The 114,903-nt window shown below is 65.8% G+C and carries 102 protein-coding genes (1 of these 102 only partly in view); 53 read left to right on the top strand and 49 right to left on the bottom strand.

Features of this window, described 5'->3' with window-relative positions; genetic code table 11:
* From G9408_RS14380 to G9408_RS14370, 3 genes are all read right to left on the bottom strand, one after another.
* Positions 1–74: the beginning of an efflux RND transporter permease subunit gene (locus G9408_RS14380; protein WP_168454671.1), read on the bottom strand. Its footprint begins 3,121 nt before the window's first position; the window shows 74 of its 3,195 coding nt (coding positions 1–74); the start codon lies at positions 72–74; its stop codon lies off the left edge, out of view.
* A 6-nt stretch (positions 75–80) separates the two neighbouring features.
* Entirely contained in the window at positions 81–1,265 is a 1,185-nt protein-coding gene (locus tag G9408_RS14375; RefSeq protein WP_168454670.1) for an efflux RND transporter periplasmic adaptor subunit, read from the bottom strand.
* Positions 1,266–1,411: 146 nt separating this feature from the next.
* On the bottom strand, positions 1,412–2,461 hold the full coding sequence (locus G9408_RS14370; protein WP_168454669.1) for a LacI family DNA-binding transcriptional regulator: 1,050 nt from the start codon (positions 2,459–2,461) through the stop codon (positions 1,412–1,414).
* Between the two features lie 210 nt (positions 2,462–2,671).
* Here G9408_RS14370 and G9408_RS14365 point away from each other — a divergent pair, with 210 nt between their 5' ends.
* The 4 genes from G9408_RS14365 to G9408_RS14350 all read left to right on the top strand — a co-directional run bounded on the left by G9408_RS14365 (position 2,672) and on the right by G9408_RS14350 (position 6,730).
* Complete coding sequence (locus G9408_RS14365; protein WP_168454668.1) at positions 2,672–3,325, top strand: RpiB/LacA/LacB family sugar-phosphate isomerase; 654 nt, start codon at positions 2,672–2,674, stop codon at positions 3,323–3,325.
* A 1-nt stretch (position 3,326) separates the two neighbouring features.
* Positions 3,327–4,082 (top strand): 2-dehydro-3-deoxy-D-gluconate 5-dehydrogenase KduD, encoded by a 756-nt coding sequence (gene kduD / locus G9408_RS14360; protein ID WP_168454667.1) that lies wholly within the window; start codon positions 3,327–3,329, stop codon positions 4,080–4,082.
* A 121-nt stretch (positions 4,083–4,203) separates the two neighbouring features.
* Positions 4,204–5,217 (top strand): sugar kinase, encoded by a 1,014-nt coding sequence (locus tag G9408_RS14355; RefSeq protein ID WP_168454666.1) that lies wholly within the window; start codon positions 4,204–4,206, stop codon positions 5,215–5,217.
* Positions 5,204–6,730, top strand: a complete 1,527-nt coding sequence (locus G9408_RS14350; RefSeq protein ID WP_235957841.1) for a carboxylesterase/lipase family protein — start codon at positions 5,204–5,206, stop codon at positions 6,728–6,730. The genes G9408_RS14355 and G9408_RS14350 overlap by 14 nt, the downstream gene beginning before the upstream one ends.
* A gap of 105 nt (positions 6,731–6,835) precedes the next feature.
* Here G9408_RS14350 and G9408_RS14345 read toward each other — a convergent pair whose 3' ends face one another.
* The 3 genes from G9408_RS14345 to G9408_RS14335 are packed head-to-tail and all read right to left on the bottom strand — an operon-like array spanning position 6,836 to position 9,581.
* Entirely contained in the window at positions 6,836–7,807 is a 972-nt protein-coding gene (locus G9408_RS14345; protein ID WP_168454665.1) for an alpha/beta hydrolase, read from the bottom strand.
* The gene (locus tag G9408_RS14340) at positions 7,804–8,205 is read right to left on the bottom strand and encodes a cupin domain-containing protein (RefSeq protein WP_168454664.1); all 402 of its coding nucleotides are present in this window, start codon (positions 8,203–8,205) and stop codon (positions 7,804–7,806) included. The genes G9408_RS14345 and G9408_RS14340 overlap by 4 nt, the downstream gene beginning before the upstream one ends.
* A 2-nt stretch (positions 8,206–8,207) precedes the next feature.
* Positions 8,208–9,581 (bottom strand): pectate lyase family protein, encoded by a 1,374-nt coding sequence (locus tag G9408_RS14335; RefSeq protein WP_168454663.1) that lies wholly within the window; start codon positions 9,579–9,581, stop codon positions 8,208–8,210.
* A gap of 254 nt (positions 9,582–9,835) precedes the next feature.
* On the opposite strand from G9408_RS14335, the gene G9408_RS14330 reads away from it, so the two are divergent.
* Both G9408_RS14330 and G9408_RS14325 read left to right on the top strand, forming a co-directional pair.
* Entirely contained in the window at positions 9,836–12,703 is a 2,868-nt protein-coding gene (locus tag G9408_RS14330) for a TonB-dependent receptor (RefSeq protein WP_408021884.1), read from the top strand.
* A 121-nt stretch (positions 12,704–12,824) separates the two neighbouring features.
* A complete protein-coding gene (locus tag G9408_RS14325; RefSeq protein WP_235957869.1) occupies positions 12,825–14,393 on the top strand; it encodes a family 43 glycosylhydrolase in 1,569 nt (522 codons plus the stop codon).
* Between the two features lie 313 nt (positions 14,394–14,706).
* On the opposite strand, the gene G9408_RS14320 is transcribed toward G9408_RS14325, so the two are convergent.
* Positions 14,707–16,212: a UxaA family hydrolase gene (locus G9408_RS14320; protein WP_168454661.1), complete on the bottom strand. Its 1,506-nt coding sequence runs from the start codon at positions 16,210–16,212 to the stop codon at positions 14,707–14,709.
* Between the two features lie 133 nt (positions 16,213–16,345).
* Between G9408_RS14320 and G9408_RS14315 the strand changes: the two genes are divergently transcribed.
* From G9408_RS14315 to G9408_RS14300, 4 genes are read left to right on the top strand one after another with little or no spacing between them, the layout of a single operon-like run.
* The gene (locus G9408_RS14315) at positions 16,346–17,038 is read left to right on the top strand and encodes a 2-keto-4-pentenoate hydratase (RefSeq protein ID WP_328804476.1); all 693 of its coding nucleotides are present in this window, start codon (positions 16,346–16,348) and stop codon (positions 17,036–17,038) included.
* A gap of 20 nt (positions 17,039–17,058) precedes the next feature.
* On the top strand, positions 17,059–18,366 hold the full coding sequence (locus G9408_RS14310) for an MFS transporter (protein WP_168454660.1): 1,308 nt from the start codon (positions 17,059–17,061) through the stop codon (positions 18,364–18,366).
* 4 nt (positions 18,367–18,370) lie between these two features.
* Positions 18,371–19,783, top strand: a complete 1,413-nt coding sequence (uxaC, locus tag G9408_RS14305) for a glucuronate isomerase (RefSeq protein WP_168454659.1) — start codon at positions 18,371–18,373, stop codon at positions 19,781–19,783.
* The gene (locus G9408_RS14300) at positions 19,780–21,108 is read left to right on the top strand and encodes a mannitol dehydrogenase family protein (protein ID WP_328804475.1); all 1,329 of its coding nucleotides are present in this window, start codon (positions 19,780–19,782) and stop codon (positions 21,106–21,108) included. Before uxaC ends, G9408_RS14300 begins: the two co-directional genes overlap by 4 nt.
* Positions 21,109–21,190: 82 nt before the next feature.
* On the opposite strand, the gene G9408_RS14295 is transcribed toward G9408_RS14300, so the two are convergent.
* Entirely contained in the window at positions 21,191–22,078 is an 888-nt protein-coding gene (locus tag G9408_RS14295; protein WP_168454658.1) for a LysR family transcriptional regulator, read from the bottom strand.
* A gap of 98 nt (positions 22,079–22,176) precedes the next feature.
* On the opposite strand from G9408_RS14295, the gene G9408_RS14290 reads away from it, so the two are divergent.
* The 8 genes from G9408_RS14290 (at position 22,177) to mmsB (ending at position 29,132) form a co-directional block, all read left to right on the top strand.
* Positions 22,177–23,670, top strand: coding sequence for a CoA-acylating methylmalonate-semialdehyde dehydrogenase (locus G9408_RS14290; RefSeq protein WP_168454657.1), 1,494 nt, complete (start codon positions 22,177–22,179; stop codon positions 23,668–23,670).
* A gap of 54 nt (positions 23,671–23,724) precedes the next feature.
* The gene (locus G9408_RS14285) at positions 23,725–24,261 is read left to right on the top strand and encodes a hypothetical protein (RefSeq protein ID WP_168454656.1); all 537 of its coding nucleotides are present in this window, start codon (positions 23,725–23,727) and stop codon (positions 24,259–24,261) included.
* 23 nt (positions 24,262–24,284) lie between these two features.
* On the top strand, positions 24,285–24,590 hold the full coding sequence (locus tag G9408_RS14280) for an I78 family peptidase inhibitor (protein WP_168454655.1): 306 nt from the start codon (positions 24,285–24,287) through the stop codon (positions 24,588–24,590).
* Complete coding sequence (locus G9408_RS14275) at positions 24,583–24,981, top strand: RidA family protein (protein ID WP_168454654.1); 399 nt, start codon at positions 24,583–24,585, stop codon at positions 24,979–24,981. Before G9408_RS14280 ends, G9408_RS14275 begins: the two co-directional genes overlap by 8 nt.
* Before the next feature lie 2 nt (positions 24,982–24,983).
* Positions 24,984–26,129 carry an acyl-CoA dehydrogenase family protein gene (locus tag G9408_RS14270; RefSeq protein ID WP_168454653.1) on the top strand — a complete coding sequence of 382 codons (1,146 nt, stop codon included), beginning with the start codon at positions 24,984–24,986 and terminating at the stop codon, positions 26,127–26,129.
* A gap of 151 nt (positions 26,130–26,280) precedes the next feature.
* The gene (locus G9408_RS14265; protein ID WP_168454652.1) at positions 26,281–27,324 is read left to right on the top strand and encodes an enoyl-CoA hydratase/isomerase family protein; all 1,044 of its coding nucleotides are present in this window, start codon (positions 26,281–26,283) and stop codon (positions 27,322–27,324) included.
* 148 nt (positions 27,325–27,472) lie between these two features.
* On the top strand, positions 27,473–28,255 hold the full coding sequence (locus tag G9408_RS14260; RefSeq protein ID WP_168454651.1) for an enoyl-CoA hydratase-related protein: 783 nt from the start codon (positions 27,473–27,475) through the stop codon (positions 28,253–28,255).
* Position 28,256: 1 nt separating this feature from the next.
* Complete coding sequence (gene mmsB / locus G9408_RS14255) at positions 28,257–29,132, top strand: 3-hydroxyisobutyrate dehydrogenase (RefSeq protein WP_210423391.1); 876 nt, start codon at positions 28,257–28,259, stop codon at positions 29,130–29,132.
* A gap of 105 nt (positions 29,133–29,237) precedes the next feature.
* Here the strand turns inward: mmsB and G9408_RS14250 are convergent, their stop codons facing one another.
* From G9408_RS14250 to G9408_RS14205, 10 genes are all read right to left on the bottom strand, one after another.
* Positions 29,238–29,465, bottom strand: coding sequence for a hypothetical protein (locus tag G9408_RS14250; RefSeq protein ID WP_235957839.1), 228 nt, complete (start codon positions 29,463–29,465; stop codon positions 29,238–29,240).
* Positions 29,466–29,713: 248 nt separating this feature from the next.
* Positions 29,714–31,747, bottom strand: coding sequence for a 3-hydroxyacyl-CoA dehydrogenase NAD-binding domain-containing protein (locus G9408_RS14245; protein WP_168454649.1), 2,034 nt, complete (start codon positions 31,745–31,747; stop codon positions 29,714–29,716).
* 110 nt (positions 31,748–31,857) lie between these two features.
* Complete coding sequence (locus tag G9408_RS14240) at positions 31,858–33,060, bottom strand: serine hydrolase domain-containing protein (protein WP_168454648.1); 1,203 nt, start codon at positions 33,058–33,060, stop codon at positions 31,858–31,860.
* Positions 33,061–33,070: 10 nt separating this feature from the next.
* Complete coding sequence (locus G9408_RS14235; RefSeq protein ID WP_168454928.1) at positions 33,071–33,874, bottom strand: SDR family NAD(P)-dependent oxidoreductase; 804 nt, start codon at positions 33,872–33,874, stop codon at positions 33,071–33,073.
* Positions 33,874–34,650 (bottom strand): SDR family NAD(P)-dependent oxidoreductase, encoded by a 777-nt coding sequence (locus G9408_RS14230; RefSeq protein ID WP_168454647.1) that lies wholly within the window; start codon positions 34,648–34,650, stop codon positions 33,874–33,876. The genes G9408_RS14235 and G9408_RS14230 overlap by 1 nt, the downstream gene beginning before the upstream one ends.
* Entirely contained in the window at positions 34,647–35,627 is a 981-nt protein-coding gene (locus G9408_RS14225) for a phosphotransferase family protein (protein WP_210423409.1), read from the bottom strand. The genes G9408_RS14230 and G9408_RS14225 overlap by 4 nt, the downstream gene beginning before the upstream one ends.
* Positions 35,628–35,710: 83 nt before the next feature.
* Complete coding sequence (locus G9408_RS14220; RefSeq protein WP_168454645.1) at positions 35,711–36,802, bottom strand: Zn-dependent alcohol dehydrogenase; 1,092 nt, start codon at positions 36,800–36,802, stop codon at positions 35,711–35,713.
* 93 nt (positions 36,803–36,895) lie between these two features.
* Positions 36,896–38,185 (bottom strand): acyl-CoA dehydrogenase family protein, encoded by a 1,290-nt coding sequence (locus tag G9408_RS14215; protein WP_168454644.1) that lies wholly within the window; start codon positions 38,183–38,185, stop codon positions 36,896–36,898.
* 61 nt (positions 38,186–38,246) lie between these two features.
* Positions 38,247–39,704: an MFS transporter gene (locus G9408_RS14210; RefSeq protein ID WP_328804474.1), complete on the bottom strand. Its 1,458-nt coding sequence runs from the start codon at positions 39,702–39,704 to the stop codon at positions 38,247–38,249.
* Positions 39,701–40,558, bottom strand: a complete 858-nt coding sequence (locus G9408_RS14205; RefSeq protein WP_168454643.1) for an SDR family NAD(P)-dependent oxidoreductase — start codon at positions 40,556–40,558, stop codon at positions 39,701–39,703. The genes G9408_RS14210 and G9408_RS14205 overlap by 4 nt, the downstream gene beginning before the upstream one ends.
* Positions 40,559–40,728: 170 nt before the next feature.
* On the opposite strand from G9408_RS14205, the gene G9408_RS14200 reads away from it, so the two are divergent.
* The 4 genes from G9408_RS14200 (at position 40,729) to G9408_RS14185 (ending at position 44,792) form a co-directional block, all read left to right on the top strand.
* Positions 40,729–41,910 (top strand): acyl-CoA dehydrogenase family protein, encoded by a 1,182-nt coding sequence (locus G9408_RS14200; RefSeq protein WP_168454642.1) that lies wholly within the window; start codon positions 40,729–40,731, stop codon positions 41,908–41,910.
* A gap of 138 nt (positions 41,911–42,048) precedes the next feature.
* Positions 42,049–43,167, top strand: coding sequence for an acyl-CoA dehydrogenase family protein (locus tag G9408_RS14195; RefSeq protein WP_168454641.1), 1,119 nt, complete (start codon positions 42,049–42,051; stop codon positions 43,165–43,167).
* A 153-nt stretch (positions 43,168–43,320) separates the two neighbouring features.
* Positions 43,321–44,124, top strand: coding sequence for an SDR family oxidoreductase (locus tag G9408_RS14190; RefSeq protein ID WP_168454640.1), 804 nt, complete (start codon positions 43,321–43,323; stop codon positions 44,122–44,124).
* 149 nt (positions 44,125–44,273) lie between these two features.
* A complete protein-coding gene (locus tag G9408_RS14185; RefSeq protein WP_168454639.1) occupies positions 44,274–44,792 on the top strand; it encodes a hypothetical protein in 519 nt (172 codons plus the stop codon).
* Positions 44,793–44,814: 22 nt separating this feature from the next.
* On the opposite strand, the gene ppc is transcribed toward G9408_RS14185, so the two are convergent.
* The 3 genes from ppc to G9408_RS14170 all read right to left on the bottom strand — a co-directional run bounded on the left by ppc (position 44,815) and on the right by G9408_RS14170 (position 49,382).
* Positions 44,815–47,493 (bottom strand): phosphoenolpyruvate carboxylase, encoded by a 2,679-nt coding sequence (ppc, locus tag G9408_RS14180; RefSeq protein ID WP_168454638.1) that lies wholly within the window; start codon positions 47,491–47,493, stop codon positions 44,815–44,817.
* A gap of 107 nt (positions 47,494–47,600) precedes the next feature.
* Entirely contained in the window at positions 47,601–48,740 is a 1,140-nt protein-coding gene (locus G9408_RS14175; protein WP_168454637.1) for an MBL fold metallo-hydrolase, read from the bottom strand.
* 3 nt (positions 48,741–48,743) lie between these two features.
* Complete coding sequence (locus G9408_RS14170) at positions 48,744–49,382, bottom strand: DUF1013 domain-containing protein (protein WP_120218340.1); 639 nt, start codon at positions 49,380–49,382, stop codon at positions 48,744–48,746.
* 281 nt (positions 49,383–49,663) lie between these two features.
* On the opposite strand from G9408_RS14170, the gene G9408_RS14165 reads away from it, so the two are divergent.
* Positions 49,664–50,008 (top strand): hypothetical protein, encoded by a 345-nt coding sequence (locus G9408_RS14165; RefSeq protein ID WP_120217543.1) that lies wholly within the window; start codon positions 49,664–49,666, stop codon positions 50,006–50,008.
* Here the strand turns inward: G9408_RS14165 and G9408_RS14160 are convergent.
* On the bottom strand, positions 50,005–51,006 hold the full coding sequence (locus G9408_RS14160) for an NAD(P)H-quinone oxidoreductase (RefSeq protein WP_328804473.1): 1,002 nt from the start codon (positions 51,004–51,006) through the stop codon (positions 50,005–50,007). The two genes, G9408_RS14165 and G9408_RS14160, sit on opposite strands and share 4 nt — an antisense overlap.
* A 98-nt stretch (positions 51,007–51,104) precedes the next feature.
* Between G9408_RS14160 and G9408_RS14155 the strand changes: the two genes are divergently transcribed.
* On the top strand, positions 51,105–51,302 hold the full coding sequence (locus tag G9408_RS14155; RefSeq protein ID WP_120217542.1) for a DUF1192 domain-containing protein: 198 nt from the start codon (positions 51,105–51,107) through the stop codon (positions 51,300–51,302).
* A gap of 117 nt (positions 51,303–51,419) precedes the next feature.
* On the opposite strand, the gene G9408_RS14150 is transcribed toward G9408_RS14155, so the two are convergent.
* The gene (locus G9408_RS14150) at positions 51,420–52,892 is read right to left on the bottom strand and encodes a helicase HerA domain-containing protein (RefSeq protein ID WP_168454636.1); all 1,473 of its coding nucleotides are present in this window, start codon (positions 52,890–52,892) and stop codon (positions 51,420–51,422) included.
* A 285-nt stretch (positions 52,893–53,177) separates the two neighbouring features.
* On the opposite strand from G9408_RS14150, the gene G9408_RS14145 reads away from it, so the two are divergent.
* From G9408_RS14145 to map, 3 genes are all read left to right on the top strand, one after another.
* The gene (locus tag G9408_RS14145) at positions 53,178–53,447 is read left to right on the top strand and encodes a hypothetical protein (protein WP_168454635.1); all 270 of its coding nucleotides are present in this window, start codon (positions 53,178–53,180) and stop codon (positions 53,445–53,447) included.
* Between the two features lie 645 nt (positions 53,448–54,092).
* Positions 54,093–56,441 (top strand): ATP-dependent Clp protease ATP-binding subunit ClpA, encoded by a 2,349-nt coding sequence (clpA, locus tag G9408_RS14140; protein WP_168454634.1) that lies wholly within the window; start codon positions 54,093–54,095, stop codon positions 56,439–56,441.
* Between the two features lie 149 nt (positions 56,442–56,590).
* Positions 56,591–57,430 carry a type I methionyl aminopeptidase gene (map, locus tag G9408_RS14135; RefSeq protein WP_168454633.1) on the top strand — a complete coding sequence of 280 codons (840 nt, stop codon included), beginning with the start codon at positions 56,591–56,593 and terminating at the stop codon, positions 57,428–57,430.
* A 54-nt stretch (positions 57,431–57,484) separates the two neighbouring features.
* Here map and argJ read toward each other — a convergent pair whose 3' ends face one another.
* The 5 genes from argJ to G9408_RS14110 all read right to left on the bottom strand — a co-directional run bounded on the left by argJ (position 57,485) and on the right by G9408_RS14110 (position 63,910).
* Entirely contained in the window at positions 57,485–58,711 is a 1,227-nt protein-coding gene (gene argJ / locus G9408_RS14130) for a bifunctional glutamate N-acetyltransferase/amino-acid acetyltransferase ArgJ (protein WP_168454632.1), read from the bottom strand.
* A gap of 174 nt (positions 58,712–58,885) precedes the next feature.
* Entirely contained in the window at positions 58,886–60,319 is a 1,434-nt protein-coding gene (locus G9408_RS14125; RefSeq protein WP_168454925.1) for an aldehyde dehydrogenase family protein, read from the bottom strand.
* A 95-nt stretch (positions 60,320–60,414) separates the two neighbouring features.
* The gene (locus G9408_RS14120) at positions 60,415–61,725 is read right to left on the bottom strand and encodes a M20/M25/M40 family metallo-hydrolase (RefSeq protein ID WP_168454631.1); all 1,311 of its coding nucleotides are present in this window, start codon (positions 61,723–61,725) and stop codon (positions 60,415–60,417) included.
* A 93-nt stretch (positions 61,726–61,818) separates the two neighbouring features.
* Positions 61,819–63,285: a PQQ-dependent sugar dehydrogenase gene (locus tag G9408_RS14115; protein ID WP_168454630.1), complete on the bottom strand. Its 1,467-nt coding sequence runs from the start codon at positions 63,283–63,285 to the stop codon at positions 61,819–61,821.
* Positions 63,286–63,391: 106 nt separating this feature from the next.
* Positions 63,392–63,910: an SRPBCC family protein gene (locus G9408_RS14110; protein ID WP_168454629.1), complete on the bottom strand. Its 519-nt coding sequence runs from the start codon at positions 63,908–63,910 to the stop codon at positions 63,392–63,394.
* 141 nt (positions 63,911–64,051) lie between these two features.
* Here G9408_RS14110 and G9408_RS14105 point away from each other — a divergent pair, with 141 nt between their 5' ends.
* Positions 64,052–64,258, top strand: coding sequence for a helix-turn-helix transcriptional regulator (locus tag G9408_RS14105; RefSeq protein ID WP_120217531.1), 207 nt, complete (start codon positions 64,052–64,054; stop codon positions 64,256–64,258).
* 4 nt (positions 64,259–64,262) lie between these two features.
* Entirely contained in the window at positions 64,263–64,922 is a 660-nt protein-coding gene (locus G9408_RS14100; RefSeq protein ID WP_168454628.1) for a hypothetical protein, read from the top strand.
* A gap of 69 nt (positions 64,923–64,991) precedes the next feature.
* Here G9408_RS14100 and glnA read toward each other — a convergent pair whose 3' ends face one another.
* The 3 genes from glnA to G9408_RS14085 all read right to left on the bottom strand — a co-directional run bounded on the left by glnA (position 64,992) and on the right by G9408_RS14085 (position 67,019).
* Positions 64,992–66,404 carry a type I glutamate--ammonia ligase gene (glnA, locus tag G9408_RS14095; RefSeq protein ID WP_168454627.1) on the bottom strand — a complete coding sequence of 471 codons (1,413 nt, stop codon included), beginning with the start codon at positions 66,402–66,404 and terminating at the stop codon, positions 64,992–64,994.
* Positions 66,405–66,475: 71 nt separating this feature from the next.
* Positions 66,476–66,814 carry a P-II family nitrogen regulator gene (locus G9408_RS14090; protein WP_037518110.1) on the bottom strand — a complete coding sequence of 113 codons (339 nt, stop codon included), beginning with the start codon at positions 66,812–66,814 and terminating at the stop codon, positions 66,476–66,478.
* The gene (locus G9408_RS14085; RefSeq protein ID WP_168454626.1) at positions 66,801–67,019 is read right to left on the bottom strand and encodes a hypothetical protein; all 219 of its coding nucleotides are present in this window, start codon (positions 67,017–67,019) and stop codon (positions 66,801–66,803) included. The genes G9408_RS14090 and G9408_RS14085 overlap by 14 nt, the downstream gene beginning before the upstream one ends.
* An 85-nt stretch (positions 67,020–67,104) precedes the next feature.
* On the opposite strand from G9408_RS14085, the gene G9408_RS14080 reads away from it, so the two are divergent.
* Positions 67,105–69,717 carry a toll/interleukin-1 receptor domain-containing protein gene (locus G9408_RS14080; RefSeq protein WP_168454625.1) on the top strand — a complete coding sequence of 871 codons (2,613 nt, stop codon included), beginning with the start codon at positions 67,105–67,107 and terminating at the stop codon, positions 69,715–69,717.
* A 30-nt stretch (positions 69,718–69,747) separates the two neighbouring features.
* On the opposite strand, the gene G9408_RS14075 is transcribed toward G9408_RS14080, so the two are convergent.
* The 8 genes from G9408_RS14075 to G9408_RS14040 all read right to left on the bottom strand — a co-directional run bounded on the left by G9408_RS14075 (position 69,748) and on the right by G9408_RS14040 (position 83,538).
* Positions 69,748–71,934, bottom strand: a complete 2,187-nt coding sequence (locus tag G9408_RS14075; RefSeq protein ID WP_168454624.1) for a PQQ-dependent dehydrogenase, methanol/ethanol family — start codon at positions 71,932–71,934, stop codon at positions 69,748–69,750.
* Between the two features lie 147 nt (positions 71,935–72,081).
* Complete coding sequence (gene trxA, locus G9408_RS14070) at positions 72,082–72,402, bottom strand: thioredoxin TrxA (protein ID WP_120217527.1); 321 nt, start codon at positions 72,400–72,402, stop codon at positions 72,082–72,084.
* A gap of 64 nt (positions 72,403–72,466) precedes the next feature.
* On the bottom strand, positions 72,467–75,940 hold the full coding sequence (addA, locus tag G9408_RS14065) for a double-strand break repair helicase AddA (protein ID WP_168454623.1): 3,474 nt from the start codon (positions 75,938–75,940) through the stop codon (positions 72,467–72,469).
* Positions 75,937–78,954, bottom strand: coding sequence for a double-strand break repair protein AddB (addB, locus tag G9408_RS14060; protein WP_168454622.1), 3,018 nt, complete (start codon positions 78,952–78,954; stop codon positions 75,937–75,939). Before addB ends, addA begins: the two co-directional genes overlap by 4 nt.
* A gap of 96 nt (positions 78,955–79,050) precedes the next feature.
* On the bottom strand, positions 79,051–79,770 hold the full coding sequence (locus tag G9408_RS14055; RefSeq protein WP_168454621.1) for a nucleotidyltransferase family protein: 720 nt from the start codon (positions 79,768–79,770) through the stop codon (positions 79,051–79,053).
* Positions 79,767–80,738 carry an aminoglycoside phosphotransferase family protein gene (locus G9408_RS14050; RefSeq protein ID WP_168454620.1) on the bottom strand — a complete coding sequence of 324 codons (972 nt, stop codon included), beginning with the start codon at positions 80,736–80,738 and terminating at the stop codon, positions 79,767–79,769. Before G9408_RS14050 ends, G9408_RS14055 begins: the two co-directional genes overlap by 4 nt.
* Positions 80,735–81,184: a tRNA (adenosine(37)-N6)-threonylcarbamoyltransferase complex ATPase subunit type 1 TsaE gene (gene tsaE, locus G9408_RS14045; protein ID WP_168454619.1), complete on the bottom strand. Its 450-nt coding sequence runs from the start codon at positions 81,182–81,184 to the stop codon at positions 80,735–80,737. Before tsaE ends, G9408_RS14050 begins: the two co-directional genes overlap by 4 nt.
* On the bottom strand, positions 81,181–83,538 hold the full coding sequence (locus tag G9408_RS14040; protein ID WP_168454618.1) for a PAS domain-containing sensor histidine kinase: 2,358 nt from the start codon (positions 83,536–83,538) through the stop codon (positions 81,181–81,183). Before G9408_RS14040 ends, tsaE begins: the two co-directional genes overlap by 4 nt.
* Positions 83,539–83,933: 395 nt before the next feature.
* Between G9408_RS14040 and G9408_RS14035 the strand changes: the two genes are divergently transcribed.
* The 3 genes from G9408_RS14035 (at position 83,934) to G9408_RS14025 (ending at position 89,426) form a co-directional block, all read left to right on the top strand.
* A complete protein-coding gene (locus tag G9408_RS14035; protein ID WP_168454617.1) occupies positions 83,934–86,972 on the top strand; it encodes a TonB-dependent receptor plug domain-containing protein in 3,039 nt (1,012 codons plus the stop codon).
* Positions 86,973–87,057: 85 nt separating this feature from the next.
* The gene (locus G9408_RS14030) at positions 87,058–87,846 is read left to right on the top strand and encodes a hypothetical protein (protein ID WP_168454616.1); all 789 of its coding nucleotides are present in this window, start codon (positions 87,058–87,060) and stop codon (positions 87,844–87,846) included.
* A complete protein-coding gene (locus G9408_RS14025; RefSeq protein ID WP_168454615.1) occupies positions 87,843–89,426 on the top strand; it encodes a tetratricopeptide repeat-containing sulfotransferase family protein in 1,584 nt (527 codons plus the stop codon). Before G9408_RS14030 ends, G9408_RS14025 begins: the two co-directional genes overlap by 4 nt.
* Positions 89,427–89,489: 63 nt before the next feature.
* On the opposite strand, the gene ahcY is transcribed toward G9408_RS14025, so the two are convergent.
* A complete protein-coding gene (gene ahcY / locus G9408_RS14020; RefSeq protein ID WP_168454614.1) occupies positions 89,490–90,905 on the bottom strand; it encodes an adenosylhomocysteinase in 1,416 nt (471 codons plus the stop codon).
* Between ahcY and G9408_RS14015 the strand changes: the two genes are divergently transcribed.
* Both G9408_RS14015 and G9408_RS14010 read left to right on the top strand, forming a co-directional pair.
* Positions 90,898–91,122, top strand: coding sequence for a hypothetical protein (locus G9408_RS14015; RefSeq protein ID WP_168454613.1), 225 nt, complete (start codon positions 90,898–90,900; stop codon positions 91,120–91,122). The two genes, ahcY and G9408_RS14015, sit on opposite strands and share 8 nt — an antisense overlap.
* Before the next feature lie 185 nt (positions 91,123–91,307).
* The gene (locus G9408_RS14010; protein WP_168454612.1) at positions 91,308–91,706 is read left to right on the top strand and encodes a hypothetical protein; all 399 of its coding nucleotides are present in this window, start codon (positions 91,308–91,310) and stop codon (positions 91,704–91,706) included.
* Positions 91,707–91,760: 54 nt separating this feature from the next.
* On the opposite strand, the gene G9408_RS14005 is transcribed toward G9408_RS14010, so the two are convergent.
* Positions 91,761–92,183 carry a YbaY family lipoprotein gene (locus tag G9408_RS14005; RefSeq protein WP_168454611.1) on the bottom strand — a complete coding sequence of 141 codons (423 nt, stop codon included), beginning with the start codon at positions 92,181–92,183 and terminating at the stop codon, positions 91,761–91,763.
* Positions 92,184–92,260: 77 nt separating this feature from the next.
* Positions 92,261–92,827, bottom strand: a complete 567-nt coding sequence (locus G9408_RS14000) for an HNH endonuclease (RefSeq protein WP_120217515.1) — start codon at positions 92,825–92,827, stop codon at positions 92,261–92,263.
* 170 nt (positions 92,828–92,997) lie between these two features.
* Here G9408_RS14000 and gluQRS point away from each other — a divergent pair, with 170 nt between their 5' ends.
* From gluQRS to G9408_RS13960, 8 genes are all read left to right on the top strand, one after another.
* The gene (gene gluQRS / locus G9408_RS13995; protein ID WP_168454610.1) at positions 92,998–93,849 is read left to right on the top strand and encodes a tRNA glutamyl-Q(34) synthetase GluQRS; all 852 of its coding nucleotides are present in this window, start codon (positions 92,998–93,000) and stop codon (positions 93,847–93,849) included.
* A 9-nt stretch (positions 93,850–93,858) separates the two neighbouring features.
* Positions 93,859–94,083 carry an HIG1 domain-containing protein gene (locus G9408_RS13990; protein WP_120217513.1) on the top strand — a complete coding sequence of 75 codons (225 nt, stop codon included), beginning with the start codon at positions 93,859–93,861 and terminating at the stop codon, positions 94,081–94,083.
* A gap of 26 nt (positions 94,084–94,109) precedes the next feature.
* Positions 94,110–94,691, top strand: coding sequence for a cob(I)yrinic acid a,c-diamide adenosyltransferase (locus G9408_RS13985; protein ID WP_168454609.1), 582 nt, complete (start codon positions 94,110–94,112; stop codon positions 94,689–94,691).
* 306 nt (positions 94,692–94,997) lie between these two features.
* Positions 94,998–96,272 (top strand): ergothioneine biosynthesis protein EgtB, encoded by a 1,275-nt coding sequence (gene egtB / locus G9408_RS13980; RefSeq protein WP_168454608.1) that lies wholly within the window; start codon positions 94,998–95,000, stop codon positions 96,270–96,272.
* Positions 96,273–96,276: 4 nt separating this feature from the next.
* Positions 96,277–97,263 (top strand): L-histidine N(alpha)-methyltransferase, encoded by a 987-nt coding sequence (egtD, locus tag G9408_RS13975; protein ID WP_168454607.1) that lies wholly within the window; start codon positions 96,277–96,279, stop codon positions 97,261–97,263.
* A gap of 146 nt (positions 97,264–97,409) precedes the next feature.
* Entirely contained in the window at positions 97,410–98,276 is an 867-nt protein-coding gene (locus G9408_RS13970; RefSeq protein ID WP_168454606.1) for a 3-hydroxyacyl-CoA dehydrogenase NAD-binding domain-containing protein, read from the top strand.
* 37 nt (positions 98,277–98,313) lie between these two features.
* Positions 98,314–98,802, top strand: coding sequence for a hypothetical protein (locus tag G9408_RS13965; protein ID WP_168454605.1), 489 nt, complete (start codon positions 98,314–98,316; stop codon positions 98,800–98,802).
* A gap of 30 nt (positions 98,803–98,832) precedes the next feature.
* Entirely contained in the window at positions 98,833–99,975 is a 1,143-nt protein-coding gene (locus tag G9408_RS13960; RefSeq protein ID WP_168454924.1) for an epoxide hydrolase family protein, read from the top strand.
* Between the two features lie 140 nt (positions 99,976–100,115).
* Here the strand turns inward: G9408_RS13960 and G9408_RS13955 are convergent, their stop codons facing one another.
* From G9408_RS13955 to G9408_RS13940, 3 genes are all read right to left on the bottom strand, one after another.
* Entirely contained in the window at positions 100,116–100,439 is a 324-nt protein-coding gene (locus tag G9408_RS13955; RefSeq protein ID WP_168454604.1) for an MliC family protein, read from the bottom strand.
* An 11-nt stretch (positions 100,440–100,450) separates the two neighbouring features.
* Entirely contained in the window at positions 100,451–101,062 is a 612-nt protein-coding gene (locus G9408_RS13950) for a beta/gamma crystallin-related protein (protein ID WP_168454603.1), read from the bottom strand.
* A gap of 105 nt (positions 101,063–101,167) precedes the next feature.
* The gene (locus tag G9408_RS13940; protein ID WP_235957837.1) at positions 101,168–102,511 is read right to left on the bottom strand and encodes a NupC/NupG family nucleoside CNT transporter; all 1,344 of its coding nucleotides are present in this window, start codon (positions 102,509–102,511) and stop codon (positions 101,168–101,170) included.
* Between the two features lie 115 nt (positions 102,512–102,626).
* Between G9408_RS13940 and G9408_RS13935 the strand changes: the two genes are divergently transcribed.
* From G9408_RS13935 to G9408_RS13910, 6 genes are read left to right on the top strand one after another with little or no spacing between them, the layout of a single operon-like run.
* Positions 102,627–103,304: a queuosine precursor transporter gene (locus G9408_RS13935; RefSeq protein WP_168454602.1), complete on the top strand. Its 678-nt coding sequence runs from the start codon at positions 102,627–102,629 to the stop codon at positions 103,302–103,304.
* Positions 103,301–104,209 (top strand): acetylglutamate kinase, encoded by a 909-nt coding sequence (gene argB / locus G9408_RS13930; RefSeq protein ID WP_408021883.1) that lies wholly within the window; start codon positions 103,301–103,303, stop codon positions 104,207–104,209. The genes G9408_RS13935 and argB overlap by 4 nt, the downstream gene beginning before the upstream one ends.
* A gap of 44 nt (positions 104,210–104,253) precedes the next feature.
* Positions 104,254–104,553 (top strand): YggT family protein, encoded by a 300-nt coding sequence (locus G9408_RS13925; RefSeq protein WP_137871188.1) that lies wholly within the window; start codon positions 104,254–104,256, stop codon positions 104,551–104,553.
* 2 nt (positions 104,554–104,555) lie between these two features.
* Complete coding sequence (gene folD / locus G9408_RS13920) at positions 104,556–105,458, top strand: bifunctional methylenetetrahydrofolate dehydrogenase/methenyltetrahydrofolate cyclohydrolase FolD (protein ID WP_168454601.1); 903 nt, start codon at positions 104,556–104,558, stop codon at positions 105,456–105,458.
* Complete coding sequence (locus G9408_RS13915) at positions 105,458–106,132, top strand: hypothetical protein (protein WP_168454600.1); 675 nt, start codon at positions 105,458–105,460, stop codon at positions 106,130–106,132. Before folD ends, G9408_RS13915 begins: the two co-directional genes overlap by 1 nt.
* Positions 106,129–106,755: a MarC family protein gene (locus G9408_RS13910; protein ID WP_120217500.1), complete on the top strand. Its 627-nt coding sequence runs from the start codon at positions 106,129–106,131 to the stop codon at positions 106,753–106,755. Before G9408_RS13915 ends, G9408_RS13910 begins: the two co-directional genes overlap by 4 nt.
* A gap of 55 nt (positions 106,756–106,810) precedes the next feature.
* On the opposite strand, the gene G9408_RS13905 is transcribed toward G9408_RS13910, so the two are convergent.
* Complete coding sequence (locus G9408_RS13905) at positions 106,811–107,500, bottom strand: OmpA family protein (RefSeq protein ID WP_168454599.1); 690 nt, start codon at positions 107,498–107,500, stop codon at positions 106,811–106,813.
* 214 nt (positions 107,501–107,714) lie between these two features.
* Here G9408_RS13905 and G9408_RS13900 point away from each other — a divergent pair, with 214 nt between their 5' ends.
* A complete protein-coding gene (locus G9408_RS13900; protein WP_168454598.1) occupies positions 107,715–109,037 on the top strand; it encodes a hemolysin family protein in 1,323 nt (440 codons plus the stop codon).
* Positions 109,038–109,091: 54 nt separating this feature from the next.
* Here the strand turns inward: G9408_RS13900 and G9408_RS13895 are convergent, their stop codons facing one another.
* The 3 genes from G9408_RS13895 to purD all read right to left on the bottom strand — a co-directional run bounded on the left by G9408_RS13895 (position 109,092) and on the right by purD (position 111,823).
* On the bottom strand, positions 109,092–109,520 hold the full coding sequence (locus G9408_RS13895) for a hypothetical protein (RefSeq protein WP_168454597.1): 429 nt from the start codon (positions 109,518–109,520) through the stop codon (positions 109,092–109,094).
* 218 nt (positions 109,521–109,738) lie between these two features.
* Positions 109,739–110,425, bottom strand: coding sequence for a hypothetical protein (locus tag G9408_RS13890; RefSeq protein WP_168454596.1), 687 nt, complete (start codon positions 110,423–110,425; stop codon positions 109,739–109,741).
* A 120-nt stretch (positions 110,426–110,545) separates the two neighbouring features.
* Entirely contained in the window at positions 110,546–111,823 is a 1,278-nt protein-coding gene (gene purD / locus G9408_RS13885) for a phosphoribosylamine--glycine ligase (protein WP_168454595.1), read from the bottom strand.
* Between purD and xseA the strand changes: the two genes are divergently transcribed.
* The 3 genes from xseA (at position 111,822) to G9408_RS13870 (ending at position 114,480) form a co-directional block, all read left to right on the top strand.
* Positions 111,822–113,252: an exodeoxyribonuclease VII large subunit gene (gene xseA, locus G9408_RS13880; protein ID WP_168454594.1), complete on the top strand. Its 1,431-nt coding sequence runs from the start codon at positions 111,822–111,824 to the stop codon at positions 113,250–113,252. The two genes, purD and xseA, sit on opposite strands and share 2 nt — an antisense overlap.
* 77 nt (positions 113,253–113,329) lie before the next feature.
* Positions 113,330–113,542, top strand: a complete 213-nt coding sequence (locus G9408_RS13875; protein ID WP_168454593.1) for a DUF2093 domain-containing protein — start codon at positions 113,330–113,332, stop codon at positions 113,540–113,542.
* Positions 113,539–114,480, top strand: a complete 942-nt coding sequence (locus G9408_RS13870) for a M23 family metallopeptidase (RefSeq protein ID WP_168454592.1) — start codon at positions 113,539–113,541, stop codon at positions 114,478–114,480. Before G9408_RS13875 ends, G9408_RS13870 begins: the two co-directional genes overlap by 4 nt.
* The last annotated feature ends 423 nt before the right edge of the window (positions 114,481–114,903 follow it).

Genomic DNA, 114,903 nt, shown 5'->3' with positions numbered 1-114,903 from the left:
CCGAACCCTGCAAGCATGACGACGATCGCGAGCACCCAGGCAAAGATCGGCCGGTCGATGAAGATACGGGACATGGGGGGCTATTTACTCTTTTCTGCTGTCTTGGCCGCCGCGGGCGCCCCCACCTGTTGCGGCGTGCTAGCGGGAACGGCGCGAATGTCGGCGCCGTCGCGAAGATTGCCGACCCCCTGCGTGATGACGCGGTCGCCGGCCTTCAGCCCGCTGGTCACGATCCAGTTGCTGCCGGCCGTGCGCGACGTTTCGATCTTGCGCCGCACCGCCTTGTTGTTTGGTCCCGCCAGATACACAAATGCCGATCCGTCGAAGTCGCGCTGTACAGCTTGCTGCGGAACCAGGATGGCGGTGGGATCGACCGCCTGCTCGAACGTCGCCGTGACGAACATGCCGGGCAACAAAAGCCCCTGTGGATTGGGAAAGCGGGCACGCAAGGTCACGGTGCCCGTGGCCTCGTTCACTGTCATTTCGGAAAATTCGACGGTCCCGGTCAGCCCATAGGCGCTGCCATCTTCCAGCTGCAGCCGCACCGCGGTGCTGCCGGGTGCGGCACCCCCCGCCGCGATCGCGCGGCGCAGCGCCGTGAGTTCGGCGCTCGACTGCTGCATGTCGACATAAATGGGGTCGATGCGCTGGATCGTCGTCAGCGGCGTCGGTTGGCTCGCGCTCACCAGCGCGCCCGGGGTGGCGAGGCTGCGGCCGATGCGACCGCTGATCGGCGCGGTGATCGTCGCATAGCGCAGCGTGATGCGCGCGGTTTCGAGCGCCGCGCCATTTTGCGCCACCGCGGCGCGCGCAACGCGTGCTTCGGCCAGGGCGTCGGTATAATCCTGTTCGGCGATTGCCTGCATCTTGGCGAGCGGAGCGAAGCGGCGGACGCGCTCGTCGGCGGCCTGCGCGCTGGCGCGGGCGCTGGCCAGGTTGGCGGCGGCCTGATCGACCGCGGCCTGATAGAGGCTGGCGTCGATCTGGTAGAGCGGCTGCCCGGCGCGCACGAAACCGCCCTCGGTAAACAGGCGGCGGCGGATCAGGCCGCCCACCTGCGGCCGGACTTCGCTGGTCTCGAAGGCCACCGTGCGCCCGCCGAGCGATGTCGTTACCGGGACCGCCTCGACCCTGGCGACGACAAAACCGACTTCCGGCGCCCCGCGACCGTTCTTGCCGGCCTCTTTCTCGCTCGAACAGGCGCCGAGCGACAGGGTCGCGGCGCATAATGTTCCGGCCAGCAGCAGCGACCTTTTGTCCAGCATATGGATATTCTCATGTCAGCACGCCGCGCGGCGGGGAGGGGTTGGCGCCTATTCAACCCATTGAATTGACGCATGCAAGGGCAATGCGGGTGATTGCGACAATTTAAGACAATTTTCTTCCGCCGACGGCTTTGGCGCATCGCCCGCTATTTGGGTGGCGCGACCGACTGGCGCTGGACAAAAGTCGACGCCAGCACCGCGGTTTCCTGCTCGTCGATCTTGCTGGCGGACGGCAGAAAATCGGGCACAAGCGTCCTGGCGGCGCGTACCCCCATTTCGCGGATCGGCCAGCGCACGGTGCTGAGCGCGGGCCAGATATGCGTCGCGGTCGGGCTGTCGTCGAAGCCGATGATCGACAGTGCGCCCGGGACGTCGATGCGCTTGGCATGCGCGACGCTCATCACCCCGGCGGCCATTTCGTCGTTCGAACAGAAGATCGCGGTCGGCGGCTCGGATAGCGACAGCAACGCCTCGCCGGCCTCGATCCCGGCGGCATAACGGTAATTGCCCGGCGCGTTATAGGCACCCGGCAGGTCGAGCCCCGCTTCGGCGAGCGCTTCCATAAATCCCTTTTCGCGCTCGGCGGCCGAGCGGAAGCCAACCGGGCCGCGCACAAAACCGATGCGGCGATGGCCGAGCGCGATCAGCGCGCGGACCGCTTCGGCAACCACCTCGCGGTCATTCGATGACACGCAATGTTTGGCATCGTCGAGCGGCGCCGACCCGACGCGCACATAGCGCACGCCCAGATCTTCGCAGAGCGCGGCCAGCGCGTCGTTTTCGGAAATCGGCGGCAACAGCAGCGCACCGATCGGGCGCTGCTTTTCCAGAAAGGTGCGGACGTCGTCGAGCAGCTGATCCGATCCGCGATCGACCGGGCGAACGAGCAGCGCGAGGTCGCTGTCCTTGATCGCGTCGAGCACGCCCTGCTGGAAATTCAGCACCGTCTGGGCATTGGGATTGTCGTGGAGCAGCGCGATCAGGAAATTGCGCCGGAACGCCAGCGCGCGCGCCTGCGGATTGGGGACAAAGCCCAGCGTCTCGATCGCCTGTTCGACCGCCTTGCGCGTCTTTTCGGTCAGAAATTCCGACCGGTTGATCACCCGGCTGACGGTCTTTTTCGATACCCCGGCGAGCGCCGCGACATCGTTGATCGTCGGCTGCTTGCCCCCCGGCCCCTTGGTCTGTGCCGCCATATGCGCCTTTTCCTCTGCGGGCTATCGATGCTGTCCCGCCGTTCGCCCGCTGTGATGGGCGCCGGGCCGGGCGAAATCAACCGCTACAAGCGCCATCTGCCGAAAACTGATACCGGTGTCCAGCGCAAGCCTCAAATCGTCAAGGCAGTGATATTGACACCGGTTACCAAAATGGCTAGTCTGGCGCAAACCCAGCAAAGGAACAGGTTCATGAAGATCGCGCTGATCACCGAGAACAGCCAGGCGGCCAAAAACGCCATCATCCACGAAGCGCTGACCAATGTCGCCGAGCCGCTGGGACATCAGGTGTTCAATTACGGCATGTATTCGGCCGACGACAAAGCGTCGCTGACCTATATCATGAACGGCCTGCTCGCGGGCATCCTGCTCAACTCGAAGGCCGCGGATTTCGTCGTTACCGGTTGCGGCACCGGCATGGGGTCGATGCTCGCGTGCAACGCGATGCCCGGCGTCTTCTGCGGGCTGGTGGTCGATCCGACCGATGCTTTCCTGTTCGGTCAGATCAACGACGGCAACGCGATTTCGATGCCCTATGCGAAGGGTTTCGGCTGGGCCGCCGAGCTCAATCTGCAGGATGTCTATGCCAAGCTGTTCGATGGCGAACGCGGGCTGGGCTATCCCAAGGAACGCGCCGAAATCATGCGGAAGAACCGCGGTATCCTGAAGGATCTGAAGGCGGCGTCGTGCCACGACATGCTGACCGTGCTGAAGTCGGTCGATCAAGATCTGCTGCGCGCCGCGATCGCGGGCGAGAAGTTCGCCGAATATTTCTACGCCAATTCGCAGGACGAGGCGATCAGCGCTTACCTCAAGAGCCTGTCGGCGGAGCCGGCGCTCGCCTGAGATGAGCAAGCTGTTTGACCTTTCGGGCAAGGTGGCGCTCGTCACCGGCGCCAACACGGGCATCGGGCAGGGGATTGCGCTCGCGCTCGCCGAAGCGGGGGCGGACGTCGCCGCTGCGGGGCGCTCGGCCGCCGATGAAACCGTCGGCAAGGTGCGCGCGCTTGGCCGCAAGGGCGAAAATTTCGCCGCCGACCTGTCGAGCGTCGGTGCGGTGCAACCGCTGGTCGATGCGGTGCTCGCCGAATTCGGGCGCATCGACATCCTCGTCAACAATGCCGGGATCATCCGCCGCGCCGATGCGGTCGACTTCACCGAGGCCGACTGGGACGCGGTGATGGACACCAATTTGAAGACCCTGTTCTTCCTCTGCCAGAGCGTCGGGCGCCACATGATCGCGCGGGGATCGGGCAAGATCATCAACATCGCATCGATGCTGACCTTTCAGGGCGGCATCCGCGTGCCGAGCTATACCGCGTCGAAATCAGGGGTCGGCGGGCTCACCAAGCTGCTCGCGAACGAATGGGCGACGAAGGGCGTGCAGGTCAACGCGATCGCACCCGGCTATATCGCGACGAACAACACCGCCGCGTTGCAGGGCGACGCGACGCGCAACCGCCAGATCATGGAGCGTATCCCCGCGGGCCGCTGGGGCGACCCCGCCGACATCGGCGGTGCCGCGGTGTTCCTTGCCTCGTCGGCGTCGGACTATGTGCAGGGGCATATCCTCGCCGTCGACGGCGGCTGGCTCGCGCGCTAGGCTCGAAAACATCACCGTAGCCCTGAGCAAGTCGAAGGGCGTTTATCCGCGTTAGGCGCCCTTCGACAGGCTCAGGGCTACGGTCAAGATATAAGCCGGTTATCCGGCGAACGGAGTTGGGATGGGGCAAGGCAAGCTAGTCTTTTTCGGCGAATTGCTGATCCGCCTGACCGCGCCGGGCAACGAACTGCTCATGCAGTCGCCGTCGCTGGCGCTCCATGTCGGTGGCGCCGAGGCGAATGTCGCGATCGGGCTTGCCCGCCTTGGCCATGACTGCGCGATGGTCAGCAGGGTTCCTTCGAATGCTCTGGGTCGCGGAGCAGTGGCGGCGGTGCGCGGCGGCGGCGTCGATTGCACCGCCGTCACCACGGGTCCCGGCCGGATGGGCCTCTATTTCCTGAGCGTCGGTGCGGGGCTGCGGTCGTCCGAAATCGTCTATGATCGCGCGGGGTCCAGTTTCGCGGCGACCGGCGCCGAAGATTATGACTGGGACGCCCTGCTCGCCGGTGCAGGCCTGCTCCACCTGTCGGGCATTACTCCTGCGCTCGGGCCGCGCTCGGCAGAGGCTGCACTCGCGGCGGCGCGCGCGGCGAAGCGGCTCGGCGTGCCGATAAGCTTCGACGGCAATTACCGCGCGATGCTGTGGGAGGCGTGGGACAGCGATCCGCGTGCCGTCCTGTCCGAACTGATCGGCCTCGCCGACATCCTTTTCGGCAATCACCGCGACCTGTCGCTGGTACTGGGGCAGGAATTCAGCGGCGACGGGGAGGACCGGCGTCGCGAGGCAGCCGAGGCGGGGTTCGCTGCCTTTCCGGACCTCCGGCTGATTGCCTCGACCGCGCGGCACACCGTCACCGCCGACCACCACCGCATCGCGGCGCGCGTCGATGTGCGCAGCGGCGGCCACCAGACCGGCGAGATCGACGTCACGGGCATCGTCGACCGAATCGGCGCGGGCGACGCCTTCGCCGCCGGGGTGCTCCACGCGCACCGCGCGGGCGGCGATGCGCGGGCGATGGCGGAAAGCGGGCTCGCGCTGACCGCGCTCAAACATTCGCTGCCGGGCGACGCGAGCCGTTTCGGGCAGGCCGACATCGATGCGTTCCACGGCGGCGGGCTCGATGTCCGGCGCTGACCCGATCGGCCGCCGCGCGCTACTGGCTACGGCTGGCAGCACGCTCTTTCTTTCGGCGCTTGTGCGTGCCGAGATTGTGACCCCAATCCACCATATCGGGGCGGTCAGCGCGCCCGACGGTTCTTATCGTTCAGATAAGCGTCGCAGCTTTGGTGACGGCCAGTCCTGGAGCTTCACGGGTATCCGCTATGGCCGTGCCGCGCGTTTTCGTGCGCCGGTCGCGGTGACCAGCGCCGAGCAATTGCGCGGCGACGTCTTTGGTCCCGCCTGCCCCCAGACGGGCAGCCGTTACCAGCCGCAGGACGAGGATTGCCTGTTCCTCAACGTCTGGACGCCCGACATCGAACGGCCAGCGAAGCGCCCGGTGATGGTCTATTTCCACGGCGGCGCCTATTCGACCGGCAGCGTCACCGATCCGGTCAACGATGGGGCACGCCTCGCCGCGCGCGGCGATGTCGTGGTCGTCACCGTCAACCACCGGTTGAACGCGCTCGGCTATCTCTATCTCGCCGGGCTCGATGCGCGCTTTCCTGACAGCGGCAACGCGGGGCAACTCGACCTGATCGTTGCGCTGCAATGGGTCCAGCGCAATATCGCGGCCTTTGGCGGCGATCCGGCCAATGTCACCGTCTTTGGCCAGTCGGGCGGCGGGGCGAAGATCGCCACGCTGATGGCGATGCCCGCGGCGAAGGGGTTGTTCCAAAAGGCGATCACGATGAGCGGGCAGCAAGTCACCGCGTCGGGTCCGCTCAACGCGACGAAGCGCGCGCAGGTGTTTCTCGACAAGCTCGGTAAGGATGTCGATCCGGCGACGGTGCCGGTCGAGCAATTGATCGCGGCGCTGTCGGCGACCGATCCCGTGCTCGGCGGCGGGGTCTATATGGGGCCGGTGCTCGACATGACGCATCTGATGCGCCACCCCTTCTGGCCCGACGCCGCGCCGCAGTCGCGCGCTATTCCGATGATGCTCGGCAATACGGTGATGGAAACGCGGGCCTTCTATTCGCCGGACGGCAAACAGCTTGCCGGGCTGGGTTTCGATAATCTCGCGGCGCGCATCGCGCCCGAAATGCGGATCGACATCGAACCATCGTGGGTCGTCGCGCAGTTTCGGGGACGCTATCCTGCGGCAGATCCGCTCGAACTGTTCCACCGCATCGTCACCGCGGCGCGCAGCTGGCGCGGGCAGGTCGAGGAGGCCGAAGTGCGCGCGCGGGTGGGTCATCCGGGGTTCGTCTATCAGCTCGATTTCGAGGCGGCGAAGCACGCCGACGATATTGCGCTCAGCTTTGGCACGGTCCCCGATCCCACCCCCGCGCAGCAGGCGATGAGCGACCGGGTGATGGACGCCTTCGTCCGCTTTGCGCGCACGGGCAATCCGGGCTGGCCGACTTATGATCTGGCCAAGCGGCAGACGATGATCTTCGACACGGAAAGCCGGGTCGAAAATGACCCGCGCAAGTGGGAGCGCGAGCTGTTCGCGCGCGTGCCCTATATCCAGCCGGGCAGTTGACGGGCATTTGTACCTTAACATCGTCATCCCGGCGAAGGCCGGGATCTCACCGGTGCGTAAGGTAGTGAGGTCGAGATCCCGGCCTCCGCCGGGATGACGGGACGGTCAGACGATCCCCTGCGATCCGAGCCAGTTCCACAGCAGCTCGGGCCAGATTGCGACTGGCAAGCCAGCGGTCTTCATCAACCCGAAGCCATGCTCGCCGCGCTCGAAGAAATGCGCTTCGGCGGGTGCGCCGATGCCGCGCGTCGCTTCGCGGAGCCGCACGCTGTTCGCGATCTTGACGACGCTGTCATCCTCGGCGTGGAGCAGCCACAGCGGGGGCTGGTCGGCGCGGACGTGAAGCTCGGGCGAGTAGCGTCTTTCGCGCGCCGCGTCGGAATTGGCGCCAATCAGTTTCTCGCGGCTAACCGCATGGGCGATCGCGGGGTCCATTGACACGACGGGATAGATGGCGGCAAGCGCGTCGGGCCGTGCAGGCAGCGCGTCGGCAGCATCGACCCGATCATAGACCTTCGCGTCGAAACGCGTGAGCAGGCTCGTCGCAACCTGTCCGCCCGCCGAGAAACCGCCAAAGGCGACACGCGCCGGATCGACGCCGTCAAGCTTCGCGCGGCTGCGCACCAGCCGCACCGCGCGCTGCGCATCGGCGAGCGGGACGTCGGCGCCGTTCGTCCAGCCGTCGCCGGGCAGGCGATAGAAGAGGACGTACACGGTGACGCCGCGGTCCCTCAGCCAGCGCGCGAGCTCATAGCCTTCCTTGTCGATCACGACATAGCGATAGCCGCCGCCGGGAGCGAGGATGACCGCCGCGCCGTTGGGCTTTGCCGGGCGAAAAATGTCGAGGCGTGGGCGCGTGATCTTCTCGAGCATGCGGTCGCTGGCGTTCGGATCATCGCTGCGCTGGACGACCGCTTCGACGAGGCCCGGTGGCGGCTTGATATGGCCGTCCGGCCACAGCGCGATGCTCGCGTCGGGCGTCAGGCCCGCGGGCCGCGTCCACGCCGCCCCTGCCGCCGCGCTGGCAAAGGGCAGCGTCAGCCCCGCTGCCAGCAGCGTGCGGCGACCCAGCGTCATGGCGCGGGCGCCTTGTTGGGATAGGCGATGATCAGTACCAGGGGTTCGCCGCCGGTCTGGCGGATACCGACCTTTGCGCCCTTGTAGAGCCACGCCGCGGTTCCGGCCTTCAATTCCTGTTCCTCGCCGTCCGAATGGACGATGCCGGTGCCGGAAAGGACGTAGTAGATCTCGTCATGGTCGATCGGGTGAATGCCGATCGCAGCGCCGACGTGCAGCGCGCGCTTGCGAAATTCGAAGCTGCGCGGCGCCGGCACCGAATCGCTGATCCGGTAAGCAGTCGACATGCCGATTGCGCCATGCGGCGGCGCCTCCTCACGGACGGTCGTCTTCTCATCGATCACCACCATCGCCGGGGCGGCTCCGCTCGCGAGGAGCAGGGCGAGCAGCGCGTCCATCGTCAATTCCCCGTCCGCGACGCGCGGTCGCGCGCCGACAGATTTTCTTGCGGCAGCGGCGCCGTCTGGCCCGGATAGACGCCCGATTTCGGCTCCATCGTCGCAAGATCCCAGTCACCCTCGACAAAGGGCGCGCGCACCTCCTTGACCTTGGGATAGGCGCTCACTTCCTTCTCGTCGTCGATCACTTGCCCACGCCCCTCGGCAACGAAGAAAAGCACACGGATTTCCTCGGCGTCGCGCGCCCAGGGCCGCGCGCCCGCGGTCGACAGCACCGATGTTTCGACATCGCGCACCGGCAGGATGGTATAGCCGCCCACCGGCGCGAGCGGCGCTTTGGCGCGGATCAGCTTCGCCTGCGTCTCGCCATAGCGGCCGAATTCGGGCAGCGCCGCGCCGTGGCGATCGACGTGGAGATTGTCCTTGCCATAATATTCGAGGTCGCCGTCGCCGCCCAGCATCAGGAACGGCAGCTGCTCGTCGGTATCGTTGCCGCCGCGCATCACATTGCCGATCGCGGTGATCTGACCCGGCACATAATCATGCCCCACCCATTCGAGGTTCATGAGGTTGTAATGCACCGCGCGGTGCTGCGGGTTATAGATCAGATTGTTGATCATCAGCGCCTGTCCGCCCCCCTTGATCAGCGGGTTCCGCTCGACATTATGCGCCCAGACATTGCGGTAGAAGACGATGCCCGTCGCATTGTCGTGGATCAGCGATCCCTTGCTGTGCTCGCCCTTGGGATGGCTCGCGTCGGCGAGTCCTTCGGCGGCGAGGTTGTTCGAAAAAGTGATATTGTGGCTCGTCCCCTTGCGCCACTCCGCAACGCTGTCGCCGGTGAAGCGCGGCCCGGACGCCGACATATTCTCGTCGATCCCCCACATGAGCGTGCAATGGTCGACGATGACATTGTGCGCCGCGACGGTCGAAAAAGTGTCGGCTTCCCACCCGCTGCGCTTCGGCTGGCCGTCGACGCCGGTGTAGATGCGCAGGTGGCGGATCACGACGTCGTGGGTCTTTACGTCGATGCCGGTGCGGATCAGCGTGATCCCGGGTCCGGGTGCGGTCTGCCCGGCGATGGTCAGAAACGGATGGGTGACGCTGATCGTCTGACGTCCCATGTCGATGACGCCGCCGACCTCGAACACGATGATGCGCGGTCCGGGGGTCTCGATCGCGGCCTTCAGCGACCCCGGCCCGTCGGCCGCCAGCGTGGTCACGCGCAGGATCTGGCCGCCGCGACCACCAATGGTGTGCGCGGCGGGACCGACCGCGCCGGGGAAGGCCAGCGGCGCCGCATCGGCGGCAAGCACCGGGCTCGCAGGCAGTGCGAACGCCAGAAAAAGCGCGGCCAACCAAGGTTTTTTGGGCATCCCGTCTCTCCGATTCATTGGGGTATTGACACGGCTGTTCCAATCCCTCTATCTTCCTGACACCGGTTACCCCAATCGGTCAACGAGAAAATTTTCAAGGGAGAGGGGATAGGGCGGCCAGTCGCGACAGGCGACGGCGCCATCATCACTCTCAAAAAAATTTCCGGCCAGGCGATCATGCCGATTTGTCTGGTCTCGCAAAGTAACCGGTGTCATTTCTTGCTTCGGCAAGAGTTTCGGCCGATCAAGGGAGGATGATAATGGCTATTCATGCAACGCGGGGCCTTCGCGCTTTGACCCAATTGGCGTGCGGCGCTTCGCTTGCCGCGCTCGCGGTGTCACCGGCTTTTGCCCAGGACGCCGCCGCGCCCGTCGCCGACGAAGCGGTCGCGACCGAAGACGAGATCGTCGTCACCGGCTTTCGCGCCTCGCTCGACAAGGCGCTCGACGTGAAGCGCGATTCGGTGGCCGCGGTCGACGCGATCGTCGCCGAAGACATCGCCAAATTCCCTGATCAGAACCTCGCCGAATCGCTGCAGCGCATTCCCGGCATCACCATCCAGCGCGACGGCGGCGAGGGCCGCGGCATCACCGTGCGCGGTCTGGGGTCGCAATTCACGCGCGTTCGCGTCAACGGGCTCGAAACCGTCGCGACCTCGACCGACGGCGCCTCGGCGAACCGCGACCGCGCGTTCGACTTCAACGTCTTTGCTTCCGAACTGTTCAGCTCGATCGTCGTCCACAAGACCGCGTCGGCCGAACTCGACGAAGGTTCGCTCGGCGCCGTCGTCGATCTCAACACCGGCAACCCGCTGGCGGGCAAGAGCGGCTTTACCGCGGCGCTGTCGGCGCAGGGCAGCTACAACGACCTGTCCGAAAAAGTCGGCCCGCGCGTGGCGGGCCTGCTTAGCTGGGTCAACGACGCCGGAACGCTCGGCTTTGCGGTGTCGGCGGCCTATTCGGACCAGAAGACGCTCGAGCTTGGCAACAACACGGTGCGCTGGGCGCAGGCGCGCTTCGATTCGGTCAACGGCGCCCCGTGCTTTACCACCACCGCAACGAGCGGCATCGGCGTCGCCAATTCGGGCGGCGTTTATACGAACGGCCGCTCGGCGGCGTGCGATTCGGTCGCGCTCGCCTTCCACCCGCGCATTCCGCGCTACGGCGAGATCGCGCACGACAAAAAGCGTCTCGGCATCACCGGGTCGATCCAGTTTGCACCGACCGACGCGACCAAGATTTCGCTCGACGGGCTGTTTTCAAGCTTCAAGCACCAGCGCCGCGAGCGTTGGGGCGAGGTGCTGCTGCGCAGCAACGAACGCTCGATCAACGTCCGCGACTATGTGATCGACAACGACAATAACATGATCTCGGCGACGCTCGACGACGCATGGGTGCGCACCGAACATTATCTGCGCCAGGCCAAGACCGAATTTTATCAGTTCGGCGGCAGCTGGGATCAGGATGTCGGCGACAATTTCCGCTTCACCCTGCTCGGCGGCCTTTCGAAATCGACCGCGTCGATCCCGCTGGAAACCACGCTGGTCTTCGACGACCGCGACGCGCAGGGCTATCGCTACGACTATACCGACATGGCGAACCCGGTGCTGACCTTTGGCACCAGCGTCACCAACCCGGCGAATTTCCAGCTCGCTGAAATCCGCGACCGCCCGTCGGAGGTCGAAAACAAGTTCCGCACCGCGCAGCTGCGCACCGAATGGGATGTCACCGAAGGCTTCACGGTCAAGGCAGGCGGCGTCTATCGCCGTTTCGACTTCACCAGTGTCGCCTTTACCCGCGACACCGTGGTGTGCGGCAATGGCGGTGTCGATCGCGTGCTCGGCACGCTGACCTGCTCGCCGTCGTCGGCGTTCGGCCCGACCGCGATCTACGGCTTCCCGGTGACGTCGTCGCTCGCCGAGCTGTTCACGCTGGGGAAGGCGGGGCAGCCTGCTGGAACCACCACCGAATGGCTGGTCCCGAATCTGGAGGCGGGGACAGCCTTTACCGGCCTGTATAACCGCACCCCCGCGCTCGACGCCGGCAACAACCGCAGCGTGCGTGAAGAGGTCACCGGCGGCTATCTGCAATTCGACGCCAAGGGCGAACTGGGCGGGCTCGACTATGCGCTCAACGCCGGCATCCGTTACGTCCACACCGCGCAGACGTCGAGCGGGCTCAGCAGCGGCGCTGCGGTGACCGTGAAGCGCAGCTATGAAGATTGGCTGCCGTCGGTGAACCTGGCGTTGTTCCCGCACGAAGACATCATCATCCGCGCTGCGGTCGCCGATGTGATGACGCGCCCGACGCTCGGCAACCTGACCCCCGGCGGCTCGGTCGACGGGTTCAACTATCGGATCAACTACGGCAACCCGTTCCTCGATCCGTTCCGCGCCACCGCGTACGACCTGGCTTTCGAATGGTATTTTGCGCCGCAATCGATCTTTTCGGTCGCGCTGTTCAAAAAGGACATCGCAAGCTTCCCGGTGGCGACCACGAGCAGCGGCACCTTTGCCTCGACCGGTCTGCCGACGTCGATCATCCCGCCGAGCAGCCCTGCCGCGATCAACCCCGAAGGCCAGCTGTGGACGATCAACTCGATCGGCAATGGCGAAGGCGCCAGTCTGAAAGGGGTCGAAGTTTCGCTGCAGGCTCCGTTCACCTTCCTGCCAGGGTTCCTTTCGAACTTCGGCGGCATCGTCAACGCGACCTTCATCGACTCGGACGCCGACTATTCGGTGGCGGGCCCGTCGGTCGTGCCTGGCGGTGCCAATGTCGGGGCGATCCGCAACGGCACGCTCTTCAACCTGTCGAAGCGCGCCTACAACGGCACGCTCTATTATGACGACGGCAAGTTCAGCGCGCGCGCTTCGATCAGCTATCGCAGCCGTTATGCCGACGCTAACAGCGGCACGGGCAACGTGTTCGAAGGCTATGGTTCGACGATCAACGTCGATGCGTCGATGCGCTACGCGATCACCGACAATATCGAAATCTCGGTCGAAGGCATCAACCTGACCGACGAATATCGCTATCGCTTCACCGATATCGACGCGAACCGCAATTACGAGAACAACCATTTCGGTCGCACCTTCCTGTTCGGTGCGCGCGTCAAGATTTGACGCCGACAGGTTAGTCCCGGTGAGGCCCGGTCTTCGCTTGCGGGGGCCGGGCCTTTCTTTTTTCAAGGAGAGCAAAGTGACCGATCGCCGTGAGATGCTGAAGCTGGCCGGGACGGGATTGATGGCTACCGGCCTGTCGGGCTTCGCCGGAACGTCGGCGCTGGCCGCCGCGTCGCCATCGCCATCGCCATCGGCCCCGCCTTGGGCGAAGGGCTTCGACGGTCAGCGCAAGCCCGATCTTGGTGACGGGCGTTTTCTCAATCCGATCATGGCCGGCGACCATCCCGACCCGTCGATCCTGAAGGACGGCGCCGACTATTACATGACCTTCTCGACCTTCGACAGCTATCCGGGGCTGGTCATCTGGCATTCGCGCGACCTGGTGAACTGGCGCCCGATCGGTCCCGCGCTCCACAAGAATATCGGATCGGTGTGGGCGCCCGAGCTGGTGAAGCACGGCGGCCGCTTCTTTCTCTACATCCCCACCAAAGGCCCGAACACCAGCTGGGTGATCTGGGCCGACAGGATCGAGGGGCCGTGGAGCGAGCCGGTCGATCTGAACCTGCCCGACCATATTGACCCCGGTCATGCGGTCGGCGAGGACGGGTCGCGCTGGCTGTTCCTGTCGGGCGGCGACCGCGTGCGATTGTCCGACGACGGGCTGTCGCGGATCGGCGAGCCGGAACATGTCTATGATCCGTGGCGCTACCCGACCGACTGGGTGGTCGAGGGCTTCGCGCCCGAAGGCCCGAAGATCACGCGCCACGGCGACTATTTTTACATGATCACCGCGGTCGGCGGCACCGCGGGTCCGCCGACGGGTCATATGGTGATCGCCGCGCGGTCGAAGTCGATCCACGGTCCGTGGGAGAACTGCCCCGCGAACCCGCTCGTTCGCACCACATCGGCCGCCGAAAAATGGTGGTCGCGCGGCCATGCGACGCTCGTCGAGGGCCCGGCGGGCGACTGGTGGAGCGTCTATCACGGGTTCGAAAATGGCTATTGGACGCTGGGGCGGCAGGCGCTGCTCGATCCGATCGAATGGACCGCCGACGGCTGGTTCCGCATGAAGGGCGGCGACCTGTCGCAACCGATCGCCAAACCGGCAGGCGGGACCGTCGCGGGCCCCCATGGCATGGCGCTGTCGGATGATTTCGGCGCGCTGGCGCTCGGCGCGAAATGGAATTTCTTCAAGCCCGCCCCCGACGAGCGCAGCCGTGCGCGCGTCGCGGATAACGCCCTGGTGTTGACGGCGCGCGGCAAGGCGCCGGTCGATTCATCGCCCTTGCTCTTGATCGCGGGCGATCAGGCCTATCGTTTTGAATGCGACATCGAGATCGCACCCGGCGGCACCGCGGGCTTGATCCTCTTCTACGACGAGAAGCTCTATTGCGGGCTCGGCTTCGACGGCGGGCGCTTCGTCACCCACCAATATGGCATCGAACGCGCGCGCCCCGCCAATCCGCACGGGCGGCGGATGCGGATGCGCGTCACTAACGACCGCCATATCGTGACCTATGACACCAGCGGCGATGGTGGGAAGACCTGGGTCCGTTTCGACCGCGGCATGGAGGTGTCGGGTTACCACCACAATGTCCGCGGCGGTTTCCTGATGTTGCGCCCCGGGCTTTACTCAGCCGGGGCGGGCGAGGCGCGGTTCCGCGACTTTCGCTTTGAGGCGCTCGGGTAGCGATTTTTCGTTTCGCACAAAGACACAAACACACGAAGAGGGATCATCATTTTTCCCAAAGGCGGTTTCCCGCCGAAGGCGATATTTGAAAGCGCTTCGCGCTAAAGTCTGTCCTGTTCAAATTTATCCGTTGCCCTGAGCCTGTCGAAGGGCGCTTATCGACGAGAAGCGCCCTTCGACAGGCTCAGGGCTACGGTGACTTGATTCAACCTGAGCAGGACATACTCTAGTCGCAACCTACGGCAGGCCATGGAGCAGACCCCTTCGTGTCTTTGTGTCTTTGTGCGAAATTTTTCCCAGCGCTACGTTGGCTTCAAAGCGTCACGCCCGTTTTCCAGATCGCTATGTCGCGTTCCTCATTGGCTTCCGCTTTGGTGATGGCGCCTGACGCGGTGGCGACGATCAGATCGCGCAGTGCGTTCGACGCCGCGTCAAACCCGTCGTCGATCACCGTCCCGGCATCAAAGTCGATCCACCCCGCCTTGCGCGCCGCCAGATCGCTATTCGACGCAATCTTCAGCGTCGGCGCCGGAAAGCCGAGCGGCGTGCCGCGTCCGGTGGTGAACAGGATCACCGTCGCACCAGCGGCGGTTAGCGCCGTCGACGACACCGCGTCGTTGCCCGGTGCTTCGAGCAGCGTCAGCCCCGCCAGCCGCGCCTCGCCGCCGTAACGCTGGACATCGACGAGCGGCACCTGCCCGCCCTTTTGCACCGCGCCCAGAGATTTTTCCTCGAGCGTCGTGATCCCGCCGGCGATATTGCCGGGCGAGGGGTTCTCGCTCACCGGCTCGCCGTTGCGGATGAAATAGTCCTTGAAGTCGCGGACCAGCGCCGCGGCTTCGTCGAACACCGCGCGCGATACGGCGCGGTCCATCAATATCTGCTCGGCGCCGAAAATTTCGGGAATTTCGGTAAGGATGACCTGGCCGCCCGCGGCGGCAACGGCATCGGCCATGCGCCCGACGAGCGGGTTGGCGGTGAGGCCCGAGAGGCCGTCCGACCCACCGCATTTCACCCCCAGGGTCAGCTTGGACAGCGGCACCTCGCGGCGCGGCGTATCGGCGCATCCGGCGACGAGTTCGTCGATCAGTGCGAGGCACGCGGCTTCGTCATCCTCGACCGCCTGCGCCGACAGGGTGCGGATATGCCCGCGGCGGTCGGCGGGGATCAGCGCGGTGAGCGCGCCGAGCTGGTTGCTCTCGCACCCGAGCCCGACGATCAGCACGCCCCCGGCATTGGGATGCTGCGCCAGTGCGGCAAGCACCGCGCGCGTATGGCCAAGGTCGTCGCCAAGCTGCGAACAGCCGAAGGGATGTTTGAAGGCATGGATGCCGTCGACGCGCCCGGCATGGCGATTGCCCGCGATGCGCGCGACGCGCGCGGCGAGATTGCCGACGCAGCCGACGGTCGGCAGGATCCAGATTTCGTTGCGCGTGCCGACGCGCCCGTCGGCGCGGACATAGCCCGAAAAGCCATGCGTCGACGCTGCGGTCGGCGGTGCGTCGGCCGGCGCCCCGACATATTGATATTCGCCGTCGCTACCGAGCGCGGTCGCCAGATTGTGGCTGTGGACATGCTCGCCGGGCGCGATGTCGGCGGTCGCGATGCCGATCGGAAAGCCATATTTGATGACCGCAGTGCCCCGCGCGATCGGCGCGATCGCAATCTTGTGCCCGCGCGCGATGGCAATTGCGGCGCAAAAATCGTCGCGTGCGATCGGCTTCGCGCCCGCCGCAATATCGGCAATCGCGGTCGCGACATTGTCCGCCGCATGCACGCGGATGGCCTTGTCGATCGGATATTCGCTTGCTTTTGACACCGGTGTCTCTTAGACGGTTTCGCGGAAGAGGGAAATGACAAAGATGCCGGCAACAGCTGATCACGAAAATGTCGCCCGCGCGTTTCTGGCCGCTCGCGCGAAAAAGACACCGCTTACCTTGTATCCGGGAGCGATGCCGCAAACGATGGCCGACGCCTATGCGATCCAAGATCGTGCGATTGCGCTCGACGGGCGCCGTGTCGGCGGGTGGAAGGTCGGGCGAATCGCGCCCGATCTGGTCGATCGCTACGGCGGCAACCGTCTGACCGGCCCGATTTTTGTCGACGAAATCCATGATGGGTCCGCGCAGCCGGCGATGCCGGTCTATGCCGACGGTTTCGCCGCCGCCGAAGCCGAGATATTGCTCTGCTTTGGCGAGGTGGGGACGCGCGACTATGACATCGACAGCGTGCGCGATTGCATCGTCGACGTTCGCACAGGGATCGAGATCGCAAGCTCGCCCTTTCCCGAAATCAACCGCCACGGCCCCGCGGTCACCGCGTCGGATTATGGCAACAACAAGGGGCTGGTGCTTGGTCCTTCGATCGTCGGCTGGCAGGACGCCGACCTTATTCGCATGCCGGTAGAAATGGCGATCGACGGTGAAACCGTCGGTGCCGCGACGATGGAGGCGATGCTCGACGGTCCGTTCGGATCGGCGCTGTTCCTGATCGAAATCCTGCGCGCGCGCGATATCGCGATTCCGCCCGGTACCCTGGTGTCGGCGGGCGCGATCACCGGCATCCATGAAGTCAGGCCCGGCCAGCGTGCCGAAGCGCTGTTCGACGGAAAAATCCGCGTCGGCTGCTCGATTACAAGCTATTAAAGCAAGAACGGGAGAGGTTTATGGCACAGGCATTCGCGGACGGAGGGACGGCGGCGCCAGTGCCGCGGTCGGGGCGGTATCGCTGGCTGATCGTCGCGCTGCTGTTCGCCGCGACCACGGTCAATTATATCGACCGCACCATGCTCGGCCTGCTCGCGCCGACACTTGGGCAGGAGCTCGGGTGGAGCGAGAACGACTATGGCAACATCGTCACCGCGTTCCAGGCCGCCTACGCGCTCGGCTTCCTCCTCATGGGCTGGCTGATCGACCGTTTCGGACCGAAAATCGGTTATGCGATCGCGATCAGCATCTGGACCGTCGGCCATGTCGCGCACGGCTTCGCCTCGTCGGTCGCCTCCTTCATGATGGCGCGCGTGATTCTCGGCGTCGGCGAGGCAGGTCATTTCCCGTCGGTCGTGCGCGCGTCGAGCGAATGGTTCCCGCAAAAGGAACGCTCCTACGCGATCGGCTGGGTGAACAGCGCGACGACGATCGGCGTCATCCTGACCGCGCCGACGATCGCATTATTCATGGTGTGGATGGGTTTCGACTGGCGTGAAACCTTCATCTATACCGGCGCCTTCGGCGTCATCCTGCTTGTGCTCTGGCTCTGGCTCTACAGCAACCCGCGCGAGAGCGGGAAGGTGAGCGAAGCCGAGCTGGCGTGGATCGAACATGATCCGCCCGAAAAGATCGAGCGGCTCGGCTGGGGCGCGATCGTCACCAAGCGCGAGGCGTGGGCGTATGCGATCGGCAAATTCCTGACCGATCCGGTCTGGTTCCTGATGCTCTTCTGGCTGCCCAAATATTTCAGCACCACCTACAACGTCGATTTGAAAGTCGTGCTGCTGCCGATGATCATCATGTATCTGCTGTCGGACGTCGGCAGCATCCTTGGCGGCTGGGTATCGTCGAAGCTGATCCAGACCGGACATAGCGTCAATTTCGCGCGCAAGGCGACGATGCTCGGCGCGGGCTGCTGCGTGCTGCCTTTGCTGTTCGTCTCGGGGCTCGACAATATGTGGCTCGCGGTGGTGCTGATCGGCATCGCGCTCGCGGGGCACCAGGCCTTTTCGTCGACGATCCTGTCGATCCCGCCCGACATGTTCCCGAAGCGCGCGGTCGGGTCGGTGATCGGGCTCGGCGGCTTTGCGGGCGGCGTCGGCGGGATGATCATGGCGAAGTCGACCGGGCTCGTACTCGACGCGACGGGGGGCAATTACACGATCATCTTTGCGGCCTGTACCGTCGTCTATTTCCTCGCCGTAGCTGCGATCCATACCCTCAGTCCGCGGCTTGCACCGGTCTCCGTGGACGTGGTGAAATAAGTCGATGCCGCGTCCGCTGCTGCTGTCTTCCGACCGTCTCTTTCCGTCCGACCCGGCGCAGCGCGACATCGCGCGCCGGCTCTATGCGGAGGTTGCGGACCTGCCGATCATCAGCCCGCACGGCCACACCGACCCGAGCTGGTTCGCGGGTAATGCGCCGTTCGGTAATGCGGCGGAGCTGCTGCTGCATCCCGACCATTATGTGTTCCGGATGCTCTATTCGCAGGGCGTTTCGCTCGATGCGCTCGGTATCCGCAACAGGCAAGCCGATCCGCGCGAAGGCTGGCGGCTGTTCGCGCAAAATTACCATCTTTTCCGCGGCACCCCGTCGCGCATGTGGATGGACTGGGTGTTCGCCGAGGCATTCGGTTTCGACGTGCAATTTTCCGCCGAAACATCGGATCTCTATTACGACCGCATTACCGAGGCGCTGACCACCGACGCCTTTCGCCCGCGCGCGCTGTTTGATCGCTTCGGGATCGAGGTGATCGCGACGACCGAAAGCCCGCTCGATACGCTCGACCATCACGCGGTGATCCGCGCCGCGAATGCCAGCGGCGAATGGAGCGGCCGCGTCATTACCGCCTATCGCCCCGACCCCGTGGTCGACCCCGAATTCGAAGGCTTTCGCGATAATCTGAAACGCTTCTCGGACCTTTCGGGCGAAGATGCCTTCTCCTATGCCGGATATCTCGCCGCGCACCGGGGCCGCCGCGCCTTCTTCGCCGCAATGGGCGCGACCTCGACCGATCATGGTCACCCGACCGCGGCGACCGCCGACCTGTCGGATGCGGAGGCCGAGGCGCTATTCGCGCGCGTCACCGCCGCCGACGTCAGCGCGGCCGATGCCGAACTGTTTCGCGCGCACATGCTCACCGTGATGGCGGGGATGAGCCTCGACGACGGGCTGGTGATGCAGATTCATCCCGGCGCCCTGCGCAACCACAATCCCTGGCTGTTCGACCATTATGGCCGCGACAAGGGCGCCGATATTCCCACCCGTACCGACTATGTCCATGCGCTGCGCCCGTTGCTTGGCCGTTATGGCAATGAAGCGGGGCTGACGATCATCCTCTTCACGCTCGACGAGACGAGCTATGCGCGCGAACTGGCGCCGCTCGCGGGCCACTATCCGGCGCTGAAGCTTGGCCCCGCCTGGTGGTTCCACGACAGCCCCGAAGGGATGCGCCGCTTCCGCAGCCAGACGACCGAAACCGCGGGCTTCTACAACACAGTCGGTTTCAACGACGACACGCGCGCCTTCCTGTCGATCCCCGCGCGCCACGACGTTGCACGCCGCATCGACTGCGGTTTCCTCGCGCAGCTCGTCGCCGAGCACCGGATGGAGGAATGGGAGGCCGCCGAACTCGCGGCCGACCTCAGCTATAATCTCGCCAAGGCCGCGTACAGGTTGTGAGGCTGTCGGCTGAAACGCCGCTGCCGGCGTCGGTGCAGGCGCCGGGTTACGACCGCGCCGCGCAGGCGGCGGGGATCGTCCATATCGGCATCGGCGCGTTCCACCGCGCGCATCAGGCGGTCTATACCGACGACACGATGCGTGCGGGTGAGCGCGATTGGGGAATCGTCGGCGTGTCGCTTCGTTCTCCCAGTGTTGCCGCGCAGCTAAATCCGCAGGACGGGCTTTATACCGTCAGCACGCGCAGTGCGGCGGGGACCGGGCTGCGCCTGATCGGGGCGGTGCAGAAGGTGCTTGTCGCGGCCGACGAGCCGCAGGCCGTCATCGACGCTATCGCCGCATCGACGACGCACATCGTCAGCTTTACCGTCACCGAGAAGGGCTATCTGCGCCGCTCTGACGGCACGCTCGATCTCGATGCGGCCAAGGAACCGTCGAGCCTCTACCGCTTTATCGGCGCCGGACTTTCCGCACGCAAGGCGAAGGGCTTGCCGGGCCTGACCTTGCTCAGCTGCGACAATCTGGCGAACAATGGCGCGGTGCTGAAGGCACTGATGCGCCAGTATCTTGCCTTGGAATATCCCGTTCTGGTGGATTGGTTCGACCGCGAATGCCGCTGTCCTGCGACGATGATCGACCGCATCGTGCCCGCGACCACTAACGCCGACCGCGCGGCGATCGAGGCCGAACTCGGCGTCCGCGACGAAGGCGCGGTGGTCACCGAAGGCTTCAGCCAGTGGGTGATCGAGGATGATTTTGCGGGGCCGCGCCCGCGCTGGGAACAGGTCGGCGCGCAGCTCGTCGCCGACGTCGCGCCCTATGAGACCGCGAAACTGCGCATGCTCAACGGCGCACATTCGGCGCTCGCCTATATCGGGCTGGGGGCAGGGCATGACTATGTCCATCAGGCGATCGTCGATCCCGCGATCCGCCCGGTCATTGAGCGGCTGATGCGCGATGAGGCGGCGCCGACGATCGACGCGGCGCCGGGGCAGGATCTCGCCGCCTATGCCGATGCGCTGCTCGAACGCTTCGCCAATCCGGCGCTTCACCACCGGCTGATCCAGATCGCGATGGACGGCAGCCAGAAGATTCCGCAGCGCTGGCTCGAAACGCTGGTCTGGCATCAGGCGCACGGGGCGCGCTGCTCGTCGCTCGAAGCGGCGATCGCCGCGTGGATCGCTTTTCTTCGGAGCGACCATCCGATCGACGATCCACTCGCCGACCGGCTTCGCGAGGCGGCGGCGGGTTGCGATGCAATGCATAAGCTGTTCGGCGCAGGCGGGCTGATCGCGTCGAGCTGGCGACCGGAGGTGTCAGCCTAATTCCGTCATCCCGGCGAAGGCCGGGATCTCACCGTCCGAATATGACGCACCGGCGAGATCCCGGCCTTCGCCGGGATGACGATTATGGTGGTACCAACAACCCCCTGCTCTCCCTTACCTCGCTATCCAGCCAGTCGATGAACGCCCGCATCCGCGGTTGCGGCGCGACGTCGCGGTGGAGCGCAAGCCAGAAGGCGCGCGCGATCGCCTGATCGGGCCGCACGCGAACCAGCGCGGGATCGCCCGCGGCGAGGAAGCAGGGGAGGACGCCGACCCCCGCGCCGCCCGCGATCATCCGCCGCTGCGCGAGGATCGACGAAGACCGAACATTGGCGCGCAGCCCCGGTTCGATTTCGCCCAGATAGTCGAGTTCGGGGGCGTAGAGGATGTCGGGCATATAACCGATCACCGGGATTCCCGCGCGCGACAGCGGCGCCGCGGTCACCGCCGCCTGCCAGTCGGCCCGGTCCGCGGGCGCATAGAGGCCAAGGCTGTAGTCGGACAGCTTGCGCGTGATCAGCGGGCCTTTGCGTGGCCGCGCGAGCAGCACCGCCATATCGGCCTCGCGCCGCGACGGGTTCAAAAAGCCCGACGAGGCAACAAGGTCGATCTCGAGCTCGGGATGCGCGGCGACGAACTTGCCAAGCCGCGGGGCGATGAAGCTGTTGCCGAAGCCTTCGGAGACGCTGATGCGCAACTGTCCCGACAATGGCGATCCGCCGTCGGGCGCCATGTGAATACGCGCCGCCGCCGCCGCCATCGCTTCGGCGTGCGGAACGAGCGCCCGGCCTGCCGCCGTCAGAACGAAACCCGTCGGCGCGCGTTCGAACAAGGTCTGCTGGAGCGCGGCTTCGAGCGCGCTGACCTGACGGCTGACCGTCGTCGCATCGACGTGCAGCGCCGCCGCGGCGCGCGCCAGCGTGCCGTGACGCGCGACGAACAGGAAATATTGCAGCTTGTCCCAGTCCATATGCCTGCAAATATGCAGGATAAGGCTGCAAGTCTATCCCTTGCAATCGCCCCCTAACTCGGCTGTTGCAGCGGCAACATCTTTTGGGAGACTCGGATATGCGACAGATCGACCATCATATCGTCGGCGGCGCCGGCAGCAGCAGCCGCTTCGGCGACGTCCTCGACCCCAATAATGGCGGCGTGCAGGCGCAGGTCGCATTGGGCGACCGCACCATCCTCGACCGCGCCGTCGCCGCGGCGAAGGCCGCGCAGCCCGCCTGGGCCGCCACCAATCCGCAGCGCCGCGCGCGCGTGATGTTCGAATTCAAGCGCCTCGTCGAAGCCAATATGAACCAGCTCGCCGAAATGCTCTCTGCCGAACATGGCAAGGTGATCGCGGACTCGAAGGGCGATATCCAGCGCGGGCTCGAAGTCATCGAATTCTGCTGCGGCATCCCGCATGTGCTGAAGGGCGAATATACCCAAGGCGCCGGTCCGGGCATCGACGTCTATTCGATGCGCCAGCCGGTCGGCATCGGCGCGGGGATCACACCGTTCAACTTCCCCGCGATGATCCCGCTGTGGATGGGCGGCGTCGCGACCGCGACGGGCAATGCCTTCATCCTGAAGCCCAGCGAGCGCGACCCGTCGGTGCCCGTCCGCCTGTCGGAGCTGTTCCTCGAAGCCGGGTTGCCCGAGGGCATCTTCCAGACCGTCCATGGCGATAAGGAGATGGTCGACGCGATCCTCGACCATCCCGACATCGGTGCGGTCAGCTTCGTCGGCTCGTCGGATATCGCGCATTATGTCTATAATCGCGGCGTCGCGAACGGCAAGCGCGTGCAGGCGATGGGCGGCGCGAAGAACCACGGCATCGTCATGCCCGACGCCGACCTCGATCAAGTCGTGAACGACCTCACGGGCGCCGCCTTCGGCTCGGCGGGCGAGCGCTGCATGGCACTGCCGGTCGTCGTCCCCGTCGGCGAAGACACTGCGAACCGTCTCCGCGAAAAGCTCGTTCCCGCGATCGAGGCGCTGCGGGTTGGCGTGTCGACCGATGCCGAGGCGCATTACGGCCCCGTCGTGACGCAGGCGCACAAGGACAAGGTCGAAGGCTGGATCGCCAAATGCGCCGAAGAAGGCGCCGAACTGGTCGTCGACGGCCGCGGCTTCACCTTGCAGGGGCATGAAAAGGGCTTCTTCGTCGGCCCGACGCTGTTCGACCATGTCACCACCGACATGGAAAGCTACAAGGAAGAAATCTTCGGCCCCGTGCTGCAGATCGTCCGCGCCCCCGATTTCGAAACCGCGCTCGAACTGCCCAGCAAGCACCAATATGGCAATGGCGTCGCGATTTTCACGCGCAACGGCCACGCCGCGCGCGAGTTCGCCGCGCGTGTCAACGTCGGCATGGTCGGGATCAACGTGCCGATCCCGGTCCCGGTCGCTTACCATACGTTCGGCGGCTGGAAGCGTTCGGCGTTCGGCGACACCAACCAGCACGGCATGGAAGGCGTCAAATTCTGGACCAAGGTCAAGACGATCACCGCGCGCTGGCCCGACGGGTCGCCCGACGGCGGTAATGCGTTCGTGATTCCGACGATGGGTTGACGGGGGCAACCCGTGAGCCGGCTCGGACATTTCTCCTGTCGAAGGAGAAGGACGATGAAGATCTGGACGATGCCCGCGCTGCTGCTGCTCGCGGCGTGCAGCGGTGGCGACGAGCGGTCTGACGCGGAGGATACGGCTGCGATCTCGTCGGCGCAAAAGGCTGCGCCCGCGATCCCCGCCGATGCGCCGAATGCCGAAGTCGATGCCGACCTGCCGACAGCAAAGCAGGAAGCATCGACCAATCCCGCGAGCGATCCCGTCGCGGGCGATGGCGCGGCCATCCCGGCGGCGATCCGTGGCCGCTGGGCGCTGAAGGCCGCCGACTGCACCGCGAAAAAGGGCGCCGATCTGACCGCGGTGACGATCGATGCGACGAACCTGCGCTTTTACGAATCACATGGAGAACTCGCGCGCGTCCGCGAAGGCGGTGCGAACCGGCTGGTCGCCGATTACCGGTTCAGCGGCGAGGGGCAGGAATGGGACCGGCGGATCGAGCTCGCGCTTGCCGATGGCGGCAAAATGCTCGTCCGCCAGGATATGGGCGAGGGTGCCGCGGCGGGCGCGATGCGCTATACGCGCTGCGCCGGATGACGGTTTTGAAAGGGAGACTCACGATGGATATTCGCTGGATTGCAATTGCCGCCGCCCTGCCGCTCGCCGCTTGCGCGAGCAGCGAAGCCCCGGTCGAGTCGACCCCGGCGGCACCCGAAGCCGCAATGACGTGCAAGGCCGATGCGGTGCAGAGCCATGTCGGCCATGTTGCGAGCGCGGAAATGGGCGCGGCGATCCTCAAGGAATCGGGCGCCCGCACGCTCCGCTGGGGTCCGCCGCGCAGCGCAATGACGATGGATTATCGCCAGGATCGCGTGAACATCATGTACGACGACGCCTATAAGATCACGCAGGTCACCTGTGGCTGATTCGGGTCGTCGCAATCATAGCTCGGCCTCCCCGTTCGAACCCGTTTATGGCTACAGCCGTGCGGTTCGGGTGGGGAACCGGATCGACGTCGCGGGCTGTGCGCCGATCGAGCCCGACGGGACATCGACCCCCGGCGACGCGGGGATACAGGCGTCGCGCTGCCTGACGATCATCCGCGAAGCGCTGGAGGCGCTCGGCGGTTCGCCCGCCGACGTCGTGCGCACGCGCATGTATATCACCGATCCGGCGGACGCGGATCTGGTGGGACGCGCGCACGGCGCGATGTTCGGCGACATCCGCCCCGCCTCGACAATGCTCGTCATCCCCGCGCTGATCCGCCCCGAGTGGAAAGTCGAAATCGAAGCCGAAGCCATCCTCATCGAGAAATGACCATGACCGACCAGTTCCAGCTTACCGACGACCAGCTCGCCATCCAGGACATGGCGCGCAAATTCACCGCCGACCGCATCACGCCCTTCGCCGCCGAATGGGATGAGAAAAGCCATTATCCGGTCGAAGTGTGGAAGGCCGCAGGCGAACTCGGCTTCGGCGCCATCTATGTGGCCGAGGAATCGGGCGGCATCGGGCTCGGGCGACTCGAAGCGGCGCTGATCATGGAGGCGATGGCCTATGGCTGTCCCGCGACCAGCGCCTATGTCTCGATCCACAATATGGCGACGTGGATGATCGACCGCTTCGGCGGCGCGGCGATAAAGGAACGGTTCCTGCCCGACCTCGTCAGCATGGAGAAAATCGCGAGCTATTGCCTCACCGAACCCGGCTCGGGCTCGGACGCCGCGGCGCTCAAGACGACGGCGCGGAAGGACGGCGATCATTATGTGCTGAACGGCACGAAGCAGTTCATTTCGGGCGCCGGGGTCAACGACCTCTATGTCTGCATGGTCCGCACCGGCGAGGAGAAGTCGAAGGGCATTTCCTGCCTCGTCGTCGAAAAGGACGCCCCAGGGCTGAGCTTCGGCGCGCCCGAAAAGAAGCTCGGCTGGAACGCCTCGCCGACCGCGCAGGTGATTTTCGAGGATTGCCGCGTGCCGGTGGAGAACCTCGTCGGTGCCGAGGGCGACGGCTTCCGCTTTGCGATGGCGGGGCTCGACGGCGGCCGCCTTAACATCGGCGCCTGTTCGCTGGGCGGCGCGCAGCGCTGCCTCGACGAGGCCATCGCCTACACCAAGGACCGCCAGCAGTTCGGGCAGCCGGTCGCCGATTTCCAGAACACCCAGTTCATGCTCGCCGACATGGCGACCGACCTCGAAGCCTCGCGCGCCTTGCTCTATCTCGCCGCGGCGAAGGTCACCGCGAACGCGCCCGACAAGTCGCGCTTCTCGGCGATGGCAAAGCGGCTCGCGACCGACAATGGCAGCAAGATCGTCAACGACGCGCTGCAATTGTTCGGCGGCTACGGCTATTTGCGCGACTATCCGATCGAGCGTTTCTGGCGCGACCTGCGCGTCCACTCGATCCTCGAAGGCACCAACCAGGTGATGCGGATGATCGTCGGACGGGATTTGTTGCGGCAATGATGACGGCTGAGGAAATCCTCCCCGGAACGGGGAGGGGGACCATGCGAAGCATGGTGGAGGGGGCTCTCGGCCTCGGACGGCGTGCGCGGGCGATAGCCCCCTCCGTCAGCCCTGCGGGCTGCCACCTCCCCGCGAGCGGGGAGGATTTCGTATGACGGACGACGTTCTCATCTCGACCGACGGCCGCATCGGTCGCATCTCGCTCAATCGCCCGAAGGCGATTCACGCGCTGAATCTCGCCATGTGCGAAGCGATGATCGACGCGCTGCTCAAATGGCGCGAGAACGATGCCCTCGAGGCCGTCGTCATCGACCATAGCGAGGGCCGCGGCTTCTGCGCCGGCGGCGATATCCGCATGCTCGCCGAGAGCGGAGCGAAGGATGGAGTCGAAGCGCGCGCCTTCTTCCATACCGAATATCGCCTCAACCACCTGCTGTTCACTTACCCCAAGCCCGTCGTCGCCTTCATGGACGGCATCACGATGGGCGGCGGAGTCGGCATTTCGCAGCCCGCGAAATATCGCGTCGCGACCGAGCATACCCGCTTTGCGATGCCCGAAACCGGCATAGGGCTGTTTCCCGATGTCGGCGGCGGCTGGTACCTCCCACGACTCGAGGGCCGCGTCGGGGTGTTCCTTGCGCTCACCGGGGCGCGGCTCGACGGCGCCGAATGCCTCGCGCTCGGACTCGCGACGCATTATCTGCCCTCGGAGAAACTAGCCGAGGCGAAGGCGCGCATCGCGCAGCACCCCGACCGCATCGGCGGCATATTGGGCGAACTGTCGGTCACCGCGCCGCCCGCCGCGATCACGCATCAGATCGACAAGATCAACCGGCTGTTCGGCAGCGACACTTATGAAGATATTCTCGCGGCGCTCGAGGCCGATGGCGGCGACTGGGCCGAAAAGGAACTCGCAGCGCTGCACAGCAAATCGCCGCAGACGTGCAAGGTCGCGCTTCGCCAGCTGAAGGAAGGCGGGGCGATGCACGACTTTGCGGCGCAGATGACACAGGAATATGCCATCGGCAGCCGCGTCGTCGCGATGCACGACTTCCTTGAAGGCGTCCGCGCGCTGATCATCGACAAGGACAACAGCCCGAAATGGGATCCGCCGACGCCGGAAGCGGTGACCGACGACTGGATCGACGCGATCTTCGCGCCGCTGCCCGAGAACGAGAAATGGACGCCGCTTTAATCCTCCCCGGAACGGGGAGGGGGACCGCCGCAGGCGGTGGCGGGGGGTTTCGGTCTTGCGCAAGGTCGCGAACCCCCTCCGTCAGCCCCTCCGCTTTGCTCCGGGTCTGCCACCTCCCCGCTAGCGGGGAGGATTTTAGGAGATTGAAATGACCTACGAAACCCTCCTCGTCGAAACGCGCGGCGCCGTCACGCTGGTGACGCTCAACCGCCCGCAGGCGCTGAATGCGCTCAACTCCAGCGTGCTCGAAGACCTCATTGCGGCGTTTGCCGCATTCGAAGCCGACCCCGGCCAGCGCTGCGCCGTCCTCACCGGATCGGGCGACAAGGCCTTTGCCGCTGGCGCCGACATCAAGGAAATGGCCGACAAGCCCGCGTCCGATTTCTACCTTGAGGATTTCTTCTCGAAATGGACGAGCGATTTCGTGAAGAAGGTGCGCAAGCCCTGGATCGCCGCGGTCAACGGTTTCGCGCTGGGCGGCGGGTGCGAATTGGCGATGATGGCCGACTTCATCATCGCGTCCGAAAAGGCGAAATTCGGCCAGCCCGAAATCAAGCTTGGCGTCGCGCCGGGGATGGGCGGGTCGCAGCGGCTGACGCGCGCGATCGGCAAGGCGAAGGCGATGGAAATGTGCCTGACCGGCCGGATGATGGACGCCGCCGAAGCCGAGCGTTCGGGCCTGGTTGCGCGCGTCGTTCCGCATGACACGCTGGTCGACGAAGCGGTGAAGACCGCGGCCACGATCGCGGCAATGCCGCCGATGGCCGCGATGGTGAACAAGGACATGGTCAACGCCGCGTTCGAAACGACGCTCGATCAGGGGCTGGTCTACGAACGCCGCCTGTTCCAGATCCTCGCCGCGACCGAGGACAAGGCCGAAGGCATGGCGGCCTTTATCGAGAAACGCGAAGGCGTGTGGAAGGGGCGCTGACATGAAAATCGCATTCATCGGACTCGGTAATATGGGCGGCGGGATGGCCGCGAACCTGGCGAAGGCGGGGCACGACGTCCGCGCCTTCGATCTCAGCGAGGAAGCGCTCGCACGCGCGGTCGAGGCGGGCTGCACCCGGGCCGCCTCCGCCGCCGACGCGGTGACCGGCGCCGAAGCGGTGGTGACGATGCTGCCCGCGGGCAAGCATGTCGCGTCGGTATATGAGGCCGACGTCTTTCCGAACGCCGCGCCGGGCACGCTGCTCCTCGATTGCTCGACGATCGACGTCGCCACCGCGCGCGCCAATATCGAAGCCGCGACGGCCAAAGGCCTCGTCGCGGTCGACGCGCCGGTGTCGGGCGGCATCGCTGCCGCCAATGCGGGCACGCTGACCTTCATGGTCGGCGGCACCGATGAAGGCTTCGCACGCGCGGAACCGATCCTCGCCAAAATGGGCAAGGCGGTGATCCACGCTGGCGATGCGGGGGCGGGGCAGGGCGCGAAGATCTGCAACAACATGCTGCTCGGCGCGTCGATGGTCGCGACGTGCGAGACGCTTGCGCTCGCGCAGAAGCTCGGGCTCGACCCGCAGAAATTCTTCGACATTGCCAGCGTGTCGTCGGGGCAGTGCTGGTCGCTGACCAGCTATGCGCCGCTGCCCGGTGTCGGCCCGACGACGCCCGCGGATAACGATTACAAGGGCGGCTTTGCCGCGGCACTGATGCTCAAGGATCTCCGCCTCGCGATGGAGGCGGCGGCAAGCGTCGACGCCGATGTCCCGATGGGGACGAAGGCGCGTGAGCTGTACGAGGCCTTTGTTGCGGCGGATCAGGATGGCCGCGACTTTTCGGCGATCATCCGGACGTTGCAGGGCTGAGACCATGCACCCAAACCCGTTCGCATCGAGCGAAGTCGAGATGCGTCTCGCGCTGTGCTGGCGCGTCTCGACTTCGCTCGACACGAACGGGAGTTTGGGTCGGTTCTAGTAAAAATCCGCCGTCTGGCCGCCGTCCTTGCGTTCGCCGCGATGCACCTGCGTCGGCGCGCGGCGGTCGCCCGTCCGCACCTCGATCCGGCCATCGACGCGTCGCACCTCGGCGGGCGCCAGGATGCGCGCCCGCGCCACGCCGACCGCGCTCGCTGGCGGAGCGGCCACTGGCGCTGCGACCGGTACGCTGCCGGTGAGCAGCAGTAGGGCGAAAAACGACATCGCAATCATGCTCTGCCGTAACGGCAGGTGTTGCCAGCGCTTTAACCCTGAATCGCAACTATTTGCGTCCACCTGCGGAGGTGGCAGGCCAACGCAAAGGCCGCCTGCCCCGCGCTGGGACAGACGGACCTTGATGAATAAACTGCCGTGCTCCCGCGAAAGCGGGAGCCCATCTCCTGCCGGTGCAAGTTTGAACCCACCGGAGATGGGTCCCCGCTTTCGCGGGGACACACGGCCATTCTCTGGATTTAGAAACCCGACTTCGCCTCGGCCTTTTCCTTAAGCAGCGGGGCAATTTCAAAGCCGTGCTTCTCAAGCGCCGCGACAATCTTGTCGGTGCCTTCCTGCCCTGCCCAGAACATCGGACCGCCGCGATAGACCGGCCAGCCATAGCCATAGATCCACACGACATCGATGTCGCTCGCGCGCTGCGCCTTGCCTTCGGACAGGATCAGCGCGCCTTCGTTGACCATCGGATAAAGCGTCCGCTCGATGATCTCCTGGTCGGTGATGTCGCGCTTCTCAACCCCCGCCTTTTGGCGGAACTCCTCGATCAACTCGGCAACGCGCGGGCTTTCCGACGGTTGGCGCTTGTCGTCATAATCGTAAAAGCCCGCCTGCTTCTTCTGGCCCCAGCGGCCTTCGGCGCAGAGCGCGTCGCGGATGCTTTCGATGCGGTTGGGGTCGCGGTGCCAACCGATGTCGACCCCGGCGAGGTCGCTCATCTGGAACGGCCCCATCGGCATCCCGAATTCGACATGCACCTTGTCGACCTGCGCCGGTGTCGCGCCTTCCATCAGCAGCTTCATCGCCTCGAGCTGGCGCGGCTTGAGCATGCGGTTGCCGATGAAACCGTCGCAGACGCCCGCAACCACCGCGACCTTGCCGATCTTCTTGCCGATCGCCATCGCCGTCGCCAGCGCGTCGGGCGCGGTCTTTTCGCCGCGCACGACTTCGAGCAGCTTCATGACATTGGCGGGCGAGAAGAAGTGCATGCCCAGCACGTCGCCGGGGCGGCTCGTCGCGGTCGCAATTTCGTCGACGTCGAGGTAGCTAGTGTTCGACGCCAGGATCGCGCCGGGTTTGGCGATCTTGTCGAGCTTGCCGAAGATGTCCTTCTTGACGTCCATATTCTCATAGACCGCCTCGATGATGAGGTCGCAATCGGCGAGATCGTCGAGGCTGAGGCTCGGGGTCAGGATGCCCATCATCTGGTCGACCTGTTCGGGCTTGAAACGCCCCTTGGCGGCCGAGGCGTCGTAATTCTTGCGGATCACCCCGACGCCGCGGTCGAGCGCGTCCTGCGCCATCTCGACGATCGTGACGGGGATGCCTTTCTGCAGGAAGTTCATGCTGATCCCGCCGCCCATCGTGCCGGCGCCGATCACGCCGACTTGTCTGATGTCGCGCAGCTGCGTGTCCTTGGGCAGCCCGTCGATCTTCGCGGCCTGACGTTCGGCAAAGAAGATGTGGCGCTGCGCCGCCGACTGGCTGCCGAACATCAGCTTCATAAACTGCTCGCGTTCGAAGGCGAGGCCTTCGTCGAACGGCAAGCGCGTCGCCGCTTCGACGCAAGCGAGGTTGGCGTAAGGCGCTTCAAAGCCGCGCCAGCGCTTCGCGTTCGCGGTCTTCAGCTGTTCGATCACCGCGACGTCGCCGAACACCGGGCGCTCGCGCGTCGGGCGCGGACCGTCGGCGATCTTGGCGCGTGCAAAGGCGACCGCATCGGCGGCAAGGCTGTCTTCGCCCGCCAGTTCATCGACCAGGCCGAGTTCCTTGGCTTTCGATGCGGGGAGGGGGTCGCCGGTCGAGGTCATCGTCGCCGCGGCTTCGACGCCGACGACGCGCGGCAGGCGCTGGGTGCCGCCCGCGCCGGGCAGCAGGCCGAGCTTCACCTCGGGTACGCCGAGCTTCGCCGACGGCACCGCGACGCGGTAATGACAGACGAGTGCGGTTTCGAGCCCGCCGCCGAGCGCGGTGCCGTGGATCGCGGCGACGACCGGCTTCGACGCCGCTTCGATGGAGTTCAGCACCGCGTTGAAATCCGGACCGCGCGGCGGCTTGCCGAATTCGCTGATGTCGGCGCCGGCGATAAAGGTCGCCCCTGCGCAGCGCAGCACGATCGCCTTGACGCTATCGTCGGCAAGCGCGGCGTCGAAATGATCCTCAAGACCCTGACGGACATGCCAGCTCAGCGCGTTCACCGGCGGATTGTTGACGATGATGACGGCGACGTCGCCATCCTTTTCCATGGTGACGGAAACGGGGGTTTCTTCGGACATTTCAGGCTCCTTGAAAGTTTCCGTTCGCTTTGAGCGAAGCCGAAAAGCGTCTAGCGCTGCGTTCGGCGTGTCTCGACTTCGCTCGACACGAACGGGGGTGGGGTCTCAAATCAATCGTCGATGGCGGCGTGGACCAATGTCTTGACCTCGCGCCGCACGGGATAGGTGGAGGAGGGCATCAGCTGGGTCATGAACACCATGCAGATCTCCTCGACCGGATCGACGAAGAAGCCGGTCGAGAACATGCCGCCCCAGTAAAAATCGCCGATCGACCCGGGGATGCCCGCATGCGCGGGGTCGAGCGTCACCGCAAAGCCGAGCCCGAAACCGACCCCGGCATTCTCGTCCTCGCTGAAGATGCCGACGCTGTGCTGGGTGAGGTCGCCGCCGCCGCCGAGGTGGTTCGACGTCATCAGCTCCAGGGTCTTGCGGCTGATGATCCGCACATCGCCAAGCTTGCCGCCACCGAGCAGCATCAGGCAGAAACGGTGATAGTCGTGCAGGGTCGAGGCGAGTCCGCCGCCGCCCGAATGAAAGCTGCGATCCTTCGCCCAGCGGCTCTTGTCGCCGCTATCGAAGGGCTTAATCTTGTCCACCGGATCGAAGGCGTAGCAATCGGTCAGCCGGTGCTGCTGCTCGGCGGGCACCTTAAACCCGGTGTCGACCATGCCGAGCGGGCCAAAGATACGTTCCTGCAAGACTTGCGCGAACGGCTTGCCCTCGATCCGCTCGATCACCGCGCCGAGTACGTCGGTCGCCATCGAATAATTCCAGTGCGCGCCGGGGTCGAACTGGAGCGGGATTTTTGCCAGCCCTTCGATGAAGCTGTCCATCGTGTAATCGGCGTCGAAATCGTCGATCCGCGCCTTGCGATACGCGGCATCGACCGGGGTGCGCTCCTGAAAACCATAGGTGAGTCCCGCGGTGTGGCGCAGCAGGTCGACCATGCGGATCGGCTGCGTCGGCGGACGGGTCAGGAAGGGGACGTTGCCGCCGCCCGCGACGAACACGCCGGTTTCCGCAAACTCGGGGCAGATTTTCGTGAGCGGCGTCGACAGCGCGACCTTGCCCTCCTCGACCAGCATCATGAAGGCGATGCTGGTGATCGGCTTGGTCATGCTGGCGATGCGAAAGATCGCATCTTCTTGCAGCGCCGCGCCCGGGCGCGCCTCGCCGATGCATGACAGGTGCGCAATCTCGCCGCGCCGCGACACCAGGGTCGCTGCATGCGGCAAGCGGCCGGGGCCGACATATTTGGCCTCAAGAAAGGCGGGAATGCGGCTCAGCCGCGCCGTATCGAAACCGTGACCCATATCTATCCTGTCAATGCGATGTCTGGCCAAGCAGCTGGCGCGTCACCGGATGCGAACTGGTGAGCCCGCCGTCAACCGCGATCGCTTGTCCGTTGACATAGCTTGCCTGATCGCTCGCGAGGAAGAGCGCGACATTCGCGAGCTCCTCGGGCTGCGCGGCGCGCTTCAGCGGATTGAGTTGACCCAGCTTGTGGGTGACCTCTTTGGCGCGGGCATAGTCGAAGGTCGGCTTGGTCATGCCGGTCTCGGTGAGGCCCGGGCAGATCGCATTGACGCGCACGCCGCTGGTGGTGAGCTGCTGCGCCGCGATCTTGGCGAGGTTGATGACCCCCGCCTTCGATGCCGAATAGGCGCCCGGACCTGCGCCCGAATTGATCCCGGCGACGCTTGCAGTCAGCACAATCGCGCCGCCGCGCCCCTGATCGACCATCGCCTTGCCCGCATGTTTCACCATCAGCGCCGGGCCGATCAGATTGACGCGCAAGGTCTCGGCCCAGGCGGCAGGATCGAAGTCGAAGATGCCGCCCATGTCGCCGATGATCCCGGCGTTGGCGAAAGCGACGTCGAGCCCGCCGAAATTTTCCTTCGCGGCGGCGACCATCGACGCCACATCGGCCTCGACCCCCGCGTCGATCTCCAGCGCGACCGCTTCGCCGCCCGCATCCTTCACCAGCTGCGCCGTCTCATGCACCGCCGCCGTCTTGTCGCCGAGCACCAGCTTCGCGCCCTCGGCGGCGAAGCGCAGCGCGCTCGCGCGGCCGATCCCCGAACCGGCACCCGTGATGACCGCAACCTTGCCGTCCAATGCGCCCATCATGCGCCTCCCGAAATCGTGGCCCCGCCATCGCACACGATGGTCTGGCCGGTGGTGAATGCCCCCGCCTTGCTGGCGAGGAAGACCGCGGCGCCCGCGATCTCGTGCGGTTCGCCGATGCGCTTCAAGGTCGAGGCGGCGGTCGATCGTTTGAGATTGTCGGGATTTTCCCACAAGGCGCGCGCCATGTCGGTGCGGATCAGCCCCGGCGCGATGCAATTGACGCGCACGCCCTTGGGCCCGAACTCGACCGAAAAATTGCGCGCAACCTGCATGTCGGCGGCCTTCGAAATTCCGTAAGCCCCGATGATCGGCGATCCTTTCAGCCCGCCGATCGAACTGATGATCGTGATCGACCCCTCGCCGCGTTCGAGCATTTCGGGCGCGACCATCGTGATCAACCAGTGGTTGGACAGGATATTATTGTCCATGATCTTGCGGAACTGATCGTCGCTGATCCCGAGCCCGGGGCCATAATAGGGGTTCGACGCCGCGTTGCAGACGAGCGCGGTGATCTTGCCGAACGCTGCGCGCGTCTCGTTGACGAGGTTCTGGAGGTCGTCCTTCGACGAGATGTTCGCCGCGACCGCAATTGCGGTGCCGTCGCCGAACCTTGCGTTGATCTCTGCGGCGGCCTGATCGCACGCATCCTGTTTGCGGCTCGAAATCACGACCTTCGCGCCCTGTTCGGCCATCGCCTCGGCGGTGGCCTTGCCGATGCCGCGCGACGATCCGGTGATCAGCGCGACCTGGCCACTCATGTCGAACAGGCTCATGCGCCCGCCTTTCGTGCAAATTCCCACGCCCGCGCCGCGAGCGGCTGAACGCGCTCCGACATCGCCTTGGCATGGGCCGAAGAAGCGGTGCCGTCGATGACGCGCTTCTTGATTCCCTGCATGATCCCGGCGAGGCGGAAGAAATTATAGGCGAAATACCAGTTCATGTCGGGCACCCCGTCGCGCCCTGTGGCAGCGCAATAACGCTCGACCATTTCGTCGAGTTCGGGAATGCCGAGCGCGGCGCGATCGAGATCCATCACCCCCGAACGCCCGCCATTCTCGGTCACCCACGCCATCGCGACATAGGTGAAATCGGCGAGAGGGTCGCCGAGCGTCGACAGTTCCCAGTCGAGCACCGCCAGAACCTCGGGCCGGTCCTTGGCATAGATCATATTGTCGATGCGATAATCGCCGTGGACGACGCTGGTGCGCGTCTGTTCGGGGAGCGTCGCGGGCAGGAAGGTGATCAGCCGCTCCATCTCGTCCATCGTCTCGGTCTCGGCGAGCTTGTACTGCTTGGTCCAGCGGTCGACCTGCCGCCCGAAATAATTGCCGGGCTTGCCGAAATCGGACAGCCCCGCCGCATCGACATCGACCTTGTGCAGCGCGGCGAGCGTGTCGATCATCGCCTCGTAAGTGGCGCGGCGGTTCTCCGGCGTCGATCCCGGCATCGACCCGTCCCAGATCGTCTGCCCATCGACCATGCCCATCACATAAAACCAGCTGCCGACGACGCTGTCGTCGGTGCAGAGGCCATATTGGCGCGCGACCGGGAAGCCCATCTTATGGAGCCCCGCCTGCACCTTATACTCGCGGTCGACCGCATGCGCCGAGGGGAGCAGCGGGCCAAAGGGCTTGCGGCGAAGGACATAATTGCCCGACGGCGCCGAAATCTTGTACGTCGGGTTCGACTGGCCGCCCGCGAATTTGCTCTGCGTCAGCGGGCCTTGGAAACCTTCGACATTCGCTTCCATCCATGCGGCGAGCTTCGCCTCGTCGAGCACGTCCGCCCCTTCGGGCGCGACGGTGCCGCTGAACGCCTTTTGCGCGTCGATGGTCACTGGTCGAATACGATCACCGACCGCGCGGCGTCGCCCTTCTTCATCTTGTCGAACCCTTCGTTGATCTTCTCGAGCGGGATCGTCTCGGCGACGATCGAATCGAGGTCGAGCAGCCCGCGCAGGTAAAAATCGACGAGGCGCGGGATGTCGACCGGGAAGCGGTTGCCGCCCATGATCGCGCCCTGCAATTTCTTGCCCGAGAGCAGGTCCATCGCCGACAGGCCGACCTTCTCGGCCAGCGGCATCATGCCGAGGATCGTTGCGGTGCCGCCGCGGCGCAGCGATGCGACCGCAAGGCTCGCCGAGGCTGGACGCCCGACGGCTTCAATCGCATGATCGACCCCGCCCTTGCTGATCTCGAGGATCTGCTTCGCGGCATCGTCGGACAGCGCATCGACGACGTCGGTCGCGCCCAGCTTCTTCGCCAGCTCGCGCTTTTCGGGAACCGGATCGGCGGCGATGATCCGCCCCGCGCCCGCGATCTTCGCGGCGTTGATCGTCGCGAGCCCAACGCCGCCGCAGCCGACGACCGCAACGGTCTCACCCGGGGTCACCTTGCACGCGTTGAAGATCGTCCCCGCGCCCGTCGTCACCGCGCAGCCGATCACCGCGGCGCGGTCGAGCGGCATGTCGGGGTCGATGGCGACGCAGGCATGTTCGTGGACGAGCATCGTCTCGGAGAAAGCCGACAGGTTGAGCATCTGGTTCACCGGCGATCCGTCGGGGCGCGTGATGCGCGGCGCCGATCCAACGGGGCGACGCGTGTCGCCGCCCATGCACAGCGACATGCGTCCCGAAACGCAAAACTCGCAGTGACCGCAGAAAGCGGACAGGCAGGTGACGACTGCATCGCCGACCTTCACCGTGCGCACTTCGCTGCCGATCGCCTCGACGATGCCCGCCGCTTCATGGCCGGGGATCGCGGGCAGCGGGTGCGGATAGGCGCCGTCGATGAAATGCAGGTCCGAATGGCAAAGCCCGCACGCCGCGGTGCGGATGCGCACCTCGTGCGGGCCACAGTCGGCAACGACGACATCCTCGATCGACAGCGGCTGGCCGGCTTCGATCAGAATTGCGGCTTTGGTCATAATATCTCCGAACTTGCACCGTAGCCCTGAGCCTGTCGAAGGGCGCCTGTCCGAGAAGCGCCCTTCGACAGGCTCAGGGCTACGGCTATCTCTTTATCGCGACACCCCGACATCACCCGACGAAAAGCCGGGATCGGCGGCGTCGCTATATTTGGCGAACTCGATGCGGGCGATCGCGCGTTCATGCACCTCGTCCGGACCGTCGGCCAGCCGCAAGGTGCGCTGATGCGCATAGGCTTTTGCCAGCCCGAAATCCTCCGACACGCCCGCCGCGCCATGCGCCTGGATCGCGTCGTCGATGATCGACAGCGCCATGTTCGGCGCCTGCACCTTGATCATTGCGATCTCGGCCGCGGCCGACTTGTTGCCGACCTTGTCCATCATGTCGGCGGCCTTCAAACAAAGCAGGCGGGTCATTTCGATGTCGATGCGCGCCCGCGCGATGCGATGTTCCCAGATGCTGTATTCGGCGACCTTGCGGCCGAACGCGACACGCGACTGGAGCCGTTTCGCCATCTTCTCGATTGCTTCCTCGGCGACGCCGATCGTGCGCATGCAGTGATGGATGCGGCCCGGGCCAAGTCGCCCCTGCGCGATCTCGAACCCGCGCCCTTCGCCGAGCAGCATCGCGTCCTCGGCATTGACGCGGACATCCTTCAGCACGATTTCCATATGGCCGTGCGGCGCGTCGTCATAACCGAACACGGGCAGGTGGCGCTTGATCGTCACCCCCGGCGCATTCAGCGGCATCAGCACCATCGACTGCTGTGCGTGGCGCTTGGCGGCAAAGTCGGTTTTGCCCATCACGATCGCGACCTCGCAGCGCGGATCGCCCGCGCCCGACGACCACCATTTGGTGCCGTTGATGACATAATCGTCGCCGTCGCGCTCGATGCGCGTCTCGATGTTCGTCGCGTCGGACGACGCCACCGCGGGCTCGGTCATCAGGAAGGCCGAACGGATTTCGCCATTCATCAACCGGCCGAGATATTTCTCTTTCTGCGCGCGCGTCCCGTAACGGTGGAACACCTCCATATTGCCCGTGTCGGGCGCCGAGCAGTTGAACACTTCGCTCGCAAAGCCGACCCGACCCATTTCCTCGGCGCACAGAGCATATTCGAGGTTGGTGAGGCCCGGGCCTTCGAACTCGAACGTCTCGTCGACATGGTGGTGCGCGCTGCTGCGCGGCGGCATGAACAGGTTCCAGATGCCCGCGGCCTTCGCCTCGGCCTTCAGATCCTCGACGATCTGGATGACCTTCCAGCGGTCACCCGCCTTGTCCTGCTCGTTATAGGTGGGGACGGCGGGACGGACCTTGCGCTCGATGAAATCGCGCACCCGGTCGCGCCAATAGACCTGCCGGTCGGTAAGGTCGAAATCCATCGCTGCGTCTCCTCCATCGCTACTTTACCTTTACGTTAATGTCAGCTTGCGCCGCCAAATGCTAGCCCTGTTGCGACGCCTTGCTGCGACCGGCGAGCAATGCCAGCCGCTCCGTATGGTCCTCCTCGCCCAGCGGAAAGCGCAGAAAAGTCCACACCGCGCCCGCGATGAACAGTGCAGTCAGCAGGGTGAACAGCAGCATCAACCGGTCGATGATCGCCGCATCGACCTGTCCCGGCACCGCATTGTCGGGAAAGCCGATCAAAGTGATCAGGCTGCCTGCGGCGAAAGTGCCGATGCCGGTCACGCATTTCTGCATGAACAGGTTGCCAGCAAAGAACAGCCCTTCTTCGCGGTGCCCGGTCTTCAACTCGCTGTCCTCGATCACGTCGGCCAGCATCGATCCGGTCAGGATCATCGGACAGATGCCGAATCCCGTCGCCAGCGTCACCAGCGCCAGAAAGAGCGGCAGCGTTGCCGGATCGCCGTTGGCCGGGAACAGGCCGAGGAGGCGGAGGATATAGGGCAGCAGTCCGAGTGTCACCGCAATCGCGGCCATCAGCGCCGCAGCCCGCTTCTTGCCCAGCCGCCGTGACACCACCGGCGCGGCAATAAAGGCGAACACGACGCCGACAAGCAGCATCACCGGCCAGACGGTAAAGGCCCAGCCCGGAAATTCCCAGACATAGGTCTGCATATAGGTGCTTGTCGCGAAGTTTAGCCCCTGGTTGGCATAGGCAAAAATGCCGGCACCCATCAGGATCAGAAACGCCCGGTTGTTGAGCGTCCGCACCATCGCCTTGAGCTCGGCGCCGAGCGGCTGTCGCGGCGGCAGGCGGAGGGCGCGGTGGGCGAGACGGCGGTGGGTGCCGATCGCCGCGATCAGCACCGACAGCGCCATCATCACCACACCGGTCCACGCGTACAAGTCATAGCCTTCGCGCCGCAGTAGCCCCGCGGGTTCTTCGGGTGTTGGCGCCAAAAACACGCCATAGGCAAGGAACAGCAGGAACAGGCCGCCCGCCCAGCCAAAAAGGAAGCGATAACGGATGACGTCGGTGCGCTCGTGATAGTCGCGCGTCAGCTCGGGCAGCATGGCGATCGACGGTACCTCGTTCATCGCAATCGCCGAACGCACCAGGATCGCCGACAGCGTCAGGTAGATCAGAATACCGGTATCGCTCCATTCCGGCGGGTGCCATAGCAAGAACCAGGACAGCCCGACGGGCACGATCGAAAGATAAAGCCAGGGGTGGCGGCGGCCCCAGCGGCTGTTCGTGCGGTCGCTGAGATGGCCGATGACGGGATCGATAAAGGCGTCGATGATCAGCGCGATCATCACCGCCAGCCCGACCAGCCCGGCCGACAGGCCGATGACCTGATTATAGAAGATCAGCAGGAAAACCGCAAAGCCATTGTCCTTGACGCCATAGGCGACCGCGCCCGCGCCATAGGCGAGCTTGATCCGCAGCGGTACCGGCTCCGGCGCTGCGGCGGGCGCGGCCGCGTCGGCGCTCACGCCGCCGCTCCGGCCTTGGCGGCCTCCTCCATCTGGACCAGCGCGTCGAACATGCCCGGCGTTTCCTTGTCCCACGCGTGGCGCTGGCCGATCGTCAGCCCGCCGTCGACGAGCAGGTGGGTGCCGGTCATGAAACTCGCCTCCTCGCTCGCCAGGTAAGCGACCGCGTTGGCGATATCCTCGGGTTGGCCGCCGCGCGCGACGGGCTGCGCCTGCGCGCTCATCCCGGCAATGATCGCATTCGCCTGTTCCTTCATCTCGCCGGGGACGTCGAGCGACGCGGTGAAGATATTGGTGTTGATGAAGCCGGGGCAGATCGCGTTCACGCGGATGCCATATTGCGCCAGATCGGTGGCGGCGACCTTGGAGAGGTGCAGCACGCCCGCCTTCGCGACGGCATAGGCGATCGGCGAATAACCCGCGCCCAGCGCCGCGACGCTTGCGGTGTTGACGATGCTCGCGCCCTTCCGCCCCTTCATGTGCGGCGCGGCGTAACGGATGCCCATCGCGACCGACTTCAGCACCAGGTCCATCGTCCGGTCCCAGCCTTCGGGGGTGATCTCGTCGATCGGCGCGCGGTCGCCGCCCGCGGCGGCATTGTTGAAGACGATGTCGATGCCGCCGGCCTTCGCCGCGGCTTCGTTCATCAGCGCCTCGATGTCCGACGGCTGCGTGACGTCGCAGCGGACAAAATCGATCTTGCCGTTCGATGCTTCGGCGAGCGCGCGCCCGCCCACTTCGTCGATGTCGGCGGCAAACACATGCGCGCCTTCGCCCGCCAGTTTCAGCACCGCCGCCTTGCCGATACCCGATGCCGCGCCGGTGACGACGGCGACCTTGCCTGCGAATCGCATATCCTGCTCCCGTTTTCTTTTGCCACTTAGCTTAGGCGCCAAAGGGGACGCGTCAACGGCGGCCTGTCGGACGCTACGGCGCCGTAACGGCAGGCGGGCTCACCCAAGTTGACGCTTGCGTAAAGCAGCGAAGCCGACGTAGGTTTGCGGCCAGAAGAGGAGCCAAAAGGATGAGCGAACTGGACGCTTTCCGCACCGAGGTGCGCGAATGGCTGGAGGCGAACTGCCCCCCCGAAATGCGTGAACCGATCCGCGACGAGGACGACGTCTGCTGGGGCGGTCGCAACTTCAAGTTCAAGAACGACGCGCAGAAGGCGTGGCTCGAAGCCTGCGTCGCCAAGGGCTACACCGTTCCCGACTGGCCGAAGCCTTATGGCGGCGCCGGGCTCACCCCCGAACAGACCAAGATCCTCAAACAGGAAATGAAGCGCATCAAGGCGCGCTCGCCGCTCGACAGCTTCGGCATCTGGATGCTTGGCCCCGCGCTGCTCAAGTTCGGCACCGAGGAGCAGAAAGTCCATTATCTGAACCCGATCGCGCGCGGTGAAATCCGCTGGTGCCAGGGCTATTCGGAACCGGGTTCGGGCAGCGACCTCGTCAGCTTGCAGACCTTCGGCGAGGACAAGGGCGATCATTGGGTCGTCAACGGGTCAAAGATCTGGACGAGCTACGCCGACAAGGCCGACTGGATCTTCTGCCTCGTCCGCACCGACAAGACGAACAAATATCAGGGCATCACCTTCATGCTCTTCGACATGGAGAGCCCTGGCGTCACCACCAAGCCGATCCTGCTGATTTCGGGGAATTCTCCCTTCTGCGAAACCTTCTTCGACGATGTGAAGGTGCCGAAGGACCAGTTCGTTGGCGAGATCAACCGCGGCTGGGACGTCGCGAAATATCTGCTCGGCCATGAACGCGAGATGATCTCGGGCGGCGGCGCGGGCGGCGACATGGTCAGCATCGGCGGCGCCTTTGCCAAAGCGTTCGGCAAGAATGAAGCGGGCGAGCTCGACGACCCGATCCTGCGCGCCGAAATGGCGGCGTTCGATACCGACGTCTTTGCCTATCGCGCGATGGGCGAACGCTTCATGGATATGTGGAAGACCGGCCGCGCGCATCCGGCGAGCTCGAACATGATGAAATATGTCGGCACCGAACTCAACAAGCGGCGGCATGAGCTGGTGATGTCGGGCGGCGGCAGCGACGCGCTCGAATGGGACAGCGAAGAAAGCAAGGGCGGCGCGCGTGCGCGCAGCTGGCTGCGCACCAAGGCCAATTCGATCGAGGGCGGGACGAGCGAAGTGATGCTCAACGTCATCGCCAAGCGGATACTGGATCTGCCGGGGGCTTGAGCGTCCAACCTCCGTTCGTCCTGAGGAGGGACTGAGCGGAGGCGAAGGCCCGTCTCGAAGGACGCAGACGCAAGCATCCTTCGAGACGCCATTTCGACAAGCTCAATGGCTCCTCAGGACGAACGGAGTTTTTGGAATATGCCACTCTATCACAATGACGACCAGACGATGCTCAAGGACAGCGTCGCGCCCTTCGTCGCCGAACAGGCGCCGGTGTCGCACCTGCGCAAGCTCCGCGACACCGCCGACGCCACCGGCTTCTCGCGTGACCTCTGGGCGCAGTTCACCGAAATGGGCCTGCCCGGCATGCTCGTTCCGGAAGCCCACGGCGGGCTCGGCATGGGGCATATGGAGGCGGGCATCGTGCTCGAGGAAATCGGCCGAAACCTGACCCCGTCGCCTTTCCTGTCGACCAGCGTCGGCGCAGTCGCCGCGCTGGCGAAGGCAGGCGGCACGCAGGCGGGCCGCTGGCTCCCCGCGATCGCATCGGGCGAGGCGATCATCGCACTCGCGATCGACGAAGGCGCCAAGCACCGCCCCGATCGCATCGCCACCACGGCGACGCGCGCCGGCAACGGCTTCCGCCTCGAAGGTAAAAAATGCTTCGTCCTCCACGGCCATGTCGCCGACATGAGCATCGTCGCGGCGAAGACCGACGGCGGCATCACCTTGTTCGCGGTGCCGAAGGATGCGAAAGGTGTCACCGCCGATCCGCGCCGCCTCGTCGACTCTTCGCTCGCGAGCCATGTCACGCTCGACGGCGTCGAAGTCGACGCCGACGCGGTGATCGGCGAGGTCGATGCCGGCGGCGAAATCCTCGACGCGCTGCTCGCTGCGACGCGCACCGGTGCCGCCGCCGAAATGGTCGGTGTCGGGCAGGGCGCGATGGACATGACCGTCACCTACCTCAAGGAACGCAAGCAGTTCGGGAAACTGATCGGCGAGTTCCAGGGCCTCCAGCACCGCGCCGCGCATCTCTATGGCGAGATGGAAGTCGCGCGCGCGACCGTGATGAAGGCGCAGCAGCTTTTGGATGAAGGCAGCGAAGGCGCAAAGCTGATGGTCTCGGTCGCCAAGGCCAAGGCCGGTCGCGCCGCGAACCTTGCGGTGCGCGAGGGCGTGCAGATGCACGGCGGTATCGGCATGACCGACGAATATGACATCGGCCTCTATATGAAACGCGACCGCGCGCTCGCCGAATTTATGGGCGATGTGCATTATCACATCGACCAGGTCGCGCGGATGAACGGGTACTGATCCAGATCACGCCCTCCCCTTCAGGGGAGGGCAGCGAGACTTGGCAGCTTGCTGCCTAGTCGCAGCGCGTGGGGGCCAGCGGCCTTGCTCAAGGTTTCGGGCCCCCACCCCAACCCCTCCCCTGAAGGGGAGGGGCTTAGAAAGGATAACGCCATGAACCTCCAGGACATGTTCGGCCTCGACGGCCGCATCGCGCTCGTCACCGGCGGCTCGCGCGGCATCGGCAAGATGATCGTCGAGGGCTATCTCGCCGCGGGCTGCGCGCGCGTTTACATCTCGGCGCGCAAGACCGCGCAGATTGAGGAAGCCGTTGCCGATTTCGAAACGCGCTACCCCGGCAAGGTCATCGGGCTGCCCGTCGACCTGTCGACCGTCGAGGGCTGCCGCGCACTGGCGAAGGAGCTAGAAGCGCGCGAGGAACGCCTCGACATCCTCGTCAACAACGCCGGTGCCGCGTGGGGCGAACCCTTCGAGGGTTTCCCCGAGGCGGGCTGGGACAAGGTGATGGACATCAACGTCAAATCGCCCTTCTTCCTGACGCAAGCGCTGCACGGACTGCTCAAGGCCGGCGGTTCGCATGAACGCCCGGCAAAGGTCATCAACATCGGCTCGATCGACGGCCAGCGCCTCAATCCGTGGGAAACCTATAGCTACCACGCGTCGAAGGCGGCGATCCTCTACCTCACCAAGCGGCTCGCGGCGCGCCTCGTTACCGATCATATCCTTGTCACTGCCATCGCGCCGGGCGCCTTCCAGTCGGACATGAACAAGGCGGCGCGCGACCATGGCGATGCGGTCGCGAAAAGCATCCCGGTGAAGCGCATCGGCGTTCCCGAGGACATGGCCGGCGCCGCGATCTTCCTCGCGTCGAAAGCGGGCGACTATGTCGTAGGCGACACGATCACCGTCGACGGCGGGCTGGTCCACGGCGATTTGAAGACCAGCATCGACGCCTGATCTCGCTGTCGTCACCCCGGACCTGATCCGGGGTCCACGACTAAAGTGGCGGGATGGATCCCGGATCAAGTCCGGGATGACGAAGCTGCGAAGTTGACTCCGCAAACTCCAAGGTGTATTATTCAACTAATGCACCAAGGAGATGTGCCATGCGTTTCGCTTTCCTGATCCCCCCGATGATGCTGCTCGCCGCCTGCGGGCAGGACGAGAAGGCCGCCGACAGCCCCGATATTTCGATCAACGCCGACGGCGATAATGGCGGCAAGGTCCAGATCACGTCGGGCAAGGATGGCGGCAAGATCAAGATCGGCGGCGACGGGGTCAATATCGACCTCGACATCCCCGATCTGGGCGACATGGACATCAACACCGATTTCGATATCGACGGGGTGAAACTCTATCCCGGCAGCAAGATCGACAAGATGGACATCGACGCCAGCGACAAGAATGGCGCCGACACCGCGACGGTGAAATTCGGCTTCAGCTCGCCCGCCGCGCCCAAGGTCGCCGCTGACTGGATGGGCGCCGAATTTGCGAAGCGCAACATCCAGGTGCAGCGCGCCGGAACGACGCTGCGCGGTACCGACAAGGATGGCGACGATTTCACGATCAGCTTTGCCCCCGATGGCGCCAATGCCAAGGGCGAGGTGGTGATCGTTTCGAAATGATCCTTCGCGGGGGCGGCGGATATTACCCGCTGTTCCTCAGCGCCGTGGCGATCGCATTGATCGTCAGCTGGATACCCTCGGCGATCCGCGGGTCGGTCTCGCCGGCGCGGTGGCGCTTCATCAGCTCGATCTGGAGCAGGTTGAGCGGCTCGATATAGGGCAACCGCAACCGGATCGACGCCTCGAGCGCCGGGTTCTTGTCGAGCAACCGCGTCTGGCCGGTGATGTTTAGCAGCCCGTCATGCGCGCGGTGCCACCCGTCGCGAATCCGCCCGAAAATCGCGTCATGCCCATCGATATGCGCCGCCAGCTCGGCATAGCGCGCCGCGATCCCCATGTCGGATTTCGCAAGCACCATCTCCATATTGCCGAGCAGCGCGGCGAAGAAGGGCCAGCCCTGCGCCATATCGGCGAGCAGCGCCTTATCCTGAAACGCCGCAAAACCCTCGCCGGTGCCGTACCAGCCGGGCAGCATCGCGCGCGCCTGCGCCCAGCTGAACACCCACGGGATCGCGCGCAAGTCCTCGATCGCGCTCGATTTGGTGCGGCTCGACGGGCGCGAGCCGATCTTCAACGTCGCGATCTCGGCGATCGGGGTCATCGCGCGGAAGAAATCCTTGAACGTCGGCGTATCGTACACCAGCCCGCGATAGGCGGCGAAAGCGCTGTCCGACAGCGCGTCCATCGCGTCGGTAAAGCGCGCCGCGTCGGCGTCGCTCAGCGCCTCGGGCTCGAGGCTCGCGAGCAGGCTCGCCGACACCATCGCCTCCAAATTGGTCGCCGCACTCGCCGCGGTGCCATATTTCGCCGCGATCACCTCGCCCTGTTCGGTGATGCGGATGCGCCCCTGCACCGTGCCTGCGGGCTGGGCGCGGATCGCGGCAAAGGCGCTGCCGCCGCCGCGCCCGACCGCGCCGCCGCGGCCGTGGAACAATTGCATTGCGGTGTCGGCCTCGTCGAACACCGGGGTCAGCGCCTGCGACGCCTGATGCAGCCCCCAGGTCGAGGTCAGGTAACCGCCATCCTTGTTCGAATCCGAATAGCCGATCATCACTTCCTGATGCCCGCGCATCCCGATCTGCGGTCCGATTTCGGGCATCGCGAAATAGCGCGCCATGATCGCGGGCGCCTTGTCGAGGTCGGCGATCGTCTCGAACAAAGGCACGACCATCAGATTGCTCTGCCCCGCCGCAGCGCCGCTGCGCCACAATCCGGCTTCGCGCGCCAATATATGGACCTCCAGCAGGTCGGACAAAGTCTGCGCCATGCTGATGATCCACTGGCAGATCGCGTCCTTGCCCAGCCGCGTCCGTACATCGGCGGCGGCATGGACGATCGCCAGTTCGCCCGCGGTCTCGTCGCTCCATTCGTGCCACGGCGCGGCGAGCGGGCGGTCGCTGGCGAGCTCGGCGGTCAGCAATGCGACGCGCGCTTCCTCGTCGAGCGCCAGGTAGTCGGCGCACACGCCCGAAACCGCCAGCAGCTCGGCCAGCACGCGCTCGTGGACCGCGCTGTTCTGCCGCATGTCGAGCGTCGCCAGGTGGAAGCCGAACACCTCGACCGAACGGATCAGCCGCCCAAGCGCACCGATACCGCCGAACTGGCCTTGGCCGTTCGCTGACAGCCCGTTGGCGATGGTCACGAGGTCGCGGCGAAAATCGGCAGGCGTTGCGTAAGCCTCGCCCTTCAGCGCCGATGGGCGCGGCGGTGCCTTGCCGACGATCTGGGTGTAGGTCGCGCACAGCCGCGCATAGATTCCCGACAGCGCGCGGCGATAGGGTTCGTCGCGGCGGCTCGGTGCCGCGTCGCCGCTCGCCTCGGCCAGCACTTCGACCGCATCGGGGACCGCCGCAAGGCTCGCCGACACCGACAGTTCGGCGCCCAGACCATGCACCGCGTCGATATAATGGCCCAGCACCGCCGCGGCGTTGCGCCCCGTCGCCATGACCATCGTCTCGGCGGTGACGAAGGGGTTGCCGTCGCGGTCGCCGCCGATCCAGCTGCCGACGCGCAGGAAACTTGCGGGCCGTTGCCCCAGCTCGGCTTCCCAGCGCGCGTACAGCTTGGGCACCACGGGCAGGAAGACATCGCGCAAATAGGTCAGCGCATTGTCGATCTCGTCGGCAACGAACAATTTTTCGGTGCGCAGCGGGCGCGTCTGCCACAGCAGGATGATCTGCCGCCGGATCGCCTCCTCGACGACATCGCCTTCGGGGGTCTCGTCGGCGCCGGCATCGCGCAGCAGCATCAGCTCGGCGATCCGGTTCTTGTGGTCGAGCACCGATTTGCGCCGCACCTCGGTCGGGTGCGCGGTCAGCACCGGCGCGACGAGCGAGGCGCTCAGCAGCGCCGCGATCGCGTCGCTGTCGATCCCGTCGCCCTTCAACTTCTCGATCGCTGCGGCGACCGTCGCCTCCGGCTCCGCCGCGACCCCCTGCCGGTCCTCGGCCAAGTTTGCGAGCATCGAAAACAGCATGAACCCGCGCACGAAGGCGATGGTGTCGTCGAGGCTGAGCGCATCGAGCCCCGGGTCGATCGCCTCGGCCCCCGCTATGCCGCGGTGCCGGTCGACGCTCGACGAGCGGATATATTCGGTCTGGCGAAACAGCTTGTCGCCGCCATAGGCGCGGATGACATCACCCAGGATCCGCCCCAGATAGCGGATGTCGGGATTTTGCGAGATCTGGATCGGCGGCCCCATGGCGCGATTGCTGCACCTGCGAAGGCGCAGCGTCAAGCCGCGCATAGCTATGCGCCGTCTGCGCTATTCGTCATTCGGACCGGGCGGGGTTTGCCGCGTGCGCGCCCTTATGCGACGCCGTGATACCACCACACCCCGTCGCGCTCTTCGCGTTTCACGCGGCCTTCGACTTCGAGTCGCTTGAGGTGCGCGAGCGCTTCGCCGGTCGCCAGCCCCTGATTATGCTCGCCGATCGGGCGGTTGAAGAGCAGCGGAAAGCTGTCGATCGCGCGCATCGGCGCTTTGGCCGCGGCTTCGGCCAGATTATACAGCCGCATCCGATGCTCGTCGCGCAGCGCCATCAACCGGACGTGCAGCCCCTTGAACGGCTCGCCATGCGCGGGACACACGGTGACATCGGCGGGGATGGTCGCCAGCAATTTGTCGATCGAGGCCAGCCATTCGCCCAGCGGATCGGCGTCGGGTTCTGTGATATTCACCGATACGTTCGAACTGATCCGCGGCAGCACCTGGTCGCCCGACACCAGCACGCCTTCCTTCTCGTTCCACAGGCACGCATGTTCGGGGCTGTGCCCCGACCCCGTCACGACGCGCCATTGGTGCGCGCCAAAGCCGAGCCGCTCGCCGTCGCGCATCCGCACATAGGACCGCGGCAGGGTAAAGATCATGCGCTGGAACATGTTCCAGCCGCGCGACCGCTGCGCCTCGATCGCCGCATCGTCCCAGCCCGCGGCGCGCGATTGTGCCAGCACCTCGTCGGGCGTGGTGTCCGCCGAATCGGCGACGATCGCGCGCGCGGTCAGCATCTCGCCGCGCGTCATCCACAGCTTGACGCCCTGTTTCTTCGCGATCCAGCCCGCAAGGCCGATATGGTCGGGGTGCAAATGGGTGCCGATAACGCGCGTGATCCGCTTGCCGTTCAGGGCGCCGGCATAAAGCGCCTTCCACGCGTCCGAGCACATGGTCAGGCAGATACCGGTATCGACGATTGCGACGCCCCCCGCTTCGCCGTTGGCGTCGTCGTCGAGCAGCCAGCTGTTGATATGGCCCAGCGACCCCGGCATCGGGATGCGCGCCCAGCTGATCCCCGGCGCGATACGGATCACCTCGCCAGCGCCCGGCGCCGCGTCGCCCCACGGATAGGTCAGGCCGGCGTGGCTGGTCGCGGTAAAGCTGTCGTCCTGGGTCAGCGATGCGTCCGGCGAGCCGCTGGCTGCCGGGATCTGGTCGTCATCGCTGCCCGGCATGGACTATGCCTCGCCGTCGGTTTCGGCGGTTTCCTCGGCGGCGCGCGCTTCGTTGGCGGCGGTGCGTTCGGCGCGCAATTCTTCGAGCAGCGCTTCGCGATCACCCTCCAGCCGATTGTCGGTCGGCGCTTCGATCCCGGCCTTTTTCGCCGCCTTGGCAACCAGCGCATCGAGCTCGCGCTGCGAGCACAGACCCAGCGTCACCGGATCCTTGGCGACGATGTTCGCGCTGTTCCAATGGCTGCGGTCGCGGATCGCGCCGATCGTGTTGCGGGTGGTGCCGATCAGTTTGCCGATCGCGCCGTCCGACACCTCGGGATGATTCTTCAGGATCCAGGCGATGCCGTCGGGCTTGTCCTGGCGCTTGCTGACCGGGGTGTAGCGCGGGCCGCGGGTGCGGCGGATCGTGTCCTGCGCCTGCTTGCTCATCTTGAGCTTGTAGTTCGGGTCGTTCTGACCCTTTTCGATTTCTTCCATCGACAGTTCGTGCGCGCGCACCGGGTCGCGGCCGGTATATTTGGTCGCGGCGGTCTCGTCGGCGATCGCCTGCACTTCCAGGATATGGATGCCGCAATATTCGGCGATCTGGGCAAAGGTCAGGCCGGTGTTGTCGACCAGCCAGGCGGCGGTCGCATGCGGCATCAGCGGGGTGGCGTCGGCGGTGGCCATGGCGATTTCTCCAAGCGGAAATAAAAGGGCCGCCCCTCGCGGAGCGGCCGAATAATGGCGACGGCTGTAAACCGGATTGGCAAAAGGGGCAAGGGGCCAGCCATATCGGGGGATTGCCGCGACCGGCGACCAGCGTACCGGTACGGCGCTGACGTTGCCGGTCGATCTGCAAAGCGTTACGCCATGAGGCGTTGACCTCAGCGGAATATGTGTCAATCATCGGTCAAATACAGATATTTCAGGAGCGGAAGTTCATGAAGACGATCAGGTCGGGCGCTGCCATCATCAGCAGCATCGCGTTGATGCTGAGCGCCGGTGCGGTTTCGGCCAATGATGCCACCGACGTCGAGCGCCCCGATGCGCCGAAGATGACGCTGGCCGAAATCCGGGCGTTCAATGCGAAGCTGCCCAAGGATCACCGCTATTATATCGTCTGCAAGCGCGAAGGGACCACCGGCTCGCTGGTCAAGGCGATTCGCACCTGCCAGACGCGGGAAGACATCGAACGTCTGGCGCGCGATGCACAGGACGGTACCCGCGAAGTCATGGACCGCGCGCGGGTGCAGCCGGGGTGCCCCGGCGGACTATGTCCGGGCTAAGCCGCGGTCAGGACAATCTTTCCGACATGCTCGCCCGCCTGCATCCGCGCGTGCGCGGCGCTGGCTTCGGCGAGCGGGAAGATCCGATCCATCGCGGGCTTCCACCCGCCCGCGGCAAGGCGCGGCCACAGCGTGCGGTGAATCTCGTCGGCCAGCGCGGCCTTGAAGTCGGCGCTGCGCGCGCGGAGCGTCGATCCGGTCAGCGTCAGGCGGCGGCGCATGACATCTGAAATGTCGATCTCGACCTTTGCGCCGCGCTGAAACGCGATGGTGACGTGCCGCCCGTCCTCGGCCAGACACGCCAGGTTGCGCGGCACATAATCGCCGCCGACCATGTCGAGCACGGCGTTGACGCCCTTGCCGCCGGTGAACGTCCTGACCGCGTCGACATAATCCTCGGCCGAATAGTCGACCGCTTGGGTCGCGCCCAGCGCCATTGCCGCAGCGCATTTGTCGGCGCTGCCGCACGTCACGATGACCTTGATATCGAACAATTTGCAAAGGCCGATCGCGGTCGTGCCGATGCCGCTGGTGCCGCCATGGACCAGCACCGTTTCACCCTCCGCGATCCACGCGCGCTCGAACAGATTGTGCCAGACGGTGAAGACGGTTTCGGGCAGCGCCGCGGCCTCGGCCATCGTAAAGCCCGGCGGTACCGGCAGGCAGCTGCCGACCGGCGCGAGGCAATATTCGGCATAGCCGCCGCCCGCGACCAGCGCGCACATCGCCTGTCCCAGCAATTCCCGATCGCCGCCCGGCCCGACCGCCACGATCGTCCCCGCGATCTCCAGCCCGGGCAGGTCCGATGCGCCCGGCGGCGGCGGGTAAAATCCCATCCGTTGCAGGACGTCGGGGCGGTTGACCCCCGCTGCGGCGACGCGGATCAGCACTTCGCCCGGCCCCGGCTGCGGCACCGGGCGCTGCTCGGGGACCAGAACCTCGGGTCCGCCGGGCGCGCTGATGGCGATCGCGGTCATGCTCGCTGGCAGGCTGGTCACGTTGATTTTCCCCACTTTTCACTTCGCCCTTACGGCCACCTTATTGACAGCGCGGCGCACCGGGTCAACAGTCGCGAGGCTTTTCAGGAGGAACCGCCATGGACGATGACGATCTTCCCCGCCGCCGCGACGATGCGCTCGCGGCGCTGACCCGGCAACCGCTCGACCCGCTGTCGGTGAGCGAACTCGATGACCGTATCGCGACGCTCGAGGCCGAAATCGCGCGCGTCAAGGCGCACCGCGCCGCCGCCACCAGCCACAAGGCGATCGCCGACGCGCTGTTCAAAAAGGGGTAGAGTAAAAAAGCAACGGGCGCGCTTTCTTATCGATCGTCATCCCGGCGAAGGCCGGGATCTCACCGGCAAATAATGACGCAACGTCGAGATCCCGGCCTTCGCCGGGATGACGTCAGATTACTCCGCCTCGGTGCTCAGCCCCAGCTCGGGAATGCCGATCGACCGCCGCCCCCCGAAATCGGACCGCACGACGATCGCGCCCTGCTTTTCCATATACTCCACCAGCCGCCGGATGCGCCCCGGCGAATGGCTGCCATAGGCGCGGCCCAGCACCTCGTCGTCGGGACACGGTTCGCCGTCGAGCGCAGCGCGCGCGATTTGCAGGAAGGGCGCCAGCATATCGTCGGGCAGGCGTTCGGCCACGCGCAATGCCTCGGCCCAGCGCGGCGCGGACGGGTCGAACACGCCGCCCTTGGCAAGCGCGAAGCGGTAGCGAAACGCCGCCAGGTCGAGCGGCACCTTCTTCAGCTTCGCCATTCGGCACCGCACCGAAAAATCCTGGTAGAGGAAGGATTCGGGCTGGAAGGCGCTCTCGGCGTCGGCGAGCATCTCTTCAAGCATCGCGACCACCACCGCGTCGCTCTGCTCCGCTTCCTCGACCGCAGCGACGATGTCGAGGACGGGCGGCGCGTCGCGATCTTCGTGAAGTCCTTCGCTCGCCGCGATCCGCTCCAGCACCTCGCTGGCTGCGACCGGTTCGGGCTCGGGCGCAAAGACGCGCGGTGCTGCGGGCGCCTCCATCTCGGTGAACAGCATCGAGCGCATATCGTCGCCGCCCGCCGATGGCAGCGGCATCAGCCCGTGCGTGCCCAGCCGTGTCGAGGTCTGCGTCGACCCGATGCGCACCGCGATCGGGCGGCGCGAGATGGCGGGGCCGAGCCCGAGAAAATGCCCGCGTTCGAGGTCGCGGATCGTCTCGGCCTGCCGCCGCTCCATGCCGAGCAGGTCGGCGGCGCGCGCCATGTCGATGTCGAGGAAGGTGCGCCCCATCAGGAAATTGCTCGCCTCGGCGGCGACATTCTTGGCGAGCTTTGCCAGCCGCTGCGTCGCGATCGCGCCCGCCAGACCGCGCTTGCGCCCGCGGCACATCAGATTCGTCATCGCGCCAAGGCTCGCGCGGCGGACCGTGTCGGCGACGTCACCCGCGACGCTCGGCGCGAACATCTGCGCCTCGTCGACCACCACCAGCGCGGGAAACCAATGCTCGCGCGGCGCATCGAACAGCGCATTCAGGAACGCCGCGGCGCAGGTCATCTGCGCCTCGATGTCGAGCGATTCGAGGCTGAGGATGATCGACGCGCGATGTTCGCGAATGCGCGCGCCCATCGCCGCGATCTCGCGTTCGTTATAGTCGCCGCCGTTGATCACGACATGGCTGTAGGCGTCGGCGAGCGTCACGAAATCGCCCTCGGGATCGATCACGATCTGCTGCACCAGCGCGGCGCTTTCCTCGAGGATCCGGCGCAAAAGGTGCGACTTGCCCGACCCCGAATTGCCCTGCACGAGCAAACGCGTCGCGAGCAGTTCCTGCACGTCGACGCGCACGCCCTGCCCCGCGCTGTCGGTCCCGATGTCGATGCTGGTCTTCACGCTGGCCGCCCTATCGGCGCGCTTGGGCAAAGACAACTGGATCAACAACCTTCCCCCTTGATGGGGGAAGGATACGCAGCCTTGCCGCGGAGCGGCTAGGCGGAGTTGGATGGGGGTGAAGGTGCGTCCTTGCGCCGCCGTTTCGGGTCGAGAGATCACCCCCACCGCTGCGACTAGGCAGCAAGCTGCCAAGTCTCGCTAACTCCCCCATCAATGGGGAGGGAAAGGAACGGAGCCGACGCTGGCCAGACTTGCCAAGCGGCGTGAAGCGTCCAAAAGGACGACATGGATTTCGACGACCAGCTCCGCCGATACTTCGGCACCGCCGACCTGGCGGCGATCCACGCGCAAGCGCACGCCGCGGGCACCGAACGGATGCGCGTCGACTTCGGCCTCGAAACCAACCCGGGCCGCCGCTTCGCGCTCTGGGCGCTGATGTACATGCTCGGCGTCGCCCCCGACCTAGACGTCGCGTTCAAGGACGAGAGTGAGCGCGACACGGCGCGCGATTTCATGGATATGGCGGATCGGACGGGCGCGGAGGACGGCAGGTAACGACCGGAAGTGGACGTTTTCATTCCTCCCCGGAACGGGGAGGGGGACCGCCGCGAAGCGGTGGTGGAGGGGTCGGGACGGTGCGTCATCACGAGAGGTTTCGGCCCCTCCGTCAGCCCTGCGGGCTGCCACCTCCCCGTTCCGGGGAGGAACGAAATACGTCATCTCCCCACCCCAAAACAGAGATTGGGCGAGCGACAAAAAAATCGCTGTCCTACTTTATTCCGCCGTGCCAGCCTCCGCCACGCTCTTTGAAATGGTCGGCTTCAGCAACCCTCGACCAAAGCGACACAGGGGACATTTTCGACATGCACATCCGCGCCCTTTGTCGCCTTAAGGCCACAAAGGACACAGTTTCGAGGCGCCCATGCGGGGCCTTTGTGGCTTTAAGACCCGACGGATCGCAAATACCGCATGCGCTCAAAGCCCAGGGCCGCGTTTTCCACCCTTGAACGGATCGTCGCGAGGCGCATTGCAGAACCTCGACCCAATCCGAACATCCCGTTAACCATAATACAACCCCTGCCATCGTAATTTCACAAAGCCGACCGCTTTTCCCTTGCGGTGGGGCGGCGGCATCGCCACGTTACGTTCCTAAGGGGGCCGCCATCTCCCCGGCGTCGTCCCCGCAAGGAGATGAGACCCATGCCGTCCTTTTCGGAAAGCCTCGAAAAGACCCTCCATAACGCGCTGAAGGCCGCTTCGGAGCGCCACCATGAATATGCGACGCTCGAGCATCTGCTCTATGCGCTGATCGACGACGAGCATGCCGCCGAAGTGATGCGCGCCTGCGGCGTCGCGCTCGACGACCTGCAATCGGCGGTCGTCCACTATCTCGACACCGAACTCGACAGTTTGAAAGTTGAGGGGCACAGCGACCCGTCGCCGACGTCGGGTTTCCAGCGCGTCGTCCAGCGCGCGATCCTGCACGTCCAGTCGTCGGGCAAGGATGAAGTGACGGGCGCCAACGTCCTCGTCGCGCTTTTCTCCGAACGCGAATCCTACGCCGTCTATTTCCTCCAGCAGCAGGATCTGACGCGGCTCGACGCGGTCTCCTATTTGAGCCACGGCGTCGGCAAGGGCGGCAAGCCCGCGGTGCAGGCCGAGCCCGAGGAAAAGGAAGAAACAAAGGACAAGGCGGACGGCAAGTCCAAGAAGGAAACCGCGCTCGACCAGTTCACCGTCAACCTCAACGAAAAGGCGAAGGGCGGCAAGGTCGACCCGCTGATCGGACGCAGCGCCGAGGTCGATCGCACGATCCAGATCCTCTGCCGCCGCAGCAAGAACAACCCGCTCTATGTCGGCGATCCCGGCGTCGGCAAGACCGCGATCGCCGAGGGGCTCGCGCGCAAGATCATCGAGGGCGACGTGCCCGAGGTGCTGCTGCCCGCGGTCATCTATTCGCTCGACATGGGCGCGCTGCTCGCGGGCACCCGGTACAGGGGTGATTTCGAGGAACGGCTGAAACAGGTCGTCACCGAACTCGAAGGCCTGCCGCACGCGATCCTGTTCATCGACGAGATCCACACCGTCATCGGTGCGGGTGCCACGTCGGGCGGCGCGATGGACGCGTCGAACCTGCTCAAGCCCGCTTTGTCGGGCGGCGTCATCCGCTGCATCGGCTCGACGACGTACAAGGAGTTCCGCAACCATTTCGAGAAGGACCGCGCGCTGCTGCGCCGGTTCCAGAAGATCGACGTCGTCGAACCGACGCTCGAAGACACGAAGAAGATCCTCGCGGGCTTGCGCAGCGCATTCGAGGCGCATCACCAGGTGCGTTACACGCAGGATGCGATCAACGCCGCGGTCGACCTGTCGGCGCGCTACATCAACGACCGCAAATTGCCCGACAAGGCGATCGACGTGATCGACGAAGTCGGCGCGATGCAGATGCTCGTCGCCCCGTCGAAGCGCAAGAAGACGATCACCGCCAAGGAGATCGAGGCCGTGATCGCGACGATGGCGCGCATCCCGCCCAAGTCGGTGTCGACCGACGACAAGGCGACGCTCGCCAGCCTCGAAACCGACCTGAAGCGCGTCGTCTTCGGCCAGAACACCGCGATCGAGGTGCTGTCGTCGGCGATCAAGCTGAGCCGCGCGGGCCTCCGCGATCTCGAAAAGCCGATCGGCAATTATCTGTTCAGCGGCCCGACCGGCGTCGGCAAGACCGAGGTCGCCAAGCAGCTCGCGTCGATCATGGGCATCCCGCTCCAGCGCTTCGACATGAGCGAATATATGGAGCGCCATTCGGTCAGCCGCCTGATCGGGGCGCCGCCGGGCTATGTCGGTTACGATCAGGGCGGGCTGCTCACCGATGCGATCGACCAGAACCCGCATTGCGTGCTGTTGCTCGACGAGATCGAAAAGGCGCATCCCGACCTGTTCAACATCCTGTTGCAGGTGATGGACAACGGCCGCCTGACCGACCACCACGGCAAGACCGTCGACTTCCGCAACGTCATTCTGATCATGACGACCAATGCGGGCGCGAGCGACATGGCGCGCGAATCGATCGGCTTCGGTCAGTCGACGCGCGAGGATGTCCAGGAAGAGGCGGTGAAGCGCATGTTCACCCCCGAATTCCGCAATCGCCTCGATGCGATCGTGCCGTTCGGCTATCTGCCGCCCGAGGTCGTCGCGCGCGTCGTCGACAAGTTCATCCTCGAGCTCGAACTGCAGCTTGCCGACCGCAACGTCCACATCCAGCTCGACGATGCGGCGCGCGAATGGCTGACCGGCAAGGGCTATGACAAGCTCTATGGCGCGCGTCCGATGGGCCGCCTGATCCAGGAAAAGATCAAGCAGCCGCTCGCCGAGGAACTGCTCTTCGGCAAGCTCGTCCATGGCGGCGAGGTCAAGGTGAAGATGAAGACCGGCGAGGACGCCCATGTCGGCAATCCGCTGGCGTTCGAAATCGTCTCGGCCCCGCCAAAAGCGGGCAAGGGCAAGGCCAAAACGCCAAAGGCCGACAAGGCGAAGAAGGCGGCGGAGTAGCGCCGAAATAAATATCGTCATCCCGGCGAAGGCCGGGATCTCAACGGTGCGGCCTAACGCAATGTCGAGATCCCGGCCTCCGCCGGAATGACAAATGGGGGTTTGGGTCGCCCCTCGCAATTTGGCGCCACATCGCCTATATCACACCCATGTACGACTATGTCTCCGTAACCACCGCCGACGCTGGCGCCCCCACGCCGGTGCGCGACGGCACGATCAAGCTGCACGACGAGGCGGGTTTTGCTGGCATGCGCAAGGCGGGGCGGCTGTCGGCTGAAATCCTCGATGCGCTGGTTCCCTTCGTCCAGCCGGGCGTGACCACGGCAGCGATCGACGACCTCGTCCGCACGATGATGCTCGATGGCGGCGGCATCCCCGCGACGCTCGGTTATCGCGGTTTCACGCACAGCTGCTGCACCAGCATCAACCATGTCGTCTGCCACGGCATTCCCGACGACAAGCCGGTGCGCGAGGGCGACATCGTCAATATCGACGTGACCTCCATCGTCGACGGTTGGCATGGCGACACGAGCCGCATGTATCTGGTCGGCGATGTCCCGATCAAGGCGAAGCGCCTCGTCGAGGTGACCTATGAATGCCTGATGCTCGGGATCGAACAGGCGAAGCCCGGCAATCGGATGGGCGACGTCGCGCATGCGATTCAGACGCATGCCGAACGCCACCGTTATTCGGTCGTCCGCGATTTCTGCGGCCACGGGCTCGGCCAGATGTTCCACGATGCGCCCGAGGTGGTCCATGCGGGCCGCCCCGGGACGGGGCCCGAGCTTCGCCCCGGCATGTTCTTCACCATCGAGCCGATGATCAACACCGGCAAATATGCGGTGAAGATGCTCGCCGACGGCTGGACCGCGGTGACCCGCGACCGCTCGCTGTCGGCACAGTTCGAACATAGTATCGGCATCACCGAAACGGGCTGCGAGATTTTCACCGCCAGCCCCAAAGGGCTGAACGCGCCGCCCTGGAATTGACATCCGGGGGCGCCAAGCCCGCCACCAGTCCGGGCAATGCCGCCGCGTCAGGCGTCAGCTGCGATAATCGGCGTTGATGCTGATATAACCGTGCGTCAGATCGCAGGTCCATACGGTCGCGCACCCATCGCCGAGGCCGAGGTCGGCGCCGATGCGGATGTCCTGCCCCTTGAGGTGTGCGGCGACGGGCGCCTCGTCATAACCTTCGACGGGCAGCCCGTCTTTCGCGACCCAATGATCGCCGAAACGGATCGCGAGCCGGTCGCGGTCGGCGGGTTCGCCCGCCTTGCCGACCGCCATGACTACGCGGCCCCAGTTCGCATCCTCGCCCGCGATCGCGGTTTTGACGAGCGGCGAATTGGCGATCGCAAGCGCGACGCGCTTGGCGCTGTCGTCGCTGGTCGCGCCGCTAACCTCGATCTCGATGAATTTCGACGCGCCTTCGCCATCGCGGACGACCTGATGCGCAAGGTCGAGCGCGACCGCGCGGATCGCGGCATAAAGCGCATCGGCGCCCGGATCGTCGCGCGTCGTGAGCGTGGCGCCCCCCGCCTGTCCGGTCGCGAAGAGCAGCACCGTGTCGCTGGTCGAGGTGTCGCTGTCGACGGTGATCGCGTTGAAACTGCCGCCGGTGGCTTCGCGCAGCATGTCCTGCAACAGCGCGGGCGCGACCGCGGCGTCGGTGAAGATATAGCCGAGCATCGTCGCCATGTCGGGGGCGATCATTCCCGATCCCTTGACGATGCCCGCGACGTGGACGGTCCGGTCGCCGACGATTGCGCTGGCGGCGGCGCCCTTGGCGAAAGTGTCGGTGGTACCGATCGTTTCGGCGGCGGCTTCCCATGAGCAGGGCTCGGCGGTGAGCGCGGCCGCGACCCCGGCGCGCGCCTTGTCCTTGGGCAGCGGTACGCCGATCACGCCGGTCGAGCTGACGAACACGTCCTTCGCGTCGCAGCCGAGATGAGCGGCCACCTGTTCCATGATCGCCTCGACCGCCTCGCGGCCGCGATAGCCGGTGAAGGCATTGCTGTTGCCCGCGTTGACGATCAGCGCGCGGCCCTTGCCGCCCTTGATCTGCTCACGCCCAAGCTCGACTTCTGACGAACAGCAGACATTGCGGGTGAACACGCCCGCGACCGTGGTGCCGGGCGCGAGCTCGACATAGGTCAGGTCGCAGCGGTCCCAATTCTTGTACTGCGCGCGCGCGACGCGGCGCGTGACCCCGGCGATCTCGGGGAGGGCAGGAAAGGTGGCAGGGGCGAGCGGGGAGCGGGTGGTCATGCAGGGGCGCATAGCCGTTGGTCGCCGGAATCAAAAGCCCCTCCCCTTCAGGGGAGGGGTTGGGGTGGGGGGTCAGCGGCCTTGCGCAAGGCCGCTGACCCCCCACCCGCTGCGACTAGGCAGCAAGCTGCCAAGTCTCGCTGCCCTCCCCTGAAGGGGAGAGCGTAGATTCCGTTACGCCGGAATACCGCTGATCGACTTCACTTCCATGAAATCCTTGAGCCCGAACACGCCGCCTTCGCGGCCGTTACCCGACGCCTTGTAGCCGCCGAACGCCGCGCCCGGCCCCGGACCCCAGGCGTTGACCGCGACCATGCCGGCGCGCAGCTTCGGCGCGATTTCGGCGGCCTTGGCGGGGTCGCCCGAGACGACTGCCGACAGGCCATATTCGGTGTCATTGGCAATATCGACCGCCTGTTCCAGCGTGTCATAGGCCATGACCGTGGCGACGGGGCCGAATACTTCTTCCTTCGCGATGCGCATGTCGGGGGTGACGCCCGAAAAGACCGTCGGCTTGATGTAATAGCCGCGGTTGACGTTCGAGGGCAGGCCGGTGCCGCCGGTCTCCAGCGTCGCGCCTTCGTCGATCGCCGACTGGATCAACCCCTGGATCTTGTCGAACTGCGCCTTGTTGACGACGGGGCCGATGTGGCCGCCCTCGCTCATCGGGTCGCCGACCTGCGTGCCGTCGAACATCGCCTTGATGACGCCGACCGCCTCGGCCTCGCGCTCCTTCTGGACCAGGATGCGCGTCGGCGCGATGCAGCTCTGGCCGGTGTTGACCAGCACGCCCTGCACGGTCGGGGGCAGCACGGCGGCGAAATCGGCGTCGGGCAGGACGATGTTGGGCGACTTGCCGCCAAGTTCCTGATGGACGCGCTTGACCGTATCGGCCGCGGCCTTGGCGACGAGGATGCCCGCGCGGGTCGAGCCGGTGAAGCTCACCATGTCGATGCCCGGATGCGCGCTGATTGCGTTGCCGACGGTCGGACCGTCGCCCTGGACGAGGTTGAAAACACCCGGCGGGACGCCCGCGGCGTCGAGGATCTCGGCGAAGATCACCGCGTTGCCGGGGCATTCTTCGGACGGTTTCAGTACCATCGTGTTGCCCGCGGCGAGCGCGGGGGCGACCTTCAGCGCGATCTGATTGAGCGGCCAGTTCCACGGCGTGATCATGCCGACGACGCCGATCGGCTCATAGGCGATCATGCCCGCGGCATATTTTTCGGTGAAGCTGAAATCTTTGAGCGCGGCGATCGTGCCGAGGAAGCCGCCGATGCCGGCACCGACCTGCGCGGTGCCCGCGAAGCTGACCGGCGCGCCCATTTCGGATGCCATCGATTTGGCAAGATCGGCGCCGCGCTTCTTATATTCCTCGACGATGCGGTTCAGCAGGTCGAGCCGTTCCTCGCGCGTGGTCTGCGAAAAGCTTTTGAACGCTTCCTTCGCCGCCGCCACCGCGTCGTCGACGTCGGCGGCGGTGCCGAGCACGACGGTCGAGGCGGCTTCTTCGGTCGCGGGATTGATGACGTCGTGGAGCTTGCCGCCCTTGCTGTCGACCCAGCGGCCGCCGATGTAATTTTGCTTGAGGTGCGTTTCGGTGCTCATCATTCTTCTCCCATCGGCGGTCAATTCCGTCTCGGATTGCTACCTAATCACTGTGGCGAATGAATCAAGTTGAGCCAACTGCCAAAGACGGCAGTTCAGCGCTTTTCAGCAGAAAGGCGTGACATCAATATGGCGGCGCGCGTCGCCTGCCGGGCTATGCTGGGAATATCGACCGCTTCGCCCGGCGCGTGGTCGCCGGTGCTATACGGTCCGAGTCCCGCGAATCCGTCGACGTCTGCGGCGACAAAGCTGATATCGCCCGCGCCGCGCTTGAGCGGGTCGAGTGGTGCCATTTCGGCGAGCCCGAGGTCGCGGTTCACGCCGTTCAGCTTTGCCAGCAGCGCGCGGTTGCCATCGGTCGGCGCCATCGAGGGATAGCCGCCGGGGTCGAAGGCGATCTTTGCGTCGGTCCCCGGCGCATGGTCGGCGACGATCGCCGTCATTTTCGCCTTCACCCGCGCGATCTGTTCGGGCGACAGCGCGCGGAGGTCGCCGCGCGCGACCGCGATCGGCGCGATGATGTTGGTCTTGCCGTTCACCGTCGCGCGGATCCCGCCCGCGTCGAGATCGGCCTGCTGCCCGCCCGCGATCAGCCCGACGTTGAAGGTGAGGTTCGGTTCGGGAAGCTCGGTGCGGAAGCGGTGAATGATGCGCGTCAGCTCATAGATCGCGCCGTCGCCCGCCGCGGCGCTGAAAATGCCCGAGCTGTGCGCACTCTTGCCCGTCGCGGTGACGGTCCAGCTGTCCGACGAGCGCCGCGCGACCGACCCCATGTCGGCGCCCCCATCGCGGACCAGTCCCTCGAAATCGAGCGCGACGTCGCTGCGCTTACCCGCGGCGATCAGGTCGGCGCGCGCCTTTTCGATCGGGTGGCCCGCATCCTCCTCGTCGCCGGTCATGTAAATCTCGATATTGGCGCCTTTCAGCGTCCCCGCCGCCTGCATCGCGCGCAGCGCTGCGACGATGACGACCATGCCGCCCTTGTCGTCGCCCGCGCCCGGGCCTTCGCCCATATCGCCCTTGCGGGTGAACGTCTGGAATGGCGAGTCGGGTTCGAACACCGTGTCGAGGTGGGCGATGAGGAGGAGGCGCTTGGTATCGGCCCTGCCGACATGCGTCGCGATCAGATGGCCGGCGCGGCCGGTGTCGCGCATCGGCTTCCATTCGACCTTGAAGCCCAGGGGTTCAAGCTCGGCACGCATCATCGCGCCAACCTTTTCAACGCCCTCGAGATTGAGCGAGCCGCTGTTCTGGTTGACCAGCCTTTCGAGCAGCGCAAGCGACCGCTCCTGTTCGGCCGCCACCGTCTTCGCCATCCCGCTTTCGGCTTTGGAGAGTTTCGCCGCCGCGGCGGGCGCGAGCGCGAGTTGAAGCGCGACGAGGGCAGTGAGCGGCAAGGATTTCATTGGGGGAACTCTCCGGTTACATCTCATCGTCGCCCCCGCCTGCGCAGGGGCGACGGCACGTGTGTGCCTTGGCTGATGGGCAGGGGCAAGGCGTCAGCCGGGGCGCACCATGAAAATATCGCCGCCGATGCTGACAAGGAAAAGATTGCCCGCGCTGTCCTCGCCAAATGAGGCGACATTACTGAGCGCCCCGGCGTCGGGCGCGAAATCCTCGTTGCGCCGCGCAAAACGCGACGCCGGGAGGGTCTGCCCGGCGACGAGGCTGGCCAAGGGAACCGACCAGATATTGCCGGTGACGAAATCGGCAAAGACATAGTGGCCGACGAGCGAGGTCACGGGGCCGCGATAGACATAGCCGCCGGTCACCGACCGTCCCTGCCGCGGGCCGCTGCCATGGCCATATTCGGCGACGGGCGGCGTCAGGCCCGCGGGGGCGGTGCCCGAATAGGGCTGGGTGCCTTCGAGAAAGCGCCAGCCGAAATTCAGCCCCGGCTGGGCCGTCGTGACCGCATCGATTTCTTCGATCGCACCCTGACCGACGTCGCCGATCAGCAGCGTCGATCCCGAAAAGGAGGCGCGAAACGGATTGCGCAGGCCCAAGGCGAAAATATAGGGATCGCCGCCCCCCGATATGAACGGATTGCCGGGCGCGGGGGCGTAGCTGTTGCCGCCCGCGCCGACGGCAAAGCGCAGGATCTTGCCGAGCTGGACGTTGCGGTTCTGGGCATTGTTGTTCGGATCGCCGCCCCCGCCACCATCGCCGACCGCAACATAGACATGGCCGTCGGGACCATAGCCGATCCAGCCGCCGTTGTGATTGTCGAACCCCGGGTGCGGAATGTCGAGCACGGTGTCATAGCTGGTCGAGCTGTTCGGCTGGCCCAACGTGTAGCGGCGCACCTGGACATTGCCATTGGTGGCCGTCGCGACCGCGAACAGCCGCTGCGACGTCGCATGGTCGGGGTATGGGGCAAGGCCGAGCAGGCCGCGCTCGCCGCTCGTCGAAATGTCGGTGATGTCGAGCACCAGCGTCCGGCTGCCGTTCGTGGGGTCGAAGCGATAGACGTTCCCGCCCTTTTCCACGACATAGACGCGGCTGTCGCCGGGGATTGCGGCGACGTAGAGCGGCTGGTTGAAACCGGTGCCGACGCGGACCACCGATATGCCTTCGCGGCTGTTGGTGACGGTGATGTTGACCGCCTGCGTGACGCTCGCCTGACCGTCGCTGACGCGCAGCAGCACCGCATAGACATTGTCGCCGTCGGCATCGCCGGGAAGGTCGAAATCGGGCGCGGCGCTGAAACTGAGCGCGCCCGCGCCGGTGATCGCAAAACGGCCTGCATCGGCGCCGCCGTCGATGGAAAAGGTCAGCGCATTGCCATCGGGGTCGGTTGCGGTCGCCTGGTAGGCGGCGGTGCCGTTCTCGGTCACGCTGGCGGTTTGCAGCGAGGTGAAGCTGGGCGGCGCATTGGCCGCGGGCGGGGTGCCGCCGCCACTACTGCCGCCGCCGCATGACGCAAGCAGCAGCGGTGCGAGGAGGAGGGGGACGCGCTTCCGCATGGCCTGAATGCCTTTCGCGATCGTGCCACCCCGCGCGCAACCTGCCACTGGTCGGTGGCGACCGCAACCCTGGCGGTTTACCATGTTGCGATCGCGCGCAGCGCCGTCAGGCGGGCTCTTTCGCTTCTTCGAAATCGTCGAGTTTGCCGAGCGCCTCTTGCGCGATCTTGCGCAAAACCAATCGGTTGACCGTCAAGCCCTTCGCGCCGTCGCCGGCCAGATCGTCGATGGCAAAATCGACGCGGGTGCGGTCGGGCGCCAGTTCTTCGAAGATGAATTTCAACCCCGTCGTCAGCGCACCGTCGTCGACATTATAGATCAGATGGGCCTCGCGGGGGATTTCCATCGCGACGGCGATCTTGATCTTGTACGCGTCGGGCCGTTCGTCGGGGACCATTTTTTCGAAACCCGGATCGCCCTTTTCGGCGACAAGTTCGTAGAGGCGCGTCGAGCCGCCATTGGTGACCAGCGGCATGCCGGTAAAGGCGCTGCCGTCGCCGAACATCTTGGCAAACACTTCTTCGCGCGGCGCCGCGACCGTGCGGGTTTGGTTGGCGAGTTCGGCCATCTTGCCGCAACCTGCGGTCAGCAGCATCGCGGCGACCAGTAATGTCGAACGTAGCATCGCAATTCCCCCTGAAATGCAGCGCCCTGATAGCGACAACAGCTTACAAAAGGGTCAACGGCCGAACGCGTGAGATGTAAAGAGTGTTTGACAGGTCGCCATTGTCTATGTAAAGAGCTCTTGACAGGCAAGGAAGCGGATGTGGAAAATCGGGTGCGCGAATATCGCGAAGCCGCGGGGTGGAGCCAGGGCGAACTCGCACGCCGTCTGGGCGTTTCGCGCCAGACGATCAACGCGGTCGAAACCGACAAATATGATCCCAGCCTGCCGCTCGCGCTGCGCATGGCGGGCCTGTTTGCGCTCGAAGTGCGCGAGCTGTTCATCGACCATTGGTCGCCGAAGGAGTGATGGAATGACAACGCAGGCAGGCAAAACGGCGGGATGGCGCAAGACGGCGATGCAGGCGACCGTCGGCGCAATCGCGGGCGCGGGCGGCATGTCGGTTGGGCTCACGCTCGCCGAGGGGCAGGGCGGGGTCGATTGGGCACCCTCCTCGATCATGCTGTTCGGGGTCGGGTTTATCTTTGCGTTGATGGGGCTGTTCGTCGGGCTCGGGACCGCGGCGCCGAACCTCGTCGGTCGGCGATTGCTCAACGTCGCCGATGCCGAAGAAATCGTCGAGGAACGATCGAGCATGGGCGCCAGCTCGGCCTGTTGCCTGATCCTCGGCGCGGCGCTGATGCTGCTGGCATATTCGGTGGCGGCGGGCACCGCGGCGTTGGTCAGCCCCGCGGCGGCGTACTGGATCCTGCTCGTCGTGCTCGGCGGCTTCACTGCGGTGTCGCTATGGATGTGGCAAAGTTTCGACGAGCTTTGGCGGCAGCTGACCGTCGAGATTTCCGCGATCACGGGAAATGTGATGATGCTCGTCGCGATCGTCTGGGGCGGCGCGGCGGCGGCAGAATTGACCGCCGGACCGCAGCCGCTCGACCTGGTGTCGCTGGCGTTCGGATCGATGCTGCTCGCCTGCTTCGTCGCGGCGGGCCGCCGCGGGATGATGGCGCCGCGCTGAACGCCCACCAAAAAGGGCGCCCGGTTCCCCCTAACCGGGCGCCCCCTTGGCGTAGCTGACCCTGGCGGATCAGGCGCTGTAGTACATGTCGAACTCGACCGGGCTCGGCGTCTGTTCGAAGCGATAGACCTCGTCCCACTTCAGCTCGATATAGGCTTCGATCTGGTCCTTCGAGAACACGTCGCCCTTGAGCAGGAAGTCGTGGTCGGCGGCGAGGCTGTCGAGTGCTTCGCGAAGCGAACCGCAGACGGTCGGGACTTCGCTCAATTCCTCGGGCGGCAGGTCGTACAGATTCTTGTCCATGGGGTCGCCCGGGTGAATCTTGTTCGTGATGCCGTCGAGCCCCGCCATCAGCAGCGCCGAATAGCAGAGATAGGGGTTCGCCATCGCGTCGGGGAAGCGGAACTCGACGCGCTTCGCCTTGGCGCCCGCGCCATAGGGGATGCGGCACGAGGCCGAGCGGTTACGCGACGAATAAGCGAGCAGCACCGGCGCTTCGAAGCCCGGGACGAGCCGCTTGTAGCTGTTCGTCGTCGGGTTGGTGAAGGCGTTGAGTGCCTTGGCGTGCTTGACGACGCCGCCGATGAAATAGAGGCACATGTCGCTGAGCCCCGCATAACCGTTGCCGGCGAACAGCGGCTTGCCCTTTTCCCAGATCGAGATGTGGGTGTGCATGCCGCTGCCGTTGTCGTCCTTGATCGGCTTCGGCATGAAGGTCGCGGTCTTGCCATAGGCATGCGCGACCTGGTGCACGACATATTTGTAGATCTGCATGCGGTCGGCGGTTTCGGTGAGGGTGCCGAAGGTCAGGCCGAGCTCATGCTGCGCGGCGGCGACTTCATGGTGATGCTTGTCGCAGGGCAGGCCCATTTCGAGCATCGTCGAGACCATCTCGGCGCGGATGTCGACGGCGCTGTCGACCGGCGCGACGGGGAAATAGCCGCCCTTGGCGCGCGGACGGTGCGCCAGGTTGCCGCCTTCATAGCTGCGGCCGGTGTTGGTCGGCAGTTCGATGTCGTCGATCTCGAAACCCGACTTGTTGTAGCCGGTTTCGAAACGGACGTCGTCGAACATGAAGAATTCGGCTTCGGGACCGACATAGACGGTGTCACCAATCCCGGTCGAGGCGACATAGGCTTCGGCGCGCTTTGCCGTCGTGCGCGGGTCGCGGGCATAGCCTTCGCCGGTCGACGGCTCGACGATGTCGCAGAAGATCACCAGCATCGGGGTGGCCGAGAAAGGATCGTCATAGACGGCGTCGAGATCGGGCTTCAGGATCATGTCCGACTCGTTGATCGCCTTCCAGCCCTCGATCGACGATCCGTCGAACATCAGCCCGTCTTCCAGTTCGTCTTCGCCCAGGACCGAGGCGACCATCGTCAGATGCTGCCACTTGCCCTTGGGGTCGGTGAAGCGCAGGTCGACCCACTCGATGTCGTTTTCCTTGATCCGCGCGATGATGTCCTTGGGCTTCGTAGCCATGATCTATGCTTCCTTCTTGCGAAATGGTCCGGCGTGCCGGTGACTGTCGGGTTTTCGAAAAATGCGAAAAGTTAAAGCGCGTCCTCGTTGCGTTCGCCGGTGCGAATGCGAAGCGCGGTTTCGACCGGGATGACGAAGATCTTGCCATCGCCGATCCGGCCGGTCTGCGCGGCGGCGGCGATCGCCTCCACGACGCGTTCGGCCATCGAATCCTCGACGATGACTTCCAGTTTCACCTTGGGCAGAAAGTCGACGACATATTCGGCGCCGCGATACAATTCGGTATGACCCTTCTGCCGTCCGAAACCCTTGGCCTCGGTGACGGTGATCCCGCTGACACCCACTTCGTGCAGCGCTTCCTTCACCTCGTCGAGCTTGAACGGCTTGATGATCGCCTCAATCTTCTTCACGCTTTTCGTCCCCCTTTGGGCTGGCCGCCGCGCCTTGCGCGTCAAGCCGGATCAGCTGCGCTGCCCGGTCTGTCGTCGAGTCGGTGCGATGTCCCGCCATCTTGCACCAATCAAAAGCCGTGCCAATTGGCGAATCGCCTGCTTTCGGCAAGATTTTCGACATGAAATTGCGTGGATGCTCAGCGAATGAGCAAAGCGGCGTCATTCGTGCCCAAATTTTGGGCAGTACGTCTTGCGACTTGGTGGAAAAGCATTGGTCGGCTAGCCTGATGAAAATTTGGGGGAGCGTTATGGGCCGACCGGTCTTCTTTTCGGTATCGAGCCGGGACATCGCCAACGCTGATGCGATCGCCCGACGTTTTTCGGGCGACATCATCTATCTCTATACGCGCACGGGGGTCGATGGCGCCGATTTCTGGGACGAAATTGAACGCGCCGAGCTGAGCCAGGCGCGCGGATTGGTGATCTTCTGGTCGCGCGATTTTCTGCGCTCCGCCGCCTGCCGCCGCGAACTGGAACTCGCCGCTTCGCTGTTGGCGTCGGGGCAATTAAAGCATGTCGCCATCCTGCGACTCGACGACCTCGATTTGTCAGCCGGAACGGATGATTATACGGATGCCGAGCGCGCCGCATTCGACCATTTCGCGCACTTCACCGCGCGTTTCCGTGCCTCGACGCCGCCCTATGACGCGGACAAGGCGTTTCAGGTCGTCGATCGGCTGGTGCGCGAGGCGACGGCGAGGCCGGCTCCGATCTTTCCGCGGCCGCACGTCATCGAAGCCTTGCGATCCGGAGCGAAGGACGGCGAGTTCAGCTATCGGCCGGCGGTGTGGGTGTCGGGGTTCAACGGCTATGGTCGCCGGACCGCGATCCGCGAATTTTATCGCACCCTGAACGGCAATGCGACGGCGCTGGAATTCGATATTTCGGAACTGGCGCTGCCGCTGCCGTTGCTGCTGCTGATCGAGGAGCGCGCGCTGGGGGCCGATGGCGCGCGCTTGACGGCGTTGCAGGCGGAGCTTGGCGAACAATCGCCCGAGCAGGTCGCGCTCCGGCTGGCGCAGGCGATCGAAGCGGTGGCGGCGCAGCAACGCTACATCATCCTGCGCCAGACGCGCGTTCACGAAGAACGCGCGCTGCCGCCCGAGTGGATCGTCACCGTGATCAAGGCGCTGGGCGGCGATGCGCCGATCCTGTTTCTGACGGTGCAGGTGCCGCCTCCCGACGAAATGGTAATCGGATGCAAGGGCAAGCTTGGCACCATGCGCATGACCGGTCTGGGGATGCTGGAAGCCGACAGCTTCGTGCGATCGATCATCACCGCGATCGGCAATCGGACCCTGCAATGGGATGCCGACATCATCGCGCGCATCGTCAAGGGCGCCGATGGCAACCCCGAACTGGTCACCAAGATCGTAGCGCTGGCATCGACCTTGCCGTCGCTGGAAAATCTCGACGCCGTCATCGGGGCCGAGACCGAAGAATTTGCGACGACGATGACGCATCTGGCGCGCTGGTCTTTCTCGCAATTACAGCATGATGATGAACGTCGCGCGCTGTTGATCCTCAACGACCTGGCATTGGCGGGAGCCGATGATATTGCCGATTTCTTGCGTAGCGAACGGCCGATGGCGGATATTTTGGGGGCGCTCGAACGTGTGGGACTGGTCGAGCGGGACGAAGAAGACCTCTATCGCCTGTCACCGGTTCTGTCGAACCGGCTCAGCGCCAGCCTGGTAACCCCCGACTTGATTCGCTGGCACGACGAGGCGGTGCGCAAATTCATTGCCAAGCCGGTCGAGATCGATGCCGACGGCCATGGTATGGTGTCGGTGCAGGCACGGATTGCTGCCGCAATGTCGGTCGGCGCGGAGGTTCCGGAGGGCGCGCGCCAGTTCGTTACCGCGGCAAACTATCTGCAAAGCGGAATCCGCGCCTATCGCGCGAACCGTTTCGACATCGCTCAAAAATTGCTGCGAGAGGCCTTTGTGCGGCGCGACGCCTTTACCGACACCGCGCGGCGCGAGGCCGCGCGCTTTTACGGACTCGTCTGCGCGCGCCAGTCGGACGATGAGGGCGTCAGCGCCGCTTTGGCGGTGCTCGACAGCCATTATCTGTCAAAGCCCGTCGCGCACTTCATCCGCGGATTTCAGGCTGAGTTTCAACGCGATTTCCCTGCGGCGGTCGAACATTATGAAAAGGCGCGCAAGGCCGATGAGGATGTGAAGCAGACGAATCGCGAAGGGATCACCATTCGCTATCTGGTCAGTTGCCTGCTGCGCATGCACAAACCGAACTATGATCGCGCGATCAAGCTGGCCGACCGCGCGGCGCGCCTCAACAGCAGCGCTTTCGTCCTGATAATGCGCGCCCGTGCGTATCTCCATCGCCATTTTCGGGGGGCATATCGCGATCAGCAGCAGCTCGACGATTGGTGGCACGATTATGAGGCTGCCCTGAAACGCTTGGAGCAGGATGCGGGCGCCAAAGACTTTTATTTTCAGGTGCGCGCCGAAGAGGCGATGATGGACCCGCAGCAGGGCGCTGTCGAGGCGATCAACTGGATGCGCGAGGCGGTTGCGCGTTCGGACCGCTTCGAGCATCGCCTGCGTCTTTGGCAATATATGGCCCGGTCGGGCGAAACGACCGACCGCTTGGCCATGATGCGCGAAATCGAGCAGTTTGTGCAGAAACCCGGAAAAATGACGATGTCGCAGCGCGAACGGCACAAGATGATCGACTTTTACGCGCAGGCGCTGGGCATGAGCGGTTCGTTCAAGAAGTTTCAGCTCGACCAGATTTTCCCCTCCGAAGCCGAGGGCGAGAATCTGCACGCGCACCGCCGATACGGGAAAGGCCTCGCCGATCCGACCTTTCTTGGCGACGCCATCGACACCGCCTGACCGGCGGCGACAACGCGGGTATGCGCCGCGCTACCGTCCCATCGGCGCGGTGCTGTCGGCGAGATTCGCCTTGGTCCAGTTCGAGCGTTCGATGACATAGGCGCGGATCGCTTCGGCGTCTTGCGGGGTGAGTACCTTGGCGAAGCTCACCATGCCGCGATCCTTGAGTGCGCCATCGACGACCACGGCCTTCCATGCGTCGGCGTTGGCCAGCGTTCCCGATACGCGGAGGTCGGGGGTGAAGCCGTTGCCGATCGCGCTGTCGCCGTGACAGACCATGCAATAACGCCCGAAATTGGCCTTGCCCGCCGCAACCTCGGCCGCGCCCGCCGTCATCGGCGGCGGGTTCCAGGCGAGCGTCGTTGTGGCGGGCGGGGCGGGCAGTTTGGCGGTGCCGCCGATCTTGAGCACGACCAGCCGCGGGATGTTCGGAATCTGGCGCGTCGCGCCGCCCGCCACCCCGGCGACGAGCGGGAAGGCGCCGCCCTTGCTGGTCATGAACGCGACATATTGGACGCCGTTCACGCGGAAAGTCGATGGCGCGCTGACGATCCCCGACTGCATGTCGAGATCGAGGAGTTGCCTGCCGGTATCGGCGGTGTACGCGCGGAAACGGCCGAGGCTGGTTCCCTGGAACACCAGATTGCCCGCGGTCGTCATCGTGCCGCCGTTCCACGCCGCGGGATGATCGACCGCCCACGCGACCTTGCCGGTGCGCGGGTCAAAGGCGACGAGGCGCCCGGTCGTCGCGGCGACCGCGGCGCGGAACGCCGCCTTGTCGTCGGGGAGCAGCGTGCCGGTCAGCGACGTGCCGACGTTGAACCCCAGCACCTTGCGCCGGTCGAGCTCGTTCATGTCCTGAAGATAGCCCTGCGGGATTTGCTGCGCCGGGATGTAAACGAGCCCGGTCGCGGGGTTATAGCTCATCGGGTGCCAGTTATGCGCCCCCAGGGCGCCGGGGATCGCGATGAAGGGCTTGCCGGTTTTGTAGAAGCGCGCTTCGGGATTTTCGATCGGGCGGCCGGTCGCAAGGTCGTAGCCCGTCGCCCAGTTGATCCCGTCCACGAACGGCTTGGCATCGATCAGCTTGCCGTTCGACCGGTCGATGGTGAAGAAGAAACCGTTCTTGGGTGCATGGTACAGCACCTTGGTCGGCGTGCCGTTCACCGTCTGCTCGGCGAGGATGATCGGCTGCGTTGCGGTATAGTCCCACGTCTCGCCAGGGGTTTCCTGATAGTGCCATTTATATTGGCCGGTCGCGGCATCGAGCGCGACGACCGACGAGAGGAACCAGTTGTCGCCCTCGCCATTCGAGCGCGTGCCGTGGTTCCACGGATTGCCGTTGCCGACGCCAAGATAGATCTGGTCGAGATCCTTGTCGTAAACGATCGCGTCCCACACGGTGCCGCCGCCGCCCGACGTCTGCCACTCGCCCTTGTCGGACCAGGTGGCATTGGCCTTGGTCGCGAAAATCTCGTCGCTTGCGGCGCCGTCCTTCGCCTTGGTCGGGTTGGGTGCGGTGTAGAAGCGCCAGCGTTCCTTGCCGGTATCGGCGTCATAGGCGGTGACATAGCCGCGCACCCCGAATTCGGCGCCGCCGTTGCCGATCAGCACCATGTCCTTCACGACGCGCGGCGCGCCGGTGATCGTGTAGGGTTTGGTCGTGTCGACCGTCTGCGTCGCCCATAATTGCGTGCCGGTCTTGCGGTCGAGCGCGATCAGTCGCCCGTCGATCGTGCCGACGAAAACCTTGTCGCCCCACAGCGCGACGCCGCGGTTGACGACGTCGCAGCAGGCGTGAACCGCGCGTTCGCCCGGAACCTTGGGATCGAATTTCCAGAGAGGCTTGCCGGTCGCGGCGTCCCAGGCGCTGACCTTTGACCAGGCGTGGCTGACATACATCACCCCGTCGACGACCACCGGCGTCGCTTCCTGGCCGCGGGCGTCCTCCAGATCGGCCGTCCAGGCGATGCCGAGTTCGCCGACATTCTTGTCGCTGATGTCGGTCAGCGGGCTGAAGCGTTGCTCGTCATAGCTGAAGCCGATCGCGCCCCAATCGTCGCCGCTGCCGCCGGTCTTGAGCAGGGTCTCGCTGGCTTTCTCGGCTTCGTCGAGCGCCGCGGTGCCCGAGAGGCTGTCGTTCTTCGACGCGTTGCATGAAGCCAATGCCAAAGCCGCGCCGCCGAGCAGCGCGGCCGTCCAGACCCGTTTCGCCATCCCAAACTCTCCCGTTCGCCGTCTATCGTTGACGTTAACGTCAAGTCTGCGCGCGAAGGGACGCGGGTGCAAGGGGGAATATGCGGTGCGCGCGAAAGGCGCACCTCGTCGTCGCCCCGGCTCAGGCGCGGGGCGACGAACGACCGATCAAAGCGCGCTTTCGAGCCAGCCCTTGAGCGCGCTTTTGGGTGCCGCACCAACCTTGGTGTCGGCGACTTCGCCATTCTTGAACAGGATCATCGTCGGGATGCCGCGCACGCCATATTTGGCGGGGGCGTTCGGATGATCGTCGATGTTGAGCTTCGCGATCACGACCTTTTCGCCCAGCTCGTCGGCGATTTCCTCGAGCGACGGACCGATCATCTTGCAAGGGCCGCACCATTCGGCCCAGAAATCGACCAGCACGGGGGTGTCGCTGTCGAGGACGTCGGCCTGGAAGCTGTCGTCGCTGATTGCCTTGGTACCCATGATCAAAACTCCTGAATTTCGCTTGGCCTGCAAGCTAAGGGCTTGCAGCCTCCGGCTCAAGGGCTCAACCGCCCAAATTCGCCTTGGTTGCCATCAAGCCGGGCTTGTGCGCGTCGAGCAGCGCGTCGTCTAGGTCAATCAGCCGCGGCGCGGCGGTGTACAGCAAGGCGGCCGCGATCCGCCGCGACGGGAAAATTGCTGCCAGCGCGTCGCGATACGCCGCCATCTGGCGCAGATAGGCGGGCTGGACCTCGGCGGCGCTGCCGGGGACGTGGCGCCCGGTCTTGTAATCGATCACCGTCACGGCATCGTCGGTGACCAGTAGCCGGTCGACGATCCCGGCGACCACCGCGCCGTCGACCACCGCCGACAACGGCACTTCGGCGAGCGACCCCGGCCCGAACAGCGCGGCGTGTGCGGGGTCGTCGATCACCCCCAGCACCTCGTCAACCATCGCACCGCGCGCCGCCGCGTCGAGATCGGCCGCCTGCACGTCCAGCCAGCGCAACGCCGCCGCGCGCCGCCGCTCGGGCGCCACCGGCGGCAACCGCTCGAACAGCGCATGGAGCAGCAGCCCGCGGCTCACCGCCGCGGCGCGCGCCGCGCCCTGCGGCACCGCTGCCACATCGTCGTCGCCCAGTGCCGACGGCGCGAGTGGGCGCGGCGGGCGCGCTTCCTCGGGCGCCGCCTGCCGCGCCCAGTCGGGGACGACGACCGCCGGAACAGCGGCGCGCGCTTTCGTCTTTGCTGCGCGCGTCTTGCCCTGCACCGCATGAACGCGCTTCCGCCCCCAGCGCGGCCCGGCGTCCTGCCACTCGGCGCCCATATCGGCGAGCACCGCATCGACCGCGCTGTGCCAATTGCCCTCGGGAAGCTGGTCCGCCTTGCGCGTCCCGGTAACAATCAGCAGTTCTTCGGCGCGCGTCATCGCGACGTAGAGCAGCCGCCAATGCTCTTCGCGTTCGGCGGCTTCCTTGTCCTCATGCGCCTTGGCAATCGAGCCGTGCCGCTCGTCCTTGCCGAGCGCAAACACCGGCAATTTGTCCCAACCCGCCGCCGACAGGTCAAAATTCACACGCCGCGGCTTCGGGTCGTCGGTCGCGTCGGCCAGGATGACGATCGGCGCCTGCAAGCCTTTCGACCCGTGCACCGTCATCACCCGCACGACGTCGCTGCGCGCCTCGCTCTGGCGTTTGATCTCGGCGCTACTCGCGGCGATGTGCGACAGGAAGCCGAGCAGCGACGGTGCTTCCTGTCGCTCGAACGCCAGCGCCTGTGCGAGCAGCTCGTCGATCGGGTCGCGCGCCTCGCGCCCCAGCCGGTGATACAGCTTGCGCCGCCCGCCCATCGGTCCCGACAGGATGCGCTCCAGAAAACGGAACGGCGTCGTGAAATCGCCCATGCCGAGCAGGCTGCGCAGCGCCGCCATCGTTGCGGGCGGAACCTCTTCCTCGCGCGCGCGCAATTGCTCCCACAGCGCGCGCTTCTGACGGCCGTGGGCAAAGGCGAACAGCTCGTCCTGGCTCCACCCGAACAGCGGCGACACCAGCAGGCTGGCGAGATTGAGGTCGTCGAGCGGCTGCACCGCAAAGCGCATCGCGGCGAGCAGATCCTGCACCGCCAGCGACCCGGTCAGCGAAAAACGATCGACCCCCGCGACCGGCACATGCAGCGATTGGAGCCGCGCGACGATCCGCGCCGCGACATCCTTGCGACGGCGGACGAGGATCAATATGTCGCCCGGCGCGACGGGGCGCCCGTCCTTGCCATGTTCGATCCATTCGCGCACCTCGTCGGCGATCGCGCGCGACAGCCGCAGGCTGGCGGGGTCGCTCGCCGCGGCCGAGGTCTCGCGGAGAGCGCCGCCCTCGTCATCGCCGTCCGCGTCGCTTCCGCTGTCCTCTTCCGCATCGCCATCGAGCGCCTTGCCCACGGGCAGCGGCGCCCACAGCTCGACCCGCCCGGCGCGGTCGCGGTTGAATTCGGCGGGAATGTGCGGCGGCTCGTCGCTGCCCAAGCCCATCAATTCGGTCGCGCCCGCCGCGATCCACGCATCGACGACGTCGAGCACCGCGGGGCTGGAGCGATAGTTGGTGTCGAGATCGACATCCTCGAACGGTTTGCCGCCCTCGACCGCGCGGCTGGCAAAGCTGAGCCGCGCTGCCTCGAATGCCGCGGGCTCGGTGCCCTGAAAGCCGAAGATCGCCTGCTTGCGGTCGCCCACCGTAAACATCGTGCGGACGCGATCGTCCTTCGCGCCAACCCCGGCGAAAAACTCGCCGGCCAGCGACGCGACGATCGCCCATTGCCGCGCATTGGTGTCCTGCGCCTCGTCGACCAAAATATGGTCGGTGCGCTGGTCGAGCTTGAAGCGCACCCAATCGCCGAAATCGCCCTGCGCCAGCAAATGCCCCGCGATGCTGATCAGATCGTCGAAATCGGCCAGCCCGCGCTCGCGCTTCGCCAACGCATAGGCCTCGGCAAAGCGGCTGCCCAGATCCCACGCCGCCGCCAGATCGTCGGCGACCGCCATCGCGGTGGCGGTCGCGAGCAGGTTATCGGCCGCGGCGACAATGCGTTCGGCGGCGGCGAGGCAGCTGCGCATGCCGCCTTTGTCTTTGGTGTAATCGGCGCGCATGTCGCCGGTGCCGGTCAGGAAACAGCCGCGCACCGCGGTCAACATCGCGGCGCGGCCATGCGCGTCGGCGCGGAACCAGTCGTCCATGATGTCGGCGCGCCCGTCGCCGGTCTTGGTCCCCCAGCCGCGCCCGCTCGCCGCAACTGCCGCAATATCGGCATCGGTAATCGCGCCGCTCACCAGCGCCGCCGCCTGCCAGGCCAGCGGATCGCCCTGCGGCAAGCCCAGATGCGCGCGCAGGTCCGCCGCGCGCGGTGCGAGGCGCGGTGCATTGGCGGCGGTGAAGCTGCTCGCACAGCGCGCGAGGAAGGCAATCGCCGCATCCTGACCCAATCGCTGCGACAGCATCGCCGCGATCGTCCGCATCGCATCGCCATCGGCATCCGCACGCGCGAGCAACTGGCCCAGCACCTCGCGCTGGAGCGCGCTCGCTTCGCTGTCCTCCAGCGCGCGAAACCCCGGCAGGATCTTCGCCTCGAGCGGAAAACTTGCGAGCAAGGTCTGGCAGAAGGCGTGGATCGTCTGCACCGGCACCGCGCCGCCGGGGCTGTCGATCACGGTGGCGAACAGCGAGCGCGCGCGGTCGAGGATGCCCGGCTCGGCCCAATCGGCGCCCAGCGCGGCGAGGTCGAGCCGCAGATCGCCGTCGGCCATTCGCACCCACATCGCCAGCCGTTCGTGGATACGGTGCGCCATTTCGGCGGCGCCTGCCTTGGTAAAGGTGATGCACAGGATCGCCTCGGGCGACACCCCCGCCAGCATCAGCCGCAGCACCCGAGCCGACAGCACCTGCGTCTTGCCGGTCCCCGCCGACGCGCCCAGCCAGACATGGTCGTCGGGCTCTGCCGCGGCGCACTGGCCGCCGTCGAGCGTCTTGAGCAGCTTGTCGGGGTCGATCATGCCGCCCCTCCATCGGTCGCGCTAGGATCGGGATCGCCGCGTCCGAACCATTCGTCGCGGCGCATCAGCTGGTCGAAATCGGCGTAGCGCTTGGCGCTGTCGCCCGGCACGAACGGCTCCTGCCGCAGCAGGAAACGCGCGCTGAGGTCGGCCAGCGCCTCGCGCGCGCGCTCGATCACCGCCGCCGCGGTCGATGGCTTCGGCTTCTGCCCCTTGATCACCTTGACCGCGCCATCGACGCCCTTTTTGCGGTCGCGCTTCAATTCCCAATATTCGAACGCTCCGACCGGCTCGGGCGCCAGATCACCCAGCCCGGCTTCCTCGGCAATCAGCCCGAGCAGGCCGAGCTGGCTGTTCAGCCCTTCACCCGCCGACTTGCCCGATGGCGCCGCGCCGGTCTTGTAATCCACGATCGCCAGCGTGCCGTCAGCCGCCTGATCGACGCGGTCGGCGGTGCCGCGCAGCATGATGCCGCCGACCAACAACTTGCCGCTCACCTCATTGGCGACCGGCCAGCGTTCGTCGCGCGCCGCCCACACGCGCTCCGCGGCCCAGCGCAGCGACGGTTCGATGCGCGGCAACCAGAAGGCACGGCCCAGCGAATCGAGCGCCGGATCTGCGCGCAGCGCCGCGATCTCGCGATCGAACGCCGCCTCGCTCAGCCCCGCCGCCTGCCAGTCCTGCAGGAATTTATGCACGCGCGTCCCGAACCATTTGGCGTCGGGGCCGCTGCTCAGCGGCTCCAGCTCGCTCAACCGCAATATCTTCGCCGCGTAAAAGGCAAAGGGATCGCGTGCCAGCTGATCGACCCCGGTGACGCTGATCCGGTCGGGCCGCGCGCTGAGCGGCGGCGACGGGCGCGGCCTGTCGGCGGGCTCGCTCTGCCCCGGCGGGACATCGAGCATCGCGGCGAGCGCGGTCACCGGCTGCCCGTCGAGCGTCGCTTCGGGCAAGTCGCCCGCCAAGGCGGCGAGCCGCAGCCAGAAGCGCGACGCCACCGCCGGGTCGCCGCCGCTGCGCATCGCGCGCGTCACCACCACCTCGCGCGCCGCAAAGGCGCCGGCGAAGTCATGCGCCGCCATCCCCTGCTGGCGCTCGGGGGCGGCGAGGCCCAGCATCCGCCGGATACCGGGCGCGAGCCAGGGATCGGGGCTTTGCTGCGGCGGCCAGCGCCCCTCGTCGAGCCCGCCAAGGATCATCAGGTCCGCGCGCTGCAACCGCGCCTCCAGCAGCCCCCAGATGGACAGCCGCGGATGCCCGCCATAGGGCGGGCGGATGCTCTCGCCCGACGTCAGATCGGCGAGCATCGCGGGGAAATCGGCGGGCGCGACCAGCGCCGGGCCATCGCCCTTCGCCAGCGCCCAGCGGTCGAACAGGTCGGACAAGGCGCGGCCTGCATGCCCCGTCCACGCCCCTTCGCCGGTCAGCCAGCCGAGCGCGTCCTGCAACGCGCCGAGCAGCACCGACGGCGGCGCGGCAACCCCCGCCGCAAAGGGCGCCAATGCGGTGCCGAGCGCCGTCGCCACCTCGGCCCACCAATCGGCGACCGCCAGCGCGGCGCCATGCCCGCGCCGATCGCTGTCGTCCGCAATCTCGCCGATCCGCGCTGTCACCCCGGCCCAGCCCGGCACCAGCCCAGGCCCGCGCAGCACCAGATCGAGCCGCCGCACCTGATCGAGCCAGCCCAGCCGTCCTTCGCCCGCGCGGACCAGCGGATGCCCGAGCAGCGCGACCAGCCGCACCGGATCGAACGCCGCGGCCAATTCGGCGAGCAGCAACAAGAGCGCGCCGGGCGGCGTCTGTCCCAGCGGCTGCCCGGCGCTGTCATCGACCGCAATCTCCCAGCGCGCTAGCGCCGCCGCGACGCGCTCGGCGAGCAGGCGGTCGGGGGTTACCAGCGCCGCGGTGCGCCCCGGCTCTTCCAACGCGCGCCGCATCGTCAGCGCGATCCCCTGCGCCTCCTGCCCGTCATCCGCGAACACCGCGGCGCTGACCCCGGTCAGGCTGGGCGCGACGTCGGCCGCCGCCTGCCAGCGCGCGGTATAGGCGGCGGGGGCGAAGAGCAGCGACAGAAAGGGCGCGCGTGCGTCGGGGCCGTCGAATGGCGACGTCGCGGCCCATGCGCCGACCTCGTCGCGCGCGATCCCCATCCGCCCGAGCAACAGCTTCAGATGATATTGCGGCTGCGTTTCGAGCGGGCGCTCCCCCGGCTGGTCGGGATCGGGCTTCACGGGCCCCAGCGCCTCCCATTCCTCCGCGGCCATGCCGAGGTCGAGCCCCGGCAGGACCACCATTCCATTGGGCAAATCGGCAACGGTGCGCAGCAACCGCGCGATCGCGGGCGCCGCGGTGGTGACGCCCGCGGCCACGACAAAGCGCGCTGGCGGCGCCGCGCGCCACCCGGCGGTGACCCGTGCGAGCAGCCGGTTGCGGCGGTCGGCACGGTCGATATGCCCGGTCGCGGCGAGCATCGCGGGCCAATGGTCGATCAGCAGGCGCAGCCGCTGCCACGACGCCTGCCAATGCCCCGCGAGATCGCCCAACGCCGCTTCGATTTCGCCGAGCCGCGCCGGAGCAATCTCTTCATAATACAGCTGGTCGATCACGCGCCCCAGCCCTTCGGCAAGCTGGAACGCCGCCGCGCCGGTGATCGCATCTTCGCCCGCCGGATTGTGCCGCTCGATCAGCGCCGCGAGCATCAGCCGCCGCCGCAGCGGATCGATCGCCGGCGGGATCGGTTCGGCCTCGTCGATCGCATCGAGCGCCAGCGCGACGCTTTCGTCGAGGTCAGCATCGCCGATCACCGCGAGCCGCGGCATCAACAACCCCGCCCCGCTCGCGCGCACAAACGCGGCCTGCACCGCGCTCCGCGCACGGTTGCTGGGGAGCAGGATCAACCCCTCGGCCAGCCCCAAGGCGCCGTCGGCAAAGCGGTCGATCAGCCCGGCGACGAGCGCGTCGGCAAAGGCCCGCTGGACGGGGATGGAAAAGACGGTGGGCTTTGCGTCAGCCATCATACCGGCTTCGTCATCCCGGCGAAGGCCGGGATCTCGCCGGCGCGTTGGGGCGAGAGGGTGAGATCCCGGCCTTCGCCGGGATGACGGATGAATTCAAACCTCACCCAGCGCCGCTTCGGTCGGCGCGATGCTGGCGGGCGATCCGACGTCGAACCATTGCCCCATGTGCGACAGGCCGAACAACCGCCCCGCCGTGATCGCGCGATCCCACAGGATGTTGGTCGAAAACGGCCCCGACGGCGCATCGTCCAGCAGCCGCGGCGAGATCAGCTGGACGCCGGTGTAAACAAACGGCGCAATCCGCCCGGGCTTGCGGCGCGACAGGAGACCCGAGGGGTCCATATGGAAATCGCCGCGCCCGCGGTGTCCCGTGGCGCTGGCCTGACGGATCAGCAGCAGCAGCGCGTCCATCCGGTCGCCGTCCCAATGCCGCGCCAGATGCTGGATGCTGTCCACCGGCCCGTCGGTCCAGATATTGTCGCTGTTGACGATCAGGATCGGATCGCCGGTCAGCTGGGGCAGCGCCTTGACCATCCCGCCGCCGGTTTCGAGGAGCAGGTCGCGCTCGTCCGAAATGGCGATCGTGAACGCCCGTTTCTGCGCCGCCAGATGCGCTTCCAGCGCGTCGGCGAGATAATGGACGTTGACCACGACATGGCCGACCCCCGCCGCCTCGATGCGGTCGAGGCTATGGTCGATCAGCGGTTTGCCCGCGACGCGTACCAGCGGCTTGGGCCGGGTGGCGGTCAGCGGGCGCATGCGCTTGCCGAGCCCCGCCGCCATCACCATCGCGCTTTCGATCCTGGTGGTCATCGCCACGCCGCCGCGCGCTTGTCGGCGGGGATATTTTCGTCGAACCAGGCGCGCACCGGCGCCAGCCCCGGATGCGCCAGATCGCGCTCGAGCAGCCCCCACATCCGCGGCTGGAACTGGCGATAGCCGGGCTTGCCGTCGCGCTTCCACAGCCGCACGAATACCCCCAGGATGCGCGTGTTGCGCTGCGCCGCGAGCGCCCAATAGGCGCTTTCAATGTCCTGTCCGGTCGCGCCTTGGTAACGCGCGAGCATCGCCGTCTCGACCGCGGGGGTCACGTCGCGCCGCGCATCCTCCAGCACCGACGCCAGATCATAGGCCGGGTGGCCGATCAGCGCGTCCTGGAAATCGAGCAGGCCATAATGCGCCACCCCCGTCTTGCCCGGCACCAGCATGATATTTTCGGCATGATAATCGCGCAGCACCGTGACGCGCGGCAGGCCGTCATGCTCGACCGGGGTCAGCACGGCGTCCCATGCGGCGCGAAAGGCGTCGCGGTCGACCTCGATCCCCAGCGTCGGGCAATACCAGTCGCTGAACAGCATCACCTCGTCGAGCCACTGCTCGAGCCCCAGCACCGGCAGCCCCGGCATCGGCGGGCGCGCATGAAGGTGGACGAGCAGGTCGGTCACCCCGGCATAAAGCTCGACCTCGCGGTCCAGCGCCGCATCGGCGGTCTCGCGCAGCCGCACATCGCCGAAATCCTCGATCAGCAGCAATCCCTGCGCCAGGTCGCGCGCAAAGATCGTCGGCGCGGTCAGCCCCTCGCCGCACAGATATTCGGCGACCGCGATAAACGGCCGCGGATCCTCGTGCGGCGGCGGGGCGTCCATCAGCACCGCCTGCCGATCGCCGTCGACCACGCGGAAATAGCGCCGGAACGACGCGTCGCCGGCGAGCGGCAAAATCTGGGCATCGCCCCAGCCATGCGCGGCGAGGAAGGCGGGCGCATGGGGGGGCGGAATCATCGGAGCGGCCATCGGCTCCCCCAAGACGTCGGCACGTCGGCTGTCAAGACGCGCGCGTCGCCGCTCCCCGAAATCGTGATGGACAGGGCGCCGGGCCAACCCTGCGCCCCGAGCCGCTCGGGCCATTCGATCAGCAGCGCCCCGTCATACAGATACTCGTCGAGCCCCAGTTCGATCAGCTCGCCCTCATCCTCGATCCGGTACAGATCGACATGCGCGATGGGCAGTTCGACCTCGGGCGGCGCATAGGGCTGGACGATCGCAAAGGTCGGGCTCGGCGCCTCGCCGACCAGCCCGCGCGCCTTCAGCATCGCGCGCGCAAGCGTCGTCTTGCCCGCGCCAAGGTCGCCCGACAGCAGCACGACGTCGCCGGGTAGCAGCACCGCGCCGATCGCGGCACCGATGCGGTCGGCCTCGGCCAGCGTATAGTCGTATCGTTGGCTCATACCCGCCGCGGCAAGCTGACCCGCACCAACGTACCCTGTCCCGCCTCGCTCACCACCTCCATCGTCCCGCCATGCGCAGCGACGAGCTGGCGTGCGAGCGCGAGGCCGATGCCCCCCGACGCGGTTCCCGCCTGCTGGCCCTTGGTTACCGCCGCGACCGCCTCGGGCATTCCCGGGCCGTTGTCCGATACGATGATGTCGATCCCGTGCGCGTCGCCCGTCGCATGCAGTAACACGCGGCCGTCCGACTTCCGGGTGGGCGCGGTGTAGCGCACCGCATTGTCGAGCAGCCCCGCGACCAGCCGCGACAGGCGCGGTGCATCGCCGTCGATGCGGCCCAGATCGGGCGAAATATTGCCGACCAGTTCGACCTTTTCGGCGGCGGCCAGCGCCTGCGCGTCGGCGAGCGCCCGGTCGAGCAGCTGGCGCACATCGACCGGCGCCCGCTCGACGACCAGCGATCCTGCCTCGCCCTGCGCGAGGTCGAGCACATTGTCGATCTGGCGCCCCAGCACGCCCACCGAATCCATGATCGCATTGACATAGCCCTGCTGCTGTTCGCTGAGCTTGCCGGCATAGCCCGCCTGCAACATCTCGCCGAACCCGCCGATCGAGGTCAGCGGCGTGCGCAGTTCGTAACTCATTCGCGACAGGAACGCGGTCTTGACCTTGTCGGCCGCCTCCAGCGCCTCGTTGCGCTCGCGCAGCGCGCCCTCCATCTTCCGGCTCGGGGTGATGTCGAGCATGATCAGCAGCGCGTTGCCGTCGGGCAGCGGGATCGACGCGAAGTCGAAATAGCGCCCGTCGGCAAATCCGATCTCGCCGCCGCGCTGTTGCCGCTCCAGCGTCGCGGCGCGGATCACTTCCTGGACGATGCTGATCTGGTTCGGCTTCACCAGCCGGTCGGCGAGCCCGCCCATCAGCACATCGACGCGCGGATGCGCCGCCAGCGTCGCCTCGTCGATCCCCCACAGGCGGCGGAACCGCTGGTTCCACAGATGCAGCCGCCCATCGGGCGCGAAGACCGCGATCGCCTCGAACAGATTGTCAAAGGTCGCCGTGCGGACGCGCAGCAACGTGTCGCGCGCGCCCGCCAACTGCACCTGCTCGGTCTTGTCCTCGGCAATCAGCAACAGACCGCCGTCGGGGGTCGGCTGGGCGACGACGTGCAGGTGGGTGCCGTCGCGCAGCAGCCAGTCCTCCTCGCTCGCCCCCGGCTGCGCGAACCAGTCGACATGCGCCTGCCGCCATTCGGGATAGTTGCGCACTTCCGGAGTCCGCCCGCGTTCGCGCCACGCGTCGAGCAGGCGCGCAAAGGGCGCCGCCTCGGCGACCTCCTCGGCGTCGAGCCCAAACAGGCGGCGAAAGGGCAGGTTGGCGAAACTCAGCCCCTGATCGGGGCCGAACTGCGCCACCGCCGCCGACAAACGGTCGAGCAGTTCGCGCTGGGTGTCGACGAACCGGCGGTGCGCGCCGCGCTCGCTCTCCAGTTCCTGAATGTCGATCGCATAGCCGGCGATCCCGATCACCCGCCCGCCGGTCGGCGCCAGCGGCACGTCGACCACGCGCATGATCCGCCGCTCGCCCTCGATCGTCACCGGGATTGTGCGGACCTGCGCCGCGCCCGCGATGCGCGCCTCGTCGGCGGCCTCGGCGGCGCTGACCCCGGCGACCGTCTCGCACAATTCGATGCCGCCATCGATCACCGCCACCGCGCTTTTCGCCTCGACCGCCCGGACATAGGCGCCGTTGACGAGCGCGAGGTTGAGGTCGGTGCCGCGGAACCACATCGGGAAGGGCGCGGCCTCGATCAGCCCCGACAAGGCCTCGAACGCCGCCATCGCCTCGTCGCGCTCGCTGCGCGCCTGCGCCAGCGCGTGCTGGCCGTCGGTCGCATCGCTCAGCCACAACAGCACGCTGCCCGGGCCGCCGACGGCCTGCGGCGCCGGCGCGCCATGCAGGATGATCGTGCGTTCGCTGCCTTGGGGTTTCAGGCTCAGCGTAAAGGGTTTGGCGCCGCGCTGCGCGCCCAGGATCGCCTGGCGCAGCGCGTCATGGCCATCGGGATCCAGCCCGCTGCCCAGTCCGCGCAGTTCGTCGAAATTGCGCGGTCCCTGGGCCAGACCCAGCCAGCGGCCCAATTTCTCGCTCGCCTCGATCCGCCAGTCGGCGCGGACGATGACCGGCAGCTGCGGCGAAGCCTCGACCAGGCTCGCGAGCCGTTCGCCCTGTCCGGCGACAAATGCCGCGCGCCGCTGCATCGCAATCCCGCGCCCGACCGCCCACAATCCGGCGAGCAGCCAGAGCGCGACAAAAAGGCCCAGCGCAAAGAGCGCCCCCGACGAAAGCGTCATGAAGCGCGCGCCGCGAGGCGGGTGGTCAGGAAAGAGCGGCGTTGGCCCATCCGCCCGCCCTATCGACTGTCCCCGACCGTTTCAATCGCTAGGCGCCGGAACGCCCGATCATGCTGCCGATCGTCCATGAAATGCGCTGCGACAATTGGGCCACACGCCACTGACAATGCGGTGAATTGCGTAGCGCTACCCTTGACTTCGCGGTGCAGGCTTGAATAGCTGGTGTCATCGGCAAGTCATAGATCCGCCAAGAGATTGAAAAGACGCGCCTTTCACTTTTCGGCCAACCCGACCGGGTTGGTCGGGGCATTAAAAACCGGGGATTATCTATGAATGATTTGAGCAGGGCGTCGCTGCATGCGCGTCGGATTCTGGGTTTCGCGAGCCTTTCCGCCATGGCGGTTGTCATCGCGGCGCCAGCGATGGCGCAGGACACCGCACCGGCTGAAACCAGCGCCGAAACCGCCGCACCCGAAGACGCGATCGTCGTCACCGGTTCGCGCCTGCGCGGCGTGACGCCGTTCAACAGCCCCGACCCGATCGCCGTGATCGACCCCAATATCGCATCGAAAGAAGGCAAGTTCGATCTGGCGTCGACGCTGCAAAGCTCGCCGATCGCGGCCGGCTCGACCCAGATTACGGCCGCCATTTCGTCGAACTTCGTCACCGATGGTGGCCCGGGTGCGCAGACGATCAACCTTCGCGGGCTTGGCCCCAACCGCACCCTGGTGCTGCTCAACGGTCGCCGTGCCGGTCCCGCGGGTACGCGCGGCGGCGTGTCGGCGTTCGACCTCAACGTCCTGCCGCAGTCGATTGCCGAAAGCGTCGAAATCCTGAAAACCGGCGCCTCGTCGGTCTATGGGTCGGACGCGGTCGCGGGCGTGGTCAACATCAAGACCAAGACCAGCACCAACGGCCTCGAACTCAACGGCACCGTGTCGGCGCCGTTCGGCGGCGGCGGCGAGGAATATCGCATCAACGCGATCTGGGGCAAAACCTTCAGCCGCGGTCACATCCTGGTCGCGGGCGACTATACCAAGGTCAAGGAACTCAAGCGTGGCGATCGCGCCTATCTTGCCTGTCCGGAAGCCTATACTTTCCGCGAAGATGGCAGCCGCGCCGACCTCATCGATCCGCGCACCGGCCAGTTCAAGTGCGAGGATCTGCGCTGGGGCCACGCGTGGACCTACAATCTGATCGACAATCTTCAGCTCGATGGCCCGGGTGGCCCGAACAGCGGGCTCAACACCTCGCCGACCGGCGCGACGGTGCTGATGCAGTTCCAATATCCCGGCGAAGTGCTCGGCGTGCCGACCTATGGCGCGCCCGCCTATCCGGGTGACTTTGGCATGCCTGCCGGCTGGTTCCCGACCGGCTATGACTCCGCATCGCTGGCGATCCAGAATTCCTATCACCCGTTCCAGGCCGATCAGACGCTGATCCCCGAAACCGACCTTTATACGGCGTTCGTCGATGGCGCGTTCGAAATCAGCGATTCGGTCGAACTGTTCGGCGAATTCCTGTTCAATCGCCGTGAAACCTACCAGAACGGCTGGCGCCAGTTCTGGAACTTTGGTTATACCGGCGACCTGTACGGCACCGGCACCCCGGCGACCAGCTGGGCCGCGGGGTGGCAGGGGCTCAACCTGATCAGCCCGACCGCGATCACCGACCAGTTCGACAGCAGCCAGCGCGTCGATTATTATCGCGGCGTCGCGGGCGCGCGCGGCGATTTCGGTGGCACCGGCAACTGGCGCTGGGAAGTCTATGGCCAGTACAGCAAGAGCATCGGCAAGTACCGCCAGCAGCAGGCGCTGCAGGATGCCTATGACACCGGCTATTTCCAGACCGCATCGTGCGTCGGCACCGTCACCCCGGTTTCGGGCAAGCAGTGCGTCGACATGCGCTGGCTCGACCCCAACTTCCTCGCCGGCGACCTGACGCAGGCCGAGAAGGATTTCTACTTCTCGTGGGAAGAGGGCAAGACCGTCTATACCCAGAAGTCGGGTGAAGCGACGCTGACCGGCGATCTGTTCAAACTGCCGGCGGGCGCGGTGCAGGTCGCGCTCGGCGCGACCATCCGCCAGGACCGTATCAACGACGTTCCGGGCGAAATCACCCGCGCGGGCAACGCCTGGGGTGCCTCGACGTCGGGGATCACCGCGGGCAAGAGCATGACGAAGGAAGCGTTCGGGGAAATCAACGTCCCCGTGCTGGCCGACAAGCCCTTCTTCCAGAATCTGACGCTTTCGGCGGCGGCGCGCATCACCAGCGTCAAATCGACGCGCGCGTCGGACGGTTTCTCGGACAGCGACAATGGCAACTGGACGTACAAGCTGGGTGCCAACTGGGCGCTCAACGACACCGTCCGCCTGCGCGCCAGCTATGGTACCTCGTTCCGCGCCCCGGCGCTGTTCGAACAGTTCCTCGCCGACGAAACCAGCTTCCCGCGTCAGACCGACATCGATCCCTGCGTCAACTGGGCGGCGAACCTGGCGGCCGGCCGCATCACGCAGCGTATCGCTGACAATTGCTCGGCCGACGGGATTCCGAACAACCATCCGGGCGGCGGCGCCACCGCAACCGCAACGTCGCGCGGCGGCATCGGCCTGCTCGACGCCGAAACGTCCACGGCGTTGGTGGTCGGCGGCGTGCTCACGCCCAAGTTCGGCTTCCTGCCCGACACCACGATCAACATCGCGGTCGATTATTTCGACATCAAGGTGAAGGGCCAGATCACCCAGCTGGGTGGCCGCAACATCATCTTCGGTTGCTATGATTCGGACAATTTCCCGGCCGATCCGCTGTGTGACCTGTTCACCCGCGGCCAGACCGGGGCGCCGAACAATATCAACGAAGTGCGCGACCAATATGTGAATATCGCCAGCCAGCGGAACAGCGGCATCGATCTGAACGTCAATATCCGCCACGATCTTGGCCGGTTGGGACGCCTGTCCTTCACCGCTGACATGACCTGGCAGACCAAGGATATTTTCCAGCTGCTGCCGACGTCGCCGGTCGAGGACGATCTGGGTGAAGTCGGGTCGCCGCAGTGGGTCGGCGATTTCCGCATGACCTGGGCCGCCAATAGCGGGACGACGCTGTTTTACGGCATGAACGTCATCGGCGGTACGTCGAACGTGCAGGAATTCGTCGATCGCAACGGCGACGTCTGCGTGAACAGCGCACTGCGCGGTCGCTATTGCCCCGTGCTGACGACGAAAGCGGTCTTCTACCACAATGCGTCGATCACGCAGGAAGTGGGCGACCGGTTCGAAATCACCCTGGGGGTCAGCAACCTGTTCAACACGCGCCCGCCGCGCGTGTCGACGCTGAACGGCGGCACGATCTCGATGATCGGGCCGGTGGTCGCCGCGTCGCAATATGGGTTCAGCGGACGCCGCGGCTTCATCAACGTCAAGTCGAAGTTCTGATCGATTTGACAACGCAAACATTGGGGCGGCATGGCAACATGCCGCCCCAACTGTTTTTATAATCCCAAAGGAACGCCCGCGCCCGATGCCTGAAGTCACGGTGAAAGCCGACACGCTCGACGCCGAAAACCGCCGCTTCGTTCAGGCGCCCCTGCGCCAGCCGGTGTTCCTCAACAGCGTTCCGAAAAGCGGCAGCCACCTGCTGCGCAACATCATCCGCATGTTCGTTCCGGTCGAACAGCAATATGCGCGCGATTTCATCCAGTGGCCCAACCTGCAACAGCATCGCGGCGCCTTTGATCCCGCGCGGCCGCAGCTCAGCTGGGGCCATCTGTTCTTTGCCGATGCCTCGGCGATCGAAACCGCGCCGGCGCGGCGCATCCTGCTCTATCGCGATCCCTATGACTGGGTGATCGCGCGCGCGCGTTTTTTCGCGTCGGAGCAGTTTTCGGGCAATATGGATTTCTTCAAGACCGGCGCGCTGACGGTCGATGAACTGCTGACGATGATGATCTTTGGCCTGCCCGGCAAGGCGCCCTCGCTCAACGACATCTATGAAATGAACGCCGCGGCCTGGCTCGGCGCGCGCGTCCATGTCGTGACCTACGAAGAATTGATCCGGCATCTGGCCGACCTCGATACGCCTTCGGCCGAGGCCTTTTTCACGGGCCTGCTCGCCGCCTGCGGCATCGATCGCCCCGACGACTGGCGGCTGCGCGTCCGCATCGGCGCCGACCCGGCGCAAAGCGGTACCGCGCGCGGCAACCTCACCGGCGTGGCGCTCGACTTTCCGGCAACGCTCGGCGCGCGTCACCGCGCGTTGGTCGACTATCAGGCGCCGGGCCTGCGCGCCGTGCTGGGCTACAGCGAATGACGGTCGGCGGCACCGTCAGCGCCTTTCCGCTGCTGATCAGCGCCACCTCGCTCGCCAACGCCGGACGCCTCGAAGAGGCGGCGCAGCAGGTCATTGCCCATCTGCGGACGCGTCCCAACGAGCCGCAGGGACTCGCGAAGCTGGGCGAGATCGCGATGCTGCTCGGCGCGCTTGGCCAGTCCGAACATTTCCTGCGCCGCGCGCTCGCCGCCGGGTCGCGCGACGTCCAGGTCCGCCGCCACCTCGCGTCGGTGCTCAACCAGCAGGAACGGCTCGACGAAGCCGCGGCGTTGTTCGCAGCACTGGAAACCGAGATCGACGATCCCGTCATCCCGGCGATGCACGCGCTGATCCTCGACAAATTGGGCCATAATGCCGACGCGCAGGCGATCCAGCAGCGGCTGGCCGAGCAGCATGGCGACAAGCCGCACCACTGGATCGCCTACGGCCACAGCCTGCGTGCCGCGGGCGAGGTCGATGCGGCCATCGCCGCCTATCGCAACGCCATCGACGCCGACGACGAATGCGGTGAGGCGTGGTGGGCGCTCGCCAATATCAAGAGCCGCGTGCTGACCGACGCCGACGTCGATCATATGCAGCGGATGATCGGCATCGCGATCGACGTCCGCAACAGCGCCCCGCTTCACTTTGCGCTCGCCCGCGCGCTGCACGACCGCGGCCGCTATCGCGAGGCGTTCGATCATTATGAAACCGGCAATCAGCAGCGCGCCGACGACATCGGCTATGACGCGCGCGAACTGACCGCCGAGGTTGCCGAGGTCGAGGCGGCGGTCGACCCCGCCTTTGTCGCGCGGCTTGGCGACGAGCCGGTCGGCGACGCGGTGCCGGTCTTCATCGTCAGCCTGCCGCGCTCGGGCTCGACCCTGCTCGAACAGATGCTCGGCAGCCACCCCGCGATCGAACCCGTCGGCGAGCTCCCCTATGCCCCCGCGATCCTGCGCGGCGCGATGGAGATGGCGACGCGGCGCGGCAAGGTGACGGTGCCGCAGCTGATCGCGCAGATCCCCGACGCCGCCGCCGCCGCAATGGGGCAGGATTATCTTCGCCGCGCCGCCCTCCATCGCAAGACCGACCGCGGCTATTTCATCGACAAGCTGCCCCACAATTGGAGCAACATCCTCTTCATCCGCCGCATCCTGCCGCAAGCGAAGTTCCTCGACATCCGCCGCGATGCGATGGACTGCTGCTTTTCGAATTTCTCGCAAAGCTTTTCGCGCGCCCATGCCTCGTCGTTCCGGCTCGCCGACATCGGTCAATGCTACACCGATTATGTGCGGATGATGGCGCATCTCGATCGCGTCGCGCCGGCGCTCGTCCACCATATCGACTATGAAGCGATGGTCGCCGACCCCGAAGCGCAGCTGCGCCCGGCGCTCGCCTATCTCGGGCTCGACTGGGACCCCGCGCTGCTCGAATTCCACAAGCTCGACCGCGTCGTCCGCACCCCATCGAGCGAGCAGGTGCGCCGCCCGCTCAACCGCGACGGGATGGACGTGTGGAAACCCTATGCCGAATGGCTGGGGCCGCTGCGCGACACGCTGGGGCCGCTCGCGCGCTGAACGTAAAACGGCCCGCTCCCGGCAAAGGGAGCGGGCCGCTCTGACCCACCTCGGCGGGCGTGATCAATAACGATAATGGTCGGGCTTGAACGGCCCTTCGACCGGCACGCCGATATAATCGGCCTGCTTCTGGCTCAGCTTCGAAAGCTGCACGCCCAGCTTTTCGAGGTGCAGCGCCGCGACCTTTTCGTCGAGATGCTTGGGCAGGACGTACACGTCGTTCTGATACTGCTCGCTGCGCGTCCAGAGCTCGATCTGCGCGAGCGTCTGGTTGGTGAAGCTTGCCGACATCACGAAGCTCGGGTGGCCGGTCGCATTGCCGAGGTTCACGAGGCGACCCTTCGACAGGATGATGATCTGCTTGCCGTCGGGGAATTCGACCAGGTCGACCTGCGGCTTCACTTCGGTCCACTTGTAATTGGCGAGCGCCGCAATCTGGATCTCGCTGTCGAAATGGCCGATGTTGCAGACGATCGCCATATTCTTCATCGCCGCCATATGTTCGGCGGTGATCACGTCGGCATTGCCGGTCGCGGTGACGAAGATGTCCGAGCGCTTCACGGCTTCGTCCATCGTCACGACCTCGAAGCCTTCCATCGCCGCCTGCAGCGCGCAGATCGGATCGATTTCGGTGACGAGGACGCGCGCGCCGCCGTTGCGGAGGCTCTGCGCGCTGCCCTTGCCGACGTCGCCGAAGCCCGCGACGGTCGCGACCTTGCCCGCCAGCATCACGTCGGTGCCGCGGCGGATCGCGTCGACCAGCGATTCCTTGCAGCCATAGAGGTTGTCGAACTTCGACTTGGTGACGCTGTCGTTGACGTTGATCGCGGGGAAGGGCAGCTCGCCCTTCTTGGCGATGTGGTACAGGCGGTGGACGCCGGTCGTCGTTTCTTCCGACACGCCCTTGATCGCCTTGACCGTCTTGGTGAGGTAACCGGGGTTCGCCGCGACGAACGCCTTCAGCGCGCGCTGCATCTCGATCTCTTCCTCATTCTCGGGCGCGGGCATCGTTTCGCCGGCCTCGAGCTTCGCGCCCCACAGCGCGAACATCGTGGCGTCGCCGCCGTCGTCGAGGATGAGGTTGCAGGTGGTGCCGTCTTCCACGCCCCAGTCGAAGATGCGGCCGACATAATCCCAATAATCGGCGAGGCTCTCGCCCTTCACCGCGAACACCGGCACGCCCGTCGCGGCGATCGCGGCCGCGGCATGGTCCTGCGTCGAGAAGATGTTGCACGTCGCCCAGCGGACTTCGGCGCCGAGCGCGGTCAGCGTCTCGATCAGCACCGCGGTCTGGATCGTCATGTGCAGCGATCCGGTGATGCGCGCGCCCTTCAGCGGCTGCGCCGCGCCATATTCGGCGCGCAGCGCCATCAGGCCCGGCATTTCGGTTTCGGCGATGTTGATTTCCTTGCGCCCGAAATCGGCGAGGCTGATGTCGGCAACGACATAATCACGGGTGTCGGCGGCGAGAGTGGCCACGGGGATTCTCCATATCGGCAAATACGACCGCAGGCGAGCGGCCACGAAGTCATGGGTAATTATGTTGCGCGCCCTAGCCGAAAGCGCGCCGCCGATCAAATATAAACTTTTCTTTATATCGCAATCCGGGCTCGATCCGCCGAACCGCGCGGACGTGCGAATCGGCGGCGCAAAATGCACCGGCGCCGAAATTATTTTTCAGCAGGCGCAATTGTGACAATCGACGTCACCAAATTGTGACAACGAGTCGAGCAAGCCAAGATTCTGAAAATTTTGACTTATAATGCGCCTTGCGATTAGCATAATTCCAGATTGTGACACGAGTGTTACAACGTGCCGAAAACATTGACTTTTCCGCCGATGAGCGAGAAAATCGGCCAAAGTTTTCGAGGGGATAGAGAGATGAAAAAAATATTGCTGCCGCTGATCGCATTGGCTTTCGCGACCCCGGCTGCCGCGCAATCGATCATCGTCGTCACCGGGCCGCAGGCCGATTCGGCCGCGCTGCCGGTGGCCTATGCCGAACTGCGTGCTGGCGAAAATGAAGCCGCGATCGCCAAGCTGACCGGCGCAACCACCCTTGATGCCCGCGACCCGTCGCGGCTGATCAACCTTGGCACCGCTTATGCTCGTCTGGGTCGCACCAGCGAAGCCGCCGCCGCCTATGATGCGGCCCTCGCCAGCCCGATCCGGTACGATCTTGAACTGGCGAATGGCGATTATGTCGATTCGCGTTGGGCTGCCCGCACCGCGCGCGCGAACCTCGCCGCCGGTCGTCCACTGCTGGCTTTGGCGCGGTAATCTGATCGTCGCTCCCGCCCCGCGGCAGGGGCGACGATCAGACGATCAGGGGGATCAGCGCGTCTTCACCAGCATGAGCGCCCCCATGTCGATCCGGCTGCGGCCATCGAATTCCACACTGTTGCGCGTGTCGGTGATGAACATCAGCCGCCCCGATGCATCGGTGATGCGCGCCGACACCGCATAGCTGTGCCGCGGATCGAGCTTGTTCTGATCGACGGTGAACGAAAAGGCGAAGGGTACCTGGCGCCCGTCGGCGGTAAAGCTCTGCTCGGCGATCGTGCGCGACGGCGCATCCATCAGGCTGACGTCGCTCAGCTGGATCTGGACCTGCGCGGTCGGCGGCAACGCCATGCGCTCGCGATAGCTGATCTGGCCGGTGACCGACACCGGCTGTTCGGACGGTCCCAGCGTCGCGCACGCGGCGAGCGGCAGGGCGGCGAGGCTGAGCGCGAGCGCGCGGGCGATACGGACCATGGCTGTTCTCCTGTTATGGCGCGCGGCGATTAGCCTCGCCGCGATGAACCCTGTCTGTCCGATCTGTTGCCCGGCGGTCAGCCTTCCAGCTCGACGTCCCAATACAGCCAGTCGATCCAGCTTTCGTGCAGATAATTGGGCGGGAAACAGCGACCATTGTCCTGCAGCTGCCAGCTCGTCGGCCGCCATGGCTGGCGGTGGATCGGCATATGCGCCTGTTGCGGGGTGCGCCCGCCTTTCTTGAGGTTGCACGGCGCGCAGGCGGTGGTGACATTTTCCCACGTCGTCCGCCCGCCCAGACGCCGCGGCACGACATGATCGAACGTCAAATCCTTGCCCGACCCGCAATATTGGCAGGCGAAGCGATCGCGCAGGAACAGGTTGAAACGCGTGAACGCCGGGTGCTGTGACGGCTTCACATATTGGCGCAGCGCGATGACGCTGGGGATCGGCATCGTCCGCGTCGGCGAATGGATCTCGCGCTCGTAATTTTCGACGATGGTGACGCGGTCGAGGAAAACCGCCTTGACCGCGGTCTGCCACGGCCACAGGCTGAGCGGATAATAGCTGAGCGGCGTATAATCGGCGTTCAGGACCAGCGCGGGACAACTATCGGGATGCCGGGCAAGATCGGGATGAAACATGGCTTGGTAACGCAGCCCCCTTCGCTTCTCGGGATGGCGCGCCACTGCCTTCCCTGCGTGACACGATCATTACATGCCGCATCAGATTCTGACGTCAAGGGGGCATCTGCCGCAAGATATGGAAGGATTCCGATGAGCGCGGCACAGTATATGGAATCTTTACCAGCACGATGCTGACCCGTTTCGCGCCCAGCCCGACCGGCGACCTTCATCTCGGCCACGCCTATAGCGCGGTGCTGGCGCATGATGCCGCGCGCGCCGCGAACGGCCGGTTCGTCATCCGCATCGACGATATCGACGGCAGCCGCTCGCGCGAGGACTATGTCGCCGCATCGCTCGCCGACCTTGCGTGGCTCGGGCTCGCCTGGGACGGCGAGCCGGTCCGTCAGTCGGCGCGACTGGGCGATTATGCTACGGCGCTCGATACGCTCCGCGCACGCGGCCTTGTCTATTCCTGCTTCTGCACCCGCGCCGACATAGCCGCCAGCCTGAGCGCGCCGCACGGACCTTCGGGGCCAGTCTATCCCGGCACCTGCCGCGACCTTTCCGCGGCCGAGCGCGAACGGCGGATGGCGATCGAGCCGCATTGCTGGCGCCTCGACATGGCGCGCGCGGTTTTGGCCACCGGCACGCTGGCGTGGGAGGAACAGGGGCAGGGGGAACGGATCGCCGACCCGCGCGCGCACGGCGACATCGTCCTCGCGCGCAAGGATGCGCCCGCCAGCTATCACCTTGCCAGCACGCTCGACGATGCGATCATGGGGGTCAGTCATGTCATCCGCGGCGCCGACCTGCTCGCGTCGACCGACGTCCACCGGCTGCTCCAGGCGCTGCTGGGGCTGCCGACCCCGCTGTACCGGCATCATCCGCTCGTCTGCGGCCCCGACGGCAAAAGGCTGGCGAAGCGCGACGCCGCGGCCTCGCTCGCGTCGCTCCGCGCCGCGGGCGTGGACGGCCCCGCGCTCGCCGCCGATCTTGCCGCCGGGCGGCTTCCCACTGGTTATTCGCTGCAAATGCCCTAAATAGGGGGCATGAACATTCTGCTGATCATCGGCGTCGTCGTGGCGGCCGGCTTCGTCCTGTTCTCGCTCGCGCGGGGGCTCTTCTATTTTTCGCAAGGTCATCAGGCGGTGATCGACGGAAAGGTCGAGGAAAATCAGGTGATGCAAAACAAGATGATGATGGCGCGCGTCAAATGGCAGGCGATCACCATCATCCTGCTCGTCCTGATCGGCCTGCTCGCCGCGGGCGGCTGATCCTGCCGTCGCGCAGGCCTTGCTCGATGGTCAAGCTCAACAAAATCTACACGCGCACCGGCGACGACGGCACCACCGGGCTGGTCGACGGATCGCGGATTGCCAAATCGGCGCCGCTGATGGCGGCGATCGGCGATGTCGACGAAGCGAACAGCTGGGTCGGTGTCGCGGTCGCGGCGCTCGATTCCGCCAGCGACGCCGCGGCGATGCTGGCGCGGATCCAGAACGAGCTGTTCGACCTCGGCGCCGACCTTGCCACCCCCGCCGACATCCAGTTCGGCTTCGGCCCGCACGACATGGCGCTGCGCATCGTCCCCGGCCAGATCGCGCGGCTCGAGGACGAGATCGACCGCATGAACGACGATCTCGAGCCGCTGCGCAGCTTCATCCTTCCCGGCGGCACCGAGGCCGCGGCGCGCCTGCACGTCGCCCGCGCGGTCGCGCGGCGCGCCGAACGCGCGGCGGTCGCCGCCGGTGCGGACCGCGACCTCAACCCGCTGGCGCTGACCTATCTCAACCGTCTCTCTGACCATCTCTTCGTGCTCACGCGGCATCTGAATGCCGCGGCGGGCGGCGACATCCTCTGGAAACCCGGCGCGACGCGGTGACCTACTCGAATAAGAAATCCCGCATCTTTGGCATTTTTGCTACCCTCATGGCGTTAGGTGCCCTTGTCGCTGCATTTCTATTGTATGTGATGTGGATGTTTTCCGACTGGTAGCAATCGCAAGCCCCTTGTCGTCACCCCGGACTTGATCCGGGGTCTATGCGACGTTGGCGTGGCATGGATGCCGGATCGAGTCCGGCATGACGATTGACGGATTGTTCCCTAAATGTTCTAGACAATCCTCCCCGCCGTAACCATATTCCTCGCTCATGCGAAACCGAATCGCACCGCGGGGGATTGTCTCATCATGGCCAGCCAGACCGACGCTTCACCCATCGCGCCAACGGCCCGCACGGCAGACCTGCTCGCGCAGCGTTTCGCCGCAACGCGCCGTCTGTCGCTCGACCTCGTCGCAACGCTGTCCGACGCCGACGCCAGCGCGCAGTCGATGCCCGACGCGTCGCCCGCCAAATGGCACCTCGCGCACACGACCTGGTTTTTCGAAACCTTCGTCCTGCGCGACCATGTCCCTAGCTACCGCGCGTTCGACGATCGCTACGCCTATCTGTTCAACAGCTATTATGAGGCCGAGGGGCCGCGCCATGCCCGCCCGCAGCGCGGGTTGCTGACCCGCCCGTCGCTCGACGACATCCGCATCTGGCGCGCGCATGTCGACACCGCGGTGCAGACCGCCTTGCCCGACCTGCCCTCCGCTGCGCTGACGCTGGTCGAGCTTGGCATCTATCACGAGCAGCAACATCAGGAATTGCTGCTCACCGACCTCAAGCATCTCTTTGCGCAGAACCCCCTCGGCCCGGCGGTCTGGGACAGTGAAATCGCGCGTAAAGTTTCGCAGTTTTCCGCCATGAAATGGATCGAGGGCAAGGCGGGTATCGTCGGCGTCGGTCATGCCGGGGGCGGCTTCGCCTTCGATTGCGAAGGCCCGCGCCACGATACGCTCCTCGCGCGCCATGCGCTCGCCAGCCGCCCGGTCAGCAACGGCGAATGGCAACAGTTCATCGCCGACGGCGGCTATTGCACCCCCTCGCTATGGCTCAGCGACGGCTGGGCGTGGGTGCAGGGCGAGGGAGTCGACGCGCCCGCCTATTGGGACGGCGATCGCCAGTTCACCCTGGCGGGCTGGCAGGACATAGACCCCGCCGCTCCCGTTATCCACATCAGTTTTTTCGAAGCCGACGCCTTCGCCAGCTGGGCGGGCGCGCGCCTGCCGACCGAATTTGAATGGGAAGCCGCGGCGGCGGGGCTCGATCCGGCTGCGGGACAGCAACTCGATGCCGCCGGGCCGGTTCACCCCGCCGCGACGGCGGATGACGCCGATCTGCAACAGATGTTCGGCAGCGTGTGGGAATGGACCGGCAGCGCCTATCGCCCCTATCCCGGCTTTCGCGCCGCGCCGGGCGCGGTCGGCGAATATAATGGCAAGTTCATGAGCGGCCAGTTCGTGCTGCGCGGTGGCAGCTGCGCCACTCCGCGCGGCCATCTGCGCGCCAGTTACCGCAACTTCTTCTACCCCCACCAGCGTTGGCAATTCACCGGCCTCCGCCTCGCAAAGGATATTTGAAACCATGGGCGTCGTGCGCAATCTTCGTCAGGTTTCGGCGGACGACGCGGGGGTCGACATCGCCTTTCGCGCCGACGTCCGCGCTGGTCTGGCGCAACGGCAAAAGGCGATTCCGGCGCGCTGGTTCTATGACGCGACCGGATCGGCGTTGTTCGAAGATATCACCGCGCTCCCCGAATATTATCCGACGCGCAGCGAAACCGACCTCCTGACGCGCCATGCCGAAGATATTGCCGCTGCAATCGGCCCGGGCCGGGCGGTGGTCGAGCTGGGGTCGGGCAGTTCGACCAAGACGCCGCTGCTGCTCGGCGCGATCGCGCCCGCCGCTTATGTGCCGGTCGATATTTCGGGCGATTTCCTGCGCGACAGTGCCGCGGCGCTCGCCGCGCGCTTTCCGGGTCTGCCGATCTATCCGGTCGAGGCCGATTTCACCCAGCGCGTCGCGCTGCCGCGCGAGATTTGTCCGCTGCCCAACCTTGGCTTTTTCCCCGGCTCGACGATCGGCAACATGGTCGCGCGGACCGCGATCGACCTGCTCCGCAACTGGCGCGAGGCGCTCGGCGACGGGTCTTTGTTGCTCATCGGGATCGACCGGATCAAGGATATTGCGGTGCTGGAGCGCGCCTATGACGACCCGGCCGGGGTGACGGCGGCGTTCAATCTCAACCTTCTCGAACGGATCAACCGCGAGCTGGGCGGCGACATTCCGGTCGAAAATTTCACCCATCGCGCGATCTGGAACGACGTTCATGCGCGGATCGAAATGCACCTTGTGGCGGCATGCGAGATGCATTTCACCGTCGACGGGCGCAGCTACCATATGGCGAAGGGCGAGACGATCCACAGCGAGAACAGCCACAAATATGGCCCGCGTGATGCGAACCTGCTGCTCCGCGCAGGCGGCTGGACTCCGGTCGCGGCATGGGACGACGCCGATCCCGCCTTCGCCCTGATCCTTGCCGAAGCAACGGCGTTCCGATCGGCCCCTTGACCAAGACGAGCGATACCGTAGGGCAATCACCAAATCGTCATCCCGGCGAAGGCCGGGATCTCACCGATGCGTTTTACCGAAACGGCGGGATCCCGGCCTTCGACGGGATGACGGATGAGGGCTAAAGAATATTCGGAGAACAGCAAATGATCGTCGGCGTCATCGGGGCAGGGCAAATGGGCGCGGGCATCGCGCAGGTGTCGGCGGGGGCGGGGCATGACGTGCTGCTGTCGGACATCGATCTCGCCCGCGCCGAAGCGGGCAAGGCGGGGATCGCCAAGGCGCTGGGGCGGCTGGTTGCGAAGGAAAAGATGACGCAGGGCGACGCCGACGCGCTGCTCGCCCGTATCACCCCGGTCGCGGATCATAGCGCCTTCGCCCCCGCCGACCTCGTCATCGAGGCGGCGACGGAGCGTGAGGAGATCAAGCGCGCGATCTTTGCCAGCGTCGGCGCGCATCTGTCGGCCACCGCCATTCTCGCCAGCAACACCAGCTCGATCCCGATCACCCGGCTGGCGCAGGCGTCGCCCGATCCGGCGCGCTTCATCGGCGTGCATTTCTTCAACCCGGTGCCGGTCATGGGGCTGATCGAGCTGATCCGCGGCCTTGCGACGAGCGACGCGACGCTGCAAGCCGTCGAGGCGTTTGGCCGCGGGCTCGGCAAGGAAATCGTTCACGCCAACGACGCGCCAGGCTTCATCGTCAACCGGGTGCTGATGCCGCTGATCAACGAAGCGGTGTTCGCGCTCGGCGAAGGCGTTGCGACGATGCAGGACATCGACACCGGCTGCCGTCTTGGGCTCAACCATCCGATGGGACCCATCATGCTCGCCGACTTCATCGGGCTCGACACCTGCCTCGAAATCATCCGCGTGCTGCACAGCGGCACCGGCGATCCCAAGTTCCGCCCCGCGCCGCTGCTCGTCCAATATGTCGAGGCGGGCTGGGTCGGCAAAAAGGCGGGGCGCGGCTTTTACGACTGGACGGGAGCCGAACCGGTTCAGACGCGTTAGCGGATTGGCTGTCAGGGGGCAGCGAAGGAGGCGTGACATGCACAGGAAGATTTTCGCAGGATTATCGCTCGCCGCACTGGCCATCGCGGCGCCCGCTTATGCCCAGCAGGGGGCGCCCGAAGATTCGACGCTCAAGGACACCGCCAACCAGGTCACCGAACCGTTCGACGGCAAGGAAGCCCCCGCCAAACTGGTCGCGGTCCAGGCCGATCCCTATTCGCTGGCGGGGCTTGGCAAATGTTCGGCGATCATCCGCGAAGTCACCGAACTCAACGAGGTGCTTGGCCCCGACGTCAATGAAGTGGTCGACAAGGACCGCGAAAAGAAGCGCGAAGAAACCGCGGGCCGCGTCGCGGGCAGCCTCGCCGGATCGATCATTCCCTTTCGCGGCCTGATCGGCGAAGTCACCGGCGCCAATGCCGAACGGCGGCGCTATGCCGCCGCGGTCTATGCGGGGACGGTGCGGCGCGGGTTCCTGAAAGGCGTCGGCCTGCAACGCGGTTGCAAGGCACCCGCACGGCCCTGATACGCGGCCGACAAGGGGAGGGGGAATGTGATGGACGTTGCCAATATCCGCAGCTTCACCATTGATGTGCCGCAGGCGGCGCTCGACGATCTCAAAGACCGGCTGGCGCGGACGCGCTGGCCCGAGAAGGAGACGGTGGACGACTGGGATCAGGGCATCCCGCTCGCCTATGCCCGGGAACTCGCGGCCTATTGGCAGGACAGCTACGACTGGCGGCGGATCGAGGCGCGGCTGAACGCGCTCCCCAATTATCTCGCGACGATCGACGGGCTCGACATTCATTTCCTGCACGTCCGCTCGGCCAATCCCGCCGCGCGGCCGCTGGTGCTGACGCATGGGTGGCCGGGGTCGGTGCTCGAATTTCTCGACGTCATCGAAGCCTTGGCGACCGACTATCATCTCGTGATCCCGTCGCTGCCCGGCTATGGCTTTTCGGGCAAGCCGACCGAGGCGAAATGGGGCGTCGAGCATATCGGCGCGGCATGGGACGCGCTGATGGTCGCGCTTGGTTACGACCGCTATTTTGCGCAGGGCGGCGATTGGGGCAGCGCGGTGACCTGTGCGATCGGGATGAACCACGCCGATCATTGCGCGGGGATTCACGTCAACATGGTGGTCGGCGCGCCGCCGCCCGACCTGATGACGGACCTCAGCGAGGCTGAAAAACTCTATCTGGCGCGCTTTGGCTGGTATCAGGCAAAGGACAGCGGTTATTCGACCCAGCACGCCACGCGCCCGCAGACGATCGGCTATGCGCTGACCGACTCGCCGGTCGGGCAGATGGCGTGGATTGCCGAGAAATTCCACGGCTGGACCGATTGCGGGCACGAACCGGGCGGGCAGTCGATCGGCGGCCATCCGGAGAAGGCGCTTCCCAAGGATGCGATGCTCGACACGATCAGCCTCTATTGGCTGACCGCGAGCGCGGCCTCGTCGGCGCGGCTCTATTGGCACAGCTTTCGCAATTTCGCGGCGGGTGAGATATTGGTGCCGACGGGATGCAGCCTGTTTCCGAACGAGATCATGCGGCTGTCGCGGCGCTGGGCCGAACGGCGCTACAAAAATATCGTCCATTGGAACGAACTGCCCCGCGGCGGCCATTTCGCCGCCTGGGAGCAGCCCGAGCTGTTCGTCAGCGAGGTCCGCGCCGCGCTGGCGAAGATGGCACTTTGATGCGGTCAGGGACCTCGATCCGTTCTGTTCGGATTATACCGTAGCCCTGAGCCTGTCGAAGGGCGCCTATCGCCGAAAAGCGCCCTTCGACAGGCTCAGGGCTACGGGTAGCATATGATTGCGCTGCAACAGGACTGGCGCTAGCGCGGCACCACCACCTGGCGGCAGCTTTCGGGTGCCGAGCGCAGCGCGGTATTCCACGTCGCCTCATTGCCCTTCGCGTGCAGTCGCCAGCCCGCGCGATTCTCGTACATCGCGCCGCTCGCCGCCGGTGCGGACCGCATCGCTTCGGGGCGGCCCCCGTTGACGCTGACCAGCGCGCGGTCGCCCATGAAATCGACCTTCAGCCGGGTGCCGCGATCGCATTCATAATAGGTACTGACCCCGGGGCCACCGACCGACATACAGGCGGACAACAGCAGCGCGGCGGCCGCGGGCGCGGCCAATTTGATCCCGTGCACCATCGCATCCTCCCTCAATAGCCCGAACGGACGCAGAGCACGTCGGCCAGATATTCGCGGCCGCCGACGGTTTCCATATGCTCGCGCGCCGACCCGTTCCACCCGATCGTCCGGCACCAATTGTCGGCCGCGCGCGCCGCACAGGCCGCAGTCGACGAGCCGCTGGTGCAGGCCAGCACGCGGGTGCCGCCGGTCGACGGCTGGGTGTGGAATTCGGCGAAATTTCCGCGCGCCACCTGATCATTGGCGGGCGGGTTGGGGTTCCAGCCGCCACCGCTACCCGCCGGGCGGATCGACTGGATGGTCAGTCCGCGCAAAATGCTGTTCAGCATCGGCGTGTCGCGCTCGACGGTACGGCAATTACCCCGAAAGCGCGTCTTTTCGCAGAGTTCCCAACGGCCGCTGGCAACGCGGATCGAATTGACCGGCCAGGCGAGCCCGAGGTTCGGCTTGGCTTCGCCGACGAACACCGCGGGGCCGCGATAACCGGCATCGCGGTAAATCGTTGCTTCGGGTGGGCGGTACATCTTGTCGTCGGGCGTCTGGGCGCTGGAGGTTGCAAGGGCTCCCGTCCCGATCGATACGGCAGCGGCGGCGAGGATCGACAAACGATATGCGATTTTCATGGCAAACTCCCTGTTGGCGACGGCGACCCGGGACTCGTTTCCGAACCGCAAGTTACGCCATTTGTCGGGGGCTTGCAAATTCTCCCAAGCGCGGTTTTGGCCGGGTCAGGGCGCCTTGGTCGCAGCGGCCTCGGCTTCGGGTGCCGCCGCAGGCGCATCGGTCGGGGCGGCGACGGCCGCGGGTGCCGCAGGTGGCGCGGCGACGGGCGGCGCGATACCCAGCATCAACCCGGCGAGCGCTGCCGACATCAGGTTCGACAGGCTGCCGGCGAGCAGCGCTTTCAGGCCCAGCTTGGCGATCATCGGGCGCTGGTTGGGGGCGAGGCCGCCGGTCACCGCCATCTGGATCGCGATCGAGCTGAAATTGGCAAAACCACACAGCGCAAAGGTGGCGATCGCGACCGCGGCGAGCGACATATCGCCCTGCACCTTGCCGAGGTCGATGAAGGCGACGAATTCGTTGAGCACGATCTTGCTGCCGAACAGCCCGCCGACGACGGCGCTTTCGTCCCACGGGACGCCCATCAGCCACATGACCGGGCGGAACAGCGCGCCGATCACCGCCTGAAACGACAGGTCGGGATAGCCGAACCAGCCGCCGACCCCGGCAAGAATGCCGTTGGCGAGTGCGACGAGTGCGACAAAGGCAAGCACCATCGCGCCGACCGCGACCGCCAGCTTGACCCCGGTCTGCGCGCCTTGCGCCGCCGCCATGATGATGTTGGCGGGCTTTTCCTCGTCATGGCTCGCCTCGGGCATGATCACGGGTTCGATGCCCAGATCCTTGGGATCGTCGGGCATCATGATCTTCGCCATCAAAATCCCGCCGGGTGCCGACATGAAGCTGGCCGCGAGCAGATAGGGCAGCAATTGTTCGCCGATCATGCTGGCATAGGCGCCCAAAATCGTTCCGGCGACCCCCGCCATGCCGACGGTCATGATCGTGAACAGCTGCGGCGGGGTGAGGCCTGCGAGATAGGGGCGGATCACCAGCGGCGATTCGGACTGGCCGACAAAGATGTTCGCCGCGGCGCCGAGGCTTTCGACCTTGGTGATGCCGGTGATTTTCTGGATCGCGCCGCCAACCCATTTGATCACCAGCTGCATGATGCCAAGATAATAGAGGATCGAGATAAGCGAGGCGAAAAAGACGATGACGGGCAGCGCGGCGATGGCAAAGCTGTTGGCGCCGATTTCGGGCGAGGCGAGCGGGCCAAAGATGAAATCGGTCCCTGCCTTGGCATAGCCGAGCAGGTTCGAAACCGCATTCGACATCGCCTGGATGATCGCGCGGCCCCACGGGGTGCCGATCACCAGCAGGGCAAATCCGGCTTGGAGCAGGAAGGCGGGAATGACGACGCGCAGGCGAATCCAGCGGCGGTTCGACGAAAACAGCACGGCAATCGCGAGCAGTGCAACGATGCCAACCAAACCAATCAGGCGTTCCATATTCTTGTGCGTCCCCCGCAATCTGTTGCGCCTTGTCTAGCGGGCTTTGGCGGTGGGGCAAGTGCCGGTGCCACGCGCATCTTTCCACGCTGAACAAAAGCGACTATCGGGCGGCATGACCGACACCACATCGACGGCGCTGCCGCGCACGCTTTCGCCCTCGCTCTTTCTTTTCACCATCATCTATGGCGGCATGGTCGTGCTCGCCGGGGTGCTGGGGAACAAGCAGGTGGCGCTGGGCGACTGGCTCGCGGTTGAAGCGGGGATTTTCCCGTTTCTACTGCTGGTGGCGCTGTCGAGCACGGTGTCGGAGCTTCATGGCCAGTCGACCGCGAACAAGTTGGTGCTGTGGGGCTTTGTGCCGCTGGTTCTGTCGATCATGCTGATTTCGCTTGTCCTCGCGCTGCCTGCCTCCCCCGAGATGCAGCCCGAGCGGCTCGCAGCGTTCGATATGATCCTGGGGCAGGGACCGCGCCTGATGGCGGCGGGCATCGTCGCCTATGGCACCTCGCAATTTCTGAACGTCACGATCTTCAGCAAGCTGCGCGGGCGCGAAGGCGCCGGGACCGGCACGACCTGGCTGGCGATCCGCGGCGCGATCGCCAGCGCGCTCAGCCAGATCGTCGATACGTTGCTGTTCGTGACCATCGCCTTTTACGGCGTGTTCCCGATCGCCAATCTGATGGGGGGCCAGATGCTGGCCAAGGTCGTGTTGTCGATCGCGGTCATTCCCTTCGTGATTACCGGCCTGGTCGCGTTGGGTCGCAGCCTCGATGCGAAGAACGGCGGATGATGGCGATGACCGATCCGTCGAAAATGCCCGATCTGCTCGCCAAGGCCGAAACGCTCGTCGAGGCGCTGCCCTATCTTCAGCGTTATGCGGGCCAGACCTTCGTGATCAAATATGGCGGCCATGCGATGGGCGACCCCGAGGCGCAGCGCGATTTCGCCGAAGATGTCGTGCTACTGAAGGCCGTCGGCATCAACCCCGTCGTTGTCCATGGCGGCGGGCCGCAGATTGGCGCGATGCTGAAACAGCTCGGGATCGAATCGACCTTTGTCGGCGGGCTGCGCGTCACTGACGCCGCTACCGCCGAGGTTGCTGAAATGGTGCTGGCGGGCAAGATCAACAAGGAAATCGTCAGCTGGATCGCCGCGCTCGGCGGGCGGGCGGTCGGCATTTCGGGCAAGGACGCCAATCTGGTGCTCGCCGAAAAGGTCAGCCGCACCGAGCCCGACCCCAATTCGGGGATAGAGCGCCACGTTGATCTGGGCTTTGTCGGCGAACCTGTCGCGGTCGATCCGACGATCCTGGTTAACCTGACCAACGATAATTTCATCCCGATCGTCGCCCCGGTGGCGCTCGGCGCTGATGGGGCGACGTACAACATCAACGCCGACACGATGGCGGGCGCGATCGCCGGGGCATTGGGCGCCAAGCGGTTTTTCCTGCTCACCGACGTTGCCGGGGTGCTCGACAAGGAAAAGAGCCTCCTGACCGACCTCGACCGCGCGGCGATCGACGCGCTCAAGGCCGATGAAACGATCACCGGCGGGATGATCCCCAAGGTCGAAACCTGCGTCGCCGCGGTCGATGCCGGGGTCGAGGCGGCGGTGATCCTCGACGGACGCATTCCGCATGCGATGCTGCTCGAAATTTTCACCGCGAGGGGTGCGGGAACGCTCATTCACCGCTAAGAAACGCGGCAAGATCCTTTTTCGGAGAAATCGCCTTGGTTCTCATGCTCCTCCAGATCGTCCACATCATCCTGACGGTCCTGTGGTGGTTCATCATCGCGCAGGCGGTGATGTCGTGGCTGATCGCGTTCAATGTGATCAACACGCACAATGATTTCGTCAATCAGCTGTGGACGGTGCTCGACCGCATTACCGAGCCGCTCTACCGGCCGTTCCGCCGCATCATGCCCGATTTTGGCGGGCTCGACCTGACCCCGATGCTGGTGCTGATCATCATTATCATTCTCGATGGGCCAGTTCTCAGCTATCTGGCGCGCCTCGCCTATGCGAACGGCATGGCGTGACGATGGCTGATACCGCGGCGCATGTGATCGACGGCAAGGCGTTCGCCGCCGGGCTGCGCGCGCGGATCGCCGATGCCGTCCCCGTCTTCGTCGCCGCCACCGGGCGCGCGCCGGGGCTGGCGGTGGTGCTGGTCGGTGACGATCCGGCGAGTGCGGTCTATGTGGGTTCAAAGGGCAAGGCGACAGTCGCCGCCGGGATGGCGAGTTTCGAGTATCGCCTGCCGGCGACCGCGACGCAGGCAGAGGTCGAGGTGCTGCTCGCCCGGCTCAACGCTGACGATGCGGTCGACGGCATATTGCTGCAACTGCCGCTCCCCGGCCACCTTGACGAACAAGCGGCGGTCGCGACGATCGATCCCGACAAGGATGTTGACGGGCTGACCCCGGTCAGCGCCGGGCGGCTGGCACTGGGCATCCCGGGCATGGTTCCCTGCACCCCCTATGGCTGCCTGTTGCTGCTGCAGGACCGCCTCGGCGATCTCAGCGGCAAGGATGCGATCGTCGTCGGGCGCTCGATCCTGGTCGGCAAGCCGATGGGGCAATTGCTGCTCGGCGCCAACGCAACGGTGACGATGGCGCACAGCCGCACTAAAGACCTGCCCGACCTGGTCCGCCGCGCCGACATCGTCGTCGCCGCGGTCGGGCGCGCCGAAATGGTCAAGGGCGACTGGATCAAGCCGGGTGCCGTGGTCATCGACGTCGGCATCAATCGCCTGCCCCCCGCCGATGGCGCGGCCAAGGGGCGTCTGGTCGGCGACGTCGACTATGCCGAAGTGCAGGCGCTGGCGTCGGCGATCACCCCCGTTCCGGGTGGGGTCGGACCGATGACGATCGCCTGCCTGCTCCGCAACACGCTGGTCGCCGCGCACCGCCGCGCGGGGCTCGCCGATCCGGAAGGTTTCTGATGCGCCCGCTGCTGCTTCCCATCCTTGCGCTGTCGCTGCTTGCCGGCTGCGGCGGCAATCGTGACGACATCCGCAACCGCCCGCTGGCGGCGAACCCCAGTGCCTTTGTGGCCGCGGAAATCGGTTTTGCACGGCTGGCGCAGGAAAAGGGGCAGTGGACCGCATTTCGCGAAACATCGCACCCCGACGCGGTGATGTTTGTGCCGCAGCGGGTGAAAGCCCGCGACTGGCTGAAAACCCAGGCCGACCCGGCCGAGGCAGTAAAGTGGCAGCCGCACGCGGTGTATGTCAGCTGTGACGGCAACAGCGGGGCGACGACGGGCGCGTGGCAAAAGGGACCGGCGCACGGATTTTTCAGCACCGTCTGGCTGCGTGATCCCCGGAGCGGCAAGATCAGCTGGATACTCGACCATGGCGACGCGGTGACCACTGCCCGCGAAGCGCCCGAATTCATCGAATCCAAACAAGCCGCGTGCGGGTCGCGTCCCGCGGTGCCGATCGAAGCCGGGGCAGAGGGTGACGACATGGCGGTCGGCCTGTCGCCCGACCAGACCCTGAGCTGGACCTCGACGGTGCACTCCGACAAATCGCGGCGGATCACCATCCGGCTGTGGGACGGCAAGACGATGGCGACGGTGATCGACGATCAGGTCGCGGCGCCCAAACAGCCATGATCGACCTTTTTATCTCGGCCTTTGTCACGCTGTTCGTGGTCATCGACCCGCCGGGCTGCGCGCCGATCTATGCCAGCCTGACGACGGGCGCGAGCGCGCAGCAGCGCCGGTCGATGGCAATCCGGGCGACGGTGATCGCAGGATGCATCCTCGTCTTTTTCGCGATGTTCGGCGAGGCGTTGCTCAGCTTCCTGCACATCGATCTCGACAGCTTCCGGATCGCGGGCGGCATCATGCTGTTCATGATTGCGATCGACATGGTGTTCGAGAAGCGCACCGAGCGGCGTGAGCAGCGGGCGGAAAAGGTTGCGGCTTCGCATGTCGAGGATGTGTCGGTGTTCCCGATGGCGATGCCGATGCTCGCCGGGCCGGGATCGATCGCATCGGTGATGCTGCTCGTCGCCCAAAACAACGGGCTGGACCGCGCGTTCGTCATTTTCGCCGCGCTGCTGCTCGTCCTGCTCATGACGCTCGCCGCGTTGCTGGCGGCGGGGCCGTTGATGCGCTTTATCGGCAACAAGGGCGAGGCGGTGATCACCCGCCTGCTCGGAGTGCTGCTGGCCGCGCTGGCCGCGCAGTTCGTCATCGACGGGCTGAAAGCCAGCTTCCCCAGCCTCGGATAAAAAGGGGCGCCGCCTTTCAGCGACGCCCTTTCTTTTCCACGGGAATGGAACCCTGTTAGCGCGCGGCGTTGACGTCGGCCTGCGTCACCGGCGCGATGCGGATTTCGACGCGGCGGTTGCACTGATAATCGGCCTCGCTGCGCTCCGGAGCGCACTTCAGCTGCGATTCGCCGTAACCCATCGTCGCCATGCGCGCGCGCTGGATGCCGCGGCCGGCCAGATAGTCGGCCACCGACGAGGCGCGGCGTTCGGACAGACCCTGGTTATAGCTGTCGCTGCCGGTCGAATCGGTGTGACCATAGACGTCGATATAGGTGCTGGGATATTCGGCCAGCGTCGAGGCGACATTGTCGAGCGCGCCGCGGAACTGGCTTTTCACCATCGCGCTGTTGAGGTCGAAGGTGACGTCGCCCGGCATGTTCAGCACCAGCTGGTCGCCCTGACGCTCGACATCGATGCCCGTGCCGGCGGTGCGCTCGCGCAGCTTCTTTTCCTGCTGGTCCATGTAATAGCCGACCCCGGCTCCGGCGACCGCGCCGATGCCCGCGCCGACGATTTCTTCGGTGCGGCTGTTCTTGCCGCCGATCAGGTCGCCGAGCAGATAACCGCCGAGTGCGCCGCCAACGCCGCCGATTGCCGCTTTCGAAATCTTGCGCTCGCCGGTCACCGGGTCGGTGACGCAGCCCGCCAGCGTCACCGCGCCGACGGTGGCCATTGCCGCAAGTTTGATGGTCTTGATATTCATAGGTCGCTCCCTTTTTTGGCGGCTGCATCTGGTCCCGAGCAAACCGCCGCTCCTGCCGATAACATATGGCTGGCGATCTGGTTCCCGATTTCGCCTGAACCGCCGCTGATGCGCCAATTCAGCTGGCGTTTTGCATTGCGGTGGCTTTGCCCTATAGGATCGCCATGATCGACGATGACAGGGGCCAGGCGCTGAAGCGCCGCACGACCGCCCAATGAGCCCTTTTCCTTGGTCCGACGTGGCGATCATCGCGATCCTCGTCCTCCTCAACGGCGTTTTCGCCATGTCCGAACTCGCGATCGTGTCGGCGCGCGACCCGCGGTTGCAAGCCGCCGAAAAGCGCGGCAGCCGCGGTGCGAAAATCGCCCGCCAGCTCGCCTCCGATCCCGGTCGCTTCCTGTCGACGGTGCAGGTCGGCATCACGCTGATCGGCGTGCTGACGGGCGCCTATTCGGGCGCCAGCCTCGGCCAGCCCGTCGCCGACCGGCTGGCCGGCTGGCTGAGCCTCGATGCCGAGACCGCCGAAGCGGCGGGCTTTGCCACCGTCATCGCGCTGACCACCTATTTCTCTTTGATCGCGGGCGAACTGGTTCCCAAACAATTCGCGCTTCGATCGCCCGAACGGATCGCGATCTTCATGGCGGTTCCGATGTACTGGCTGGCGCGCGTCGCCGCGCCGCTGGTCTGGCTGCTCGACAACAGCTCGGGCCTCGTCTTTCGCCTGCTTGGGCTCAACCGCGAATCGGAAGATCGGGTGACCGCCGAAGAACTGCATCTGATCGTCGCCGAAGCGTCGAAATCGGGGGTGATCGAGGAAAGCGAGCGCGCGATCATCTCGGGCGTCGTGCGGCTCGCCGATCGTCCGGTCCGCGAAGTGATGACCCCGCGCAAGGACGTCGACTGGATCGACATTTCGCTCGACGCGCGCGGGGTCCGTGACAAGCTGGTCGAAACGCCGCACAGCCGCCTGCCCGTCGCGCGCGGATCGGTCGACGACATCGTCGGCGTCGTGCAGGCGCGCGACATTGCGGCGGCGCTGTTCCGCGGCGAAGCGCTCGACCTTGAACAGCTGATGCGCCCGGCGAAGGTCATCCACGACCAGATCGACGCGATGGACGCGCTGGAGGCGCTCCGCGCCGCCGAGGTGCCGATGCTGCTGGTGCACGACGAATATGGGCATTTCGACGGGCTGGTGACCCCGGCCGACCTGCTGTCGGCGATCGCGGGCGAATTTGCGTCGGACCAGGACATCGGCAGCGAGCCGTTCGTCGTCGAACGCGACGACGGCAGCCTGTTGATCGCGGGGTCGATGCCCGCCGATCAGATGGCCGAACGGTTGGGGATCGAGCTGGGCGAGGACCGCGACTATGCGACCGCCGCGGGGCATGTGCTGGCGATTCTCAAACATCTGCCAAAGCTGGGCGAGAGATTCAACGACAAGGGTTGGCGGTTCGAGATTGTCGACATGGATGGGCGCAAGATCGACAAGCTGCTGGTGACCGAGCTGTCGCGGCCCAAGGACGCCGACGAAGCCTAGGCCGAACAGGGTCCGCTGGCGGCTTAAAGCCACAAAAGCCCCGCCCGCGCGCATTCAAAATGTGTCCTTTGTGGCTTTAAGCGGCGCCGCGTCCTCGCGCAGCGCGGCGCGGACAATATCCATGTCGGGGCCACCGGTGACGTCGATCGCGCCGCCGCGCAGGATGCGGACGGTGGTCACGCCGTTGAGCGCGCGATCCATTGCATAGTCGAACTGGCGCATCCGGCCCATCGACAGGGCACGGTCCCAGGCCGCTGCGAAATCTTCGGCACCGGGTCGTTCGCGCAGGCGATAGGCCGAGCGGCGCCCCATGCCCACGGCCTTCGCCGCGCGTCCGACCGACCCCATCGCTTCGAGGGCGCGGATGAAGCATAGCTGGATTTCGGGCGTCCACCCATCGGCGCGGCGGCGCTGCGCGGACACGGGGGTGAAGGCGAGGCAGGTGCCGGCGAGCAGCAGGGCGGACGAGTCGGGATGTTCCATCGACCAGCTTGGAACATAGTGAAATAATGTAGGAAAGGATTTTTTCGGCGGAGGCGAACGGTCGGGTTTGGGGTTGGATTCCCGACCGTCTCCTACCTCCGTTCGTGTCGAGCGAAGTCGAGACACGCCGAAGGCTCACGCCAAGCCACGCGTATCTCGACTTCGCTCGATACGAACGGGGACTGGATTGACCGGCTGCTCCCGGTCGGAACCTGTCGTTACAGCTCGCCCCCCAGCGCGCCATATTTCGCTTCGAAGCCGGCCTTGTCGCCGCGCGCCAGATACCCCGCCTGATCGACGAAATTGTCGCGCGCGATGCGGCCCTGGAAGGCGCCGAGCTGGGGGTCGATCGCGGCGATATCGGCGTCGGTCCAGTCAGCGATCTGCTGGAAGCTGGTGACGCCAAGGCCGTTCAGCAGGCCCGCGAGCTTGGGCCCGAGCCCCTTGATCAGTTGCAGATTGTCTGCCTTGGCGGCAGCCGGAGCCGGAGCCGGAGCCGGAGCCGGAGCAGGTTCGGGCGCAGGCGCCGGAGCAGGTGCCGGTTCGGGTTCCGCCGCGGGGGCAGGCGGCGGGGGTGCCGGTTCGGCGGGCGGCGGCGGCGCTGCGGGTTCGGGTGCCACCGCGACGACCGGTTCGGGTGCCGGGGGCGCCGGCGGCGGGGCGGCGACCGGGGGCATGACCGGCGGAGCGGGGGCGGGCGCGGGTTCCTTGGGCTTGAAGCGGGCGGGTTCGGCCGCGACGATCTCGGGCTTTGCCGCTTCGAGCGGTTTTTTCGGTTCGGCGGGCGGAGTGACGGTCGGCGCGGCATCCTCGGCCTTTTTGCGGCCGAACAGGAACCAGAGCAGGACGACCGCGACGACGAGCCCGACGACCGCGATGACATAATTTTCCTGAAGCCACGCCATGATATTCTCCCTGTCTTGCCGTCAGCCTATGCGCGCGCGTCCGCGCCGTCCAGCAACGCTTTGCCTGGCCGCGCGCGCCAGCCCCTCAGCGCGCCTCGCGCGCGACTTCGCGCCAGCCCCTCAGCGCGCCTCGCGCGCGACTTCGCGCCAGCCAATGTCGCGGCGGCAGAAGCCGCTGGCGAAATCGAGCTTGTCGACCGCGGCATAGGCACGCGCCTGCGCCTCGGTAACGGTGCGCCCCGTCGCGGTGACGTTGAGCACACGCCCGCCCGCGGCAACGATGGTATTGCCGTCGCGCGCGGTTCCCGCGTGAAATACCCGCACGCCGCCGCTTTCGGCATCGGCGATGCCATGGATCGCGCCGCCCTTTTCGGGGGTCGCCGGATAGCCATTCGCGGCCATCACCACTGTCAGCGCATAGTCGCTGGCGAAGGCAGGCGGCGGCGCATCCGCCAGCGCGCCGGTCGATGCGGCGTAAAGCAGGGCGGCAAGGTCGCCGGCGTAGCGCATCATCAGCACCTGGCATTCGGGATCGCCGAAACGCGCATTATATTCGATCAGCTTTGGCCCCATGTCGGTGAGCATCAGCCCCGCGAACAGCACGCCGACATAGGGTGTCCCATCGGCGGCGAGGGTCGCGACCGTCGGGCGGATGATGCGGTCCATCACCTGCGCTTCGAGATCGGCGGTGAGCACCGGGGCGGGGCTATAGGCGCCCATGCCGCCGGTGTTGGGGCCGACGTCGCCGTCGCCGACGCGCTTGTGATCCTGCGCGCTGCCGAACGCCATCACGTTGGTGCCGTCGGACAGGGCAAAGAAGCTCGCTTCCTCGCCGGCCATATATTCCTCGATCACCACTTCGGCGCCCGCGCCGCCAAAGGCGCCATCGAACATGTCGGCGACCGCGGCGTCGGCGTCGGCGCGCGTTTCGGCGATGATCACGCCCTTGCCCGCGGCGAGGCCGTCGGCCTTGATGACGACGGGTATGGCAAAATCGCCGAGCGCTGCCAGCGCCTCTGCGGCGGAGGTGCAGCGCCGATAGCCTGCCGTCGGGATCGCGGCGCGGGCGCACAGATCCTTGGTAAAGCCCTTGCTGCCTTCAAGCTGCGCCGCGGCGGCGCCGGGGCCGAAGGTCGCGATGCCGCGCGCGCGCAGCCGGTCGGCGAGCCCCGCGACGAGCGGCGCTTCGGGGCCGACGACGACGAAGTCGATCGCGTGCGCGGTGCAAAAGGCGACAAGCCCGTCGAGGTCGTCGGCGGCGATGCCGACGCATTCGGCATGGGCCTCGATGCCGGGGTTGCCGGGTGCGGCATAGAGCTTGGCGCAGCTTGGCGATTGTGCCAACTGCCAGCTGAGCGCATGTTCGCGGCCACCCGATCCGACCAGCAGGATGTTCATGTCTGTCCCTTTTCCCGATACGGCGTCCGACGATGGCACCGACGCGCGGCTGTTAGCTGAGGGCGCGCCCGGCGACAATGCACCCGCGCTGTCGGTCAGCCAATTGTCGGCGGCGATCAAGCGTACGGTCGAGGACGGCTTTGCCCGGGTGCGCGTGCGCGGCGAATTGTCAGGCGCGAAACGCGCGGCTTCGGGCCATTTCTACGCGGCGCTGAAGGATGACAATGCGCTGATCGACATGGTGATGTGGAAGGGGCAGGCGGCGCGGCTCGCGTTCCGGCCCGAGGACGGCATCGAGGTGATCGCGACGGGCAAGCTCACCACTTATCCGGGGCGTTCCAAATATCAGCTCGTCGTCGATAGCCTCGAGGTCGCGGGCGAGGGCGCGTTGATGCTCCTGTTCGAAAAGCTGAAGGCGCGGCTCGGCGCCGAGGGGCTGTTCGATCAGGCGCGGAAGCAGGATTTGCCACGGCTGCCCCGAATCATCGGGGTCGTGACCTCGCCGACGGGAGCGGTGATCCGCGACATCCTCCACCGCCTTGCCGATCGTTTTCCGACGCATGTCATCGTCTGGCCGGTGCTGGTGCAGGGCGACGGCGCGGCAGCGCAGGTCGCCAATGCGATACGCGGCTTTGACGCCATTGCGCCCGGCGGGCCGGTGCCGCGCCCTGACCTGGTCATCGTCGCGCGCGGCGGCGGGTCGATCGAGGATCTGTGGGCGTTCAACGAAGAAGTCGTGGTGCGGGCGATCGCCGATTGCCGCATCCCGACGATCAGCGCGGTCGGGCACGAAACCGACACGACGCTCGCCGATTATGCCGCCGACCGCCGCGCGCCGACCCCGACCGCCGCCGCCGAAATGGCGGTGCCGGTGCGCGCCGAACTGCGCGAACTGCTGCTCCAGCGGGCGGGACGGATGGTCGGTGCGGCGAACCGGCATCAGGCGCTGGCGCGCGAACGGCTCGTCGCGCTGGCGCGCCACCTGCCGAAGCGCGAGGGGCTCTATGCGCCGCAGCGCCAGCGGCTCGACGATAGCGCCGACCGATTGGATCGCAGCCAGCGGCAGCGGCTGGCGGTGGTCGGCGAGCGGCTGGCGACCCGCGGCGCGGCGCTGCGCCCCGCATTGCTCGCGCGGCGCTGGGACCGCGATCGCGCGCGGCTGGGCGGGTTGGGGCGGCTGCTCGACAGCCTTGACCCGCGGGCGCTGCTGTCGCGGGGCTATGCGATGGTGCGCGATGCCGGGGGAGGGATCGTTACCAGCGCCGCGCGGGCGCAGGCGGCAGCGCGTCTGCAGCTGCAATTTGCCGACGGCGAGGTTCCGGTGGAGGTCGCGGGCGGTGACGCTGCGGCGCTGCCCCCCGCGGCGCCCCGCCCCGCGCGGCGGCCCGCTGCCCCGCCGCCCAAAAGAGGGCAGGGCGAGCTGTTCTGACATCGCCCGGGGTGGCCCCGGCGCGTCCGGCTGCTATAGTGGCCGCAATCGCTGACTCTTGAACGGACACTAGACGCATGCTGATCGCCAGCCGCAACCGCCTCGCCCGCCTCCAATATGGCCCGAATGGATTTCGTGTCCTGTCGCCGGGCGACCATGTGCTGTGCGCGGTGACGAGCGCGCCGATCGGGCTCGACGAGCTGCGTTACTGGTCGGTGGCGCGGCAGGAGCCCTATGCCAGCGCCGCCATTTCGGTACAGGCCGCACTGGACGACGCGCGCGGGGCATGACGCTGGCGGGGTATTTGCGGCGCTCGATCGCTGCGTTGCCGCTACTGCTTGTTGCCGCTGGCTGTGTGTCGCCCGATGCCGCGCGCGACGTCGCAGCCCCGCCGCCCGCCGCCAAGGCGTCGCCCGAGCCGGTCGCTTCGACGGTGATACCCCCCGCCGCGATACTCGAACCCTTCGTCTTTCGCGGTTCGCGCCGAAGCGCCGAGCAGGGCGGGGTACTGCTGGGGGTGGCTCCCAGCCATACCCGCGCGCTGACGCTCGACGGCCAGCCGGTGCCGGTCGCCGCCGACGGCGGTTTCCTGATTGCATTCGACCGCGATGCGGGCCCGCGCGCGCGCCTTGTCGCAACGGTTCGTGACGGGCGGCAGGTCGTCGAAGAAATTATGGTGGTGCCCGGGACGTGGCGCATCGAACAGATCAACGCGCCCTATCGCGGCAGTGCGGCAAGCGACGCCGATTTCCAGCGCCGCCGCCCCGCCGAACTCGCCCAGATCGCGGCAGCGCGAAACGGCGAGGTGACATCCGATGGCTGGAAACAGCGCTTCCGCTGGCCGGTCACCGGGCGACTGTCGGGCTTTTTCGGGGCGCAGCGCGTCTATCAGGGCAAGCCCGGCGCTTATCACAGCGGTACCGACATTGCGGTTCCGGCGGGAACCCCCTTCGTGGCGCCCGCCGACGGCGTGGTGGTACTCGCCGCGACGACGGCTTTCACATTGGAGGGCCATTTGCTCATCGTCGACCATGGCATGGGGCTGACCAGCGCCTTTCTTCATTGCCAGCGGCTCGACGTGAAGGTCGGCGATCGGGTGGTGCAGGGGCAGGTGCTGGGCACGGTCGGGCGCACGGGCCGTGCGACCGGGCCGCATATGCATTGGGGACTGAAATGGCGCGATGCGCGGCTCGACCCGGCGAAGTTGGCAGGTCCGATAGGCAGCTGAATATTGTTACGCGCCGCGCGAATTCGTTACCGATGAAACAATATGTCGCAGATGATCGGTTGCGACATATTGTATTTCGCCAAATGTCACGGTTGTTGCAAATACGTCACAATGCCTTGTGAAACGGCGGATTAGCCCGGAAAATTCCTTTACTCGCCCTAAGGGAAAGGTCATTCCGCACGCTATCGGGGTGTTTGCGCGTCGGCTGTGTGCTGCCGCGTCAGGGGCTCGGGTAACTCAATCCACCAGTAGCAAGGGACTGCACTGTGAAGAAAACCCAATTTTCCAAGCTGAAGCTAGGGTCAGGACCCATTGATTTGCGGTGATGGCTGTGATTCAGGCGACTGCGAAGGAGCTTGAATTTGAGCGATTTATTCTGGCTGACGGACGAGCAGATGGCGCGTCTTCAGCCCTATTTTCCGA

Origin of the sequence: Sphingopyxis microcysteis (assembly GCF_012274265.1) — a bacterium.
Classification (GTDB): Bacteria; Pseudomonadota; Alphaproteobacteria; order Sphingomonadales; family Sphingomonadaceae; genus Sphingopyxis; species Sphingopyxis microcysteis.
The sequence above is the reverse complement of the archived record's forward strand: the minus strand, read 5'-3'. Positions and strand labels throughout refer to the sequence as shown.

Coding starts and splice junctions, on each gene's coding strand:
- G9408_RS14375 (WP_168454670.1), bottom strand. CDS start 1,265: ATGCTGGACAAAAGGTCGCTGCTGCTGGCCGGAACATTATGCGCCGCG.
- G9408_RS14370 (WP_168454669.1), bottom strand. CDS start 2,461: ATGGCGGCACAGACCAAGGGGCCGGGGGGCAAGCAGCCGACGATCAAC.
- G9408_RS14365 (WP_168454668.1), top strand. CDS start 2,672: ATGAAGATCGCGCTGATCACCGAGAACAGCCAGGCGGCCAAAAACGCC.
- kduD (WP_168454667.1), top strand. CDS start 3,327: ATGAGCAAGCTGTTTGACCTTTCGGGCAAGGTGGCGCTCGTCACCGGC.
- G9408_RS14355 (WP_168454666.1), top strand. CDS start 4,204: ATGGGGCAAGGCAAGCTAGTCTTTTTCGGCGAATTGCTGATCCGCCTG.
- G9408_RS14350 (WP_235957841.1), top strand. CDS start 5,204: ATGTCCGGCGCTGACCCGATCGGCCGCCGCGCGCTACTGGCTACGGCT.
- G9408_RS14345 (WP_168454665.1), bottom strand. CDS start 7,807: ATGACGCTGGGTCGCCGCACGCTGCTGGCAGCGGGGCTGACGCTGCCC.
- G9408_RS14340 (WP_168454664.1), bottom strand. CDS start 8,205: ATGGACGCGCTGCTCGCCCTGCTCCTCGCGAGCGGAGCCGCCCCGGCG.
- G9408_RS14335 (WP_168454663.1), bottom strand. CDS start 9,581: ATGCCCAAAAAACCTTGGTTGGCCGCGCTTTTTCTGGCGTTCGCACTG.
- G9408_RS14330 (WP_408021884.1), top strand. CDS start 9,836: ATGATAATGGCTATTCATGCAACGCGGGGCCTTCGCGCTTTGACCCAA.
- G9408_RS14325 (WP_235957869.1), top strand. CDS start 12,825: ATGGCTACCGGCCTGTCGGGCTTCGCCGGAACGTCGGCGCTGGCCGCC.
- G9408_RS14315 (WP_328804476.1), top strand. CDS start 16,346: ATGCCGCAAACGATGGCCGACGCCTATGCGATCCAAGATCGTGCGATT.
- G9408_RS14310 (WP_168454660.1), top strand. CDS start 17,059: ATGGCACAGGCATTCGCGGACGGAGGGACGGCGGCGCCAGTGCCGCGG.
- uxaC (WP_168454659.1), top strand. CDS start 18,371: ATGCCGCGTCCGCTGCTGCTGTCTTCCGACCGTCTCTTTCCGTCCGAC.
- G9408_RS14295 (WP_168454658.1), bottom strand. CDS start 22,078: ATGGACTGGGACAAGCTGCAATATTTCCTGTTCGTCGCGCGTCACGGC.
- G9408_RS14290 (WP_168454657.1), top strand. CDS start 22,177: ATGCGACAGATCGACCATCATATCGTCGGCGGCGCCGGCAGCAGCAGC.
- G9408_RS14285 (WP_168454656.1), top strand. CDS start 23,725: ATGAAGATCTGGACGATGCCCGCGCTGCTGCTGCTCGCGGCGTGCAGC.
- G9408_RS14280 (WP_168454655.1), top strand. CDS start 24,285: ATGGATATTCGCTGGATTGCAATTGCCGCCGCCCTGCCGCTCGCCGCT.
- G9408_RS14270 (WP_168454653.1), top strand. CDS start 24,984: ATGACCGACCAGTTCCAGCTTACCGACGACCAGCTCGCCATCCAGGAC.
- G9408_RS14265 (WP_168454652.1), top strand. CDS start 26,281: ATGACGGACGACGTTCTCATCTCGACCGACGGCCGCATCGGTCGCATC.
- G9408_RS14260 (WP_168454651.1), top strand. CDS start 27,473: ATGACCTACGAAACCCTCCTCGTCGAAACGCGCGGCGCCGTCACGCTG.
- mmsB (WP_210423391.1), top strand. CDS start 28,257: ATGAAAATCGCATTCATCGGACTCGGTAATATGGGCGGCGGGATGGCC.
- G9408_RS14250 (WP_235957839.1), bottom strand. CDS start 29,465: ATGTCGTTTTTCGCCCTACTGCTGCTCACCGGCAGCGTACCGGTCGCA.
- G9408_RS14245 (WP_168454649.1), bottom strand. CDS start 31,747: ATGTCCGAAGAAACCCCCGTTTCCGTCACCATGGAAAAGGATGGCGAC.
- G9408_RS14240 (WP_168454648.1), bottom strand. CDS start 33,060: ATGGGTCACGGTTTCGATACGGCGCGGCTGAGCCGCATTCCCGCCTTT.
- G9408_RS14235 (WP_168454928.1), bottom strand. CDS start 33,874: ATGGGCGCATTGGACGGCAAGGTTGCGGTCATCACGGGTGCCGGTTCG.
- G9408_RS14230 (WP_168454647.1), bottom strand. CDS start 34,650: ATGAGCCTGTTCGACATGAGTGGCCAGGTCGCGCTGATCACCGGATCG.
- G9408_RS14225 (WP_210423409.1), bottom strand. CDS start 35,627: ATGGAAGCGAATGTCGAAGGTTTCCAAGGCCCGCTGACGCAGAGCAAA.
- G9408_RS14220 (WP_168454645.1), bottom strand. CDS start 36,802: ATGACCAAAGCCGCAATTCTGATCGAAGCCGGCCAGCCGCTGTCGATC.
- G9408_RS14215 (WP_168454644.1), bottom strand. CDS start 38,185: ATGGATTTCGACCTTACCGACCGGCAGGTCTATTGGCGCGACCGGGTG.
- G9408_RS14205 (WP_168454643.1), bottom strand. CDS start 40,558: ATGCGATTCGCAGGCAAGGTCGCCGTCGTCACCGGCGCGGCATCGGGT.
- G9408_RS14200 (WP_168454642.1), top strand. CDS start 40,729: ATGAGCGAACTGGACGCTTTCCGCACCGAGGTGCGCGAATGGCTGGAG.
- G9408_RS14195 (WP_168454641.1), top strand. CDS start 42,049: ATGCCACTCTATCACAATGACGACCAGACGATGCTCAAGGACAGCGTC.
- G9408_RS14190 (WP_168454640.1), top strand. CDS start 43,321: ATGAACCTCCAGGACATGTTCGGCCTCGACGGCCGCATCGCGCTCGTC.
- G9408_RS14185 (WP_168454639.1), top strand. CDS start 44,274: ATGCGTTTCGCTTTCCTGATCCCCCCGATGATGCTGCTCGCCGCCTGC.
- ppc (WP_168454638.1), bottom strand. CDS start 47,493: ATGGGGCCGCCGATCCAGATCTCGCAAAATCCCGACATCCGCTATCTG.
- G9408_RS14175 (WP_168454637.1), bottom strand. CDS start 48,740: ATGCCGGGCAGCGATGACGACCAGATCCCGGCAGCCAGCGGCTCGCCG.
- G9408_RS14170 (WP_120218340.1), bottom strand. CDS start 49,382: ATGCCGCATGCGACCGCCGCCTGGCTGGTCGACAACACCGGCCTGACC.
- G9408_RS14165 (WP_120217543.1), top strand. CDS start 49,664: ATGAAGACGATCAGGTCGGGCGCTGCCATCATCAGCAGCATCGCGTTG.
- G9408_RS14155 (WP_120217542.1), top strand. CDS start 51,105: ATGGACGATGACGATCTTCCCCGCCGCCGCGACGATGCGCTCGCGGCG.
- G9408_RS14145 (WP_168454635.1), top strand. CDS start 53,178: ATGGATTTCGACGACCAGCTCCGCCGATACTTCGGCACCGCCGACCTG.
- clpA (WP_168454634.1), top strand. CDS start 54,093: ATGCCGTCCTTTTCGGAAAGCCTCGAAAAGACCCTCCATAACGCGCTG.
- map (WP_168454633.1), top strand. CDS start 56,591: ATGTACGACTATGTCTCCGTAACCACCGCCGACGCTGGCGCCCCCACG.
- argJ (WP_168454632.1), bottom strand. CDS start 58,711: ATGACCACCCGCTCCCCGCTCGCCCCTGCCACCTTTCCTGCCCTCCCC.
- G9408_RS14125 (WP_168454925.1), bottom strand. CDS start 60,319: ATGAGCACCGAAACGCACCTCAAGCAAAATTACATCGGCGGCCGCTGG.
- G9408_RS14120 (WP_168454631.1), bottom strand. CDS start 61,725: ATGAAATCCTTGCCGCTCACTGCCCTCGTCGCGCTTCAACTCGCGCTC.
- G9408_RS14115 (WP_168454630.1), bottom strand. CDS start 63,285: ATGCGGAAGCGCGTCCCCCTCCTCCTCGCACCGCTGCTGCTTGCGTCA.
- G9408_RS14110 (WP_168454629.1), bottom strand. CDS start 63,910: ATGCTACGTTCGACATTACTGGTCGCCGCGATGCTGCTGACCGCAGGT.
- G9408_RS14100 (WP_168454628.1), top strand. CDS start 64,263: ATGACAACGCAGGCAGGCAAAACGGCGGGATGGCGCAAGACGGCGATG.
- glnA (WP_168454627.1), bottom strand. CDS start 66,404: ATGGCTACGAAGCCCAAGGACATCATCGCGCGGATCAAGGAAAACGAC.
- G9408_RS14085 (WP_168454626.1), bottom strand. CDS start 67,019: ATGACGCCGCTTTGCTCATTCGCTGAGCATCCACGCAATTTCATGTCG.
- G9408_RS14080 (WP_168454625.1), top strand. CDS start 67,105: ATGGGCCGACCGGTCTTCTTTTCGGTATCGAGCCGGGACATCGCCAAC.
- G9408_RS14075 (WP_168454624.1), bottom strand. CDS start 71,934: ATGGCGAAACGGGTCTGGACGGCCGCGCTGCTCGGCGGCGCGGCTTTG.
- trxA (WP_120217527.1), bottom strand. CDS start 72,402: ATGGGTACCAAGGCAATCAGCGACGACAGCTTCCAGGCCGACGTCCTC.
- addA (WP_168454623.1), bottom strand. CDS start 75,940: ATGATCGACCCCGACAAGCTGCTCAAGACGCTCGACGGCGGCCAGTGC.
- addB (WP_168454622.1), bottom strand. CDS start 78,954: ATGGCTGACGCAAAGCCCACCGTCTTTTCCATCCCCGTCCAGCGGGCC.
- G9408_RS14055 (WP_168454621.1), bottom strand. CDS start 79,770: ATGACCACCAGGATCGAAAGCGCGATGGTGATGGCGGCGGGGCTCGGC.
- G9408_RS14050 (WP_168454620.1), bottom strand. CDS start 80,738: ATGATTCCGCCCCCCCATGCGCCCGCCTTCCTCGCCGCGCATGGCTGG.
- tsaE (WP_168454619.1), bottom strand. CDS start 81,184: ATGAGCCAACGATACGACTATACGCTGGCCGAGGCCGACCGCATCGGT.
- G9408_RS14040 (WP_168454618.1), bottom strand. CDS start 83,538: ATGACGCTTTCGTCGGGGGCGCTCTTTGCGCTGGGCCTTTTTGTCGCG.
- G9408_RS14035 (WP_168454617.1), top strand. CDS start 83,934: ATGGCGGTTGTCATCGCGGCGCCAGCGATGGCGCAGGACACCGCACCG.
- G9408_RS14030 (WP_168454616.1), top strand. CDS start 87,058: ATGCCTGAAGTCACGGTGAAAGCCGACACGCTCGACGCCGAAAACCGC.
- G9408_RS14025 (WP_168454615.1), top strand. CDS start 87,843: ATGACGGTCGGCGGCACCGTCAGCGCCTTTCCGCTGCTGATCAGCGCC.
- G9408_RS14010 (WP_168454612.1), top strand. CDS start 91,308: ATGAAAAAAATATTGCTGCCGCTGATCGCATTGGCTTTCGCGACCCCG.
- G9408_RS14005 (WP_168454611.1), bottom strand. CDS start 92,183: ATGGTCCGTATCGCCCGCGCGCTCGCGCTCAGCCTCGCCGCCCTGCCG.
- G9408_RS14000 (WP_120217515.1), bottom strand. CDS start 92,827: ATGTTTCATCCCGATCTTGCCCGGCATCCCGATAGTTGTCCCGCGCTG.
- gluQRS (WP_168454610.1), top strand. CDS start 92,998: ATGCTGACCCGTTTCGCGCCCAGCCCGACCGGCGACCTTCATCTCGGC.
- G9408_RS13990 (WP_120217513.1), top strand. CDS start 93,859: ATGAACATTCTGCTGATCATCGGCGTCGTCGTGGCGGCCGGCTTCGTC.
- G9408_RS13985 (WP_168454609.1), top strand. CDS start 94,110: ATGGTCAAGCTCAACAAAATCTACACGCGCACCGGCGACGACGGCACC.
- egtB (WP_168454608.1), top strand. CDS start 94,998: ATGGCCAGCCAGACCGACGCTTCACCCATCGCGCCAACGGCCCGCACG.
- egtD (WP_168454607.1), top strand. CDS start 96,277: ATGGGCGTCGTGCGCAATCTTCGTCAGGTTTCGGCGGACGACGCGGGG.
- G9408_RS13970 (WP_168454606.1), top strand. CDS start 97,410: ATGATCGTCGGCGTCATCGGGGCAGGGCAAATGGGCGCGGGCATCGCG.
- G9408_RS13965 (WP_168454605.1), top strand. CDS start 98,314: ATGCACAGGAAGATTTTCGCAGGATTATCGCTCGCCGCACTGGCCATC.
- G9408_RS13960 (WP_168454924.1), top strand. CDS start 98,833: ATGGACGTTGCCAATATCCGCAGCTTCACCATTGATGTGCCGCAGGCG.
- G9408_RS13955 (WP_168454604.1), bottom strand. CDS start 100,439: ATGGTGCACGGGATCAAATTGGCCGCGCCCGCGGCCGCCGCGCTGCTG.
- G9408_RS13950 (WP_168454603.1), bottom strand. CDS start 101,062: ATGAAAATCGCATATCGTTTGTCGATCCTCGCCGCCGCTGCCGTATCG.
- G9408_RS13940 (WP_235957837.1), bottom strand. CDS start 102,511: ATGGAACGCCTGATTGGTTTGGTTGGCATCGTTGCACTGCTCGCGATT.
- G9408_RS13935 (WP_168454602.1), top strand. CDS start 102,627: ATGACCGACACCACATCGACGGCGCTGCCGCGCACGCTTTCGCCCTCG.
- argB (WP_408021883.1), top strand. CDS start 103,301: ATGATGGCGATGACCGATCCGTCGAAAATGCCCGATCTGCTCGCCAAG.
- G9408_RS13925 (WP_137871188.1), top strand. CDS start 104,254: ATGCTCCTCCAGATCGTCCACATCATCCTGACGGTCCTGTGGTGGTTC.
- folD (WP_168454601.1), top strand. CDS start 104,556: ATGGCTGATACCGCGGCGCATGTGATCGACGGCAAGGCGTTCGCCGCC.
- G9408_RS13915 (WP_168454600.1), top strand. CDS start 105,458: ATGCGCCCGCTGCTGCTTCCCATCCTTGCGCTGTCGCTGCTTGCCGGC.
- G9408_RS13910 (WP_120217500.1), top strand. CDS start 106,129: ATGATCGACCTTTTTATCTCGGCCTTTGTCACGCTGTTCGTGGTCATC.
- G9408_RS13905 (WP_168454599.1), bottom strand. CDS start 107,500: ATGAATATCAAGACCATCAAACTTGCGGCAATGGCCACCGTCGGCGCG.
- G9408_RS13900 (WP_168454598.1), top strand. CDS start 107,715: ATGAGCCCTTTTCCTTGGTCCGACGTGGCGATCATCGCGATCCTCGTC.
- G9408_RS13895 (WP_168454597.1), bottom strand. CDS start 109,520: ATGGAACATCCCGACTCGTCCGCCCTGCTGCTCGCCGGCACCTGCCTC.
- G9408_RS13890 (WP_168454596.1), bottom strand. CDS start 110,425: ATGGCGTGGCTTCAGGAAAATTATGTCATCGCGGTCGTCGGGCTCGTC.
- xseA (WP_168454594.1), top strand. CDS start 111,822: ATGTCTGTCCCTTTTCCCGATACGGCGTCCGACGATGGCACCGACGCG.
- purD (WP_168454595.1), bottom strand. CDS start 111,823: ATGAACATCCTGCTGGTCGGATCGGGTGGCCGCGAACATGCGCTCAGC.
- G9408_RS13875 (WP_168454593.1), top strand. CDS start 113,330: ATGCTGATCGCCAGCCGCAACCGCCTCGCCCGCCTCCAATATGGCCCG.
- G9408_RS13870 (WP_168454592.1), top strand. CDS start 113,539: ATGACGCTGGCGGGGTATTTGCGGCGCTCGATCGCTGCGTTGCCGCTA.